The sequence below is a fragment of the Sporotomaculum syntrophicum genome, assembly GCF_009932395.1.
GTDB lineage: Bacteria > Bacillota > Desulfotomaculia > Desulfotomaculales > Desulfallaceae > Sporotomaculum > Sporotomaculum syntrophicum.
This window is the reverse complement of the sequence record NZ_LSRS01000004.1, coordinates 36,021-151,240: the sequence shown is the minus strand read 5'-3', so window position 1 is coordinate 151,240 and position 115,220 is coordinate 36,021. Positions and strand designations below refer to the sequence as shown.

Annotated in this window: 112 protein-coding genes, 4 pseudogenes and 1 other annotated feature; of the genes and pseudogenes, 84 read left to right on the top strand and 32 right to left on the bottom strand. The window is 46.0% G+C overall.

Translation table 11 applies throughout. The features are described 5' to 3' along the window. The 10 genes from SPSYN_RS10175 to SPSYN_RS10130 form a co-directional block, all read right to left on the bottom strand. Nucleotides 1-377, bottom strand: a 377-nt coding sequence (locus SPSYN_RS10175) for a hypothetical protein (RefSeq protein ID WP_161822385.1), incomplete at its 3' end; no start/stop codon positions are given. 213 nt (nt 378-590) lie between these two features. Further along, a complete protein-coding gene (locus SPSYN_RS10170; protein WP_243153010.1) occupies nt 591-1,244 on the bottom strand; it encodes an IS110 family transposase in 654 nt (217 codons plus the stop codon). A gap of 227 nt (nt 1,245-1,471) precedes the next feature. Then, nucleotides 1,472-1,828, bottom strand: coding sequence for a DUF7674 family protein (locus SPSYN_RS10165; protein ID WP_161822384.1), 357 nt, complete (start codon nt 1,826-1,828; stop codon nt 1,472-1,474). 8 nt (nt 1,829-1,836) lie between these two features. Then, the gene (locus tag SPSYN_RS10160; RefSeq protein ID WP_161822383.1) at nt 1,837-4,020 is read right to left on the bottom strand and encodes an RHS repeat domain-containing protein; all 2,184 of its coding nucleotides are present in this window, start codon (nt 4,018-4,020) and stop codon (nt 1,837-1,839) included. Further along, entirely contained in the window at nt 3,927-6,203 is a 2,277-nt protein-coding gene (locus SPSYN_RS10155) for an RHS repeat domain-containing protein (RefSeq protein ID WP_161822382.1), read from the bottom strand. Before SPSYN_RS10155 ends, SPSYN_RS10160 begins: the two co-directional genes overlap by 94 nt. 167 nt (nt 6,204-6,370) lie before the next feature. Beyond that, the gene (locus SPSYN_RS10150; RefSeq protein WP_161822381.1) at nt 6,371-6,901 is read right to left on the bottom strand and encodes a Kelch repeat-containing protein; all 531 of its coding nucleotides are present in this window, start codon (nt 6,899-6,901) and stop codon (nt 6,371-6,373) included. Nucleotides 6,902-7,587: 686 nt separating this feature from the next. Continuing rightward, entirely contained in the window at nt 7,588-8,160 is a 573-nt protein-coding gene (locus SPSYN_RS10145; protein ID WP_161822380.1) for a hypothetical protein, read from the bottom strand. Between the two features lie 269 nt (nt 8,161-8,429). Next, the gene (locus SPSYN_RS10140; RefSeq protein WP_161822379.1) at nt 8,430-8,633 is read right to left on the bottom strand and encodes a hypothetical protein; all 204 of its coding nucleotides are present in this window, start codon (nt 8,631-8,633) and stop codon (nt 8,430-8,432) included. A gap of 12 nt (nt 8,634-8,645) precedes the next feature. Next, nucleotides 8,646-14,258, bottom strand: a complete 5,613-nt coding sequence (locus SPSYN_RS10135) for an RHS repeat domain-containing protein (RefSeq protein ID WP_161822378.1) — start codon at nt 14,256-14,258, stop codon at nt 8,646-8,648. Nucleotides 14,259-14,321: 63 nt separating this feature from the next. Next, nucleotides 14,322-16,994 carry a Kelch repeat-containing protein gene (locus SPSYN_RS10130; RefSeq protein WP_161822377.1) on the bottom strand — a complete coding sequence of 891 codons (2,673 nt, stop codon included), beginning with the start codon at nt 16,992-16,994 and terminating at the stop codon, nt 14,322-14,324. Between the two features lie 654 nt (nt 16,995-17,648). Between SPSYN_RS10130 and SPSYN_RS10125 the strand changes: the two genes are divergently transcribed. Both SPSYN_RS10125 and SPSYN_RS10120 read left to right on the top strand, forming a co-directional pair. Further along, nucleotides 17,649-19,799, top strand: coding sequence for a Tex family protein (locus tag SPSYN_RS10125; protein ID WP_161822376.1), 2,151 nt, complete (start codon nt 17,649-17,651; stop codon nt 19,797-19,799). Nucleotides 19,800-19,965: 166 nt separating this feature from the next. Beyond that, nucleotides 19,966-20,607 (top strand): HAD-IA family hydrolase, encoded by a 642-nt coding sequence (locus SPSYN_RS10120; RefSeq protein ID WP_161822375.1) that lies wholly within the window; start codon nt 19,966-19,968, stop codon nt 20,605-20,607. Nucleotides 20,608-20,687: 80 nt separating this feature from the next. Here the strand turns inward: SPSYN_RS10120 and SPSYN_RS10115 are convergent, their stop codons facing one another. Further along, nucleotides 20,688-22,595, bottom strand: a complete 1,908-nt coding sequence (locus SPSYN_RS10115) for an ABC-F family ATP-binding cassette domain-containing protein (RefSeq protein ID WP_161822374.1) — start codon at nt 22,593-22,595, stop codon at nt 20,688-20,690. A 394-nt stretch (nt 22,596-22,989) separates the two neighbouring features. Between SPSYN_RS10115 and SPSYN_RS10110 the strand changes: the two genes are divergently transcribed. The 3 genes from SPSYN_RS10110 to SPSYN_RS10100 all read left to right on the top strand — a co-directional run bounded on the left by SPSYN_RS10110 (nt 22,990) and on the right by SPSYN_RS10100 (nt 25,891). After that, nucleotides 22,990-23,307, top strand: a complete 318-nt coding sequence (locus SPSYN_RS10110) for a TusE/DsrC/DsvC family sulfur relay protein (protein WP_161822373.1) — start codon at nt 22,990-22,992, stop codon at nt 23,305-23,307. Between the two features lie 190 nt (nt 23,308-23,497). Then, nucleotides 23,498-23,857, top strand: a complete 360-nt coding sequence (locus SPSYN_RS10105) for a NifB/NifX family molybdenum-iron cluster-binding protein (RefSeq protein WP_161822372.1) — start codon at nt 23,498-23,500, stop codon at nt 23,855-23,857. A 366-nt stretch (nt 23,858-24,223) separates the two neighbouring features. Continuing rightward, nucleotides 24,224-25,891 (top strand): IS1634 family transposase, encoded by a 1,668-nt coding sequence (locus SPSYN_RS10100; protein WP_161822397.1) that lies wholly within the window; start codon nt 24,224-24,226, stop codon nt 25,889-25,891. Between the two features lie 29 nt (nt 25,892-25,920). On the opposite strand, the gene SPSYN_RS10095 is transcribed toward SPSYN_RS10100, so the two are convergent. Beyond that, a complete protein-coding gene (locus SPSYN_RS10095) occupies nt 25,921-27,456 on the bottom strand; it encodes a class I adenylate-forming enzyme family protein (protein ID WP_161822371.1) in 1,536 nt (511 codons plus the stop codon). A gap of 325 nt (nt 27,457-27,781) precedes the next feature. Between SPSYN_RS10095 and SPSYN_RS10090 the strand changes: the two genes are divergently transcribed. The 3 genes from SPSYN_RS10090 to SPSYN_RS10080 all read left to right on the top strand — a co-directional run bounded on the left by SPSYN_RS10090 (nt 27,782) and on the right by SPSYN_RS10080 (nt 29,776). Beyond that, nucleotides 27,782-28,909, top strand: a complete 1,128-nt coding sequence (locus tag SPSYN_RS10090) for a radical SAM protein (protein ID WP_161822370.1) — start codon at nt 27,782-27,784, stop codon at nt 28,907-28,909. Between the two features lie 57 nt (nt 28,910-28,966). After that, a complete protein-coding gene (locus SPSYN_RS10085; protein WP_161822369.1) occupies nt 28,967-29,116 on the top strand; it encodes a hypothetical protein in 150 nt (49 codons plus the stop codon). 240 nt (nt 29,117-29,356) lie between these two features. Next, nucleotides 29,357-29,776, top strand: a complete 420-nt coding sequence (locus tag SPSYN_RS10080; protein ID WP_341478873.1) for a lactate racemase domain-containing protein — start codon at nt 29,357-29,359, stop codon at nt 29,774-29,776. A 65-nt stretch (nt 29,777-29,841) separates the two neighbouring features. Here SPSYN_RS10080 and SPSYN_RS15755 read toward each other — a convergent pair whose 3' ends face one another. After that, nucleotides 29,842-29,979, bottom strand: coding sequence for a hypothetical protein (locus SPSYN_RS15755; protein WP_202623804.1), 138 nt, complete (start codon nt 29,977-29,979; stop codon nt 29,842-29,844). Between the two features lie 277 nt (nt 29,980-30,256). Between SPSYN_RS15755 and SPSYN_RS10075 the strand changes: the two genes are divergently transcribed. From SPSYN_RS10075 to murA, 17 genes are all read left to right on the top strand, one after another. Beyond that, on the top strand, nt 30,257-31,537 hold the full coding sequence (locus SPSYN_RS10075) for a D-alanyl-D-alanine carboxypeptidase family protein (RefSeq protein ID WP_161822367.1): 1,281 nt from the start codon (nt 30,257-30,259) through the stop codon (nt 31,535-31,537). Between the two features lie 264 nt (nt 31,538-31,801). After that, a complete protein-coding gene (locus SPSYN_RS10070) occupies nt 31,802-32,254 on the top strand; it encodes a Fur family transcriptional regulator (protein WP_161822366.1) in 453 nt (150 codons plus the stop codon). Between the two features lie 85 nt (nt 32,255-32,339). Beyond that, nucleotides 32,340-33,290 carry a patatin-like phospholipase family protein gene (locus SPSYN_RS10065; RefSeq protein WP_161822365.1) on the top strand — a complete coding sequence of 317 codons (951 nt, stop codon included), beginning with the start codon at nt 32,340-32,342 and terminating at the stop codon, nt 33,288-33,290. 327 nt (nt 33,291-33,617) lie between these two features. Continuing rightward, nucleotides 33,618-34,400, top strand: a complete 783-nt coding sequence (locus SPSYN_RS10060) for a histidinol-phosphatase HisJ family protein (RefSeq protein WP_161822364.1) — start codon at nt 33,618-33,620, stop codon at nt 34,398-34,400. A gap of 472 nt (nt 34,401-34,872) precedes the next feature. Then, complete coding sequence (gene mraZ / locus SPSYN_RS10055; RefSeq protein WP_161822363.1) at nt 34,873-35,310, top strand: division/cell wall cluster transcriptional repressor MraZ; 438 nt, start codon at nt 34,873-34,875, stop codon at nt 35,308-35,310. 38 nt (nt 35,311-35,348) lie between these two features. After that, on the top strand, nt 35,349-36,311 hold the full coding sequence (gene rsmH / locus SPSYN_RS10050) for a 16S rRNA (cytosine(1402)-N(4))-methyltransferase RsmH (RefSeq protein WP_202623809.1): 963 nt from the start codon (nt 35,349-35,351) through the stop codon (nt 36,309-36,311). Between the two features lie 3 nt (nt 36,312-36,314). Next, complete coding sequence (locus SPSYN_RS10045) at nt 36,315-36,848, top strand: cell division protein FtsL (RefSeq protein ID WP_161822361.1); 534 nt, start codon at nt 36,315-36,317, stop codon at nt 36,846-36,848. Nucleotides 36,849-36,876: 28 nt separating this feature from the next. Continuing rightward, entirely contained in the window at nt 36,877-39,075 is a 2,199-nt protein-coding gene (locus SPSYN_RS10040; protein ID WP_161822360.1) for a stage V sporulation protein D, read from the top strand. A 141-nt stretch (nt 39,076-39,216) separates the two neighbouring features. Then, nucleotides 39,217-40,701 (top strand): UDP-N-acetylmuramoyl-L-alanyl-D-glutamate--2,6-diaminopimelate ligase, encoded by a 1,485-nt coding sequence (locus SPSYN_RS10035; protein WP_202623803.1) that lies wholly within the window; start codon nt 39,217-39,219, stop codon nt 40,699-40,701. Nucleotides 40,702-40,778: 77 nt separating this feature from the next. After that, nucleotides 40,779-42,161 (top strand): UDP-N-acetylmuramoyl-tripeptide--D-alanyl-D-alanine ligase, encoded by a 1,383-nt coding sequence (locus SPSYN_RS10030; protein ID WP_161822396.1) that lies wholly within the window; start codon nt 40,779-40,781, stop codon nt 42,159-42,161. A 40-nt stretch (nt 42,162-42,201) separates the two neighbouring features. Then, nucleotides 42,202-43,197: a phospho-N-acetylmuramoyl-pentapeptide-transferase gene (mraY, locus tag SPSYN_RS10025; RefSeq protein WP_161822358.1), complete on the top strand. Its 996-nt coding sequence runs from the start codon at nt 42,202-42,204 to the stop codon at nt 43,195-43,197. 42 nt (nt 43,198-43,239) lie between these two features. Beyond that, nucleotides 43,240-44,592 carry a UDP-N-acetylmuramoyl-L-alanine--D-glutamate ligase gene (gene murD / locus SPSYN_RS10020; RefSeq protein ID WP_161822357.1) on the top strand — a complete coding sequence of 451 codons (1,353 nt, stop codon included), beginning with the start codon at nt 43,240-43,242 and terminating at the stop codon, nt 44,590-44,592. Between the two features lie 12 nt (nt 44,593-44,604). Next, nucleotides 44,605-45,720 (top strand): putative lipid II flippase FtsW, encoded by a 1,116-nt coding sequence (ftsW, locus tag SPSYN_RS10015; RefSeq protein WP_161822356.1) that lies wholly within the window; start codon nt 44,605-44,607, stop codon nt 45,718-45,720. A 13-nt stretch (nt 45,721-45,733) separates the two neighbouring features. Then, the gene (murG, locus tag SPSYN_RS10010) at nt 45,734-46,843 is read left to right on the top strand and encodes an undecaprenyldiphospho-muramoylpentapeptide beta-N-acetylglucosaminyltransferase (protein WP_161822355.1); all 1,110 of its coding nucleotides are present in this window, start codon (nt 45,734-45,736) and stop codon (nt 46,841-46,843) included. A 339-nt stretch (nt 46,844-47,182) separates the two neighbouring features. Continuing rightward, nucleotides 47,183-48,565: a UDP-N-acetylmuramate--L-alanine ligase gene (gene murC, locus SPSYN_RS10005; RefSeq protein ID WP_161822354.1), complete on the top strand. Its 1,383-nt coding sequence runs from the start codon at nt 47,183-47,185 to the stop codon at nt 48,563-48,565. Beyond that, on the top strand, nt 48,562-49,473 hold the full coding sequence (murB, locus tag SPSYN_RS10000; RefSeq protein ID WP_243153008.1) for a UDP-N-acetylmuramate dehydrogenase: 912 nt from the start codon (nt 48,562-48,564) through the stop codon (nt 49,471-49,473). Before murC ends, murB begins: the two co-directional genes overlap by 4 nt. Nucleotides 49,474-49,489: 16 nt before the next feature. Next, nucleotides 49,490-50,743 carry a UDP-N-acetylglucosamine 1-carboxyvinyltransferase gene (gene murA / locus SPSYN_RS09995; protein WP_161822353.1) on the top strand — a complete coding sequence of 418 codons (1,254 nt, stop codon included), beginning with the start codon at nt 49,490-49,492 and terminating at the stop codon, nt 50,741-50,743. A gap of 234 nt (nt 50,744-50,977) precedes the next feature. Here the strand turns inward: murA and SPSYN_RS09990 are convergent, their stop codons facing one another. Together SPSYN_RS09990 and SPSYN_RS09985 are read right to left on the bottom strand one after the other, a co-directional pair. Beyond that, a complete protein-coding gene (locus tag SPSYN_RS09990; RefSeq protein WP_161822352.1) occupies nt 50,978-52,141 on the bottom strand; it encodes a tyrosine-type recombinase/integrase in 1,164 nt (387 codons plus the stop codon). After that, a complete protein-coding gene (locus SPSYN_RS09985) occupies nt 52,141-53,055 on the bottom strand; it encodes a hypothetical protein (RefSeq protein ID WP_161822351.1) in 915 nt (304 codons plus the stop codon). The genes SPSYN_RS09990 and SPSYN_RS09985 overlap by 1 nt, the downstream gene beginning before the upstream one ends. Nucleotides 53,056-53,137: 82 nt before the next feature. On the opposite strand from SPSYN_RS09985, the gene SPSYN_RS09980 reads away from it, so the two are divergent. The 18 genes from SPSYN_RS09980 (at nt 53,138) to SPSYN_RS09905 (ending at nt 65,380) form a co-directional block, all read left to right on the top strand. Continuing rightward, complete coding sequence (locus SPSYN_RS09980) at nt 53,138-53,332, top strand: hypothetical protein (protein WP_161822350.1); 195 nt, start codon at nt 53,138-53,140, stop codon at nt 53,330-53,332. Next, on the top strand, nt 53,325-53,612 hold the full coding sequence (locus SPSYN_RS09975) for a helix-turn-helix domain-containing protein (RefSeq protein ID WP_161822349.1): 288 nt from the start codon (nt 53,325-53,327) through the stop codon (nt 53,610-53,612). Before SPSYN_RS09980 ends, SPSYN_RS09975 begins: the two co-directional genes overlap by 8 nt. A gap of 121 nt (nt 53,613-53,733) precedes the next feature. Continuing rightward, nucleotides 53,734-54,147: a hypothetical protein gene (locus SPSYN_RS09970; RefSeq protein WP_161822348.1), complete on the top strand. Its 414-nt coding sequence runs from the start codon at nt 53,734-53,736 to the stop codon at nt 54,145-54,147. A gap of 14 nt (nt 54,148-54,161) precedes the next feature. Continuing rightward, nucleotides 54,162-56,312 (top strand): phage/plasmid primase, P4 family, encoded by a 2,151-nt coding sequence (locus tag SPSYN_RS09965; protein ID WP_161822347.1) that lies wholly within the window; start codon nt 54,162-54,164, stop codon nt 56,310-56,312. A gap of 136 nt (nt 56,313-56,448) precedes the next feature. Further along, entirely contained in the window at nt 56,449-56,628 is a 180-nt protein-coding gene (locus tag SPSYN_RS09960; protein WP_161822346.1) for a hypothetical protein, read from the top strand. Further along, nucleotides 56,609-56,752, top strand: a complete 144-nt coding sequence (locus tag SPSYN_RS16495) for a hypothetical protein (RefSeq protein WP_423828291.1) — start codon at nt 56,609-56,611, stop codon at nt 56,750-56,752. Before SPSYN_RS09960 ends, SPSYN_RS16495 begins: the two co-directional genes overlap by 20 nt. A 64-nt stretch (nt 56,753-56,816) precedes the next feature. After that, entirely contained in the window at nt 56,817-56,939 is a 123-nt protein-coding gene (locus tag SPSYN_RS16235) for a hypothetical protein (RefSeq protein WP_279279263.1), read from the top strand. Between the two features lie 28 nt (nt 56,940-56,967). Further along, the gene (locus SPSYN_RS09955) at nt 56,968-57,387 is read left to right on the top strand and encodes an HNH endonuclease (protein WP_161822345.1); all 420 of its coding nucleotides are present in this window, start codon (nt 56,968-56,970) and stop codon (nt 57,385-57,387) included. Nucleotides 57,388-57,431: 44 nt separating this feature from the next. Next, nucleotides 57,432-57,890 carry a phage terminase small subunit P27 family gene (locus SPSYN_RS09950; RefSeq protein WP_161822344.1) on the top strand — a complete coding sequence of 153 codons (459 nt, stop codon included), beginning with the start codon at nt 57,432-57,434 and terminating at the stop codon, nt 57,888-57,890. 6 nt (nt 57,891-57,896) lie between these two features. Continuing rightward, on the top strand, nt 57,897-59,435 hold the full coding sequence (locus tag SPSYN_RS09945; RefSeq protein ID WP_161822343.1) for a terminase large subunit: 1,539 nt from the start codon (nt 57,897-57,899) through the stop codon (nt 59,433-59,435). Next, on the top strand, nt 59,432-60,637 hold the full coding sequence (locus SPSYN_RS09940) for a phage portal protein (protein WP_161822342.1): 1,206 nt from the start codon (nt 59,432-59,434) through the stop codon (nt 60,635-60,637). Before SPSYN_RS09945 ends, SPSYN_RS09940 begins: the two co-directional genes overlap by 4 nt. Further along, a complete protein-coding gene (locus SPSYN_RS09935) occupies nt 60,606-62,444 on the top strand; it encodes a phage major capsid protein (protein WP_243153007.1) in 1,839 nt (612 codons plus the stop codon). The genes SPSYN_RS09940 and SPSYN_RS09935 overlap by 32 nt, the downstream gene beginning before the upstream one ends. Nucleotides 62,445-62,469: 25 nt before the next feature. Then, complete coding sequence (locus SPSYN_RS09930) at nt 62,470-63,447, top strand: recombinase family protein (RefSeq protein ID WP_161822341.1); 978 nt, start codon at nt 62,470-62,472, stop codon at nt 63,445-63,447. Then, a complete protein-coding gene (locus SPSYN_RS09925; protein ID WP_161822340.1) occupies nt 63,440-63,625 on the top strand; it encodes a hypothetical protein in 186 nt (61 codons plus the stop codon). The genes SPSYN_RS09930 and SPSYN_RS09925 overlap by 8 nt, the downstream gene beginning before the upstream one ends. Nucleotides 63,626-63,640: 15 nt before the next feature. Then, the gene (locus SPSYN_RS09920) at nt 63,641-63,802 is read left to right on the top strand and encodes a hypothetical protein (RefSeq protein ID WP_161822339.1); all 162 of its coding nucleotides are present in this window, start codon (nt 63,641-63,643) and stop codon (nt 63,800-63,802) included. Nucleotides 63,803-63,849: 47 nt separating this feature from the next. Continuing rightward, the gene (locus SPSYN_RS09915) at nt 63,850-64,047 is read left to right on the top strand and encodes a hypothetical protein (protein WP_161822338.1); all 198 of its coding nucleotides are present in this window, start codon (nt 63,850-63,852) and stop codon (nt 64,045-64,047) included. A 702-nt stretch (nt 64,048-64,749) separates the two neighbouring features. Further along, nucleotides 64,750-65,019, top strand: coding sequence for a hypothetical protein (locus SPSYN_RS09910; protein ID WP_161822337.1), 270 nt, complete (start codon nt 64,750-64,752; stop codon nt 65,017-65,019). 67 nt (nt 65,020-65,086) lie between these two features. Then, the gene (locus SPSYN_RS09905) at nt 65,087-65,380 is read left to right on the top strand and encodes a hypothetical protein (RefSeq protein ID WP_161822336.1); all 294 of its coding nucleotides are present in this window, start codon (nt 65,087-65,089) and stop codon (nt 65,378-65,380) included. A 45-nt stretch (nt 65,381-65,425) separates the two neighbouring features. On the opposite strand, the gene SPSYN_RS15745 is transcribed toward SPSYN_RS09905, so the two are convergent. Together SPSYN_RS15745 and SPSYN_RS09900 are read right to left on the bottom strand one after the other, a co-directional pair. Then, nucleotides 65,426-65,593: a hypothetical protein gene (locus tag SPSYN_RS15745; protein WP_202623801.1), complete on the bottom strand. Its 168-nt coding sequence runs from the start codon at nt 65,591-65,593 to the stop codon at nt 65,426-65,428. A 12-nt stretch (nt 65,594-65,605) separates the two neighbouring features. Then, nucleotides 65,606-65,767, bottom strand: coding sequence for a helix-turn-helix domain-containing protein (locus tag SPSYN_RS09900; RefSeq protein WP_161822335.1), 162 nt, complete (start codon nt 65,765-65,767; stop codon nt 65,606-65,608). Between the two features lie 466 nt (nt 65,768-66,233). On the opposite strand from SPSYN_RS09900, the gene SPSYN_RS09895 reads away from it, so the two are divergent. The 3 genes from SPSYN_RS09895 (at nt 66,234) to SPSYN_RS09885 (ending at nt 67,381) form a co-directional block, all read left to right on the top strand. Next, entirely contained in the window at nt 66,234-66,470 is a 237-nt protein-coding gene (locus tag SPSYN_RS09895; RefSeq protein WP_161822334.1) for a hypothetical protein, read from the top strand. 23 nt (nt 66,471-66,493) lie between these two features. Then, nucleotides 66,494-66,700, top strand: coding sequence for a hypothetical protein (locus SPSYN_RS09890; protein WP_161822333.1), 207 nt, complete (start codon nt 66,494-66,496; stop codon nt 66,698-66,700). A 492-nt stretch (nt 66,701-67,192) separates the two neighbouring features. Next, on the top strand, nt 67,193-67,381 hold the full coding sequence (locus SPSYN_RS09885; protein ID WP_161822332.1) for a hypothetical protein: 189 nt from the start codon (nt 67,193-67,195) through the stop codon (nt 67,379-67,381). A 406-nt stretch (nt 67,382-67,787) separates the two neighbouring features. Here SPSYN_RS09885 and SPSYN_RS09880 read toward each other — a convergent pair whose 3' ends face one another. Further along, nucleotides 67,788-67,967, bottom strand: a complete 180-nt coding sequence (locus SPSYN_RS09880) for an asparagine synthase (protein ID WP_161822331.1) — start codon at nt 67,965-67,967, stop codon at nt 67,788-67,790. Between the two features lie 221 nt (nt 67,968-68,188). Here SPSYN_RS09880 and SPSYN_RS09875 point away from each other — a divergent pair, with 221 nt between their 5' ends. The 14 genes from SPSYN_RS09875 to SPSYN_RS09810 all read left to right on the top strand — a co-directional run bounded on the left by SPSYN_RS09875 (nt 68,189) and on the right by SPSYN_RS09810 (nt 81,103). Then, nucleotides 68,189-68,956, top strand: a complete 768-nt coding sequence (locus SPSYN_RS09875; RefSeq protein ID WP_161822330.1) for a cell division protein FtsQ/DivIB — start codon at nt 68,189-68,191, stop codon at nt 68,954-68,956. A gap of 25 nt (nt 68,957-68,981) precedes the next feature. Further along, nucleotides 68,982-69,686, top strand: coding sequence for a DUF881 domain-containing protein (locus tag SPSYN_RS09870; RefSeq protein WP_161822329.1), 705 nt, complete (start codon nt 68,982-68,984; stop codon nt 69,684-69,686). Nucleotides 69,687-69,702: 16 nt separating this feature from the next. Then, the gene (locus SPSYN_RS09865) at nt 69,703-70,380 is read left to right on the top strand and encodes a DUF881 domain-containing protein (protein ID WP_161822328.1); all 678 of its coding nucleotides are present in this window, start codon (nt 69,703-69,705) and stop codon (nt 70,378-70,380) included. A gap of 125 nt (nt 70,381-70,505) precedes the next feature. Then, nucleotides 70,506-70,847: a small basic family protein gene (locus SPSYN_RS09860; RefSeq protein WP_161822327.1), complete on the top strand. Its 342-nt coding sequence runs from the start codon at nt 70,506-70,508 to the stop codon at nt 70,845-70,847. Nucleotides 70,848-70,940: 93 nt separating this feature from the next. Continuing rightward, entirely contained in the window at nt 70,941-72,146 is a 1,206-nt protein-coding gene (gene ftsA / locus SPSYN_RS09855; RefSeq protein WP_161822326.1) for a cell division protein FtsA, read from the top strand. A 42-nt stretch (nt 72,147-72,188) separates the two neighbouring features. After that, a complete protein-coding gene (ftsZ, locus tag SPSYN_RS09850; RefSeq protein ID WP_161822325.1) occupies nt 72,189-73,250 on the top strand; it encodes a cell division protein FtsZ in 1,062 nt (353 codons plus the stop codon). A gap of 325 nt (nt 73,251-73,575) precedes the next feature. Continuing rightward, nucleotides 73,576-74,484, top strand: a complete 909-nt coding sequence (locus tag SPSYN_RS09845) for a sigma-E processing peptidase SpoIIGA (RefSeq protein ID WP_161822324.1) — start codon at nt 73,576-73,578, stop codon at nt 74,482-74,484. A gap of 50 nt (nt 74,485-74,534) precedes the next feature. Continuing rightward, the gene (sigE, locus tag SPSYN_RS09840) at nt 74,535-75,236 is read left to right on the top strand and encodes an RNA polymerase sporulation sigma factor SigE (RefSeq protein ID WP_279279262.1); all 702 of its coding nucleotides are present in this window, start codon (nt 74,535-74,537) and stop codon (nt 75,234-75,236) included. 86 nt (nt 75,237-75,322) lie between these two features. Continuing rightward, the gene (gene sigG / locus SPSYN_RS09835; protein WP_161822323.1) at nt 75,323-76,096 is read left to right on the top strand and encodes an RNA polymerase sporulation sigma factor SigG; all 774 of its coding nucleotides are present in this window, start codon (nt 75,323-75,325) and stop codon (nt 76,094-76,096) included. Nucleotides 76,097-76,300: 204 nt separating this feature from the next. After that, the gene (locus SPSYN_RS09830; RefSeq protein WP_161822322.1) at nt 76,301-76,594 is read left to right on the top strand and encodes a YlmC/YmxH family sporulation protein; all 294 of its coding nucleotides are present in this window, start codon (nt 76,301-76,303) and stop codon (nt 76,592-76,594) included. A 265-nt stretch (nt 76,595-76,859) separates the two neighbouring features. After that, complete coding sequence (gene nrdR / locus SPSYN_RS09825; RefSeq protein ID WP_161822321.1) at nt 76,860-77,315, top strand: transcriptional regulator NrdR; 456 nt, start codon at nt 76,860-76,862, stop codon at nt 77,313-77,315. Between the two features lie 31 nt (nt 77,316-77,346). Beyond that, on the top strand, nt 77,347-79,362 hold the full coding sequence (nrdD, locus tag SPSYN_RS09820; protein ID WP_161822320.1) for an anaerobic ribonucleoside-triphosphate reductase: 2,016 nt from the start codon (nt 77,347-77,349) through the stop codon (nt 79,360-79,362). 36 nt (nt 79,363-79,398) lie between these two features. Next, nucleotides 79,399-79,893 (top strand): anaerobic ribonucleoside-triphosphate reductase activating protein, encoded by a 495-nt coding sequence (gene nrdG / locus SPSYN_RS09815; protein WP_161822319.1) that lies wholly within the window; start codon nt 79,399-79,401, stop codon nt 79,891-79,893. Between the two features lie 88 nt (nt 79,894-79,981). Continuing rightward, nucleotides 79,982-81,103: a BsuPI-related putative proteinase inhibitor gene (locus tag SPSYN_RS09810; RefSeq protein ID WP_161822318.1), complete on the top strand. Its 1,122-nt coding sequence runs from the start codon at nt 79,982-79,984 to the stop codon at nt 81,101-81,103. A gap of 96 nt (nt 81,104-81,199) precedes the next feature. Here the strand turns inward: SPSYN_RS09810 and SPSYN_RS09805 are convergent, their stop codons facing one another. Next, nucleotides 81,200-81,424, bottom strand: a complete 225-nt coding sequence (locus tag SPSYN_RS09805) for an FmdB family zinc ribbon protein (RefSeq protein WP_161822317.1) — start codon at nt 81,422-81,424, stop codon at nt 81,200-81,202. Nucleotides 81,425-81,599: 175 nt separating this feature from the next. Between SPSYN_RS09805 and SPSYN_RS09800 the strand changes: the two genes are divergently transcribed. The 10 genes from SPSYN_RS09800 (at nt 81,600) to ileS (ending at nt 91,889) form a co-directional block, all read left to right on the top strand. Beyond that, nucleotides 81,600-83,150 carry an MBL fold metallo-hydrolase RNA specificity domain-containing protein gene (locus SPSYN_RS09800; RefSeq protein ID WP_161822316.1) on the top strand — a complete coding sequence of 517 codons (1,551 nt, stop codon included), beginning with the start codon at nt 81,600-81,602 and terminating at the stop codon, nt 83,148-83,150. A gap of 36 nt (nt 83,151-83,186) precedes the next feature. Beyond that, complete coding sequence (pgeF, locus tag SPSYN_RS09795; protein ID WP_161822315.1) at nt 83,187-84,011, top strand: peptidoglycan editing factor PgeF; 825 nt, start codon at nt 83,187-83,189, stop codon at nt 84,009-84,011. A 169-nt stretch (nt 84,012-84,180) separates the two neighbouring features. Further along, nucleotides 84,181-85,122, top strand: a complete 942-nt coding sequence (locus SPSYN_RS09790) for a biotin/lipoyl attachment domain-containing protein (RefSeq protein ID WP_161822314.1) — start codon at nt 84,181-84,183, stop codon at nt 85,120-85,122. Nucleotides 85,123-85,137: 15 nt separating this feature from the next. Next, a complete protein-coding gene (locus SPSYN_RS09785; protein ID WP_161822313.1) occupies nt 85,138-85,803 on the top strand; it encodes a YggS family pyridoxal phosphate-dependent enzyme in 666 nt (221 codons plus the stop codon). Between the two features lie 128 nt (nt 85,804-85,931). Next, nucleotides 85,932-86,372 (top strand): cell division protein SepF, encoded by a 441-nt coding sequence (locus SPSYN_RS09780; protein ID WP_161822312.1) that lies wholly within the window; start codon nt 85,932-85,934, stop codon nt 86,370-86,372. 19 nt (nt 86,373-86,391) lie between these two features. Next, nucleotides 86,392-87,216 (top strand): pyrroline-5-carboxylate reductase, encoded by an 825-nt coding sequence (proC, locus tag SPSYN_RS09775; RefSeq protein WP_161822311.1) that lies wholly within the window; start codon nt 86,392-86,394, stop codon nt 87,214-87,216. 16 nt (nt 87,217-87,232) lie between these two features. Beyond that, nucleotides 87,233-87,505, top strand: a complete 273-nt coding sequence (locus SPSYN_RS09770; protein ID WP_161822310.1) for a YggT family protein — start codon at nt 87,233-87,235, stop codon at nt 87,503-87,505. A gap of 39 nt (nt 87,506-87,544) precedes the next feature. Next, nucleotides 87,545-88,339, top strand: coding sequence for a YlmH family RNA-binding protein (locus tag SPSYN_RS09765; protein WP_161822309.1), 795 nt, complete (start codon nt 87,545-87,547; stop codon nt 88,337-88,339). Between the two features lie 122 nt (nt 88,340-88,461). After that, a complete protein-coding gene (locus SPSYN_RS09760) occupies nt 88,462-88,749 on the top strand; it encodes a DUF167 domain-containing protein (RefSeq protein ID WP_161822308.1) in 288 nt (95 codons plus the stop codon). Nucleotides 88,750-88,798: 49 nt separating this feature from the next. Next, nucleotides 88,799-89,038 (top strand) — a binding site (T-box leader). Nucleotides 89,039-89,084: 46 nt separating this feature from the next. Beyond that, entirely contained in the window at nt 89,085-91,889 is a 2,805-nt protein-coding gene (gene ileS, locus SPSYN_RS09755) for an isoleucine--tRNA ligase (protein WP_161822392.1), read from the top strand. A 296-nt stretch (nt 91,890-92,185) separates the two neighbouring features. On the opposite strand, the gene SPSYN_RS09750 is transcribed toward ileS, so the two are convergent. Then, nucleotides 92,186-93,190 carry a polysaccharide deacetylase family protein gene (locus tag SPSYN_RS09750; RefSeq protein WP_161822307.1) on the bottom strand — a complete coding sequence of 335 codons (1,005 nt, stop codon included), beginning with the start codon at nt 93,188-93,190 and terminating at the stop codon, nt 92,186-92,188. A gap of 162 nt (nt 93,191-93,352) precedes the next feature. Between SPSYN_RS09750 and SPSYN_RS09745 the strand changes: the two genes are divergently transcribed. Then, complete coding sequence (locus SPSYN_RS09745; protein WP_161822306.1) at nt 93,353-94,537, top strand: M24 family metallopeptidase; 1,185 nt, start codon at nt 93,353-93,355, stop codon at nt 94,535-94,537. Between the two features lie 6 nt (nt 94,538-94,543). Here the strand turns inward: SPSYN_RS09745 and SPSYN_RS09740 are convergent, their stop codons facing one another. Beyond that, entirely contained in the window at nt 94,544-94,690 is a 147-nt protein-coding gene (locus SPSYN_RS09740; protein WP_161822305.1) for a hypothetical protein, read from the bottom strand. Nucleotides 94,691-94,722: 32 nt separating this feature from the next. Beyond that, a complete protein-coding gene (locus SPSYN_RS09735) occupies nt 94,723-95,838 on the bottom strand; it encodes an aminopeptidase (RefSeq protein ID WP_161822304.1) in 1,116 nt (371 codons plus the stop codon). A 347-nt stretch (nt 95,839-96,185) separates the two neighbouring features. Here SPSYN_RS09735 and SPSYN_RS09730 point away from each other — a divergent pair, with 347 nt between their 5' ends. Together SPSYN_RS09730 and SPSYN_RS09725 are read left to right on the top strand one after the other, a co-directional pair. After that, nucleotides 96,186-96,506, top strand: coding sequence for an ArsR/SmtB family transcription factor (locus SPSYN_RS09730; protein ID WP_202623799.1), 321 nt, complete (start codon nt 96,186-96,188; stop codon nt 96,504-96,506). Beyond that, entirely contained in the window at nt 96,507-96,776 is a 270-nt protein-coding gene (locus SPSYN_RS09725) for a hypothetical protein (RefSeq protein WP_161822303.1), read from the top strand. It begins immediately after the preceding gene. A gap of 31 nt (nt 96,777-96,807) precedes the next feature. Here the strand turns inward: SPSYN_RS09725 and SPSYN_RS09720 are convergent, their stop codons facing one another. Continuing rightward, nucleotides 96,808-97,515 (bottom strand): TVP38/TMEM64 family protein, encoded by a 708-nt coding sequence (locus SPSYN_RS09720; protein WP_161822302.1) that lies wholly within the window; start codon nt 97,513-97,515, stop codon nt 96,808-96,810. 216 nt (nt 97,516-97,731) lie between these two features. On the opposite strand from SPSYN_RS09720, the gene rlmD reads away from it, so the two are divergent. Further along, complete coding sequence (gene rlmD, locus SPSYN_RS09715) at nt 97,732-99,090, top strand: 23S rRNA (uracil(1939)-C(5))-methyltransferase RlmD (protein ID WP_161822301.1); 1,359 nt, start codon at nt 97,732-97,734, stop codon at nt 99,088-99,090. A gap of 198 nt (nt 99,091-99,288) precedes the next feature. Further along, complete coding sequence (locus tag SPSYN_RS09710) at nt 99,289-99,864, top strand: GNAT family N-acetyltransferase (RefSeq protein WP_161822300.1); 576 nt, start codon at nt 99,289-99,291, stop codon at nt 99,862-99,864. 366 nt (nt 99,865-100,230) lie between these two features. Here the strand turns inward: SPSYN_RS09710 and SPSYN_RS09705 are convergent, their stop codons facing one another. After that, complete coding sequence (locus SPSYN_RS09705; protein ID WP_202623807.1) at nt 100,231-100,551, bottom strand: YmaF family protein; 321 nt, start codon at nt 100,549-100,551, stop codon at nt 100,231-100,233. A 159-nt stretch (nt 100,552-100,710) separates the two neighbouring features. Next, nucleotides 100,711-100,839: a hypothetical protein gene (locus SPSYN_RS16230; protein ID WP_279279261.1), complete on the bottom strand. Its 129-nt coding sequence runs from the start codon at nt 100,837-100,839 to the stop codon at nt 100,711-100,713. A gap of 162 nt (nt 100,840-101,001) precedes the next feature. Between SPSYN_RS16230 and SPSYN_RS15985 the strand changes: the two genes are divergently transcribed. Next, complete coding sequence (locus SPSYN_RS15985) at nt 101,002-102,849, top strand: peptidase G2 autoproteolytic cleavage domain-containing protein (protein ID WP_243153006.1); 1,848 nt, start codon at nt 101,002-101,004, stop codon at nt 102,847-102,849. Nucleotides 102,850-103,042: 193 nt separating this feature from the next. Here SPSYN_RS15985 and SPSYN_RS09695 read toward each other — a convergent pair whose 3' ends face one another. Beyond that, on the bottom strand, nt 103,043-104,638 hold the full coding sequence (locus tag SPSYN_RS09695) for a bifunctional metallophosphatase/5'-nucleotidase (RefSeq protein ID WP_161822297.1): 1,596 nt from the start codon (nt 104,636-104,638) through the stop codon (nt 103,043-103,045). Between the two features lie 498 nt (nt 104,639-105,136). Between SPSYN_RS09695 and SPSYN_RS09690 the strand changes: the two are divergent. From SPSYN_RS09690 to SPSYN_RS09680, 3 genes and pseudogenes are all read left to right on the top strand, one after another. Next, a pseudogene (locus SPSYN_RS09690) lies at nt 105,137-105,238 on the top strand (DUF2200 family protein); the annotation flags it as partial. Nucleotides 105,239-105,367: 129 nt separating this feature from the next. Next, entirely contained in the window at nt 105,368-105,997 is a 630-nt protein-coding gene (locus SPSYN_RS09685) for a chloramphenicol acetyltransferase (RefSeq protein ID WP_161822296.1), read from the top strand. Nucleotides 105,998-106,014: 17 nt separating this feature from the next. Then, nucleotides 106,015-106,488 carry an SPASM domain-containing protein gene (locus SPSYN_RS09680; RefSeq protein WP_161822295.1) on the top strand — a complete coding sequence of 158 codons (474 nt, stop codon included), beginning with the start codon at nt 106,015-106,017 and terminating at the stop codon, nt 106,486-106,488. Between the two features lie 80 nt (nt 106,489-106,568). On the opposite strand, the gene SPSYN_RS09675 is transcribed toward SPSYN_RS09680, so the two are convergent. The 4 genes from SPSYN_RS09675 to SPSYN_RS09660 form a co-directional block, all read right to left on the bottom strand. Continuing rightward, nucleotides 106,569-107,042: a hypothetical protein gene (locus SPSYN_RS09675; protein ID WP_161822294.1), complete on the bottom strand. Its 474-nt coding sequence runs from the start codon at nt 107,040-107,042 to the stop codon at nt 106,569-106,571. A 427-nt stretch (nt 107,043-107,469) separates the two neighbouring features. Then, on the bottom strand, nt 107,470-108,204 hold the full coding sequence (locus SPSYN_RS09670; protein ID WP_207708556.1) for an ABC transporter ATP-binding protein: 735 nt from the start codon (nt 108,202-108,204) through the stop codon (nt 107,470-107,472). 8 nt (nt 108,205-108,212) lie between these two features. Beyond that, nucleotides 108,213-108,965 carry an ABC transporter permease gene (locus tag SPSYN_RS09665; RefSeq protein WP_161822292.1) on the bottom strand — a complete coding sequence of 251 codons (753 nt, stop codon included), beginning with the start codon at nt 108,963-108,965 and terminating at the stop codon, nt 108,213-108,215. Beyond that, nucleotides 108,940-109,920 carry an ABC transporter substrate-binding protein gene (locus SPSYN_RS09660; RefSeq protein ID WP_161822291.1) on the bottom strand — a complete coding sequence of 327 codons (981 nt, stop codon included), beginning with the start codon at nt 109,918-109,920 and terminating at the stop codon, nt 108,940-108,942. The genes SPSYN_RS09665 and SPSYN_RS09660 overlap by 26 nt, the downstream gene beginning before the upstream one ends. Before the next feature lie 492 nt (nt 109,921-110,412). On the opposite strand from SPSYN_RS09660, the gene SPSYN_RS16225 reads away from it, so the two are divergent. The 5 genes and pseudogenes from SPSYN_RS16225 to SPSYN_RS09640 form a co-directional block, all read left to right on the top strand. Beyond that, nucleotides 110,413-110,535, top strand: a complete 123-nt coding sequence (locus SPSYN_RS16225; RefSeq protein ID WP_279279260.1) for a hypothetical protein — start codon at nt 110,413-110,415, stop codon at nt 110,533-110,535. Between the two features lie 14 nt (nt 110,536-110,549). Next, a complete protein-coding gene (locus SPSYN_RS09655; RefSeq protein WP_161822290.1) occupies nt 110,550-111,206 on the top strand; it encodes an ABC transporter ATP-binding protein in 657 nt (218 codons plus the stop codon). Between the two features lies 1 nt (nt 111,207). Further along, nucleotides 111,208-112,008 (top strand): ABC transporter permease, encoded by an 801-nt coding sequence (locus tag SPSYN_RS09650; protein WP_161822289.1) that lies wholly within the window; start codon nt 111,208-111,210, stop codon nt 112,006-112,008. 874 nt (nt 112,009-112,882) lie between these two features. Beyond that, nucleotides 112,883-113,182, top strand: a complete 300-nt coding sequence (locus SPSYN_RS09645) for a hypothetical protein (RefSeq protein WP_161822288.1) — start codon at nt 112,883-112,885, stop codon at nt 113,180-113,182. Between the two features lie 30 nt (nt 113,183-113,212). Further along, a pseudogene (locus tag SPSYN_RS09640) lies at nt 113,213-114,166 on the top strand (phosphoribosylaminoimidazolecarboxamide formyltransferase); the annotation flags it as partial. Between the two features lie 140 nt (nt 114,167-114,306). On the opposite strand, the pseudogene SPSYN_RS09635 reads toward SPSYN_RS09640, so the two are convergent. Beyond that, nucleotides 114,307-114,585, bottom strand: a pseudogene (locus SPSYN_RS09635) (nucleotidyltransferase domain-containing protein); the annotation flags it as partial. A gap of 15 nt (nt 114,586-114,600) precedes the next feature. Further along, a pseudogene (locus SPSYN_RS15980) lies at nt 114,601-115,220 on the bottom strand (IS4 family transposase); the annotation flags it as partial.

Below are 115,220 nucleotides of genomic sequence, written 5' to 3'. Positions count from 1 at the left end.
AATTTAGCGTCTTTGTCGTAATATTTCTCCAGGGTGCTGTATGTCCCGCCGGAGGATGAGGAGGAGTCAACATGGTATACTCTACCGTCACCGGTATGGTAGTATAGTTCTTTTTTAAAGTAAATTCTTCCATTACTTTCGTAGCCTATCTTTTCCACCTGTACGGAGGGGAAGCAGAAAGACCAGCCCAGGCCAAGGTTGTACCTGTTCTGATAGTAGGTTGCGTAATCGCTGTATCCGCCTCTGTCCCCTGATGTACGGAGGTCTCCCCACAACGCTTGATTGCTCTGGTACAGTCGGCTGATGTTTAGGTCCAGGCCGTTTCTGCCCGGTAGTGTGGTCTGGTGTGTTGTAATACTGCAAATTAAAATCTCCAAAAACAGGGGTTTTACCGCAAATTAAAATAGTGGCACTGTATTTTAAAAACTAGATAGACCGCCACTAAAGATATTCTTAATGATAGTATAATAATGAATAATATAGGGCTTATTTGTCCGTCAGTCCGTCCGTCAAATGATCACAATTAACTTTCTGCACCTACACCCTATGGAAATTTAATTTGCTGTTTGTCGAGATTTTAAAGTGCAGCTCTACACTTTGGTGTAGTTCGAGGATATAGCTTTTAATTCGGCCCTTAATTCTTCTGCTGTCTTGCCTTTCAGATGACCGGGTGACGGATAGGTTTTCCAAAAGTACAATGCCGTTTTCCGGTCGATTTCACAAAAGAATTTACGGTAACTGGGGTATGCGTTTGTCAGTTGCTCATGCAAACCATTTTTCAGCCGGATACCGTATTTGACAAGGGTGTCCCGGCGATTGACAAGCTGTGACAGCGTCCAATGGTTATCTTCCGGCTTTGCGTCGGGCAGGGTGTGAAGCTGGTTGATCAGCACCGTTGCCACGCAGTAAGCGTCATGCTCATCGTTTTTCTTCATCATGGGTGCGCTTTTGCGCTGGTCATAGGCTAAAGATGGATTTACGTCTTTCACCGTATAGCCTTTTTCAATGAGCCATACCGCAAGGCTTCTGCCGTAGCCGTAGGCAATTTCCAGGCCATAAATCGGCGATAAATTCAGTCTTAATGCTGCTTTATCAACCTCCTTTGCCAACTTATTAAACTCGCTGGGCTTGTTTTCAATGACAATTACATCTAATTTTTCATTCCAGCAATTCACCAGAACGGCGGTATGGGTGTCCTTATGCAAGTCCATACCGACATAGAGGTAGTTTTCTCTTCTCTGCATATCATCCCTTCTTTTGTCCTGCCATCCACATAAAGCCCGAGTACCGGCAACCGGGGTCGCAGAGCGCCCCAGCACGGCTTACATCAGCCCGCAATGCGGGCTGGAAACACCTTTTTAACGGGATCGGATTTGCAGCCTCGGGATTGAAACCGGGGTTATGAGCTGTGGAAATCCGCATTTGTCAAGGAACCATATCGGGGTCATTGCTGACCCCGATAGCAGAGATATTAAGCCCAACCAAAGTCTTTTTCTAAAACCTGCAAACTTTCTTGTGTTTTCAACCCAAGCTGATTTCTTATAATCTTTAAGAAATCTCTTTCTGATAATAAAGGCTCTAACACTGAAACTACCACGATTTCTTGAATTTTTTCATCCTCGCATGAAATCATTTCTTCTAACAATTCAATAACCTGTAGCTTTGTATTCTGATCCTCAGATTGCATAACTTCTCTGAAATATGGAACAAATACTATTTCGAAAACCAAATGTGGAAGTCCTTCTACATAGTCTTTTTCTTCATTGTACCTTCTTGATACTTCTGGAAATCTTGATGATAGCACATCAATAATATTCTCGTATCTCAAATCACCACCTACTTTCCGGCTAAAGCATTAGTCAAATCATTTATCAATGCTTTAGCTATATTAGCGTCTTGTGTTGATAGAGTACCGCTTTTAAGCAGATTATTTAACCCATTTATGCTTTCTTGTCCCTTAGTCGTATGGAATTTACCACCGGTTGCTATTCCGGTCTGTATCTCATTGCGTATGGCATCCATAGTTGTACCACTTCCAATTTTATTCGGGTTATTCTGCCCTTTATATAAATTGTCAATTATATTATTTAGCTTTTGATTTGATGCCACTGGTCTAACATTTAAGTCAAGCTTCCCCGCGCCCTTACTTACAACTTTCCCCGCACCCTTCAAAACCTTAGCCTTACCAACAAAAAAGAACGTTGCCGCCGACGCACCGGCCTTAGCATCTGCCCAACTCAAATCTTCATTGGTTAGCTCATCGTAATTTTCAGGCCCCACCAAACCTTCCCTAACAAATATTATAGCGCCTTCAGGTGTTGTCTTTACTGCTGCCCAGCTGCTTTGCCAGTTATCACCGTTAAATACTTCACCAACACCTAGCTTTAAATCTTGCCAAGTTTCTTTAGCAGAATGACCCGTCGGGTCCAGATATCTTAGCGGGTTGTTGTAACAATACGCATACAGGTTTAGCGATAGTGGATTCGTTATGCCTCCCTCGTAGGTATCCCTCGAAATAAACCTCCCCACAGTCGGGTCATAATACCTGGCCCGCAGGTAGTACAGGCCGCTTTCGTCGTCATAATACTCTCCGGCATATTTCAGCGGCTGGGGTAATTGTTCCTGCTGGGAGAGAATATTTCCCCATTCGTCGTAGGTGTAGCTGTTGACGATATTGCCGTTTTGGTCGATTACCCGGGTTACGTCTCCGTGGCCGTTGTACAGGTAGTAGTAATAGCTGCCGCCTACTTTCCTGGCCAAAGCTTGGTTGCCCCAGATCGTCTGTGCGGTAACAAAGCCTCCGGCGTTGGATTCGGTGATGACTCTGCCGGTGTTGTCGTAGTGGTACCTGGTGGTGCCCGAAGGGGTTACTTTTTTAGTTCTCAATCCTTCGGGGTCGTAAGAATAGTTACTGGCCTGACCACCGGCGGTGAATGAGGCCAATTGGTCCCAGTTGTTGTAGCTAAATTCGCCGGATATAAATCCGTCCAGGCCGCTATCGTTGGGGGAGGCTACTGTCCGGTTGCCTCTGCTGTCGTATTGATAGCTGAGCTGCTCGCCGCCCGGCCTTTGTATTCCCGTCAGCCGGTTTAGGGCGTCGTAGGTGTAGTTGGTGGTCTGGCCGTTTTCGGTTACCGAGGTGATGTTGCCGTTGTTGTCGTAGGTGTAGCTGTATTGGGTGATGGTTTGGCTGCCCAGTTTGTTGTGCATGGTCTTGAGTCGGTTGAGGTTGTCGTAGGTGTATTCGGTACGTATGCTTGTCCCATCGGTTAATTGGGGATAGTTGACGGCTTTTACCATGCCGTCGCCGTAGTATTCGTAGGTGTAGTTTTTGCCGTCGGCGGTGACGGTGGTTAGTCTATTCAGGTTGTTGTATTGATAATTGGTGAATAAGTTACCCGGATGGGATACCTCAGTCCGGTTGCCCAGCAGGTCGTATTCAAAACCGGCAACGTAGCTTTCGGCGGTTATCCGGTAGCCGATTTGCCCGGTACAATAGAAAACATGTCTTAGGGTATCGCCGTTTAGGGGCTGGTATTTCTCCACGATGTCCAGGGGGTGGTAGTAATATTGTATCCGGTCTTGGTTGGCTGTTTTTTGGGATAGCCTGCTGTCCTGGTAATATTGTAGGGTGGTGATTTTGCCCGAGGCGTCTTTTATTTCCACCGGCAGGCCGTTGGCGTTGTATTTATAGGTGGTGGGCTGTCCCGCCGGAGGCTGTTTGGTTACTAAAACACCTCTTTCGCTATATTGCTGGACTGTGGGGAAGGTGGTGGCGCCCTGGTATTGTTGTATTTGGGTTAGCTCGCCCAAACGGTCGTAAGCGTAGTCGGTGATCTCGCCCAGAGGGTTGGTGACTTTAGTTAATTGGTTCAGGGCGTCGTAGCTGTACTGGGTGCTATTGTTCCTGGGGTCGGTTAGTTTGGTCAGGTTGCCGCCAGGTCGTATTCGTATTTTTCTTCTACGGCGGCTCCGCCCGATCCGTTGGGGTAGCCTTTCCTCGATATTGTCCGGTCCCACTGGTCGCTTGTTTCCACGTAATGGTTTTCGGCTATGCCGGTGTCCGACGGGACGAAGGTGGTGGTTTTGGTGCGGTTGATTAGGTTGTAGTTAAAGGCATGGTAGTTGCCCTGGGGGTCGGTGACTTTTTTGAGACGGTCCCATTCGTCACTTTGGTAGGTAGTCTGGTTGCCGTTGGCGTCTTTGAGCCAGGTTAGCTGATCATAGTTGTCGTAGCCATATATCCGTGGGACATATACCCCGCGATTATAGTCCCAGTATTGGGAAAAGAGCAGGTTGCCGTGATCGTCGTAGAGGTCAAGGGAATATTTGAATTGGGAGCCGTTTGCGGTGCTGTAGTTTTCAACGCCAAAGGTACGTTGAGGCGTCTCTATCCAAGAACCGGATAGATCAATATAGTTGTAATAGTCGGTGTGCTCTTCCACCACGTAGTTTCCGTCCTGTCCCGTTGACTGCGGGTGGGTTGTTTTTTTGAGTCTGCCTTGGGTGTCGTAGCTATAGCCGGTTGTGTTGCCCAGGGCGTCTGTTTCATTGGTTACGTTACCCCGGATAAATTCATAGCTTTTGTGTGTGGCGCTGGTTTTGGGAATACCTTCTTCGGTGTAGTAGCTGGTTATGGTACTGGGAAAGGCGTAGTAAGCTCCGGCATAGTTGTAGTCGGTTCTGGTGGTCCGGCCGTCGCTGTGCTGGATGTTTATTCCGGTGTGGTTGCCGGGGTGACTCGCGTCCCCGTACTGATAGTTGGTTGTTTCGCCTTTGGCGTTGGTGGCGGTGGCAATGCGTCCTAAGCTGTCGTAGTTTGTTGATTCGGTTAGTAGTAGATCGGGGTTTTGATAATAGCTTGTGGACGTTAAAAATTTATAGGTTGGATGATAGGTATAGCTAGTGGTGTGCCGGCTTTTTATCGTCGGGTCGTTCCACTGGGCCGGTGTTAGCAGCGCTGTTTCGGTGGCTATACCGCCCCAGTCGCTGTATGTGCAGCCCTGGTAGAATGTGTTGACGTTGCCGCCGGCGTTGTGTTGTTCGGTTTTAAGCCTGGTGGGTTTATCCAGAAAGACGGTGTTGTATTGCTCGTAGTAGGTGATCTCTTTATCGCCGCTGGTGGTGTTGTATTGCTCTTCTTTATATTTTAAGTCGCCTTTGTGGGCCGAATTGTATTGATAGGTATGTTTGATGGCCAGTCCGTTGTCCTGTTGCATGGTGCTGGTCGATTGGTTGTATGTGTAGGTACGGCGGTTATACGAGCCAAAGTATTCATCGCTGCTGTTTATTTTATTTTCATAGCGTTCGGCGACTCTATGGGTCTCGCAAAGACCGTGGCCCCCCAGCGGTTTGGTGGTTAGCCCATAATTGTATACCGTTTTGGAATTCCTCAGACGCATTTGGCTTAATAAAGCCCGGGCTACAGTGGGAGAGTCATTGTGTACAGCCGGGTCTAAAAAGTTAAAACGTTCTATGGTATTTGTATAAGAATATGTATCGTATAATTCTCCGTTGTAACTTCTGTATAGCAGCGGATATCTTCTTTGTTCGCGCCATGAGGTTACTTTATCCCCGTATTCATCCAATAGATACCAGGTAACTTCGGCTTGAACTCGTATTTTATCATACGTTACGGTGTAGCTGTTGGTCGCCGCGGGATCGGTAACATTAACGGTAATTGTCCCCGCTGCCGGATCTAAGGGGTCCTCGTTTTGATATAGTGTGTCGGTGTAAGTGAAGGTGACTTTTCGACCGATGCTGTCGGTAATTTCTGAGATCAGCGGCCAGGCCCGGTCAAACCTGACTTTATCCAGCCATACTGTGCCTCCTGTGCTGTCGTTATTTTCAGTAATTGCAAATTCAAATTGGATATACCTGGCCTCATCACTGGTTGGCATAGTACTTTGATCAAAATCCCACTCATTTTTGGCCCTGGGGGCTAAAAACCCCATTTGTATGACATCAAAGTTATGATCGTATACACGACACGAAAGCTGGGTGCTGCCGCTGGTTAGTTGATCATAAAAATAAGCGCTGTAATAGTATTCGGTGTTTGGCAATACCGGTATAAAGTTGGAAAGCGCTTTACTTTTCACAGTACCGCTGTACTTCAGCGATGATGTATCATCTTTGCCAAATGTCTCATCGTAAGAAAAGGGCGCTTTGATTCGCGATTCTCCTGCGGTCTTCCAAAGTCCCACAGTCTCTTCATATTCAAAGTCGTTGTTGGGGGTGTAGTTGGCTACCGGTTTTCCCGTATGTTTGAAGGTTATTTGGTTGTTGAAACGGTCTTTAATGCCCAGCAGTCGCCCGTCTTCGGCGAAATATTGTTTGGTCTGGTCGGCTGTGATGAAGGAGTACCGGCTGGTTACCTGGCCGTTGCTAAAACTGGTATCGCCGAGGTTAAATTTAGCGTCTTTGTCGTAATATTTCTCCAGGGTGCTGTATGTCCCGCCGGAGGATGAGGAGGAATCAACATGGTATACTCTTCCGTCACCGGTATGGTAGTATAGTTCTTTTTTAAAGTAAATTCTTCCACTGTATTTAAATAAACTCCGCTGCCAATACCGCCGATGGCATAAATCTTGCCGCTGACTTCCGCTGTTGCCAATGCATACCTTGGTGTAGGCATAGACGCTTTAATTTGCCAACTGCTTCCCTGGGTCATGGGGCGGTAGCTGTGGCTTTTAAGACGGATAACTAGGTCTTTGATGTTTTCGTTTAGTCGTGATTCGTATCCTTCCTTGGTTACTGCGTCTACACCGGTTGCTTTGTTGCCACTCAGTTCCATGTGGCACTGCAAAAGCAGTTCTTCATTTATGTGGTGATATAGCGATGTGAATTTCTCGTTCGGCTTCAGTTTAGCTATTTCTGTTATCCTAGCAAGTTTTGTTTCCATTTGCTTATCTACCCCTGTGTGTAGTAAATGTTTCCCTTGATAGGGCAATGATAGGTCACCGTCTTCCCGTCCACCATTTGGCTTCCTTACTTTTTATCGCTTGTAGGCCATACTCCCATTGTGCATGGAAGAGCAGGCGGGATCTCCCGAGTTGCCGCATCATAACATTGTGTAACGTGCCAAGGGCTTCGACCCCGGGGAAGTCATGTTCGTCTAACCTATAGCGTCGGACATGATGTTGCTTTCTGTGCAGTCCAGCACATCAGCCTTCCCGATTAAGGGATTTCGGGGCTCTATCTCCATTCAGCTCTCTGGCTTTCGGCCCGCTACCTCGTTTGCCTACGCTTAAATGTAAATGTTACCATTTACACTCCAAGGCTAACTACCAGTGGTCGGCTCAACCTTGCTGGGTGGGATTCACACCCACTATATGACGCGCCATTTCTCGGACGCACGGACTGTCCCCTTATGGTAGTAGTTGGGAATGGCGTTAGCCATGCCCAACTACTACCCGAGCATCGAAGTCGGATTTGGCGCAATGGAGTTGTAAACGGGGTCATGCTTTGTGAATTACTCATTTTTCAAGGGTTTCATAGGGGTCAAAATCATGACCCCTATGCCTTTTAATTAAAATGTGCAAAAACAGGCATGTACACAATTGCTCTAATTGACAACCTACACAATAATCATCTCTTTAGCGATTCTATAAACCTATCATACCATTCCATATTGGAATTATAATTATTTTTATTATACTCCCAATGTGCTTGGAAATTCTTTATGGAATTATTAAATTCAGGGTATTTTACTTTAAACTTTTCTAAAAATTCGATACTCCCTCCAATTACAGCATGTTCTTCATGCGATATAATTATTCCCCATTTACCCTGTGATGAATAAATTGCATTTTCAACATTAATGTCCATTTGCATATATTCATCATAAGAGGTAGATAAATCAAAAGACCAGTGCTTTAACTCATATTTAGTAACATCACAATTTTGTTTAAAAACATCTCCTATTGACTCAGTCTCAATTTCTGAAATATATACTTCTTCATCAACATAAAGATTACTTAAGGTAAGCATTAAAGCGGTATATTGCTTTTGTGCCAGATAATATCCATCAACTGGATACAGCAATTCTACTTTTTCAATTTCCTTTCTAAAGCAATCCTCAAAAGGATTATTTCCTAAGAATATATTAAAATACGATTTCGCTATTCTATCGAATGAGGATTCCGACAAGGCTCTAATCATTTTGTCGCACCCCCATCAATGAATTTAATTTTTCTTAATCCAGAAACTCCATTTACATCAATCGTTGGAGGTCCCGATTTGGAAGATGCTCTATAGGTGAACGTTAATCCATTTGAATCTTTGCCAACAAAAGTACCAGGTTTTACTTCCCTAATCGTATTTGGATTAACCTGCCCTTTAAAAAACTTAAATGCATCGTCAGCACTTCCTGAGCCGGGCCCAACAACTACCCGAGCACAGCAGTCAGGACTGTGTGACTCATATTCATATTACTCAATAATATCTGCAATATACAATGGAACATTATCTACTAATTTGCTTCGTAAACATTCTATATGACAAAATAACTGTTGCTCCTGCTGTAAATCTTGTTTTTTATCCCAATTTGATACTACAATAAGTGCAGTAATATCAAATTGGTTTGATTCTATATTTTTGTCACAAAAGCAACATTGATATTTCTGGTTGCTCATTTACTTGACACCTCACTTCCATCCATAGTTTTTGCTTAATCTGTTTAACGAGTTTTGCCCAATGTTCTTTAATGCAGTGACAACACCGTTTTCACTTTCAACAATAATATTAAATTTACCATTTCCAATATCTTTAATGTAAACACTAGCTCCATCTGTTTGCGTCATAACTTTTGATGGTGAAAGTTTTAAATCGCTTATATCTGAAGGAGTAAAACCTCTTGTTATTAGCCTTTCAGCACCATGCTTTGTGGTTTTAACAACGCTTTGAATTTCTTTTGTTGCCAAACTTTGTTTTAGCCTTTGATACTGGGCTGAGCTCGAAGCATATTCTCCTGCCTTACCCACCATTTCTAATACTTCATCGACACTCTTACCAAGTTGTTTGCTTAACCAAACAACTCCCTTTTGAACCGGTTTAGATAACTCTCCAAATCCAGTTCCCGCAGGAACCAGCAAGCCAATTGTATCCAGTCCTGCTGCAAGGTAATCCTTTTTTTGTATATCTATTGAAATTAGTCTCAAATCGTTTTGAGTATCAGGAGAAGTTAATACCTTAGAGGCATAAGCGTAAAGACCTAAAATTACTGGATTATGTCCGCTAGGGTCAACATTGTTCACCGGATCATTCTCACAGTACGTATACAAATTCAGGTTTAACGGGTTTGTTACATTTCCTTCATCACTATCCTTCGATATAAACCTCCCCACAGTCGGGTCATAATACCTGGCCCGCAGATAGTACAGGCCGCTCTCGTCGTCATAATACTCTCCGGCATATTTCAGCGGCTGGGGTAATTGTTCCTGCTGGGAGAGGATATTTCCCCATTCGTCGTAGCTATAGCTGTTGACGATATTGCCGTTTTGGTCGATTACCTTGGTTACATCTCCGTGACCGTTGTACAGGTAGTAGTAATAGCTTGTGCCTACTTTCCTGGCCAAAGCTTGGTTGCCCCAGATCGTCTGTGCGGTAACATAGTCGCCGGCGTTGGATTCGGTGATGACTCTGCCGGTGTTGTCATAGTGGTACCTGGTGATGCCGGAAGGGGTAACTTTTTTGGTCCTCAGCCCTTCGGGATCGTAAGAGTAGTTATTGGTCTGACCACCAGTAGTGAATGTGGCCAATTGGTCCCAGTTGTTGTAGCTAAAGTCGCCGGGTATAAATCCGTCCAGACCGCTATCGTTAGGGGAGGCTACTGTCCGGTTACCCCTGCTGTCGTATTGATAGCTTACATGTTCACCGCCCGGCCTTTGTATTCCTGTAAGCCGATTCAGGGCGTCGTAGGTGTAGTTTGTAGTTTGACCGTTTTCGGTTACCGAGGTGATGTTGCCGTTGTTATCGTAGTTGTAGCTGTATTGGGTGATTGTTTGGCTGCCTAATTTGTTGTGCATGGTCTTGAGTCGGTTGCTGTTGTCGTAGGTGTATTCGGTACGCATGCTTGTCCCATCGGTTAATTGGGGATAGTTGACGGCTTTTACCATGCCGTCGCCGTAGTATTCGTAGGTGTAGTTTTTACCGTCGGCGGTGACGGTGGTTAGTCTGTTCAGGTTGTTGTACTGGTAGTTGGTGGCTAAGTTGCCCGGATGGGTTACTTTAGTCCGGTTGCCCAGCAGGTCGTATTCAAAACCGGCAACGTAGCTTTCGGCGGTTATCCGGTAGCCGATTTGCCCGGTACAATAGAAAAGATATCTCAGGGTATCGCCGTTTAGGGGCTGGTATTTCTCCACGATGCCCAGGGGGTAGTAGTAATATTGTATCCGGTCTTGGTTGGCTGTTTTTTGGGATAGCCGGCTGTCCTGGTAATATTCCAGGGCGGTGATTTTGCCCGAGGCGTCTTTTATCTGCACCGGCAGGCCGTTGGCGTTGTATTTATAGGTGGTGGGCTGTCCCGCCGGGGGCTGTTTGGCTACCATGGCGCCTCTTTCACTGTACTGCTGGACTGTGGGGAAGGTGGCGGCGCCCTGGTATTGTTTTATCTGGGTCAGATCTCCCAAACGGTCATAAGCGTAGTCGGTGATCTCTCCCAAAGGGTTGGTGACTTTAGTTAATTGGTTCAGAGCGTCGTAGCTGTACTGGGTGCTGTTGTTATTGGGGTCGGTTAGTTTGGTCAGGTTACCGACCAGATCGTATTCGTATTTTTCTTCAACGGCAGCTCCGCCCGGCCCGTTGGGGTAGCCTTTTCTCGATATTGTCCGGCCCCACTGATCGCTTGTTTCCACGTAATGGTTTTCGGCCGCGCCGGTGTCCGACGGGACGAAGGTAGTGGTTTTGGTACGGTTGATTAGGTTGTAATCAAAGGCATGGTAGTTACCCTGGGGGTCGGTGACTTTTTTTAGGCGGCCCCATTCGTCACTTTGGTAGGTGGTTTTGTTGCCGTTGGCGTCTTTGTGCCAGGTTAGCTGATTATAGCTGTCGTAGCCATATACAGCCGGGACATATACCCCGCGATTATAGTCCCAGTATTGGGAAAGGAGCAGGTTACCGTGATCGTCATAGAAATCAAGAGAATATTTGAATTCGGAGCCGTTTGCGGTACTGTAGTTATAGACGCCAAAGGTACGTTGAGGCGTTTCTATCCAAGAACCGGATAGATCAATATAGTTATAATAGTCGGTGTGCTCTTCCACCACGTAGTTTCCGTCCTGTCCCGTTGACTGCGGGTGGGTTGTTTTTTTGAGTCTGCCTTGGGTGTCGTAGCTATAACGGGTTGTGTTGCCCGAGGCGTCTGTTTCACTGGTTACGTTACCCCGGATAAATTCATAGCTTTTGTGTGTGGCGCTGGTTTTTTGTACGCCTTCCTCGGTGTAGTAGCTGGTTATGGTGCTGGGAAAGGCATAATAAGCCCCGGCATAGCTGTAGTCGGTCCTGGTGGTCCGGCCGTCGCTGTGCTGGATGTTGGTTCTGGTGCAGTTGCCGGGGTGGTTTGTGTCCCCGTATTGGTAGTTGGTTGTTTCGCCTTTGGCGTTGGTGGCGGTGGCAATGCGTCCCAGGCTGTCGTAGCTGGTTGATTCGGTCAGTAACAGCCCGGGCTTTTGATAATAGCTTGTGGATGTTAAAAATTTATAGTCGGGATGATAGGTATAGCTGGTGGTGTGCCGGCTTTTTTCGGTCGGGTTGTTCCACTGGGCCGGTGTCAGCAGCGCTGTTTCGGTGGCTATGCCGCCCCAGTCGCTGTATGTGTAGCCCCGGTAGAATGTGTTGACGTTGCCGCCGGCGTTGTGTTGTTCGGTTTTAAGCCTGGTGGGTTTATCCCGGAAGACGGCGTCGTATTGCTCGTAGTAGGTGATCTCTTTATCGCCGCTGGTGGTGTTGTGTTGCTCTTTTTTGTATTTTAAGTCGCCTTTATGGGCCGAATTGTATTGATAGGTATGTTTGATGGCCAGTCCGTTGTCCTGTTGCATGGTGCTGGTCGATTGGTTGTATGTGTAGGTACGGCGGTTATACGAGCCAAAGTATTCACCGCTACTGTTTACTTTATTTTCATAGCGTTCAGCGACTTTATGGGTCTCGCAAAGACCGTGGCCCCCCAGCGGTTTGGTGGTTAGCCCATAATTGTATACCGTTTTGGAATTCCTAAGTTCCATTTGGCTTAATAAAGCCCGGGCTACAGTGGGAGAGTCACTGTGTACAGCCGGGTCTAAAAAGTTAAAACGTTCTATGGTATTTGTATAAGAATATATATCGTATAAATCCCCGTTGTAACTTCTGTATAGCAGCGGATATCTTCTTTGTTCGCACCATGAGGTTATTTTATTGCCCTCTTCATCCAATAGATACCAATCAACTTCGGCTTGAACCCGTATTTTATCATACGTTATGGTATAGCTGTTGGCCGCCGCGGGATCGGTAACATTAACGGTAATTGTCCCCGCTGCAGGATCTAAAGGGTCCTCGTTTTGATACAGCGTGTCGGTGTAAGTGAAGGTGACTTTTCGACCGATGCTATCGGTAATTTCGGAGATCAGCGGCCAGGCCCGGTCAAACCTGACTTTATCCAGCCATACTGTGCCGTCTATGTCATCGCCTAGGTCGGTATTATAAAATTCAAATTGGACATATCTAGCCTCATCATTGGTTGGCATAGAGCCTTGCTTAAAATTCCAGGTATTTTTGGCGTTGGGGCCAATAGCTCCCATTTGTATGACATCAAAGTTATGATCGTATACACGACACGAAAGCTGGGTACTGCCGCTGGTTAGTTGATCATAAAAATAAGCGCTGTAATAGTATTCGGTGTTTGGCAATACCGGTATAAAGCTGGAAAGCGCTTTACTTTTCACAGTACCGCTGTACTTCAGCGATGATGTATCATCTTTGCCAAATGTCTCATCGTAAGAAAAGGGCGCTTTGATTCGCGATTCTCCTGCGGTCTTCCAAAGTCCCACAGTCTCTTCATATTCAAAGTCGTTGTTGGGGGTGTAGTTGGCTACCGGTTTTTCCGTATGTTTGAAGGTTATTTGGTTGTTGAAACGGTCTTTAATGCCCAGCAGTCGCCCGTCCTCGGCGAAATACTGTTTGGTCTGGTCGGCTGTAATGAAGGAGTACCGGCTGGTTGTCTGGCCGTTGCTAAAACTGGTATCGCCGAGGTTAAATTTAGCGTCTTTGTCGTAATATTTCTCCAGGGTGCTGTATGTCCCGCCGGAGGATGAGGAGGAATCAACATGGTATACCCTACCGTCACCGGTATGGTAGTATAGTTCTTTTTTAAAGTAAATTCTTCCATTACTTTCGTAGCCTATCTTTTCCACCTGTACGGAGGGGAAGCAGAAAGACCAGCCCAGGCCAAGGTTGTACCTGTTCTGATAGTAGGTTGCGTAATCGCTGTATCCGCCTCTGTCCCCTGATGTACGGAGGTCTCCCCACAATGCTTGGTTGCTCTGGTATAGCCGGCTGATGTTTAGGTCCAGGCCGTTTCTGCCCGGTAGTTTGATGTCCGTTTGTTTGACTGTTAGATCGCCGGTCTGGGGGGAGATGATTTCATCTATATCTGCCCAAGCGGAATATTGTTCGTTGTTAACTCCGTTTGTGGTTGACGGGCCAACAAACGCGCTGTACCACGCCTGGTCTTCACCGGAGCTAGCTGCCGCTGCCAGGGCTTCATGGTTTGTTGCGCCGTAGACTTCACGGGATACGGATGATGTAGCGGGCGGTGTTGTTCCATATACTTCATCTGATATTGTGCGCCCTTGGGCCAGTAGTTCATCTAAAAGGTCCTGCCTGTTATTGCTGATCAGGCTGTTATATAGTTCCGCTGAGATTGGTTTGCCTAGCGTTTCCAGCGGGTCCCGCTTGTTTTTTTCTTCTTGAAGCGTCTTGAGGCTGTTAAGTGATTCGTTTGCCTGCATTTTCAGAGCGGCGGCTTCTTTTGATGTTGGAGGTAGCGGTTCGGTTTTTTCTATTTGTATGAATTTATCTAGCTTGAAATCTATGGGCGTTGTCTTATCATCATCTGCTTCCCCGGATAACAAGGGGTAGTTACCAAGCTGGGGCAGTGAGTTTTCTAAGTTGGCTATTTTATCGGCATCTGTAAGGGCTGTTGCCGCGCCGCTGTTTTGGGCCAAAGCGGGGAGCGGTATGTTGATGAGAAAAGTTATAATCAGTATATACACAAGGCACTTTTTCATCCGTTTATCTCCTTTCCGATGTTTCATATTTTAGTTGATCTGTTGTTTGACTGATTAGTTAGGTTACTGTGTTAGTATCCGGCGGAGCAAATTCCCGTTGGCATCGTATTGGTAGTCGATGGTTTGTCCCGGCGGTGTAATAATATAATCCAAGCAGTTGTTAGCGTCGTATTGATATTGATATGAATCGACGGATGGTAGACTTAATTCTTCTACTGTATTTAAGGTGCCGATGCTGTTATTAAACCCGCCGATCGCATATATTTTGGTGCCTGCCGCCGCCGCTGCCAAATACCCTCTGGCTGTAGGCATGCTTGCTTTGGTTGTCCAAGTATTTGTGACGGGGTCGTATTCTTCTAACAAGTTTAAGGTATCACCATCGTAGAAATGTCTTCCACCAATTGCATAGATCTTTTCGTTTGCTGCTGCCGCTGATAACACAAATCTTGGCATTGGCATTCCTACTTTAGCCGTCCAGGTATTTGTTACCGGGTGATATTCTTCTATCGTATTTAAACTATTAAATAAGCTATCATTAAAACCACCGATTGCATAGATCTTTCCATTGATTACTGCCGCCGCTAAATAGTTTCTTGATGTTGGCATATTTGCCTTTGTCGTCCAGGTATTTGCCACGGGGTCATACTCTTCTACTGTATTTAGAAATCCGTTATTATTGTTGCCGCCAATTACATAGATCTTCCCATTGACTGCTGCCGCTGCCAATAAACACCTTGATGTGGGCATAGATGCTTTTGTCATCCAGGTATCTGTGGCGGGGTCATATTCTTCTATCGTATTTAATTTAGTATTGTAATTGTTGATACCGCCGATTGCATAGATCTTACCGTTTACTGCTGCCGCTGCCAGCCAGGTTCTTGCAGTCGGCATACTTGCTTTTGTGGTCCAGGTATTTGTTGCAGGATTATATTCTTCTAATGTGTTTAAATAACCGCTAACATCGTTATATCCCCCGATTGCATAAATTTTCCCGTTTACTGCTGCCGCTGCCAGACCGTATCTCGCTGTGGGCATACTTGCTTTTATGTTCCAGATTTCACCGGAATACAGGCTGTATCTTTCAGTAGTCTGATAAACTGATTCTGAGTCGGTAGTATCACCATAAATAAATTCTGTATCTGTTGTATCGACATATACTAAATCGGTGACCGAGATGTCTTTATATACTGAGCTATCGACAGATATGTCTTTATTGTGTTCATTGATCAACGGTTCTTTATTTGCCGGAAAGGGGGATGATACGGCTCTGCCGCAATTGATCTTGTTGCCGCTAATTATTTGATTGGTCAGGTTAGGCATTTGGTCGGATGATTCTATAATAACCTGCCTTATCTCTGAAGCGCTTGCGTTTTTATGTTTTCCTAGTATCAGTGCCGCTTCGCCCGATACGAAGGCGGCTGCTTGGGAGGTGCCGCTGCTCTTGCCGTTTCTGTTGCCGGGTGTGGCGCTGATGATGTTTTCGCCTGGGGCGGCAACGTTAACAGTTGTTTTGCCATAGTTCGAATAGCCGGATAATTTTCCGTCTTTATTTAGTGAGGCAACTGTAATAATGTTAGTCCCTCTGTATGATCCGGGATAGACTGGGTTGGCGTCGATGTTGGTATGGCTGTTGCCTGACGCGCATATAAAGAGCATGTTAGAGTGAACAATGGCTTCTTTTAAGGCCGGGTTGTCAAAGCTTATCCCCCAGCTGCAGTTGGCTACTTTAGCACCTTTTTCTTCAGCATAGGCGATGGCTTCGATGATGTCGCTGGTATAGGCTGTACCGTTTTTAAAGATTTTCAGTGGCATGATCGTGGCATCCGGGGCCACACCGGCAATTATTCCCGCTATATGTGTCCCGTGCCATTCGTCGTATTCATGGCCGGACTTGTGTACTGCGCTATTGTTGCCGGGGAAGTTCCAACCGGTTGTATCGTCTATATAGCCGTTGCCGTCGTCGTCGATGCCGTTGCCGGCTGTTTCGGCGGTGTTGGACCAGATCCTATGGGCCAGATCGCGGTGGGTGGTGTCGATGCCTGTGTCCAATACGGCAACTATGGCTCCTTCTCCTTGGGATTTTGACCAGGCGGCTTTTAGGTTGATGTCGGCTAGGTCGACAGGTGTACCGGTGTTGGTTGGGGTGGAGGGAAGCCCTTGCAGGTGTTCGGGCAGGTCGTTTTGCTGCATGGCTGTTTCCGCATCCAGTGATGCGGCGGTTAGCTGGTAGTCGGGTTGGATGTAGGCGATTGCGCTGCCTGCATTTTGGTTGTTTATTTTTGTTACGAGGTCTTCTTGTTTCATGGCTGTTTTTGTGGTTATGACGCTAAAGTCTTTAAAGCGGTGGTATTTAAAGTTTTTAAGCTGTTTTAGATCTTCGCTGATGGCAGCGGTAAGGGTGCTTTTGCTTTGCTCGTTTTTAAATTTAACGATGAAGCGGTTGGTTTTGTAGTCGTTTGCTCCAGATGGCAAACGGTCGAGCAGTATTGGTGCGTAAGTTTGTTCGGCAACACTTTGATTCTGCGGGTTTTGAAGTTTTGGATCGCTGCCGGGTGTATCCTGGTCGGGGTTGATATCTTCCATTGTGCTTGAAGTGCCGGTTTCAGTTGATGGTGTTTCCAATGACGCTTCGTGGTGATGATTTGTGTCGGCTAATAACGGTGATGGTATTGTTGAAAGAGTCAGAGCGAGCGCCAGGGACAATGCGATAAATGTTTTTAATCGACCTTTTCTCAATTGTCTACCTCCTTTTTTGAATATGGGTATTTTACATATATTTAAAAGCCCTCCATTGCGAAATGAATCGCACTGGAGGGCTTTTATTGTTCCCTGCGTATACCATTCTTTCCACAACGGGAGGCACAATTGTTTTTAACGCGTGCTTGGTCGGTCAGTCAGGTTACCATAACTGCTATGGTTCCAGGTAAAGTGACCTTTTAGTAGTATAGCATACCAGTTTAGGAAAAATATGTCGTATCTTGTATCCAAGTCATTATAATTTTCGATTTTTTATTGTGCTATGGCAGCCATGGTTAGGTCGGATTCCATAAGAACTGTCCAAGAAGTTTCCTGAAGTTTAAAAGTTCCCCATTTACTTTACCTTTTGGGGAAATTGCGGTAGGTCAATTAGGCCTACCGCAATTTCCCCGATCACCGTTATCTGGTTCTTATCGGCAGGGGTTTCCTTAATACTGAATCACTGCAGCTATGAAACCTGCTCAGAAAGTCCTTCTTCAAAAGTAGCAAGCCTTAAAATACTGTTTTTTATGAAATACCATTTGATTTTGAGTAAATAACCTTTTAGGTCTTTGATAAAAAAGAAAAATGGTGTTTAATATATCTTGTTGCATGGTTCTCTTAGTTTTTATTAATGGAAGGAGTATAAGCCGGATGCCCAACGAATTGTCCAACGATATATTGCAAACTGTGACCAGGGAAACCGGTATTCCCCGGCATAAAGTTGAAAGCACGGTTCAGCTGTTGGAAGCAGGGAACACAGTCCCCTTTATCTCCCGGTATCGTAAAGAGGTAACCGGCGAGCTGGACGAAGTGCAGATACGCCGCATTGAGGAACTGGTCAATTTTCACCGTCATCTGGGACAGCGTAAGGCCGAGGTGCTCCGGCTAATTGAAGAGCAGGGCAAGCTGACCGAAGAGCTCCAGGCGCGGATTGAGAGCGCTGTTAAATTAACTGAGGTAGAGGATTTGTACCGGCCCTTTCGGCAGAAAAGAAAAACCCGGGCCAGTGTAGCCCGTGATCGGGGTTTGGCACCGCTGGCCGATTATCTGCTGACCTTCCCGCAGTCCGGGAGCCCGGAGGCTGAGGCAGGTGCATATTTATCGGAAGCGGTACCTGCCGTGGAGGACGCCCTTCAGGGAGCGATGGATATCGTCGCCGAACTGGTAGCAGATGATCCGGATGTGCGCGGCTGGGTGCGGGATTATACCCGGCGGCAGGGCCGGCTGTTAACCAAGGCCAGGGACGCTGAAACTGAATCCGTTTACCAGATGTATTACGATTACCAGGAACCGGTGGAAAAAGTAGTGCCGCACCGGGTGTTGGCCATTAACCGGGGTGAGCGCGAAGACTACCTGAAAGTGGCGGTGCAGGTGGATGAGGAACCCGTGCTTGAGTGGCTGTATCGTCGATTTGTTAAACAAGGTACGGTTACGACAGGCCTCACTCAAAAAGCTGTGGCGGATGCTTATAAAAGGTTAGTGGCACCGGCCGTGGAACGCGATATTCGCAGTGAGTTAACTGCGGGGGCTGAAGCCCGGGCAGTGCAGGTTTTCGCCCGCAACCTGCGCAGTCTGCTGCTCCAGCCCCCGGTGCGGGATGTGGTGGTGCTGGCGGTAGATCCGGCCTACCGGACAGGGTGTAAATGGGCAGTGGTGGATGAGACCGGCAAGCTGTTGGAAGTAGGTGTAGTTTACCCGACGCCGCCCCAAAAAAAGATCGCTGAAGCCGAAGCAGTTTTGGCCAGAGTGGTAAAACAGTACGGGGTGCACGTGATCAGCATTGGTAATGGCACGGCCTCCCGGGAAACTGAGCAATTTGTGGCCGATTTTATTCAGAAATATAATCAACCGGGACTGGCTTACACCATTGTGAGTGAGGCTGGGGCCAGTGTTTATTCGGCGTCGGAGCTGGCTGCCCGGGAATTTCCTAAGCTGGATGTGTCCGCCCGCAGTGCTGTCTCAATCGCACGCCGGCTACAAGACCCGCTGGCTGAATTAGTAAAGATTGAACCCCGGGCAGTGGGTGTGGGACAGTACCAGCATGACGTAGCACCCAAACAGCTGAATGATAGCCTGGCCAAGGTAGTGGAGTCGGCCGTTAATTATGTAGGTGTCGATTTAAATACTGCTTCGGCGTCTTTGCTCGGTTATGTGGCTGGAATCAATGGTGTGGTAGCAGAAAATATTGTGCAATACCGGGAGCAAAACGGCCGGTTTAATAATCGCCGCCAGTTATCCCGGGTGCCCCGCCTGGGTCCGAAAACCTATGAGCAGTGTGTAGGCTTTATGCGGATTAGCGGAGGGGAAAACCTGCTTGATGCTACGCCCATACACCCTGAGTCCTATTCGCTAACAGCTAAGTTATTGGATTATTTAGGTGTCGATATGACTGCTGTTGGTAGCCCGGACCTGCGATCTAAACTGGCCAGGCTGAATGTTGAGGACGTAGCAGAAAAGCTGGCAGCCGGTGTGCCGACCTTGCGGGATATTGTGGACAGCTTGCTGCGTCCCGGTCGCGATCCCCGTGAAGAGCTGCCGCCGCCGGTTTTCCGGGTCGATGTGCTGAGCATAGAAGACCTGCAAATAGGGATGCTGCTGAAAGGCACCGTGCGTAATGTGGTGGATTTCGGTGCCTTTGTGGATATTGGTGTGAAACATGACGGTCTGGTGCATATATCCGAGCTGGCTGAAGGGTATGTGCGCCACCCACTGGATGTCGTGTCTGTGGGTGATGTGGTTACTCTTCGTGTAATTGATGTGGATGTGACACGCCATAGAATAGCTCTGTCCATGCGGGTATAACGGCAACGGCTCGGTAATTTAAAACAATGGATTCCAGCAGTTTGCCAATGCATCGTCCCGTAAATATGGCAATACCATAAAATTCTGTCTTTGGGTTGCGGTCCTGGTTAAATAATATTACCGCGGTAAGATTCAAAAGATGCTTAACCGCAGTGTGGAGGGTATAATGCTTAAAGATTACGTGCTATTTGACCTTGACGGTACCTTGCTGGATTCGCTACCGCTTATAGAAGCCACGTATTATCATGTATTCAATCAAATGAACATTCCCTGGGACGATGGGGCAGTGATGAAAACAGTGGGTTTACCTCTGCGTGACGCCTGCCGGCAGTTTGGCCGGGAAAGGTGGCAGGAACTGTTTGATAGCTATATCAACTACCAGCTGACCATACATGACCAGTATATCAAAGTCTACCCGGGCGCCCTCGAGACGCTGGCTGAAATAAAACCATTGCTTAATGGCATCGGGGTGGTGACTTCCAAACGACGTCAGATGGCGGAGCGAGGCCTTGCTGTGACTGGTTTAAGCAGTTATCTAGAACACCTGGTGTCCCTGGAGGATGTGGAAAACCCTAAACCCCACGGTGAGCCCGTGCTTAAGGGTTTAGATAAATTCGGGGCAAGTCCTGAGCAGGCAGTATTTGTAGGTGACAGTTACTATGATATGGAAACGGGGCGTAATGCCGGGGTGATTACCGTTGGGGTATCCTGGGGCATGGCCTCCAGGGAAGAATTGCAAGCCTGCCGTCCGGACTTTATCGTGGATACTTGGCCTGAGCTGGTTGGTGTGTTAAGAGGACGTAATTAACACTACAACGTAATATTGCTTATTTCGCTATGCCTGACAAAATATACACGCTACCGCGAGGGTAAGCTCGCCCCTTGCCTCTATCCCGTTAGTTCCACCCACTCTTCCATATACGCCTCCAGTTCTGCCCGTAATTTTTCCAGCTCCGAGCTTGTTTGCCGGTAAGTTTCATGGTCATTGTATACCTCAGGTAAATAAAGCTGGTTTTCCAGATGACCGATGCTTTCTTCTGCAGCAGTGATTAGTGCTTCCAGCTCTTCCGCGCGTCGCTGTTTCTTTCTTTCCTTCCGTTGTTTTTCTTTGCGCTGGAGGAATTCTTTTTTATTATCACTAGCTGGGGTGTGCTGGTTATCCTGCTGCAGGGTTTTAGGCTCAGCCATCTTTTTATTTTGATAATCATCAAAATTACCTAGATAACTTTTGATGCCATCCGGGGTAAGCTCAAGAACCCGGCCGGCTATTTTATTGATAAAATAGCGGTCGTGGGAGATAAACAATAGCGTGCCGGGGTATTGCAGCAGAGCAACTTCCAGTGCTTCATTGCCGAGTATGTCCAGGTGGCTGGTTGGTTCGTCTAATAGCAAAAAATTTGCCCGGAGGCACATTAGCTTGGCCAGAGCAAGTCTGGCCTTTTCACCGCCGCTTAGCTCTCCCACATTTTTCAGCACATCTTCTCCACTGAATAAAAAACTGCCTAATATTGAGCGCACGGTTTGCTCGTCAAGTTCCGGATACTCATCCCAAAGCTCATCGATAACCTGCTTATTACCTATGAGGTGCTTTTGTTCTTGTTCATAATAACCTGTGTTAACATGATAACCCTGGTTGATTGAGCCCGCCAGCGGGGGCAGAAGGCCGGCCAGCGTTTTCAACAGCGTGGTCTTACCGATACCGTTAGGCCCTATGATGGCAACCCTTTCTCCGCGAGCAATAGCCAGGCTGATATTGCGGGCAATCAAAGCATCTTTATAGCCGACGCTTAACTCTTTTGCCCATAGCACTTCTTTACCGCTCGATTGTGTAGAATTTAGGGATAGATTGATTCTTTTGTTGTCCGTGGCAGGCTTTTCCAACGGCTTGATTTTCTCAAGTAATTTTTGTTTGCTTTTAGCCCGTCCGGTAGTTGATGCCCGGGCGATATTACGTTGCACAAAGTCTTGCAGCCGGGCAATTTCATCCTGCTGTTTACGATATTGTTTAGCTTGGCGTTCTAATTCTTCTTTTTTCAATGATAAATAACGTGAGTAATTACCACTATATCGTGTTAACCTGGAAAACTCTAATTCATAAATTGTGCCAACGACGGTATCTAAAAAATAACGGTCGTGGGAGACGGTTAGAACAGCGCCCGGGTATGTTTGCAGGTATTTTTCCAGCCAGGTCATGGTATCCATGTCCAAGTAGTTAGTGGGTTCATCCAATAACAGTACTGTTGGCTTTGTTAATAACAACTTGGCCAGGGCCAGGCGAGTCTTTTCACCGCCGCTTAATTTATCCACCGGGAAGTGATAGTGCTCTTCGCCGAATTGCAACCCGTGCAGTACACTACGAATGGCAGCCTGATATCCATAACCGCCGTTTTGTGTGAAAACTTCCCGCAGGTGGGTATATTCATCAGTTATTTTTATTAGCGATTCCGGGTTAGCCGTATTTTCAGATTTGCTCATAACATTTTCCAAATTGCTTAATTTTTTTTCCATAGCAATGTGTTGGTCAAACACTGCTAGCATTTCTTCCCAGACGGTGTGCTCCGACTGCAGGACACCCTGTTGAGCTAGATAACCCAGGGTGACCGTTTTGGGACGGATAATATCCCCGCCATCAGGAGATAGTTCTCCGGTTAGAATTTTCAGTAAGGTGGTTTTACCGGTTCCGTTTCTTCCCACCAGCCCGATTTTTTCTCCTTCCCGAACAGTCAGGGTAACGTCATTCAGCAATTGGGCTTCACCATATGCTTTGTAAATATGAGATGCCTGTAATACAATCATCCTTCATCACTCCCATACTCATCAAGTTTACTCTACTGTTTGGCAGTAAACAACCTGAAAGTAGTGTTTTAGCATTAGTCATCATGTTGGTAATGACCTATTGGAAACGCCATTAAATCCCTGTGTGTTAATATAAAAGTAAGCTGCTAAATAGGCAAGCATATTTTTACCCGCTAGCATATATTTAATTAACCCCCTAATAAAAGCATTTAGCTCATGTGGTTAAGTAAATTGAAGTAGCTTCTATATTAGTTAATGATTGTTGCACTCCGAATCTTGGGGTGTTAATATAATACAAATGATAAAAAAATTTTTTCCTTACCATACCATATATCTTAATAAGAAAAGGCTTTATTAGGGGAAATATATAAACAGTATTTGGAGGGGGAAACTAATGGCTTTTCTTGAAGTGGATGGAAAACGAATTGAATTAGATGAGGACGGCTTTATTCTTAACCCCGGTGAGTGGGTTGAAGGGTTAGCGATAGCATTTGCAACGAGTGAAGGTATTAAGACATTGACAGATGACCATTGGAGAGTGATTAATTACCTGCGTGAATACTACAAGCAATTCCAAGTTGCTCCAATGGTAAGAAAATTGTGCAAAGAAACAGGTTTCAGCCTTAAGCAAATATATGAGCTTTTTCCTTCCGGTCCAGCCAAGGGTGCCTGCAAATTGGCCGGTCTGCCTAAACCAACCGGCTGTGTATAATAAAAATCCCGCTTATAATGGCGGGATTTTTTATGCATAAGAACTAAGGTTGGTGATGAACCTATTTATTGACACAATGTTCATAAATGAATAAAATAGTAATGGGCAAGAGTTCATAATAATTATTTGTAAATGTCTAAATTTATTTTCTATAGCTTTGATTAATAGTTTTAACGGAGGTATTAAACAGATGAAAATTGCGTTACCCCATGAATACGGTTATGTTAACCAGCATTTTGGTAAGAGCAGGGAGTTTGTGATTGTGGAATTAAGCGGTGGGCAGATAATCGATAAGAAAATTATCTCAGCTGAGCAAATGCAACATAATCACGAGGGTTTGGCCGGCTTATTAAGAGATGAGCAGGTGGATACGGTAATAGTTGGTGGTATTGGTGCTGGGGCGTTGCAACCATTAAAGGCCAATGGTTTGCAGGTGATTACCGGAATAAGCGGAAAGATAGATGATGTGGTAGTTAAATATACACTAGGACATCTGCCCTCTAATTCAGCAGCTAGCTGTGATAACCACGATGTTAATTGCGAGCACTAAACGGGATGCTTACAACATATTGGGAAGGCAGTAAAAAGCAGGCACTTATTAGGTGTCTGCTTTCTTGCTATAGTTAAGGCCAGTGTCATTGCCCGGAACCTTTATCAATAGACAAGCTTGATTCAAGTGACAATTATTATAAGCATAACAGATATCACTCACTAGGTAGGGTTTCGCTCTGATTAGTGAAATATTGCATGAGAATATCGCTTATGTTATATTAAATTTAAAAGATTTGTGTCTTTTTTTATTTATGTTTAAATGTAAAGTATAGTAGTGATAAAAATGGTGTTCAAACTAGACAATCAATTGTTAAGTTACTAGTTGGAACGGTTATTACTTTTTTTTAGTTAGGTGGTGATGCAGCTGTTTTTTCGGAAAATTACTAGTCGGAGTAACGGTAAAGAATATACTTACTTGAAATTAATAGAAAATTATCGGGAAGGTGATAAAGTAAAACAGCGCGTCGTTGCTAACCTGGGTAGTATTGATAAATTGACACCCGAAAAGATAAGAGGCTTGATTGCTGGGTTATCCAAGATATGCGGCAGTACAGGCCACCCGGAGAATATAAAAATTAAAAAAATATTACGCTATGGAGAAGTGCTTGCCCTCCATAAAATTTGGGAGTTGTTTGGCATGGACAAACTCCTGGCAAACGTAGCCGGCTCAAACCAGGATGAAAAACTCAAGAATATTCCTTTGCTGGTTGAATTGATGGTAATTAACCAGCTAGTTAAGCCGCAATATAGGCAAGCGATCAGTGATTGGTATAAATGCTTATATATGCCATCAATACTGGAAAAGAAATTGACCATGCAGAATTTTTCCTCAGCGTTGGATGTCATTACTGTTGCTAAGGAGGAACTGGAAAAAAGTTTATTTGAAAAATTAAGTTCCTTGATGTTTATTAATACTGATACTGATCTAGCCTTTTGTTTGCTTGATGCAGGCATGATTGAACCCGCGTTGTCTGACCGAATCAATCCGTCTTTTAATGGTGAAGTTATCCCGGGAGTTTCAGAAAGGTATCAGAGAGTTAACTTTGGCTTGCTTGTTAGCCGGGGCGGTATGCCCATAGGATATCATATTTGGGGTGAAACCTCTGAAGAACAGAAGTTTCAAAGTATAATGGATTATTTAAAGAGAAACTTTGATATGGATAAATGTATATTTGTTGGTGAACGCAGCAGAATAAATAATCACAAAAGGGGAGTTTTAGCTGCCAGTAAATACGACTACATTATGGGTAGTAACTGTCTGACTCAACGAGACCGCGAGCTGTTCATCCGGGAATGGCATACAAACAAGCACGGGTTCCAACAAACGTCAGAAGATATATGGCTTAAGGAAATAAGGGACGGCAATACTCGTTACCTGATATACGGTAATCCGATAGCAGCTAAACGCACGAAGGCAATACTCGGCGAGAGACTTAGCGACATAGAAAATGAACTGAAATCTGTTCAACGAGCAGTGGATGAAGGACGCAGTCATAATGTCAAATCAGTATTTAATCAAGAACTACCTGTGTTTAAAGATAGTTATTGCCGTAAATATTTTGAATGGCATTACGACGATACAGCACTGGAATTTCGTTTTCGTCGCCGAGATGAATTGCTGAGACAAGACACAGACCTTGCGGGAGCCTTTCTTATAGAAACCAATAACAACTTCCTGAGGGGGCAGGAGATTCTAAAAGCGTATACAAGTCTGGCTATTTTGGGTGATTCATTTAATAATGTAAATAATTTTGCACTATGGCCAAGTACAGCGCATGTTCAGGATAAAGCATCTGCGCATATATTAATTTGCATGTTGGCGGCGATGATGGAAAAAACTTTGGAAAGGCTAATACGCCAGGCCGGGTTGTTCCTTGATGTACACCAAGCTCTGCTATTACTTGAAGAAATAAAAGTTGTAATTTATGAAATAAACGGTCAAGAGTTCAAGGCGCTAACGGGTATATCCAATTCCCAGGATGATGTTTTAAATGCTTTAGGCTTGTTTAAAGAACAACGCATTATTACATAAATATAAATACAGATAAAAGAACCTCCGGTTTATACCGGTGGTTCTTGCTTGGTCAACCAGTTTTTCATTTCTTTGCGCATTAGTTTCCCGGATGATGTTTTGGGCATATTGTTTATAAAGCGGATGTAGCGAGGTATTTTATCTCGACCTAATTTGTCCCGGCAAAAGGTTTTTATGTCTGCAGCACTTAGTGCATAATCTTTCCTGAGCATTATGTAGGCAAGTATTTCTTCGCCCTTCTCAGCATCCGGTACGCCCATTACTGCAGCTTCAAACACACCTGGGTGATCATAAAGAACTTCTTCAACTTCATGGGGGTTAATATGTACTCCTCCGCGTATGATCAGATCTTTTTTCCGGTTTACAACGTACAGGTAGCCATCCTGATCAGCATAGGCTAGGTCTCCGGTATAGAACCAACCATTGCGGAGTGCCAAGCGTGTCTCTTCTTCCCGGTTAAAATATCCTTTCATTACGTTGGGACCTTTTACCGCAATTTCACCTACCTGTCCTTGCGGAACTTCCCGATCTTTATAATCGAATAATTTTACTTCCACATCAGGTAGGGGTTTGCCAATCGAACCAATTTTACCAGACTGCTCAATAAAATTAACCGTAACAATAGGGGATGTCTCGGTAAGACCGTAACCATCAGTTAAGTGGATATTTAATCTTGATAAAACTGATTCATATAGACCCGGCGGCATGCTAGCGGAACCGCAGAGCGCAAGGCGAAGTGAGCTGAAATTAAATTTTTCCAACGCCGGGTACTTTAATAACAAGCTGTACATTGTAGGCGGGCCAAACAAAAAGGTGATTTTTTCCTGATCAATATTTCTTAACAGCTCTTCCGCACCTTTCCAGCCTTCTTGTATTATAAGAGTACCGCCTGTAATGATAGTGCCGTTCATAACACAAGTTTGTGAACCCGCATAGTAAGCTGGTGCGGTTAGAAGAGCGCGATCTACAGGACATAAGGAGCAAACCTGAGAAAAGGTCAGTGCATTGCTGAACAGATTGTTGTTGGTTAGCATAACACCTTTGGGTTTGCCGGTTAGTTCCGAAATATACATAATTTCAGTAACATCTTCCGGGTTATGCTCAGTTTCTGGGAATGTAACAGTGCTTTTATCGCAAATTTGCTCGTACGTCTTAATGCTCTCTTGGGCAGGTTTACTGCTATTTGTAATAATACCGGCAGGAATAGTGAAAGATTGGCTAATTTTGTATAATACTTCTTGCTTTTCCGGGCAGGTTATAATTGCTTTGGGAAGGCAATCTTTAATAATTAAGCTCATTTCATTGATCGTATACTGTGGGCTAATCGGCACTACAATGCCGTTCATGCGCATAATAGCATAACAGGATATAATAAATTCCGGGCAATTGCGCATAACCAGCATTACCCGGTCCCCTGTTTTAATACCCAACTTCGTGAGACCACTGGCCAATTGGTTAATTAAGATGTCCAATTGAGCGTAAGTTAGCCTTTGGTTATTAAAAACGATCGCCTCTTGACCTGGGAAATGGTGGGCTATTTCGGTTAACCTTGCAGACAGGTTCATAGGGATACCCTCCTTGTAGTACGGAAGATAGAGTTGAAATATGAAAAAATTTTAATTTATGTTAATTTTTTATGATATACTGAGTTAATATTTAATAATATTTTCTATGTAATAGTGAGGAAATCCTTTTTTATTTAATGCTGTCCATTATCATTTGCGGTGATAGTCCTTATAAATAACACAAAATGACTAATTCAATGGTTTAATCCGCTTGTTTGTATTATTATGATACCTTGCTGATGCTAAGCTTGCAGTGGGTTTTGCAGTACGGTATACTTTTTTAATAGTACTGCTGCGGAATTTAATATGGTTGGGGGGGGAGAGTATGCAAATCGATCAAGGTCCGATCAGACCACCCAGCGAGGCATCCAGTCTGCTAATCCGGGTTACCAGAAACTGTCCGTGGAATAAATGTACCTTTTGCAAAACATACAAGCGCAAGCAGTTTAGCCGTCGCCCGATTGAAGATATACTACGGGACATTGATACGGTAGCCCAGGTTGCAGAGCAGGTCAAGCAAATTTCATGGAATAAGGGATTGGGCGGTCGGGTAAACAGTACAGTGGTAAGCGAGGCGGGATCGAGCTATGGTTATTTGCATTACCATATTGCTCAATGGCTTCATTATGGTGGTAAAAATGTCTTTTTGCAGGATGCTAATTCACTAGTATTAAAAACAAGTGATATCGTGCAGATTATCAAATATTTGCGTGCCGCCTTGCCCTCGGTAGAACGAATTACCATGTATGCCAGGGCTAATACGGTAGCCAGAAAAAGTGTGGATGAACTGCGGGAACTCCGGGAAGCCGGTCTGGCCAGAATTCACATGGGCATGGAATCGGGATCAGACGTAGTACTGAAAATGGTTCAAAAGGGTATTACAGCCCAGCACTTAATTGAAGCAGCTCAGAAAACCAGAGCTGCCGGTATATCGCTATGCTGGTATATTATGCCCGGTTTGGGCGGCAGGGAACATTCACGGGAACATGCTCTGGAAACTGCGTCAGTTATCAACAAGGGGAATCCTGATTATTTACGATTTAGAACTCTGTCGGTGCTTAAAAATACTCCTCTGCATGATATGTTAACCAGTGGTGCCTTTACTCCTTTAGATGAGGATGAGATAGTTCACGAACAACGTTTATTGCTTGAGTCCCTCGAAGGGGTAACAACAACAGTAGTGAGCGACCATATCCTGAATTTACTACAGGAATTAGAGGGTACCCTGCCAGGCGATCGCGACAAAATGCTAGGTATTATTGACCGCTATCTGGGTATGAAACCGGAGGAAAAAGTTAACTACCAGCTAGGCAGGCGAGCCGGGATATATGCAAGAATGGATGATATGAAAAACCCTAGTAGATTTTCATATGTTGAAAGGATACGGAGAAAAATAAAAAGTGCTGAAGAACTAAAGCTCGAGTTGGACAAAATGCGCAACCAATATTTGTAGTACTGTGTACCGGGGATAAACTATTGTTTAAATTAATATTGGCAAAGGGAGATGACTTTGGCAAACGAAAATGGACAGGAAAGGAATAGCGGGCCGAAAAAAATTGTCATCGGCCGGCTGGCTGTTGATCCTGTATTTTTGTTTATTTTCTTGTTCTTTACAACCTGCTCGTTGCTTATGCTATGTATATTTTTTCTGACCGGCTGAGCTAAACTGTATATCGTAGGACCGTTTGGCTATACTATTTCCCAGCTAAACGGTTTTTTTGTACTTTAGGAAATTATGAAAAGCACACGCAGAGGGAACCAAACGGGTGCGTTTACTGGTAAAATTTATGCATGGAGCTTGCTTGATGGTAAAATGTGCCCCGTAATTTGTTAAGCGAAATGCCTAATGAGGTAAGGTGTTCATGCAATTTGAAATGAAATTGGGCGCAGTTAGCTATGGCTGGAGCTGCGAGATGAACATGTGCGAACGGTAGTTAAACCAAGCTTTCCGCCGGTTAACAATCCTGAGTTCTTAATCGAAGCGGCATTACATAATCCGATTGCTTCACCGGGACTAGCAGAGATAATCAAAAACAGACGTCCGAAGATGGTGGTGATCGTGGTTAACGATCATACCCGCCCCACACCATACAATTATATTTTGCCGCCTTTGCTAAAGAGTTTAACGAAAGCCGGGGTTGAGCCAAACGAGATTATATTTCTGGTAGCCACCGGAGCGCACCGGGGTAATACCGGGCATGAACATATCGAATCGCTGGGCGCTGCTGTGCAAAACTATAGAATTGTTAATCATGATTGCAGGGGAAAGTTAGCTTTTATGGGTGTATTGAGCAATAAAATACTTGCTGTATATGCTTAAAGAGGATCTCTTTAAGAAGAGCCCCTTTGATGTGCTATTTGGCAAGTTTTATTTATTTAATTTAGCTATTTTTGTACTGCTAACAAGTAAATTTCCTGTTTGCCTGGGGCCTGGTTTATCTCTTTTTCTGCAGTAATTAAACAATTTAGCTGTTCTTCATTTAAACTAGCCACTTCCATTCCAGCGGTATCAATATTAGCCATTCTCTAATGCCCCCTTTGGTCAGATATTAGTTCTTATTATTACCGGCTTGCAATATTTCTAGTCGGCTCTGTAATGATTGACGGTTAATCTAATAAATAAAATTTAACGGATTTTGTAACCGTCGGGTAATTTACAGCTTTGAATATTTATTTATGATCTTATTATATTGTTTTTACCCGCTGGTAGCAGACTATTGGTTGAGCAGACAACTTATGTTAAAATTACAATTAGCTGTAGATGTTACGTACTGTAATGTAAAGGAAAGAAGAAAACTTGATGAAGAAAGTTGTTGCTTGGCTGGTTATTTTATTGTTTACATTTTATTTGGCATTACCCGGTATGGCTGCTCCCGCCGCTGCGCCGCAGCCACTGGCAAAGGCGGCGCTATTAATGGATGCTGAGACGGGGCAGATATTATACGAAAAAAATATCACTCGGAAGATGTACCCTGCTAGTACTACTAAGATCATAACAACTTTATTAGCCCTGGAAAACTCTTCTCCAGAAGAGTTGGTTACGGTGAGCCGGCGAGCGGCTGAAATAGGCGGCTCTCGAGTTGGTTTGCAGCCCGGTGAACAAGTGCCGATGCAACACCTGCTATACATCCTTATGCTTAGCTCAGCCAATGATGCAGCTATAGCCATTGCCGAGCATGTGGGAGGTTCAGTGGAACATTTTGCCGAGATGATGAATAATCGTGCTAGGGAATTGGGGGCTAAAAAAACCAACTTTGTTAACCCGCATGGAATGCCGAACAAAAATCATTATACTACTGCCCTAGACCTGGCTTTAATCAGCCGGCAGGCGATGCAAAATATCACTTTTCGCCGGATAGTACGGACTCTCAATTATAAAGCGGAGCGTAAAAAAAATATGTCCGGAAAATTACTGTCGGAAGTGGAAAGATTAGAGAGTATCTACGGGCCGGTGCAGGAGGATTTCTATAATCATAATAAACTGCTGGGCAATGGCCGCTACGCATACAGAGGTGCTAATGGCATAAAAACCGGCTACACTGTAGATGCAGGGCAGTGTATAGTGGCATCGGCTAAACGGGGAGACCGGGAATTAATTGCCGTTGTGTTGAATACTCAGGGTAATAACCTGTGGACTGACACTGCAATGCTGCTGGATTATGGATTTGAAAACTTCACGCCTGTGCAACTAGTTAAACCGCGGGAAATGATTACTGACGCCGAGGTTCAGCACGGGACAAAAAATGCTATTGTAGAAACCGCCGGTTTTTTTTATTACAACTTCCCGGTAGGGGAAAAACAACAGGTTAATCGTATTGTTGAGCTGAATGACTATATTAGTGCCCCTTTAAAAGAAGGAGATAAATTGGGTGAGCTCGTGCTGACATCCGGTACTAAAGAACTTGGCCGGGTGCCCCTGCAGGCCGCATACCCAGTGGACCGCAATATCAACAGCTACTGGTGGTTCTGGGGCGGAATAGGGCTGACAGCTTTGATATTGCTGCAATTTATTAAATTTGTCATAAAGGCATGGCTTTTGCGTAGACGCCGCTCCCGGAGAAGAAGAATAAGAAGCTGGTAATACTAGTTTAATTTATTGACATGGTTCATATTGACGGGGTTATATTTATCTAAAGATAATTAAAATTATTATTGATATATGCCATTAAGGATGTATAATAAGAATAATAGACATATGTCATTAACGACAGAGAAGTAAGTCACTTGCCAAAAGGAGATGGAACTTGGCCGATGGAGTTTAGAGTCATGCAAGAACATAAAGCTGCGCTACAAAGTTGGTTAATATACTGAACACAGAAGATATTTTTGTTTTTGTGGTGGTTTAATGAGTAGGGTAATCGACGAAGTTGAGGATATCTTACGCTCTCGCGAATACAAAATGACTCCCCAGCGGGAACATGTGCTCTGCGTGCTTTTCGATAATAAAGACAAGCACCTTAGTGCAGAGGATGTGTATAACCTGGTAAAACAAAGAGATCCAGATGTTGGATTAGCTACAGTCTACAGGACGCTGGAGTTATTTTCTAACTTTGATATTATCCAAAGCATGGATTTTGGCGATGGCCGCAAACGATATGAACTTACTCTCGAAAACAATGATGGTCATAGACATCACCACCTGATTTGTATTAAGTGTGGGAAAATTATTGAAATGAACGAGGACTTATTAGAGGATTTAGAACAGCGGGTTACTAATTATTATGATTTTACCATCAGCAACCACGAGCTGAAAATTTATGGCAGGTGCCGGGATTGTGTGAGCAAAAACGAAAAGTAACCGGTACACTGTTATCAAGGCACACACCATACCTACCGTCTATTCATACAATGGTTGTAAATTGAAATGAGGCGGTGGTTTTTTTATGGCTACCAGACCATTGGTGGGATTGGCTTTAGGTGGTGGGGTCATGCGCGCTATGGCACATATAGGTGTATTGAAAGTATTAAAAGAAGCCGGCATCCCTATTGACATGGTGGCTGGTACAAGTGCCGGCAGCATTGTGGCCGCTTTGTATGCATCAGGTCATAGCCCGGAGCGTATTGAAGAGATTGCGCTGGAATTGAGATCTAATGATCTTTTTGATTATGGCTCCATCTATTTAAATTTACTGTTAATTGCCGGTGATGTTATCTCCCGCGTGTTGCACCTGCCCTATCCATTGCGCAGTCCCTTGGGTTTAATGCGTGGAAACAGGATAGAGACGCTGGTTAACAAGCACGTGGGGCGAAACCGTTTGTTTGGTCAAACCGAGATTCCGCTGGGCATAACAGCTGTAGATGTGCGGGATGGTACGCTGGTCGTGTTTTTAGAGGGTCTACCTGCTCCTTATGAAGCGCATTCTTTCATGGCAGTTAATACGCCCGAAGAATTGCGCAGAGTAATTCCCCCTGCGGATGAATTTGTTAAGGGTTTTTCTATTGCACTTGCGGTCCGTGCAAGTGTTGCAATCCCAGGCATCTTTGAACCGGTTCGGTTTGGGGAACGTATCCTGGTGGACGGTGGAGTCAGAGAAAATGTGCCGGCTTATGTCCTGCGTCGTATGGGAGCTGATTTCGTTATTGCCGTGGATGTTGGCTACGGTGGACGCGGAGTGGCCAAGGTAGGCAATATCTTTAAGCTATTGACCCAGAGTTTTGAAATTGTTATTTCCGAGGGTATTAATTTGAAATTAGAAGGCTGCGCCGATGTAGAGATACGGCCAATAATTAACGCAGATCCCTGGGATATAACGCGTGCCAGGCACTTCATTAGACAGGGGGAACTGGCTGCTACCGAGGTCCTGGATGATATCAAGCGAAAGTTATATAATTAACCTGATTGATTAGTAGTAAATTTATCTAGGGGAATTTTGGTTGGCTTCTACAGCCCCGGGTTCTGGCTACGGGTATTAGCAGTATACCTTTTAAGTAAGCCGCTCCGGCTTTTCAATTAATTAGGCAGATAGCTTGCAGAGAAAGTTAGGGAAATGGCGGTGAATACATAATTTAAAGCAGTTATTAAGCTAATGTCTAATAGTTTTACAAAGAACATTAACATACATCTGGAAACGCTAAATCCTGCATCATATCGGCAGGATTTCTCTCAATACAGGATAAAATATAGACCATATTTATTGAAAGCAGAAGGAGAGGCGACAGCAATGCTTTTGCCTGATTATCATATCCACACATTTCGCTGCGGGCATGCCAGGGGGGAAATGCGGGAATACGTAGAAAAAGCGCTGGCTTTGGGGTTGCCGCAAATAGGCTTTGCCGATCATATACCTATGTACTGGCTCGAGGCTCAAGAACGGGATCCGGGCATTGCCATGTTCCAGGAAGACCTTGCGGAATATGTGGCGGAAGTGGAAAAAATGCGGCTGGCTTTTCCTGGTATTCCTATAAAACTGGGTATTGAGGCTGATTACATGCCAGGCTTTGAGCCGGAGTTGGCTAAAGTATTGGATCAGTACCCGTTTGACTATGTGCTGGGCTCGGTGCACTATATTGACGGTTGGGGGTTTGATAATCCGGCTTACCTGCACAAATATAAATATATGAATATAGATGACTTGTATTGCCAATACTTCAATCTGGTGCAGCAGGCCGCCCGAAGCAGGCTTTTTAATGTAATAGCCCACCCGGATTTGATTAAAAAATTTGGTTACCGGCCCCGGGGTGATCTAAGAGAGTTATATGAACAAACTGCCTGTGTTTTTGCAGAAGCGAGCGTTGCTGTGGAGATTAATACCGCCGGGCTTAGAGTGCCTGCGCAGGAAATTTACCCTGCATTAGGCCTGCTGCAGGCATGCCGCAAGTATGACGTGCCGGTAACTACGGGTTCCGATGCCCATGAACCGGGGTTGGTGGGGTATGCATTTGATAAGATTGAGCCAATGTTAGTCGAAGCTGGCTATACAAAAATATTAGTTTTGGGTTCATAATTATGCGATAGGTTTGATTAGTTGTGGTCAAATTTCAAACAAATATTTGCCTGCGGGGGTGGCCTTGATACATTTGCGTGTGCCGAGGGTATGTCGACTGGGAGATGGCGGCAGCGTGTTGTTGTTGCCAGGACGTTTTAGCTTAAGCCGTCTGTGTTTATTTTTGAGGATGCTGCGAGATTTGTTTTAGAAAATGAAAGAAAGATAGCCGGGGTAATTTTATAACACAGAGAATTTCACTGATAAAATAAGAGCAAATCTAATGCATATTTATTTAACAAACAATTAAGATTAAATTGTATTACTGAAAAACCAGAAACTTACAGTTCTGGTTTTTATTTTTTAAGTGAGAAGATAAATGGGAAATTATTATATCTAATTGAAGGAGATTTCGAAAAGATATAGAATGATAAATTAGTGGTACAAAGTGGAGTAAAGTGGTTTATAAAAGTAGAGCAGTGGGGTGCCCGGCATGTTTTTGGGTGAATACCATCATACTATAGATACCAAAGGAAGACTTATTGTACCTGCCCGCTTCCGCGAAGGCCTGGGCGATAAATTCATCGTTACCAAGGGTTTGGATAGCTGTTTGTTCGCCTACCCCATGGAAGAGTGGTCGGCATTGGAACAAAAAATGCGTTCCCTGCCCTTCACCCGAGCAGATGCTCGGGCCTTCGTTAGATTTTTCTTTGCCGGTGCTGCCGAGTGCGAAATTGACAAACAGGGAAGAGTATTAATACCGGCCAATCTCAGAGAGTATGCCGGGCTGTACAAAGAAGTAGTGGTAGCAGGCATTGCCAGCCGGGTTGAGGTTTGGTCCAAAGAACGCTGGGAAGAATATAATTCAAATGCAGCATCTTCTGTAGAAGAAATTGCTGAAAAGATAGTAGATTTAGATTTGGGCATTTAGCAAAACAAGGTGATCATTTGCATATAAAAGATTACGAAATCCCCTTCAGCCACAGACCGATTATGGTGAATGAAGTATTACATGGATTAAACCCCGGTGAGGCAGGAGTTTATGTTGATTGTACTGTAGGTGGGGGCGGGCATGCCTATGCTCTGCTTGACTCAAGCCCTAAAGTGCATTTGGTAGGGTTGGATCAAGATACTGATGCCCTGGCGGCGGCAGATGTAAAATTATCAGCCTTTGCCGGCCGATATACTTTAGTTCGGTCAAATTTTAAAGAGTTACCTCGCGTACTGGCCGAGTTGGGTTTAACAGCAGTGGATGGTTTCTTGTTTGATCTAGGTGTTAGTTCTTATCAACTGGACAACCCTGAACGGGGCTTTAGTTATATGCATGATGCGCCGTTGGATATGCGCATGGACGCTACCGGCCCGGTTACAGCAAGGCATTTGGTCAATGAACTGCCGGAGCGAGAATTGGCTTCCATAATCAGCCGCTATGGTGAAGAACGTTGGGCGGCCAGAATAGCTGCATTTATTGTTAAGGCCAGAGGAAAAAATGAAATTTTAACTACAGGTGAACTGGTGGAGATAATCAAAGAAGCCATTCCTGCCCGTGCCCGCCGGGAGGGGCCGCATCCAGCCAAGCGAACTTTTCAGGCCTTGCGCATTGCGGTGAATAATGAACTGGATATATTACACTGTGCATTTCGGACGGCCGTTGAGCTGCTCAGACCAGGAGGCAGGCTTTGTGTGATTACCTTTCACTCATTGGAGGACCGCATAGCCAAGGATACTTTTAAAGAATTGGCACAGCCGTGTACGTGTCCACCGCAGTTCCCCGTATGTGTATGCGGCCGGAAGTCTTTGATTAAACTGGTGACCAGGCGACCGGTAACTCCGTCTGGTACAGAGTTAGAGGAGAATCCCCGTTCACGCAGCGCTAAACTGAGGGTTGTGGAAAAAATAGGCTCAGTTCTAAACAGCCGGGAGGGTGAATAAGTTTTGATAGTAGCCAGGGAAAATGCGGAATATAATGCAGAATATTATGGTTTACCGGAGCTGCCTGTGCAGGAAAAACGTGTACGCAGGCGCCGGGCAGTGCGCGGGCTGCCTAGACGGGACCAGTTAGCCCTGACCGGCTTGGTGTTGCTGAGCTTTTGCTGTTGTGTGATTGTTGCTTATTATTACGCTCAAGTGCTAATTACCGGTTACCGGCTCAACATGGCGGAAAGAGAGCTCACCCGGCTGCGTGTTGAAAGCCATGATTTGTATGCGCGAGTAAATCAATTAACTAGTCTGGAAAACATCGAAACCATAGCGGTGCATAAACTCGGTATGGTTAAACCACAAAACGATCAGATTGTGATAGTAAAGGAAGCCAGCCCGGTAATAAATCAGTCTGATAACGGCGATACGGTAAGCGGCGAAGCTAATTCCCCGGATTCCTTTATGGCAAAGCAGCGGGAGCAAAATTGGCTGATCCGGACCTTCGCCGATATGGTTAGTTTGTGGGAGGCAAGTATTCAAACAGGTTAAGATGCGCGAAAATTGGAGGTCTTGATGAATGTACGGAACCAATATGGGGATGCGCAAAAGGTTGACCTGGGTGCTTATTATAGCCAGTGGTTTTTTTGTCGTGTTAATGAGCAGGCTGGCCTGGGTGCAGTTTGTCCACGGTGGTGAACTGCAAAAAAAAGCGCTTGAAGTGCGTATGCGAGACATTCCGGTAGAAGCCAAGCGGGGTGCTATTTTAGATTGTAATGGCAATGAATTGGTGACCAGTATTAGTGTGGATTCTATATATGCTACTCCTGGCCATGTAAAGGATCCACAGGAAGCAGCCGAAAAGATCGCACCAATATTGGGTATGGACGTTGACAAAGTATATGCTAAGTTGACCAAAAAATCTTCATTTGAGTGGATTAAGCGTAAGGTAGATAATAAAGCGTCGCAGCAAATCAGAGACCTTAACCTTGCGGGGATTGGTTTTGTAGAAGAGAGTAAGCGTTATTACCTGCATCCTACCCTGGCCCCCCATGTGCTTGGTTTTGCAGGAACCGATAATCAAGGACTAATTGGCATTGAAAAAAGCTATGATGCTGAATTGCGGGGTCAAGCAGGGCGGATTGTGATTGAATACGATGCTGCCGGTCGGCAAGTGCCCGAAGCGATTCACCAGTATATACCTCCCAAACCGGGCTACGACCTTGTTCTGACGATTGACGAAACAATCCAGTACTTTGTGGAGAGAGAGCTGGACAAGGTGGTGGCCCAGTATAACCCAAAATTTGCGCTGGCTATTGTGATGGATCCCGAAACCGGTGGTATTTTGGCTATGGGCAACCGTCCTACATTTGATCCTAACCGGTGGATGGAAGCACCACGTGAGGTTTGGGATAAAAATCCTGCCATCTGGTATAACTATGAACCCGGATCCACATTTAAAATTGTAACGGCTGCTTCGGCTTTAGAGCAAGGAACGGTGCATCCCGGGGATAGCTTTTATGATCCAGGGTTTATTAAAGTGGCTGACCATAACTTGCGCTGCTGGAAAGCCGGTGGCCATGGTAGCCAGACCTTTGCCGAAGTGGTGCAGAATTCGTGTAACCCCGGTTTTGCTGAAGTGGGCATGGAATTGGGTAAGGATAACTTTTATAAATATATCAAGGCTTTTGGCTTTGGCTCACCAATGGGTATTAATTTACCAGGTGAGTCCGGCGGAATAATTATACCCCAAAAACAGGCCACCAATCTGAATTTAGCCATTATGTCCATCGGGCAGTCTATTGCCGTGACACCTATTCAATTGGTTTCCGCTGCTGCGGCCGTGGCTAATGACGGTGTGCTAATGAGGCCGCAGCTGGTTAAGGAATTGCAATATAACGGTAAGACAATAGAAAAAATCAAACCCGAAAAAGTACGCGAGGTTGTGTCGGTAGAGACTTCACGCCAATTGCGTAGTTTGCTGGAAAGCGTGGTAGCCGAAGGTACGGGCAGTAACGCCTTTGTGGAAGGCTACCGGGTAGGTGGTAAAACCGGCACAGCCCAGGTGGTGGGTGAAAAGGGTGGTTATGTGAGCGGCAAATATGTGGCTTCCTTTGCCGGGATGGCACCAGTTGATGATCCCAAAATGGTTGCGCTGGTGGTTATTGCTGAGCCTCAGGGTGGCTCATATTATGGCGGAGTAGTTGCAGCTCCGGTGTTTCAGGGTATTGCCCGGGATACTTTGCGCTACTTGGGCCTACCGGAAATACCCAGCCAGAAAAAGCCCAAGAAGCCCTGGGAGGTTGAGACTCCTGTTGCTGATGTTACGGTGCCCAATGTGGTTAGTTACACCCTTGATGAAGCTGTTAAGGTACTCAAAGCCGCAGGGCTGCAGTACCAGACGAGTGGCGAGGGGAACATCGTCAATAAGCAGATGCCCGGTGCCGGGGGACGAGTTAAATATGGCACCAGTGTAATTTTAACCCTGCAGCCCATCAAACAAAGGGGCAAGGAGGGTGAGTTAATTACAGTACCTATGTTAAAAGGCCTGACCATTAAAGAGGCGGGTAATTTACTGGAGGAGATTGGTTTGCGTTTGGTGCCTGAAGGCAGTGGTTTGGCTGTAACGCAAAGTATTAACCCCGGTACAAAGGTAACGAGTGGAACGTCTGTGAAGGTAAAATTTGCTCCACCCAGTGATAATGAGGTTGTACAACCACCGTCGGGGGGTTCTGAGACTGCTCAAATACAAAGTAATTTACTAAACCCATACGAATAAAATGATCGTACTAAAAATCAGCATACGTGAAATAATCCGCCGGGCGGTTATTTAGCCGTCCCGGCGGAAGTGTTTTTAGCCGCTCTTAGGATAAATGTTCTAATAATGGAAATAATCTATAATAACTAAGGGGGAATGCGGGTGTTATTATCGGACCTGTTGGCTGGTCTTTCGCTGTTGGACGTATCGCTGGTTGAGAACCGGCAAGTACGCGGTATAGCTTACGATTCACGCCAGGTGGAACGAGATTTTTTGTTTATAGCCATAAAGGGCTTTAAAACAGATGGCCACCTATTTGTGCCCGATGCCGTAGAACGCGGTGCTTGCGCTGTTATACTGCAGGAAGCGGTGCCTGTGCCCGAGGGCATATCCTGGGCGCTGGTGGTAAACACCCGTAAAGCCATGGCTCAGATGTCGGCCCGTTTTTATGATTACCCTGCCCGAAAAATGAAAATGGTGGGGGTGACCGGCACCAACGGCAAAACTACAACTGCTAATTTGATCAATGCTATTTACCGTAAGCACCGAATGAAAACGGGGTTAATCGGTACTATACATAATTGCATTGGGGAACGGATATTACCTGTGGATCATACCACCCCTGAATCGGCAGATTTGCAGCAATTACTGGCGGAAATGGCCGCTGAGCAGGTGCAGGCGGTGGTCATGGAAGTAAGTTCCCATGCGTTGGTACTCAACCGTGTGGAAGAATGCTTCTTTGACACGGCGGTGTTTACTAACCTGACCCAGGATCACTTGGATTTTCATGGTAATATGCAGCAGTACCGGGAGGCAAAAAGTTTACTATTTGCCGGGCTAGAACAGAATGACTATAACCCGGGGCGTAAGTGGGCGGTAGTCAATGTTGATGACCCGGCGGCGGAACAAATTATGGCTGCCTGCCATGTACCTGTTATGAGATACGGGTTGAAGCAGGACGCTGATATAAAAGCCCGCGATGTACGGGTAACGGCCAGGGGGGTAGCTTTTCAAGCAGTGACGACTGTTGGGAAGATTGATTTACAGTTGCACCTGACGGGCATGTTTAACGTATATAATGCTCTGGCAGCGGTGGCTGTGGGGGTGGCGGACAATATACCGCTGTCCACGATTAAGAACGCACTGGAGCAGGTAACTGGGGTACCTGGCCGCTTTGAGCTGGTGGACCGTGGCCAGCCTTTTGCAGTGGTGGTGGATTACGCGCATACTCCAGATGGGTTGGAAAATGTTTTGACCACTGCCAGGGATATTACCACTGGCCGATTAATTACAGTGTTTGGTTGCGGGGGTGACCGGGACCGGGCTAAGCGTCCTATGATGGGGGAAATTGCCGCCCGGATGAGTGACATGGCGGTAGTAACTTCTGATAACCCACGTTCCGAGGAACCATTAAATATTATTGAGGATATCCTGGCCGGTGTTCGCCGGGTGAAAAATGCACTTTTTACGGTGGTTCCTGATCGTCGGGAAGCCATTAGGCAAGCTATTTGCAGTGCTGCTCCCGGTGATGTGGTGCTCATTGCTGGTAAGGGGCATGAAGATTACCAAATTATCGGCAGCAGGCGTTTGCATTTTGACGACCGTGAGGAGGCTATAGCCGCTTTGGGAGTGCTTAAAAGGATGTAAATTTATTAGTTGTTGCGTATAATGATAAGCAGCAGTCCGTGGTTAGTTGTGAGGAGGTAATTTTACTTGTGAAGACTATGACGGTGGGCGAGGTGTACCGGGCTATCGGCGGAAGATTGTTACAGGGCGACGAGAAGGTTGCAGTATCCAGGGTTTGTATCGATACCAGGAAGATTTTGTCTGGAGACTTATTTTTCGCCCTGCGCGGAGAAAATTTCGATGCACATGATTTTGTCGAGCAGGCTGTGGAAGGCGGGGCTGCTGCACTGGTCTTAAGCCGTGATATAAAAGGGCTGCGGGTTCAGATTCCGGTAATTAAAGTGAGTGATACTCTAGCCGGTTTGCAAGCCTTAGCGGCATATCATCGCCGTCAGTTTATGGTACCAGTTGTGGGCATCACCGGTAGCAGCGGTAAGACCACCACCAAGGATATGGTGGCGAGCGTGCTGGAAAGTTGCTGGACGGTTTTAAAAACAAAGGGCAATTTTAATAATGAAATCGGCCTGCCATTGACCTTACTGGAATTCACACAAAAGCATAGTGCGGCAGTTGTTGAAATGGCTATGCGGGGTTCCGGGGAAATTAATGCTTTGTGCCAGATAGCGCGGCCAACTTGTGCTGTTATAACTAATATCGGCACAGCTCACCTGGAAAGATTAGGCTCACCGGCCAATATTGCCAGGGTCAAGGGAGAACTCTTGGAGCATATCCCGGCGGATGGGTTCGCTCTACTGCCGGGGGACAGCCAATTAGCCCGGGAGCAGGCGCGGCGTTGTCATGGCCAGGTTTTATTCTTTGGCCTGGAGCCGGGACTGGATGTTTACGCTCGAGATGTCTGCAGGGAAGGTGCCGGTAACCGTTTTACTGTGGTTATGGGTGACGTTGAGCAGGAAGTATTTTTGCCTTTGCCGGGACAACACAATGTGCAAAATGCCCTGGCTGCTTTTGGGGTGGGTATAATGCTTGGCTTGAGTCCAAAGCAGGCTGCTGCAGGTTTATCTCAGGTAACTTTATCCGGTATGCGTATGGATGTTGTGGATGCGACTATTAATGGCGGCACTGTAACTATAGTCAACGATGCGTATAACGCCAATCCCGACTCTACATGCGCAGCCCTGCAGGCTCTAGAGGAAATAGCCGCGAATACCCGGCGGTCGGTGGCAGTGCTTGGTGATATGCTGGAGTTGGGTACCGGGAATGTGGAAGGACACCGGCGAGTGGGTGCCGCAGTAGTGCGCCATCATGTGGCGCATCTGGTCACCGTAGGGGAGCTATCTCGGGAAACGGCCCAGGGTGCGCATATGTCGGGTGGTATACCGGGTGGCATAGTGTGCTGCCAAAACAATGCTGAGGCATTGGAGGTGCTGCGGGGGATATTGAGGCCTGGTGATGTGATCTTAGTCAAGGGATCACGCGGCATGCGCATGGAGCAAATTATTAAAGGTTTATTGAAAGATTAATTGGATTCAGTAGACAAGAAAATACAGGGGAGTAATAAAAATGGATATAGTTTTTGAGCCAAATATCGTACAGGTTTTTTTAATCGCCCTGGTGGTTACCCTGGCCCTGGGGCCGTTCTTCATTCCATTACTGCGTCGTCTCAAATTCGGCCAAAACATCCGCAGTGACGGGCCCTCCAGGCACCTGGCTAAAGCCGGCACGCCCACTATGGGCGGGATAATATTCATCATCGGAGTATTAGCGGCAGGGCTATTAACGGGCGGGCATGACCGGGATGCACTGGTGGTGCTTGGTATAACCTTTGGCTTTGGATTAATCGGTTTTATAGATGATTATATTAAGGTAGCCTTGAAACGGTCTTTGGGCTTGCGTGCCCGGGAAAAGCTATTGGGCCAAATTTTGTTGGCCGCACTGTTGGGGTTGCTGGCCATAACGGTGCTTGAGCGTAATACGAGTATCGCCGTACCCTTCAGCAATCTGTTTGCCGGTCATAATGTGGTGTTAGAATTAAGCACCTGGCTTTACGTTGCTTTTGTCGTGATGGTGGTAATTGGTACGTCTAATGCAGTAAACCTCACCGATGGCCTGGATGGCTTGGCCGCAGGCGTAACGGTGGTCGTTGCCTGCGCTTATGTGTTTATTGGGGTGCTGAGCGGCCAGCCGGGGGTAGCCCTGGTTATGGCTGCGCTGGTTGGCGGATGCCTGGGCTTTTTATTTTATAACCGTCATCCAGCCAAAGTTTTTATGGGTGATACTGGATCGCTGGCTCTGGGCGGTGCTCTGGGCGCCGCAGCTGTGATAACCGGTACCGAGCTTTTTTTGCTGATTATCGGGGGGATTTATGTACTGGAAGCCCTTTCAGTAATCCTGCAGGTGTTTTCATATCAAGTATTTGGTCGACGGATCTTTCGCATGGCCCCCCTACACCATCATTTCGAGCTGGGCGGTTGGAATGAACAGCGTGTAGTATATACCTTTTGGTTGGTTTCAGTATTATTTGCAGCACTGGGGCTATATGGTTTAGGTGCTTTATAAAGCTGGCAGTTCAAAAAAGGATTATTGAAAGAGGGAATTTTTTTGGACATCAAGGGAAAAAGGTTCCTGGTGGTGGGTGCAGGTAGAAGCGGTATCGCGGTGGCCGGCTTTTTACTGCGTAAGGGCGCTGTGGTGATGCTCACGGATAACCGGGAAATAGTAAGTTTAGATAACGCGCTGGATGAACTAGTGCAGGCAGGTTTGCAGACTGCACTGGGCATTTATCCTGATGTGCGTGAAGGTGTGTTCGATGCGGTTGTGGTTAGCCCTGGTGTGCCCCCGGACGTGCCGCCGGTGGCCGTGGCCAGGCAGTGTGGCATCCCGGTGCTGGGTGAGCTGGAGTTGGCTTACCGATTTGCCAGTGCTCCAATGGTAGCAATAACCGGCACAAACGGTAAAACCACTACCACTACGCTGGTGGGCGAAATATTCAGGGCTGCGGGACTGCGCACTATGGTGGGTGGCAATATTGGCCTCCCCTTGGTGGATGTGGTGGAGGAATACGGCCCGAGCGATATGATTGTTGCCGAAGTCTCCAGTTTCCAGTTGGAAACAGCTGACCGTTTTCGGCCTCGGGTAGCGGTAATTCTTAATATTACCCCTGATCATATGGACCGCCACGGAACTATGGAAAATTATACTGCGGCCAAAGCCCGCATTTTTGCCCGGCAGGAGCCGGATGATTTTACTGTGCTTAATTATGACGACCCGAGAACACGTGCTTTGGCTGATTCCACATGTGGTAAGGTTATATTTTTCAGCCGTAAGCATAATTTAGAAGAAGGAGTCCTTGTCCGCGGGGATATGATTACAGTGCGCCAAATGGGTGTAGATACTGATATTATTTCAGCACGCGAAGTGGCTATCCCCGGTTTACATAACTTGGAAAACTCCTTGGCTGCAGTGGCGGCTGCCTGTGCGCTGGGTGTCGCACCTGAAGTGCTGGCCCGAACCTTGCGTAGCTTTCCCGGGGTGGAGCACCGACTGGAAGCAGTGGCGCAAAAGAACGGTGTGCTGTACATTAACGATTCCAAGGGTACCAATCCCGATGCCAGCATCAAGGCACTTGAGGCCTATGCTCAGCCCATTGTCTTGTTGGCTGGCGGTCGAAATAAGGGCAATGACTTTACTGAATATGCCCGGCTAATTAAACAAAAAGTACGGGCGCTGGTGGTGCTGGGTGAGTGTGCGGGTGAAATAGAACAGGCTGCCCGGGCGGCGGGTTGTAATAATATATTAAGGGCACCTAATTTTCGCGAGGCGGTAATAATGGCGCACAACTTGGCTCAGCCCGGTGATGTGGTATTGCTGTCGCCGGCTTGTGCCAGCTGGGATATGTTTAACAATTATGAGGAGCGTGGCGATTTATTCAGAGAAATAGTAAATAGCCTGTAGGGAGGTCTTAGCATGCGTATGCGCAGGGGAGCACCGGATTTTATATTATTTTTAACCGTGCTGATATTATTAAGTATTGGTTTGGTCATGGTGTTCAGCGCCAGCGCATATTTTGCAGGCGATCCGGAAGGACCGTTTAAAGACCCTTTTCATTTTTTTAAACGGCAGTTATTTGGTGCGGCATTGGGAATTCTCGCGATGCTATTTATGATGAAGTATGATTATCGCAATTTGAAAAAATGGGTTGGACCTATGTTGGTGATTGCCTTTGTTATGCTGGTAGCGGTGCTTATTCCCGGTGTTGGTATGGAAGTACTAGGCGCCAGACGCTGGATAGACTTGGGCTTTATTAGTTTCCAACCCTCAGAATTGGTTAAAATATTTATTATCATCTTTATAGCCTATGGGCTGTCCCAGAAGAAAGAGCGTATTCTAAATTTAGGTACAGGATTGCTGCCATTTTTGCTAATAACTGGACTGGCGGCACTGTTGATACTGGCTCAGCCGGATCTGGGCACGGCGGCTACACTTTGCGGTACTATTTTTATAATGCTATTTGCCGCCGGTGCCCGGGGTGGTCACCTGGCAGCGCTGGCAGGCCTTGGTTTTGCTGCGGTTGCAGCAGCTATTTATTTCGAGCCTTACCGAATGAAAAGATTTACTGCTTTTTTGGACCCTGAGGCTGATCCTACCGGGGCGGGCTGGAATATTTTAAACGCTTTAATGTCTCTGGCCTCGGGTGGGTTATTGGGCATGGGCTTGGGCCAGGGGCGTCATTCTAAGTTTTTATTCCTGCCCGAGCGTCATACCGACTTCATATTTGCCGCTATAGGAGAAGAATTGGGCTTTATTGGTGGTTGTTTGGTCATATTGCTGTTTATTTTGCTGGCCTGGAGGGGTTTTCGAATAGCTATTACCTGTCCGGACTCCTTTGGCAGTTTGCTGGCGGCCGGTCTGGTATCGGGTATAGTGCTGCAAGCTTTTGTTAATATAGGGGTGGTGACGGGATCTCTGCCTGTCACAGGGATTACTTTGCCCTTTGTAAGCTTCGGTTCTACTTCCTTGATTTTTTCTATGATGGGCGTGGGTATTTTATTGAACATCTCCAGGTACAGTTCTCGAATGTAAAGAGGTGAAATCTTTGCGATTTATCGTAACCGGCGGCGGAACCGGTGGCCATATATATCCGGCGCTAGCTGTTGCTAATGGGCTGAAAGATCGATTTCCAGGCTGTGAAGTGATGTATATCGGCACTAGTCGGGGACTGGAAGCTGATATTGTGCCTAAAGCTGGTTTGGAGTTTCATGCCGTTCGATCGGTGGGCATAAAGCGCAGCCTTTCCTGGCGTAATCTAACAGTACCTTGGGAGGCTTGGGCAGGTTACCGGGAGGCCCGACGGCTAATCCGTAAATTCAAGCCCGATGCAGTGGTGGGCACCGGAGGTTACGTATGCGGACCGGTAGTGTTGGCTGCTTCCCGGCTTAGAATTCCCACTTTGATTCATGAACAAAACGCTCTGCCCGGTGTGACCAACCGAATTTTATCCCGGGTGGTAGACCGGATTGCGGTTACCTTTGAAGATTCCATGAAACACTTTTCCAGCAAGGTGCCAGTTAACCTTACCGGTCTGCCGGTACGTGCTGAAATTACTGCGGCAGTGAGGGAGCAGGCCAGAAAAAAGTTCGGCGTGCACCAAAATGAGCTGTTTGTGCTTTCCTTCGGGGGTAGTCAGGGTGCTCGTACTATAAACCAGGCAGTGGTACAGTCACTGAGGTTTCTGGCAGGCATCCCTGAGGTGCGGCTACTGCATGTAACCGGTAACGGGCAGTATGAACAGTTTATGGACATGCTGCAAACTGAAGGTTTAGAAGTTAATTTATTGGATAATATTACCGTGGTTCCCTATATGTATGAAATGCCCGAAGCTATGGCAGCGGCTGATTTGGTAGTGAGCCGGGCGGGTGCTGCTACTTTGGCTGAAATCACAGTGCGTGGTCTACCTGCCTTGTTGGTACCATTCCCCTTTGCTACCGGCAACCACCAGGAGTATAATGCCCGGGCACTGGTGTCCCGGGGGGCGGCTGATATGGTATTAGATGCGGATTTTTCGGGCAGCATTCTGGTGAAAAAAATTAAACAGTATCTGGCTGAACCTAACCGGTTGCAAGAAATGTCCGACGCCAGCTTTCGAATGGGCAGACCCCATGCCCTGGTTGATATTATTAACCTTATTCAGGATATAATAATTTAGATAAATCAGCTGGTTATTTATTGAAGCAAGTTTTACAATTCAGGGGGAGATACAACTCCCCCTGAATTGTAAAACTGCAAAATGCATGACTTACGTCAAGTTGGTTGAAACCCGGTTTATGATATGTAGTTCAATAAACCGGGTTAGTCAGTATACTAAACTCATGAAGTATCATTCCATTTAACTATAGAAATACGCAAACTTTAATTATCAAACAATAGGACAGGCCCGGGAGTATTACTATGTAACACCTTGTTTATATACAGCATAATATGAGGTATCTTTCTCTCCCGACTGCCGTATATGCGCCATCCGGTGCAGGAAGGAGCTGATTAGCGGGTGCAGGATATACCAGAGAAAATTCATTTTATAGGAATCGGCGGTGCCGGAATGAGTGGGCTGGCCAGGGTACTATTGGAGCTAAATTTCGATGTGCGTGGCTCCGATATAAACAGCACACCGGTAACCGAACGGTTAAAGGCATATGGTGCCACCATATATAAAGGGCAATCAGGTGACCATATTGGTGATGCCGAGCTGGTGGTATATTCAACGGCTATAAGTGCTGAGAACAGTGAAATGCTTGAAGCCAGGAGAAAAGGTATACCGGTAATTCACCGGGCAGATTTGCTGGGTCTTTTAATGCAACGGCAAAAGGGCTTAGCGGTTGCCGGTGCGCATGGTAAAACAACCACTTCAGCTATGTTAGCACTGGTCTTGGAAAAGTGCCGGCAAGATCCCACTATATTAATCGGAGGTGAACTGACTGATATTGGCGGTAACGCCAAGTTTGGACGGGGTGAATTCCTGGTAGCTGAAGCTGACGAAAGTGACGGGTCTTTTTTAAAGCTGTGTCCTTATTTAGCTATCGTCACCAATGTTGAAGATGATCACCTGGATCACTATGGAACAATAGAAGAAATAATTTATGCTTTTAAACAGTTTATTCATAAAATACCTGCTAACGGTACGGCAGTGCTGTGTTTTGATGATGAGCGGCTCAGAGATATGGCCGCAGATTGTAGCGGGCAATTGGTATCTTACGCAGTGGATAACCCGGTTGCAGATTATACGCTTCAAGATATCAAGGTGGATGCGAGCGGGTCGACGGGTGAGGTGTATTATAAAGCAGAATACCTGGGCCGGCTGAAGCTGGCGGTGCCCGGCCGGCATAACCTGTCTAACGCGCTGGCGGTAGTAGCCGCTTGTCGTAATATTGGCCTGTCATTTCGTGATGTAGTGGAGTGTTTGCAATGTTTCAGGGGGGCAGGCAGGCGCTTTCAATTGGTTGGCCGGGAAAAGGGGATAACTGTGATCGATGATTACGCCCATCATCCCACCGAAATAGCTGCCACGCTGCGGGCAGCCCGTCAGGTACATTCCGGACGAATTATCGTTGTTTTCCAACCGCATCGATATACCAGAACTAAATTATTGTGCAAGCGTTTCGGGGCTTGTTTTGGTGATGCCGACTTGGTAATTATCAATGATATATATAGTGCCGGAGAACAGCCTATTGATGGGGTATCGGCCCGTCTTATTGTGGACGCTGTTCACCAAAACAAAGGTGAACGACCGCTGCTACTTTCAGCCGGAGATGAAACAACTACTTACCTATCAGGGAAGCTGCAAACAGGTGATTTGATATTAACAATGGGAGCCGGGGATGTTTGGAAAACTGGTGTGGCTTTGGTGAATAGGTTAAAGGAGAGTATGAGTTGACAAATTCGGACCTCTATTTGGAGTTGCAACGAAGTATGAAATGCCCGGTTTGTATACAAGAACCTATGAGCAAACATACCAGCTGGCGTATTGGGGGACCTGCCGACCTCCTGTTAAAGCCACGAAGTGAGCAAGATTTACGACAGGCGCTGATTTATGCGCGGCAGCACGGTTTGCCGGTGACTGTTATTGGAAACGGTACTAACCTGTTGGTTGCGGATCAAGGTGTTCGGGGAATAGTAATTAAAATAGGGGCTGGCTTAGCTGATATAGAAGTGCGAGACCAAATGATTTACGCGCGTGCTGGCACTCCGCTTCATTTATTGGCCAGGAAGGCTATGCAGGCCGGGCTGGCCGGATTTGAATTTTTGGCCGGCATACCGGGTACTGTGGGCGGAGCACTGGTCATGAATGCAGGGGCTAACGGTTATGCCATCGGGGAACTGGTTAGGTTGGTTACAGCTTGTGATTATGCCGGTAACGGATATACATTCAAAGCCCAGGAATTAACCTTTTCATATCGTCACAGTTCCCTCGCTCACATGAATATTATTGTTACGGGTGCAGTATTGCAAGGCAAACCAGATACGGCGGAGGAAATCAAGAACCGGATGGAACTTGCCCTGGCCTGGCGCAGACAGGTTCAGCCTTTGGAATATCCCAATGCCGGCAGTGTTTTTAAAAATCCGCCCGATGAATCTGCGGGGCGGCTGATTGAACAAGCGGGCTGTAAAGGAATGCGAGTCGGCAATATTCAGGTTTCACCCCGTCATGCCAATTTTATTGTTAATCTTGGCGGTGGTACTGCTAGAGACGTATTGGAGATAGTAGAAAAAGTACAGTGTATAGTAGAAAAGAAATTTGGTATTAAACTTGTACTGGAGGTGCAAAAGCTAGGGGAGTTTTAGCGGAGGTGAAAAACAATTGCAAAGATTTATGATTACAGGCGGTTATCGTTTGGCAGGCACAATTAGGGTTAGCGGCTCAAAGAATGCCACCCTGCCGATTATGGCAGCCAGTCTGTTGTTGGACGGTAATTGTACCATCAGGGGTGTGCCCCGCCTGCGTGATGTGGAAGTGATGCGTGAACTGCTGATCTATCTTGGTGCCAGTGTAAGTTGGGAAAAGGATGTTATGCATATTGATACCCAGGGGGTTGGCTATCAGGATGTCTCAGAGGAATTAATGCGTCGCATGCGGGCTTCCAATCTTGTGCTTGGACCTCTGGTCAGCCGTTATAAATATGCTAGAATTTCCTACCCCGGTGGATGTGAGATTGGTGCCAGACCAATGAACTTGCACTTAAAGGGCATGCAAGCTATGGGGGTGGGAATTAAGGAAAAGTTCGGATATATTATTGCAGAGACAGATAAGCTTAAGGGTAGTGAGATATACCTGGATATGCCAAGTGTTGGGGCAACGGAAAATCTAATGATGGCTGCGGTGCTGGCCGAAGGAAATACAGTGATTCGAAATGCTGCGCGAGAGCCGGAGATCATCGATTTACAGAATTTTTTAAATTGTATGGGAGCAAATGTTAAGGGTGCAGGTACAGATACTATTAAAGTCACCGGCGTCGATGGTTTACATGGAGCTGATTATACTGTAATACCTGACCGAATCGAGGCGGGCACCCATATGGTAGCGGCTGCCATTACTAAAGGGGATGTTCTGATAACCAACGTGATTCCAGAACATCTTGACCCTGTAATTAACAAATTACGGGAAGCCGGAGTATACGTGGAGGTGAAAGATGACAAGGTGCGGGTGGCAATGGATAAAAAGCCGAAGGCGATAGATATAAAAACTATGCCTTACCCTGGTTTCCCCACTGATATGCAGCCGCAATTAATGGCATTACTTACTTTAGCTGAAGGTACCAGTGTTATATCAGAGACGATTTTCGAAAATAGATATAAGCATGTGATGGAACTGCGGCGTATGGGGGCAGATATAAAAGTGGAGGGTCACACCGCTGTAGTCAGAGGGGTAACCGGTATATCGGGAACCTTAGTGGAGGCCAGCGATTTACGGGCTGGTGCGGCACTGGTGTTGGCGGCGATGGCCTCTGAAAACGGTACAGTATTAGATCAGGTTGATTATATAGACCGTGGTTATGAAAGACTTGAAAACAAATACAATGCCATCGGGGCGCGGATTATTCGAGTGCACAGTTAATGTGCATTTTTTTGGTTTTAGGGGGGACAAGCGAGCGAAATTATTTTTAAGAAAATGCAGTAAAATCAATGGCTAACAGCTACGCTAAAATAAAGTATTTATATGATGCGATTATTAACTAGCAGAATGGGAGCAAATTGGGAGCAAAAAGCTTCAAAAGCCTTATAAATCCAGCAAAAAATAAGGACCCGGAAAATAATTCCGAGCCTTTTTAGTCATTGCGGTGGGTTATGGCTATGTCCAGAGGTGAGCCATGACTGTAGCGGCCCCGCGCTCTTTCGCTGGCAATACATGCGAATAAGTGTTTAAGGTCATTGATGCGTTTTTATGGCCGAGCCTGGCGGAAATGGTTTTAATATCGACCTGTCCGGATGCAAGTAAGTGGGTGGCGTGAGTGTGTCTCAAGTCATGCAGGCGGACGTTATCGAGGCCCACCTCGGGCCGGAATTTAATCCACCAGCCTTCAATAGTGGATGGTACCGTTAGCCCGCCAATAGGGCCGGTAAATACTTTGTTAGTGGTGCCCTTCCACTTATTAGCCAGCAGCAAGCGCCTTTCGCTTTGCCTTACCTTATGGCGTTTGAGTGTGGCCACCAGGTGATCGTCAATTGTAACCTTACGGATGCTGGTTTCTGTCTTTGGCGGCTTGACAATGATTTCTTTTTTAATGCGCTGGACCGTCTTGTTAACTGATATAACGGCATCGTCAAAATCTATGTCAGACCATTCTAGTGCCAAGGCCTCCCCGATGCGGAGCCCGGTTGATACAAGCAACAGAATAAGAACATACTTTTGATGATCTTTGCCTTGCTTTAACGTGGCAAGGGTTTTTTTAATTTGATCTTCAGTTAGGATGTGCATTTCCTGCTTATGCTTTTTTGTGGCCCGGGGCGCTGCTATACTGTCGGCCGGGTTCCTGGGTATAAGGCCCCACTGGACCGCCTTCTTTAAGGCGGTTTTTACTATTTTTAGATCATACGTTATCATCTCCGTTGATAATGGTTTATCCTCTTTAAGCCGGCCGGCACGGATTATTTCATCAACAAAGGCTTGAATGTGTACGGGTGTTATTTTCTCCAGCAGGATATGTCCAAGTATTGGCTTAATGCGGTTATCGATCTCCCGCTGGTACCGATCGGCGGACATCGGCGAAAGCTTTTCTCGGGTGTGGGATGGCAGCCACTTGTCCAAGTAATCACTAAAGGACAGCTTTGTTGGCTCAATGTAAAGGCCGGTGTTCAGCTCGTGCAGCATTTTGGTTAATTCGGCATCAGCTTCCCGTGAGCCGACACCCTTTAGGGTTTTGCGGATTAGTTTTCGATTGCCTCCTGCATCCCTGGTGCCGGTGTCTATATTGATACGGTAGGAGTTACCACGTTTTTCTATCCAGCCGCGCATTAGTTAGACGCCTCCTTTTTATTTTCTCGTTGTCTCCGCTTTTTTTCCCTTTGTCTGCATCTATCAGAGCAGAACTTTTCACGCGGTGGCAAAACAATATTATTACAATCATTAGATTCACAAGTTGTTATGTTCATGTGTGCGATTTCTTGAAAGAACCATTGCAGAAAAGCCGCCTGCAAAGCTCCATCGGCTTGAAATCCCCAAAGTATGAGCGGAGCCTTTTTTGATGGGCTACGGTCGGTTGTGGGGACAAGGGCTATAGGGCGCAAGCCGTCTGTCACGGCCTCAATAATCGCTTGCCAGGTAGCCGCAAGCAGTTGGTCGTCATTCTGTGGCGTGTGATATTCAAGCTTATTTCTGGACATATGTGGCGTCGGAATATATCTGATTGTTGGTTGGTTGTGTATTGGCTGAATTAATTGCTGCGGTGGATCGTTAGGTAATATTTCAAAGTTTACTTTTTCCATATTTACAAAATAAATGACTTGATTCTTGCCATTAATTTCGCTGTCTCGCGGTGGGCCAAACATTTCCCATAAGGGTGCCAGTTTCTCATTTTTTGCGTATTCTGTCATTATTGTTAAAACACGAAACCAATTAAGCCAAGCTAATACATCATTAATAGATTCTCCATGAAACTTGCTTTGGCTTCCGGCCCTTCTTCTGATAGCACCATATTTTTTATAAAAGCTCTCAATCCGCTCCCACTTTTTATCTTGAAAATCAAAATAAAGTTGCCTTACCTCAAGCCAGAACCGAGGGTTCTCTTCTACAGGGTTTGGCCTAAATATATCCTTTTCATGTAAATCTTCAAATCCGTTGCAATAAATAAATTTTTCATCTATAGAAACACCTTTCCAGCGCAAAGGCAAGTAGATGACATCGGCGCAGATAGTTTTTAAAGTGTTCAATTAACTATGTCCCCCCTCTGTCCCCTATTGTTTTATTATTAGTATAACACCAACAGAAACAAATAACAACGAGGTGAAAAAAATGGCACAGGCAAATCAAGATATTCGTGGCAGTGTAAAAAAGGCCGGCTTGTATCTGTGGCAAGTAGCGGATAAATATGGGTTGGTAGATAGCAATTTTTCCAGGCTCTTACGTAAAGAACTGCCGGCGGATAAAAAAGAGCGTATTTTTAAGATAATTGACGAGCTAAAGAAGGAGGCGGCGGGCAATGAGTGACAAGGCAGCTGAACAATCAAGACAAATGAAAAGCATGGTCGGCGCTGGGGTTCAACTTCTAGATGCAGCCGAGGCGGTGGAGTTTTTCGGAGGTAAGTTTTCGCAGTGGACGCTTTACGATTTAGTACGGAAGAAGAAGATTCCGTCAGTTAAAATCGCTGGACGTATATTTTTCCAGCCCCAGTCATTGACTAATTGGTTAAATGACTTAGAGGCTGAAAGCATGGTAAAAAAGCTGGAGCCGGCGGAGGATACCGGTAAAATACGGCGGTTAAAGTAATGGCGGGAAAAACAAAAACACCCAGCGGGCAGGCTGGGCGGGACGGTGAGGTAACTAAATTATTAACCTTACTTTACCACAAAACATAAACATTGACTAGCAAAAGGTAAGGTGATCGAAAATGTTTGTTGAAATTATCCACACCTATTCAGGCGATGTGCTCATAAAAATGCCTTACGTTCAAGCCCTAATTAACGAACTAAAGGATGAAATCCCTTGGCAATACAGGCAATGGGATAGAGTTGAAAAAGTGTGGCGCATCGACAAATATTACAAAGATGAAGCACTGGAAATTATAGAAAACTATTTCCCCGACGCGGAAACCATCGACTTAGCCCGGGCCGCTATGGCCAGACGGACACCAGAGACCCCGAGCTGGGCAAAGGCGCTATATGTGCAACCGGATGCGCCGCGGGAAGTGATGGAAGCTGCATACCGGGCCTTGAGTAAAAAACACCATCCCGATTTGGGCGGCAGCGAGGCAATGATGAAACAGCTTAACGACGCGATAGAACAAGCGCGGGCTGGGGGTTAGGGGGGCATAACAAATTGGATATTACATATATATTGTCGCTACTAAAGAAAGTAAAAAGAGATGGAAATGGATATATTGCCTGCTGCCCGGTCCCGGCGCACGATGACCAAAAAGCTAGTGTATCTGTTAGCACTGGCGATGATGGACGTATTTTATTACATTGTCATGCTGGATGTGATATTAAGGATATTGTTTCCGCTCTAGGTATTGAGCTGAAAGACTTATTTCCACCGGAAACCGGAAAAACCACAAAAAAAGAAATTGAATGTACCTATGATTACACTGACGCAAGCGGCAAGCTGCTTTATCAGGCTATAAGGTATAAACCAAAAGATTTTAGGCAGCGGCAGCCGGACGGTAAAGGCGGCTGGCTTTGGAAAATGACCGGGATCAAGCCGGTGCCTTATCGGTTACCCGAACTCCTAGAGGCCATTGAAAACAATGAAATTATTTTTATTGTTGAAGGCGAAAAGGACGTTTTAAGCTTGACCACTGTGGGCCTTACCGCTACCTGCAATCATGGCGGCGCGGGAAAATGGAAGGCTAGTCATTCAAAATATTTTAAAGCCGGTGCCCGGGTGGCAATACTGCCCGACAATGATGATCCCGGCCGGGATCATGCACAGAAGGTTGCAAGGCAATTATATGATAACGGCTGCAAAGTGAAGGTTATTAAGTTACCCGGATTGCCCCCAAAAGGTGATGTAACGGATTGGCTTAATTGCGGTGGTACGCAGGACAAGCTCCTACACATTGTTAGAGATGCGCCATATTGGGAGCCTAACGGTGACAGTGCCATTACTATGGGGTTTAAGCTCACTGACCTGGGTAATGCTAAGCGCCTGGTGGCCAGACATGGTAAAAACATAAGGTATTGTTACCTTTGGGGTAAGTGGATGGTCTGGACCGGTACACATTGGCAAATTGATAATACTGCAGCTATTGAAAGAATGGCCAAAGACACAGTTCAAAGTATTTATGCCGAGGCTGCAGATACTTCGGATACGGAACTACGGCAAAAAATAGCCGAACATGCTGAAAACTCCGAATCTAAACGAGCGATCAGGGCCATGATCGACCTAGCACAAAGCGAACTAGGGGTGCCGGTGCTGCCAGAACAACTAGACGCTGATCCTTGGGTAATTAATTGTATAAATGTAACGATTAACTTAAAAAATGGTGTTGCAAGGGAACATGCCCGGGAGGATCTGATAACTAAAATTATACCGGTTGCTTATGACCCAGAGGCAACATGCCCAACCTGGCAGAGCTTTTTAAACCGAATTTTCGATAACAATACAAACCTTATTGATTACATTCAGCGTAAGGTTGGTTATTCATTAACCGGTGATACCAGCGAACAGGTTTTATCATTTCTCTACGGTAGTGGTGCAAATGGCAAGTCAACCTTTATAGATGTTATTAGAAGTTTGCTCGGTGATTACGGCATGCAGCTTAATACCGATGTACTCATGTCTAAAGATAGAAACGGGATCCCCAACGATGTAGCCCGCTTAAAGGGTGCCCGCTTTGTGGCAGCGGTAGAGGCCGGGGAAGGTCGGCGGCTTGATGAAGTATTAGTCAAGCAGTTAACCGGTGGCGATGTAATAACAGCGCGATTTCTGCATCAAGAGTTTTTCGAGTTTAAGCCGCAATTTAAGATTTTCCTTGCGGCAAACCATAAACCGATTATTAGGGGTAACGACTATGCCATATGGCGGCGAATCAGGTTGATACCGTTTGATGTAACAATTCCAGAGGGTGAGCGAGACAAACATTTAACTAGCAAGTTACTTCAAGAATTGCCTGGAATTTTGAACTGGGCACTGGTTGGGTGTGTCAAATGGCAGCAAAATGGGTTAGGTGAGCCAGAAGAGGTAAAAAATGCCACACAAACTTATCGTGATGAGATGGATATTTTAAGTGATTTTTTAGATGAAGTTTGCATAAAACAGCCATTTGCAAGGGTAAAAGTAGGCGAACTTTACAAAGTTTACTTAAAATATTGCGATGAAATCGGCGAAAAAAACACCATGTCACGCCGAAAATTTAGTGACAGGTTAAAAGAGCGTGGATTCGAAAATGAAAAGAGCACCGGCGGAATCCACTATTGGCGCGGGTTAGGGGTTAAGGCTGATGAATTCAGCGATAAGAAATATGCTTAGTAAAAGTGGACTAAGTGGACTAAGTGGAGTAAATTCCGGTTTTTTCCCCTATATGTAGCGTTTTATAAAAAAAGTGAAAATTAGTCCACTTACTCCACTACTCCACTATTAGTTAAATTATGGAAGCGGTGATTAATTGAACTACATAAAAATACAGCTTCCCAAGCACATACTGGTGCTCACAGCACAGGAAATAGAACACCTGCTGGCCAAGGATCCGGAGCTGTGGGCCCGGGCTATCGGTAGGGGCAAAGGTGTACTGAGATACGAACGGATGAAGGCACGGGAGGAAGCCGGTGAAACTACAAAAGTATAGATGCCCATATTGTGGGAAAGTACTTGCAGTAGGGGAAATATCTGGTATAATCAAATGTAAGAGATGTGGCAAGGTTTCAACCTTGACAACGGAACAGAATATCGCGAGGGTACAGCCCGTCTAGTGACATGACTTCAATTGCATGTCAGAGGCGGGCTTTTCTCATTTATCTTAAAGAGGTGCTCGGTTTGAAAGAGATACATTTAACAAGGGGAATGGTGGCACTGGTTGATGAATTAGAAGCTTTTAAGGCATATCAAAAAGCGGTTATTGAGTTATTATCAGAAAACGCGAGAGCAAGTGCGCGTTGAGGTGGGCTTTTGTTTTGGGGGTGAGCATATGCCTATGAAGCCAATGTCCCCATGCCGGATGCCCGGGTGTCCTAACCTGCAGGTACCTGGAGGCAGGGGGTATTGCAAGGAGCATATCAAGGCATACCGCAAAGACGAGGACAAGCGCAGGGGTAGCGCGCATCGGCGGGGGTACAACAAACAGTACGAACGGGCCCGGGCGTATGTGCTAAAGCATGAACCTTTATGTGTGGTGTGCAAGACGGAAGGACGGTTAACGCCGGCTACATTAACCCACCACGTAGAACACCTGGCTGACGGCGGGAGCAATCGCACTGACAACTTAATGCCGTTATGTGAAAGGTGTCATGGCAGGATGCACAGCTTTGAGGGGCCGGAGCTGTTGAAACAGATTGGATTTTTTTCTAGTGAGGGTTGCACAGGGACCGGTGGGGTAACTTCGCGTTAACGAGTGCAAGTTTTCAAAACTTTTCCTGGAAAGGGGGTAATCATATGGGAGCAAGAGGCCCTGCACCTAAGCCGACACACCTTAAAGTGCTTGAAGGCAATCCTGGCCGGCGGCCGCTAAACAAGAACGAGCCGAAGCCCAAGCCGGTAGCGCCCAAGTGTCCCGCCTGGCTGGACAAAGAGGCCAAGCACGAGTGGAAACGTGTGGCGCCCGAACTTGAAAAGCTGGGGTTGCTGACAATAGTTGACGGTACCGCCCTGGCTGCCTACTGCCAAGCATACAGCCGGTGGGTGGCCGCGGAAAAAGTCCTAACTACCGAGGGTATGACTTATGAAACCGAAACCGGTTATATTAGGCAGCGCCCGGAGGTGGGCATTGTGCAGAAATACCTAAACCTCATAAAGCTGTACTGCGCTGAGTTTGGCTTAACCCCTTCGGCAAGATCGCGAATGACTCTGCCGGGTGAGGACAAGGACGATGACGACGGAATCCTGGACTGGTGATAAACCGTGTTTGATGAGTACAGCGCAGAACGGGCTGTCAAGTTTATAGAGAATTACCTCACCCACACCAAAGGCAAATGGGCCGGTGTAAGGTTTGAGTTGGAGCCATGGCAGCACGACATTATCACCCCGCTGTTCGGCACCTTGAATGAGGACGGCACCCGGCAGTACCGTACCTGCTATGTGGAAATACCACGCAAGAACGGTAAGTCCGAGCTAGGCGCAGCTGTGGCCTTGAAACTGTTGTTTGCCGACAACGAACCCGGCGCAGAGATATATTCCGCAGCAGCGGATCGCGACCAGGCTGCCATCGTTTTCAATACGGCGGCGCAGATGGTGCGGCAAAACCCAAAGCTGGCCAAGCGGTGTAAAATCATCGACAGCCAAAAACGAATTGTAATACCGGCCACCGGTTCATTCTACCGGGCTATATCAGCGGACGCTCACACGAAACATGGCTTTAATGCACACGGAATCATATTTGACGAGCTGCACACACAGCCTAACCGGGAGCTGTGGGACGTTTTAACTACCAGTGGCGGTACTAGGACGCAGCCTTTAATATTCGCCATTACTACCGCAGGTTATGATCGTAACTCTATCTGCTGGGAGCAGCACGAATACGCCCAAAAGATAATCGACGGAGTAATCGAGGACAAAACATTCCTGCCGGTGATATACGCAGCCGGCAAAGAGGACGACTGGCGGGATGAAAAAGTCTGGTACAAGGCCAATCCCGCACTGAGCACATTCAGAGGGATTGAGGAAATGCGTGCTATGGCTAAAAAAGCTGAACAGGTACCCGCCCTGCAGAATACGTTCAGACGGCTATATCTGAACCAGTGGACGCAGCAAGAGGACCGCTGGCTTGACCTGGCAGCCTGGGACGCGACAGCCGGCACTATTGAACCTGATGAACTGCTGGGAAAATGTTGCTTCGGTGGCCTTGACCTGGCAAGTACAACCGACATTGCAGCTTTTGTACTGGTATTTCCGATGGATGACGGCGGCTTTGTAGTATTACCGCACTTTTGGATACCCCGGGATAACATGCGCGAGCGCATCAACCGGGACCGCGTACCGTATGACGTGTGGACCAGGCAGGGACTGATCACTGCTACTGAGGGTAATGTCATTCATTACGAAGCCATTAGACGGCACATTGAGCAGCTGGGGCAGCTATACAACATACGGGAAATAGCCTTTGATAGATGGGGAGCTGTGCAGATTACCACAGAACTGGATGACGCAGGCTTTACGGTAGTGCAATTCGGACAAGGATTTGCCTCCATGAGCCCGCCCACCAAGGAGCTGCTTAACCTGGTACTAAGCAAAAAGCTAGTCCATGGTGGTAACCCGGTCCTTCGCTGGATGGCAGACAACATGGTCGTTAAGCAGGACCCTGCAGGCAATGTCAAACCGGATAAGTCCAAAAGCAGTGAAAAGATTGACGGCATGGTTGCCCTAATAATGGCCCTGGACCGTGCTACGCGGTACCAGGAAAGCGAAAGTGTTTATAACAAGAAGGAGCTACTTGTCCTATGAACATATTCAAACGATTATTCAATAGAAAAACCGAGCAGCGCGCCCTGGGCTGGCGTGACCCTGACGGCTGGCAAAGCCTGATTGGTGGCACCACTGCTGCCGGCGTAACGGTAACGGCTGAAACTGCAATGGGGCACCCTGCCGTGCTGGGAGCTGTGCGGATGATTGCAGAGCTTACCGCCAGCCTGCCAATGATTACTTACAAACGCACAACCGGCGGGAAAGTCCGAGCAAAAGGGCACCCGGTATATGAGCTGCTGCATACCAGGCCAAACCCGCAGCAGACACCCTTCAACTTTAAAGAAACAGTATGCCTGCACCTGCTGCTGCATGGTAACGCTTATATCGTCATTCAGTGGGATGACAACGGCAATCCTGCGGCACTCTGGCCAATACACCCAAGCCGGGTAAGTGTGGAGCTGCAGAGTGACGGCACCCTGCTTTATAAAATAACCACACAGGGGCAGCGTAAAGACTATACCGCCGATGATGTTCTGCATATCAGTATGTTGTCCCTGGATGGCCTGACGGGCAAGTCACCCGTACAGCTGGCCCGTGAAAGTATCGCGGCAGCCCTGGCCGGCGAAGAACACGCAGCATCATATTTTGCCAATAGCGCCCGGCCAAGCGGGATTTTGAAAACAAACAGCGTGTTAAGCGAGCAGGCAGCCAAACGCCTTAAAGAGAGCTGGCAGGCAGCCTATGGCCGGGGTAAAAGTCACGGTACAGCGGTTTTAGAAGATGGGACAACCTTTGAATCTATATCGGGCAATGCACAGGAAGCACAGCTATTGGAAAGCCGGCAATTCGCCATGCGGGCTATTGCAGCGGCGCTGAGAATACCCGGTCACATGCTGGACCCTACCGTCCGCGGCGCTTATGCCAATGTGGAAACGCAGAGCCTGGAATTCCTTACCTTCTCCTTACAGCCGCTTTTAACACGCTTAGAAGAGGCTTTCACATTGAAACTGTTCACTACCGAGGAACGCAAAACTTTATTTGTGGAATTCCTAACCGAATCACTGCTGCGCACCGATACCAGAACTCGTTACTCGTGCTATAACACGGCCATAACCAGCGGGTTCATGACACCTAACGAGGCGCGGATCAGGGAGAACATGGAACCATTAGCTGGTGGCGATGTACTATACCCACCGCAGAAAGGGGCAAATGATGAAAAAGAATCCGGAAAAAGAAATTAGGGCATTACCTGTAAGGCTGGAAGTAAGGCAGGCCGGAGAGGATGGCAAACGTACCATAGCCGGCGTTATTAGGTATGACACCGAGAGCGCGGTAATGCGTGACTTTTGGGGTGATTCCTTTGTCGAAGAACTAGGCGCTGGATGCTTTGACGGCAGCTTAAAAACCCGGGCTGTGGTGGGACTGTGGAGTCACGACACCAGCCAGGTGCTGGGCAACACCAAGGCCGGCACTCTGCGGGTGAATTCCGATACCACGGGCTTAAACTTCGAGCTGGACTTGCCGGATACTCAAGCCGGTAATGATGCCTGGGAGAGTATCCGGCGTGGCGATGTTGACGGCGTGTCCTTCGGCATGCGGGTAGTAAAAGACAAATGGAGCCGTGTCGAGCGAGACAACAAAAAACTGTATAAACGCTCAATACTGGACGCTGAACTTTATGAAATTAGCCCGGTGGCATTTCCAGCCTACCCCAGCAATGAGGTAAACTGCCGGTCACTGGAAGAATATAAAAAATCACGGGAGGGCAAAAAAACCATGAATTTACGGGAACGCGAAGCAAGGCAGAAACTGGCAAACCTGAAGCAGCAGGCTGACGCTATTATGGCAGCAGCCGATGACGAGGAAAGAGATTTAACCGACGACGAGCAGCGCGATTATATCGACCTGCAAAGCGAAATTCGCAGTTTGGAAAAACGGATCGCATCCGGCGAATTTAAAAAAGATGAAAAGCGCCGGCATCCCAATATTAAGGTAATCGAACCTGCTAACGAATGGCGCAGCCTGGGCGAACAGCTGCAGGCCGTAATGCGGGCAGGTATGCCTGACGGGTACATTGACGAGCGTTTAACCAGGAGAACCGCCAGCGGGCTTAATGAATCCGTGCCCAGTGATGGGGGATTCCTGGTTAATCAGGATTTCAGCACGGAGCTGTTAAAGCGCACCTATGAAACCGGCGTGCTGGCTTCCCGCTGCCGCAGGATTCCCATTTCCACCAACGCAAACAGCATGAAAATTAATGCTGTAGATGAGTCCAGCCGTGCGACAGGCAGCCGCTGGGGCGGTGTCCGGGCTTACTGGGCAGCCGAAGCCGATCTTTATACCGACAGTAAGCCTAAATTCCGGCAGATGGAACTAAACCTGGATAAGCTGATTGGACTGTGCTACGCCACGGACGAGTTGCTCGAGGATGCGGCCACCCTTGAAAGCGTCATGCAGCAAGCCTTTGCCGAAGAATTCGCCTTTGTTATTGACGACTGCGTTTTTGCAGGTGACGGTGCGGGCAAACCATTAGGGATAATGAAATCCGGCGCTTTGGTTACAGTGCCGAAAGAGAACGGCCAGGCTGCCAACAGTGTAATATTTGAGAATATCGTCAATATGTGGGCCAGGCTGTGGGCACCTTCGCAGAAAAACGCTGTCTGGTTAGTCAACCAGAACGTATTACCGCAGCTTTTCGCACTATCCTTTGCAGTAGGCACCGGTGGAATTCCGGTGTATATGCCGGCCGGTGGTATTTCCGGCCAGCCCTACAGCACGTTATTTGGCCGTCCGGTGATTCCCATTGAACAGGCCGAAACATTAGGGACAACCGGTGACATAGTACTTTGCGACTTGTCCAATTATTTACTGGCCGATAAAGGCGGCATTGACTCTGCTGTTAGTATCCATGTGAGGTTCCTTTATGACGAGCAAACTTTCAAATTCACTTACAGGGTAGCAGGGCAGCCGGTATTCAACAAGCCGCTGACACCTTACAAGGGCACCGACGAAATTAGCCCGTTCGTGGCGCTTGCTACCAGGGTGTAAGCCTTTCCAACTAGCCCTTCGGGGGGTGAACCTGCTGGATATTAGGGACGCGTTAAACAAGGTTTTGGCCGGCGCTACAGTGGTAGAAGTTGCTCACGAATTAGGTGTGGACAGCGATTTGCTAAATATGCGCCTGCTGAAATTGCCGGAATACCGGGAATACCGGGAGCAATACCGCCAGGCGCTGGAGCAAAAAAAGGCTGCAGCGCTGGCCCTGGCCCGGCAGGGTTATTCACCCGCGGTAATTGCCCGCAAAGTTGAAGCGCCTGAAGGCACCGTCAATAATTGGATGAAGCGTGCCGGTATTGATACCAGTATATCCGGTAACGATGACATGACTTGCCCTGAGTGCGGCGGTACTATGAAGAAGCAGGAGCTGTTCTTCTGGCAGTGTGAATGTGGCGCGGAATTCTGGCCGCCTGATGAGCAGGTACCAGACGATCCCGACGAGTGGACCAGGCCCTGGCGAGTTAGGACTGATGACGGTGCTGCGGTGGCAATACTGATGCAGCGCCTTTACAACGAGGGTAATGATGCTGTCCGCATTGCTGCAGCGCTTAATGAAGCCGGGCACCTGACGCCCCGGGGGAGGCCCTGGACAAGAACTAACGTACTGGCTCACTTAAAGCGCCATGGGATAATGGCAGGCAGTGAGGATTACCAGGCCCAGCGCGAACGTATTAACGAGATTGTGCTAAGTATGGCCGGGCATGGCTATAATTCACGCGATATTGCCGACAGGCTGAATATGGAGGGCTTCAAAACTAACCGGGGGCGTGAATGGACTCTGGACGCAGTTTATAAGCTAATCCGAATCAGCTTAAAGTCTGACGCGTATCTGCCTTTTAATAAAGGTGTGGCCAGAATTAAAGCGCTTAAGGGCACCCTTAAGGGTGATAAAAATAATCACCCGTGGGTTAAAGATGAGGAAATAAGACGTGCTGCTGTGAAAGCGAGGTACAAAAAAGATGACCTGCCCAGCTTGCAAAAGTGCGATGAATAAAGATCACGATCATTGGAACTGCCCCATCTGTCGGGGTGAGTTTTATTCGGCCGCTGCTGCCTGCGGTATTGACGATGCCTGGCAGTATAGCATGACTCATTTTTATAAGGCTATGCGCGATGAGAAAAGAACCACCCGGGTAGATCGCAAGGTGGCCAGATTGGCCGGCATAAGCTGAAAAGAGGCTGCAATTATGGTAATGGTAACTTATTATAGACAATATATAGGTGTGTCTACAGATGAAAAACCAAAAGCAAACGTCCTGCCCGGCAGCAGGTTCCTGGAAACCGACACACAGGACGTTTTTATATACGATGGCACCAACTGGATTAAGCTAACAACGGCGTTTTTTTAAATAGATGATGCTCACCCGGGGGGAAACCAAAGGGGGGGGGTTAGGGAGTGGCAATATACAAAGTCACCTATTTAAAACAAGACTATTTCTATGAGACAGAAACAGTAAAAGCCGAGGTAACCCAAGATGAATTAATAAAGCTACTACAGCGGAGCGATACATCGGTAGAGGTGGCATTAAAAATACATCAAGGTGAATGGCCTTGGATGAAGGATTTATTTAAGGTTATAAAGGACCCTTATTGAGGAGAGCGGGAGTGATCCCGCTTAAATTTTTGCCCCACCACCTTTTTTACGGCAAATATGGAGGCCGTTTTCGCTCCAATTTTGGCGAGAAACTTTACACCCGGGGGTTATCTGCCTTGCGGTTGAGTTTCAAGAGACAAAATTTTGTCCTTTGATTTTCTGTCGGCTCCCCTCGCGCGCGTGCGCGTATTGCAACTAAATTCAGCAAAATTTTGCTTAATTTCTGTCGGCTCCCCTCGCGCGCGTGCGCGTATTGCAACCAAGCAGTTGAACCGAAAGCTCAAAATGAGCCATCGGCTCCCCTCGCGCGCGTGCGCGTATTGCAACTCAAATGTCCAAGCGCTTGGACATTTACCGCCATCAATAAATAAAACTCACTCGGAAAAATAACCGGGTGAGCTGGGCCGGGAAGTCGGCTGAGTTTTCAGTTACCGACAAACTGTCGGCTACTGACGTGAAGTAGTTACCAAGTTGGTAGGTAGCGCCACCAACAAGGATGGAACAGATTGTTACCCCCTCGGGGAGACACTGCCCCCCCACAAGTGGGGTGAGTTATAATTTATCTATTTCAAATCGCTAAACCTTTCGGGATTTAAAATCCATAAACTTTCTGCGTTTTAAACGCATAAAGTCAGTAAATCACTGCCTAAACTTTTGGGCTCATATCAGGCCGAAAGTGTGGAATCGTAACGTGAGAAGCTCGTGAGAAGCTGTGCGAAGCTGAACCTGGATGCGGAAAATTCCGCATCCCAGGCGCAGATTGGTGAGCGGATTGGGTGGAGTAGGGAGCAGGTTAAGGACTATGCGACAGTTTTAAATAAGATTTGTGCAGATGTTTTAGATTTAGCAAAAAAGTATCAGGTGGGGCGTGCACCAAAGAATGGTGCAAATGCACCAAACCATGATTTTACCGAGGGCTGGTTCCGCGCCTCCGGCCTGTATGAGTTGCACGAATACCCTCACCGGCAGTAGCAGTTGAACCGAAAGGACAAAATGTCCCATCGGTAACCAATATACTAAAATTGGTGAAGAACAAAATGTGCAACACCAAACTACTGCAGAAAAAAGCGAAGAATCAAGAGAACAAAATGTTCCTTTGATTTCAACTGCCGAAAATATAGCACAACAACACGACATTAGTCACATGTCCGGGGCACAAAATGTGCCCCGGCAGAAAACAACAGAGGTTGGGGGACATTTTGTCCCCCAACCAACTACTGCTGAAAAGCTGGCACAGCAAAGAGGACAAAATGTCCCCTCTGCAAAACAAATAGCTCAAAGTGAGCCAATTGTTCCAACCGCGCGAAATTATTTCGTTTGCGGTATTGGATAAGATTGCACATAAAATAACCCGGTGCTGGCCGGGCTTTATTTTGTCTTATTTGAATAGCTTACCTAACAGCCTACCAGTGGCCTTACCTGCTGCCCTCCGGGCTATACGTTTGCCTATGGTGCCATTACGGACGGCGTTTACGTCCCCCAGGAGCTTTGCCAGGCTGTATAATACCTCTCTAAGTTGGCTGATTGGATCCTTTCTCCTTGCCATTGTATCAGCCCCTTATTTACCTTCCAACAGGCGCTTTAGTTCTGATTCAGATATGCGCCAAACGTCGCCTAATTTAACGGCGTTAAGCTTCCCCTCCCTGATCCACTTATATAAAGTACGCACGTTTAATTTTAACTTATCCGCAACCTCTTGCGGTGTATAGTAGTTTTCCATTTAGGCAACCCCTTTCTTATATACTATATTACCATTCGTTACACTATATTTCAACAAATACGTTGACGCTGTTTGTTGATAGTGGTATACTTTGTTTAAGTTGGTTACACTACATTACACCAAACTACATAATAAAACACCAACAAAGCCGGGTTAATCACAAACAGAGCGCATGCTAATTTAATCGAAAGGAGGGTTACAGGTGATAGAACTTGGTAATGGTGAATTTTTATTATACTTTGACGGCAAGTTTTATTTTGTTGAGAACGTTGATACCAAAGAAAGCGCGGAATAACAACCTTCGGGCGGGGAAACCTGCCCCTTACATACAGTAAGGAGGCGGTGCTGATGCGGTGGAATTATCAGCGGTGCGTATTGCTGCAGGTGTTAATGGCTGCCGGTATAGTTATGGCGGTAGGGGTTATGGCCGGCATGGCCATATAAAAGTAAAAGGGAGGTAAGTTTTTTGGATGCTCAAAAGACAAGCGCAGAAGTCATTGAAATTGAACATAAAGCTCATAAAATTGTAACAATCTGCGGAAAAACTGATTTAGATACTTTCCCATTCTTGCTCATATCTAAGGTGTTTGACAAATCGTGGGAGCGTTACGAAGGCAGCATGTTTTGCGCATTGGGTGCGGTTTACTTATTGGGCTATATTAACGGGAAAAGAGAAGAACGTTTGCGGAGGCGTAAAGGATAGTTAAGGTGAGGGAGGTGTGACCAATGAATGAAACTTTTGAAAAAATCTACCGGGAAATTTGCAATTCTATCTGCACCAAATGCGAGCTTGCGGCCAAATTGCAAATGCAAGACGCATCTTACCCGAAAGGCAAAATCGACGGGCTGCATGAGGCCCTATTCACTGTGGCGCTGTATATGGAAGTTGACCAGGAAACGCTTAATGAGCTACGGGCTTTGGAAGGGTTTTAATTGGCCTGGTAAAACTGAATATAGAGGTTGATCCGCACGAACGCGAGGACCCCACCAGGGCGAGCGGGAAAACCGGTGCTGAGGGGACAGCCACCAGAGCAGCGGGAGTGGATCGGGGAGGTATAGGTCACTTTGTCACCACACATTTAGCAATATTTGGCGCTGTGTGGTCGGATAGGCCGGGGAGTAACTTGGGAGCAGAATGGGAGCAAAAACGAAAATTGGGAGCAAAAAACGCCCCAAAATGCAAATTGGGGCAAACTCCCAATGTCCCGCAGGGCAAGCAGGACAAGCCTTCCCAAAATTACGCTAATCATAACTAATCCAGTATATACACAGTTAATGTGGACTCTTTTTTGGTTTTATGGGGGACAAGCGTGAAAATTGGTGGATTAATGAAATTTACAACAGAAAGCGATTTAAACAATTTGCGTATATTCCATTTTGCTCAAGGTAAAGATATGGTTAGTAAATGATAGGAGGTATTAAAGCGTGATTAATACTAACGACAAAGCCGAATTGCAAAATTGTATAAGCAATGCCAAGAATGTAATAGGAGAAATTAAATCTGCTGTAAATCGCATCAATGATCAACAGGGAAGACGGGAATTACAGGAACTTTCCAATAAAGCAGATATTTTATTGGATGAAGCAAGTCAGAGATTTAATAAAATTTTATAAAAATATTAACACAAACGGGGACCTGGTAACAAAAGGTCCTCTTTATATTGAGCACATGAAAAACCCGCCTTTGTACCTTTTATAACAACTTAGGTGAGAGTATATATGTTAACTAATCTAAAATGTCGAATTCAAAATGGGCGTGAAATAATAATAGAGCTGCTATTAATTTAATTATACAAATAATCAGCTGTTTGCGAGAGAATACTCCAGTGTTAATCATACTTATAAAGTCCACGAAAAACACCAATATGAGTACCAAACCCAGAAGTGCGCTTACAATTGAATATAATATTTCCATAATACATCTCCTCTGTCAATTATATGAATGTTCGGCGTAAATAATGCTTTTAAAGCTTATAAAGCGAAGAAAGGAAGCCGGTGGCTTCCTTTCCTGAACTCTCAATTACAAAATGCGGTTGGAGTTGTGTTGAACTAGGTCTATAGTACCTATAACGATATGTGCCAAACCAAAGCCTGCCACACCCCAGCCGACCATTGGATTCACATTGCGCAGAGCCAACCCGGTGGTAGTAACTGCCGCACCTAAAACAGTGGGTATCAAACCTTCGCGTGCCACCGTCATCCCCCCTGTCAGATTATTGAGAGTTCCACATTATTGTGTGATGATAACCAATCTTTATACTTGGAAATATAGTTATCTTATATGCTTGGCTTTTATTGTTAAAGCATTATTTACAGCATAAATTTCTTGGACAAGATTACTTAGGTGTTTTATAATTTAAATGTTAAACAGTAAAGAGACTTAATTTGTCTAGTTAAAGTTGTTTGGGCAGCGGAGGGCTTTTGTGGGAAAGGGATGGGACGGCTATGGTAGCAGGCCCGGTACATGCGGTCGGCAAAAAGAAAAAATTTATATTTTGGCAAAGCTTTTTTTTTATTTTCGTTATGCTTTTAGCAGGTTATGTTTTGTTGCAATCACCTTTTTTTATCATAACTAAAATTACTGTGCAGGGAAATAATAAGGTGACTGCGGGAGAAATTGTACAGGTGTCGGGTCTGGTAACAGGCCTGAATATATTTAAAGCTGACTTGCCAACCGCCTCTGCCAAGGTAAAGGTTTTGCCTATGATTAAGGAAGTAAATATAATCAGAGATTTTCCTGATACAATAGTGATTAAGGTAGTCGAGCGTAAGCCTGTTGTGCTGTTAGTTATAGATGGTAATTTTGTGGAACTGGATGCCGAAGGTTACTACCTGCGCCAGGGTAATATAGCGACCACCGGCCTGCCGGTGGTAACCGGTGTACAGGTGCAGGCTGCAGGACCAGGCAAAAAAGTAACCGGAAAAAGTTTAAATACTGCACTACAGGTAGTGCAGGAATTGGGCGGCCAATTGCGGGATAATCTGTCTGAAGTGCATGTCAATAACGTGGGGTTGGTAACTCTATATACGTTGGATGGTATTGAATGCAGATTGGGAACAGCTAAGGATGCTGCTATTAAAGGGAATTATTTTCTTCAGGTCATAGAGGACTTGAAGGAGGATAATAAGAATATTGAGTATGTTGATTTCTCCATTATCAACTCACCGGTCGTAAAGTATAAAGATTGACCGTATTAATCATGGGGGAGCTGGCATGAATAAAAAATCATACCATTGGATACTTTTGATGTTTGGTGTAGTCATGGGTTTAATACTGGCGGTACAGTTCCGGGTGACCAGTGATATGAAGGGCACACCGAATTTAGAAACGCCCATAGCACTGGCTCAGGAGTTGGATGAAGCCCGTAAAGAAAGAGATCAATTGCAGGCTAAGGTAGACGAGTTGCGGAACCAACTAGATAGCGCGGTAACCGGGCCGGAACTGTCCAGATTGAAAGAGGAACTGGACGAAGCACGTCAGGAGGCAGGCATGAAAGACGTGCAGGGGGCCGGTGTAGAAGTGACCCTTGATGATAGCAATAAAGTACTGCAACCTGGGGAAAATCCAAACTTTTACGTGCTGCATGACGGGGATGTGCTACGCGTGTTAAACGAGCTAAAAGCAGCCGGCGCTAAGGCCATTTCCCTGAACGGGCAAAGAATTATTTCTACCACCGAAGTACGTTGCATAGGACCGACCATTTTAGTGAACAAAAACCAGCGGCTCACTCCTCCGTTTATTATTTCTGCGGTAGGTGATCCGGAAACACTTTCCAGCGCGCTTAAAATGAAGAACGGAGTCATTGACTACTTGCAGTTTTGGGGCATCCAAGTGGAGGTCAAAAAGGTAGATAAACTCACCGTTCCAGCTTATACGGGCGGTCTTGTATTCGATTATGCTAAACCCAAGATATCATAGTGGAGGTGGTTGGCCGGTGCCCCAAAAAACTAGTATGTATATCTCCATCATGCTGGTTGCCGCGGTGCTGGGGTTAATGCTGTCCTTGCAGTTTCGTGCGGTGAACCGTGCCTCAAGTGGCATATCAATTGATCGCGCCCAGGAGGTAACTGCAGAACTGAAACGAATCAACCAAGATAAGGAGGATTTATCAAAGGAAATAAACGATCTAACTTCTAAATTAAACCAGGTTAAACAAGGTCAGGCCGAGGCTGTAGCTGCACTGCAAAGTGAATTAAACAAAGTGCGCATGAACGCAGGCCTAATTACGGTAAGTGGTTCAGGGATTGAATTGGTACTGGATAAACCTGATAATACGGAGGATACTCAAATTCCGCCCGAACTGATGGTTATCCAGGACGAGTATTTATTAAGCGCATTAAATGAGCTGTGGGGTGCCGGCGCTGAAGCTATATCCATTAATGGTCAGCGCATTATAGCTACCACCGAGATCAGACAAGCAGGTTCCTTTATTAATATTAATCTTAATCGGGTGGTCCCCCCGTACCAAATATTGGCCATAGGTAATCCACAGGAACTCATGAATACACTGGAAATGACCGGCGGGTTGCAGGAATACTGGCGGGATTTGGGGATTAAGGTGACTATCGAAAAGCACGAAGATTTAACTTTGCCTGCTTACGTGAAAAAATAGTTATACCGTAAAATTAAGAACTAATACGTATTAATTTATATTGCATTAGTTAAGTAGGCTTTATCTTTAAGTGACATATTGTTTGGGCTCATATATTTATTCTTGAGGACGGCGGTGACTTAGTTATGCGGATGGGCATATTTTTAGCTTTGTTAGGCCTGGGGCTTGGTGCACTGATTGGCTTTTATATACCAGTGGCTTTGCCACAGGATTATGCCAAGTATATGTCCGTGGCGGCACTGGCGGCATTGGATTCGGTGTTTGGTGGTATCAGGGCTGCTTTTGAAGATAAATTTGACCAGGAGATATTTGTCACCGGTTTTTTCAGTAACGCTCTTTTGGCCGCGGGACTTACTTATATCGGAGACCGGTTAGCAATTGATCTCTATCTGGCTGCAGTTGTGGCTTTTGGTGTTAGGTTATTCCAAAATCTAGCCATTATCCGCCGTTATATTTTAAAAAATTAAATTAACAAATAAAGAGGGAATTATTATTTAAAGAGGGAATTATTATTGAGTGTTGAATTTGCAATATAAGTAAAGTTTAGGGGGTAAACCTGCTTGCCCGGGACAGTTAAGAAAGATGTGGTGGTTGGCCTGGATATTGGCACATCCGGTATAGCTGTAGCCGTACTTAACCGCAGTAGCGTGGCCATACAGGAACCCTTAGGATTTGGCTTTTGCTCGTCGATGATTATGGAAAAGGGCTTTATAGGTGATTCCGAAGCTGCCGCCTATAACGTAAAAAAAGCCTTGGACGAAGCCCTGACCGCTGCAGGGGTACCGTTTACCACTGCTTATGTAAACGTAGACGGGCCTGAACTGGTCATCAGACATGGTAGTGTAAAACAAGCAATTACCAGGCGGCAGGTAGTCGATGCGCGGGATTTAATTAAGCTACAACAGCATTTGTGTGAAACTGTTTTGCCTGAGGATGTCTTATCAATTATTCAACTGGATAACATCAGATTTTACATAGATGGTGAGTATGTCTTTAAACCACAAGGATGCCGGGGGCGGGAGCTTGGTTTGTCATCTACAGTCCTGGCTGCACCCAGGCGTCAGATGGATCTAATTTGGCAATGTTTGCGCAATGCAGGCTTGCCACCGACTACTGAGACAGTGGTCGGTGCGCTGGCTGTTGCGCAGGGGGTGCTGTCGGGGGTAGAACGCAAGTTAGGTGTAATATGTGTGGATCTCGGTGCCGGCATGACCAAAGTGGTCTTTATCAATCATAATATGCTGTACAAATTAAGCATATTTCCAGCGGGAGCCGGAAATATTACCGCAGATCTGGCAGTAGGTTTGCATACCACTCTGGAAGCTGCTGAAAAGGTAAAAAAGGAATACGGACTGGGTTTAATTGCCGGTGATGTTCATGTCCCAAATATATCCGGTTCCGGTTATAATACTGTCCCTGGTTCATTGGTACATAAAATTATTAAATCAAGAATTGAAGAAATTCTTGATTTTGTAAAAGAATTTATCGAAGAATTAGATCTAGGGGCCTCCTTACCAGGTGGTATAGTGCTCACTGGTGGGGGTGCTTTGCTCAACGGACTGACTGAGGTAGCACAGGAATACTGGCTGATGCCTGTGCGTATAGGTTTTAATTCATTACCAGGGGAAGAAGCGCCCAATGAAGACGCTTATCGATACACTACTGCCATTGGCTTAGCATCCTGGGGAACCGGGCAGGTATACCCTGGGATGAGGCAAAAGGCAGAAAAAGGTTTCAAAGGTCGTATTAAAAGTTGGTTCCGTTAATGACAATAAGAAATTCGTAGCTCCGAAAGAAGGAGGATTTTAATGCTGGATTTTGAACTAGACCTGGATCAATATGCGCATATTAAGGTAATTGGAGTAGGCGGCGGTGGTAACAATGCGGTTAACCGGATGATCGCCGCCGGATTAAAAGGTGTTGAATTTATATCGGTGAATACCGATTCCCAGGCACTGCAAATGGCTCTGGCAAGCAACAAGATACAAATTGGGTCCAAGCTGACTAAAGGGTTGGGTGCCGGGGCAAACCCGGATATTGGTCAAAAGGCGGCCGAGGAAAGCAAAGACGATATTGAACAAATGCTTCGCGGTGCCGATATGGTCTTTGTAACTGCCGGTATGGGCGGCGGCACGGGTACCGGTGCCGCGCCGGTAGTAGCTGAAATTGCTAAGGAAATGGGTGCTCTGACTGTAGGTGTGGTAACCAAGCCGTTTACTTTTGAAGGCAAAAAACGCTTGCTGCAAGCTGAACACGGTATTCAGACGCTTAAAGAAAAGGTGGATACCCTCATTACCATTCCTAACGACAGGCTGCTGCAGGTGGTGGAAAAAAACACTTCCATTGTGGAAGCGTTTCGTATTGCCGACGATGTGCTGCGACAAGGTGTGCAAGGTATATCTGACTTAATAGCAGTTCCGGGACTGATAAATTTGGACTTTGCCGACGTAAAGACCATTATGAAAGATACCGGTTCGGCGCTAATGGGTATTGGGAGTTCCAGCGGCGATAACCGTGCTGTGGAATCGGCCCGGTCGGCTATATCCAGCCCGCTTTTGGAAACCTCAATTGAGGGTGCCCGGGGGGTATTGCTAAATATTACCGGCGGAACCTCATTGGGATTGTTTGAAGTTAATGAGGCCGCAGAGATTATAGCCCAGGCTGCCGACCCGGAGGCAAATATTATCTTTGGTGCCGTAGTGGACGAGCGTATGGAGGATGAGGTTAGGGTCACGGTAATAGCTACCGGCTTTGATCAAAAACAATTTATTAAACCTCAAAAGCAAAAGTCTGCTGAAGAGCGGACTGAGTCTAAACCATTTACTAGCCATGATGATTTAGATATCCCTGCTTTTTTGCGTAGGCGATAATGTCGAACGGAAATTCGTTTCAGCTGACATTTAATAACAAAATTTTCCAGCCCCGGCGTGTATAATTAAGCCGGAGCTTTTTTTTTATGGTAATGATTCATAAAGTTGATGTGTGTGCCATATTTATCTAGGAGAGGTTTTATCAGATAAATAAGCGTTGGTAACGCATCTATTTTTGCCAGCGATAGGTCCACCCTCAGGGCACAGGGCGGTGCAATACTTTTTGTATAACAACTAAAAGCAAATGGTGAGATGTACAACCCAGAGGATGATATGCACCTGATGCAAGAGAATGTTTATTGTCTCACCGTGTTGGGAGAAACTAATGCCAACTTATGTAGTATACGTAGACCAGGTGTTTATTGGCAGTCTAGTAATGAATATGATGATTCTCTGGGTGACGGCCAGGTTGGGCAAAATTGCCTATTGCCTTTGGCGTTTGCTGGCAGGCGCTGCGGTGGGCGCCGGATACTCATTGTTTTTGTTTATTCCGTCTTTGGAAGGCTACCTGGGCTCCGGTTATAAGCTATTAGTGTCATTATTGATGGTGGCAGTGGTGTTTATACCTTGCCGGCCCCGCAAGGTGTTGGTGCTGCTGGCCTACTTTTATATCAGCACATTTATTCTGGGCGGTACCGTCTTGGGAATCATTAGTTTTTTGCACAAGAGCACCTTTGACGGTCAATTGACCGGCTTTATGCAGGCAGTTGATGCTTACCTGTGGTACGGTATACTGCTGGCCCTGTTAATCTACTGGCTTCTGGGCAGATTTTTACCTGTGGCGTTGCGCAAGCGGCTAATGCAGCCTCTGCTGCAGGCAGATTTAACCATGCATTTGGGAGAACGCAAAGTTAGTTTAGGTGCAATGCTGGATACAGGTAACAGCCTTAGCGATCCGCTAACCGGAGCCCCGGTTATTATCGCAGAATATACAGCGATCAAGGAAATACTGCCTGAGCAGGTATGTACCGTAATTGAGTCTCATGAGCGGGACGACAGTGCAGCTATCCTTGCCGCGCTGGGCGATAACATTCGGCCGGGCAACTTTCGAATTATCCCATACCGGTCGGTGGGTCGAGATAATGGCTGGCTGCTTGGGTTTCGGCCGGATTTGGTGGAGCTCAAGGCTGGAGATAATCTGATTCAAGTTAGCGAAGTGGTGGTTGCCCTGTACCGGGAATGTTTGCAGTGTAATACATCTTGTCGTGCTTTGCTGCCTACTGGTTTATTGTAGTTTAATTAAACATTAAAGGGGGGTGTTTAATACTGTTTGGGAAATTTAGATTGTTATTGCGTATTAGTATGCTAAAAATACTGCTGCGGCTGGGTTTGAAAGCCGATGTTTACTATGTGGGCAGCAGTGAAGCTCTGCCACCTCCACTAACCACCGAAGAAGAGTTTTACTTGATCAGTAAGCTGGAGTCGGGGGACGGTGCCGTGCGTACCGTGTTAATTGAAAGAAACCTGCGTCTGGTGGTATATATAGCCCGGAAATTTGAAAATACCGGGGTCGGCATTGAAGACTTGGTTTCCATCGGTACCATTGGTTTAATCAAGGCTGTTAACACCTTTGATCCGGCTAAAAAAATCAAATTAGCTACTTATGCTTCCCGGTGTATTGAAAATGAAATATTGATGTACTTGCGCAGAAATAACAAAACCCGAACTGAGGTTTCTTTTGACGAGCCGCTGAACATTGACTGGGATGGCAATGAGCTGCTCCTTTCCGACGTGCTGGGTACAGAAAATGATGTTATTCATAAGTATATCGAAGAAGAAGTGGATCGCAAGCTACTGCATCTGGCCTTGCAGAAGCTTAATGGCCGGGAGCGGGGGATCATGGAATTGCGGTTTGGCTTAAAAAGCGGTAAAGAAAAAACTCAGAAGGAAGTAGCGGATATGATGGGTATCTCCCAATCATATATCTCCAGGCTGGAAAAGAGAATTATAAAACGATTGAAAAAAGAAATCAACCGCATGGAATAGGCTGAAGCCGACATGTATAAATCACCAAAGCCGAGGTAATAATGAAATTGAGCTCAGCATAAGTCATGGGAAAGGGTGGTTTGTCCATGCTGGTCAATAAGGTTGAGATTTGCGGCGTAAACACATCCAAGCTCCCGGTGCTATCCAGTGTAAAAATGAAAGAACTGTTCATTGCATTGCAAAGCGGCGATTACCCAGCCCGCGACCAGCTGATCAATGGTAACCTGCGGCTGGTGCTTAGTGTGATTCAGCGGTTTACCAACCGGGGTGAATATGTGGATGATTTATTTCAGGTTGGTTGCATCGGCCTGATGAAGGCTATCGATAATTTTGATTTATCGCAAAACGTGAAGTTTTCTACTTATGCGGTACCGATGATTATTGGTGAAATTAGACGTTATTTAAGAGATAATAACCCCATTCGAGTTAGTCGCTCACTGCGGGATGTAGCCTATAAAGCACTGCAGGTGCGCGACTCACTGGTCAATAAACACTCCCGTGAGCCATCGATCAATGAAATTGCCAGCGAACTAAATATGCCCCGAGAGGAAATTGTTTTTGCGCTGGATGCGATTCAAGAACCTATTTCTCTATTTGAGCCGATCTTTCATGACGGTGGTGACCCCATCTTTGTCATGGATCAAATCAGTGACGAAAAACATCTAGACTTAACCTGGCTTGAGGGAATTGCAATTAGGGACGCTTTGCGTAAATTAAGTGATCGCGAAAAATTAATTCTTACCCTGCGGTTCTATGAAGGTAAAACTCAAATGGAGGTGGCCGAGGAAATCGGTATTTCCCAGGCTCAGGTGTCACGGTTGGAAAAAGCAGCGCTGCACCACATGCGCAAGCATGTGTAAAGAGGGGTGGTTTGCTTGCTTTTAAAATTTGTCGGCCTCGCTATTATTTTATCTATGCTATTTGTTTTACCGGTTGGCAGTTCTACAACAGATACTGATTATGCCGTGCACGCATATAACCCGAATAATTTATTCTGCTCTGAAGAGCCTTTTTGTTCAGATTAAGCTAACACCCTCATATACATATGTATGGGGGTGTTTTATATGGTTAGGATCTCCGATTTACGCATGCGGGAAGTTATTAATATAGCTGACGGGCGCCGCTTAGGTCCCATTAAGGATATAGATATAAATTTAGAGGAAGGGCGTATCAGCGCTATTATTTTACCAGGGCATGCCGGTGGTGCCGGCAGGCTGATGGGCTTTATCGGGCGTGAAGAGGAATTGGTGGTACCCTGGCCCAAGGTGAGAAAGATAGGTGTTGATGTTATTTTGGTGGATCTATCCTTTAATTTGCCGGGCACTGAACTGCACAGTGGTTATAAAGAAAAATGGTAGTGACTACCCCGGAGCACCCGGTGCTCCGGGGTTATTTTTATACTGCTAGGGATTGAAGCAAGTTCTAGAAGCGCGCGCTTTTCTTGTGTAACACAAATTCCTGGATTTCTATGTTATTAGGGTTCACAAATTGCATGAGTTAGCAAAAATAAACAAAATACAGTTTAGGCTCCCTTTTTACCTTTTACCTTTAATCACAAAATTTTGTATAATATAAAAACCGAGTATACTACATATATTATTTTTCTAACTGGATGGTGAAATAATGCGATGTCCTTATTGCGGTACTGCTGACAGCCGGGTACTGGATTCCCGGCCGTCGGAAGAAGGTAATGCCGTGCGCAGACGCAGAGAATGCGGCGAGTGTGGTAAACGTTTTACTACCTACGAGCGGGTGGACGAGCTGCCGTTAATTGTAGTAAAAAAAGACGGACGGCGTGAGCTTTTTGACCGGCGAAAGCTGCTGGCCGGTTTGACCACAGCCTGCCAAAAGCGCACTATCTCTACTAATTCACTGGAGCAAATGGTCGAAGAAATTGAACGTGATTTAAGGAACACCGCTGAGCGGGAAGTGCCAAGCAGTGCTATCGGAGAACAGGTGATGATGCGGCTGCGTAATTTAGATGAGGTGGCTTATGTTCGTTTTGCCTCGGTATACCATGAATTCAGGGATGTTCAGGGATTTATGCGGGAAATCGAGCAGTTGCTCAAAAAGAAATAATTTTAAACGTGATGTGGAGGAGGCTAACTAGTTGTTCAAGGTGATCAGGAAGCGGGATGGGCGTGAAGTGCCCTTTGAGGACAACAAGATTACCGATGCAATATTCCTGGCGGCCAGGGCGGTAGGTGGTGAAGATCGTCAAACTGCCATGGAACTTACCATTGAAACGCTGAAGATGCTCAAGAAGAAATATAACGGTACCATATTCGGCGTTGAGGATGTACAGGACGTTGTGGAAAAGGTGCTCATCGAGGCAGGCCATGCCAAAACCGCCAAGGCATATATCCTGTACCGTGATAGGCGCACGCGCATCAGAGATGCCAAAAGTGATTTAATGGATGCGGTGGCGGAAATACTGGATGAAACCAGCCGGGAAAACGCCAATATTAGCAACTCTCCTTCGGCTAAAATGCTCCAAATAGCCAGCGCAGCCAGCCGCAAATATTACCTCACCCGGTTAATTCCCGAGGAATTCTCCCAGGCCCACCAACGGGGAGACATCCACATTCATGATTTAGATTTTTACGGTAAAACATTAACCTGTGTACAAATTCCTCTGGGCCGTCTTTTAGCCGAGGGGTTTGATAATGGGCACGGCTATATCCGCCCGCCCAAAAGGCCAGGATCAGCCACAGCGCTGGCGGCCATTATACTACAAAGCTCCCAGAATGATATGCATGGCGGGCAATCCTTTGCTTTTTTCGACCGGGACATTGCTCCCTACGTAGAAAATGCCGATGAAGAAGAGATATACCAGTCTATGGAGGCGCTTATCTATAACCTTAACTCGATGCACAGCCGCGCCGGCGCCCAGGTCCCCTTTAGCTCCCTTAATGTAGGCATCGAGACCTCTGAGACAGCTCGTAAAGTAACCAGAAACCTGTTATTAGCTTTTGAGGCCGGTTTAGGCCGGGGTGAGAACCCCATCTTTCCCAATATCATCTTCCGGGTCCGGGAAGGGGTAAACTTCAACCCCGGCGAGCCAAACTATGACCTATTTAAGCTAGCGTTACGGGTTGCGGCCAAGCGACTTAACCCCACGTTTAGCTTTATGGATGCCAGCTTTAATCAAGAGTGGGGCGACCAGGTGAGTTACATGGGCTGCCGTACCAGAGTCATGGCTAACCGCCGGGGACCGGAGGTGACCGATGGGCGGGGTAATCTTTCTTTTACTACCATAAACCTGCCCCGACTGGCCATAAAGGCCGAGCGGGACATGGATAAATTCTTCCGTCTGCTGGACGAAGTATTGGCCCTGACCATACGCCAACTGTATCACCGTTTTGAAGTGCAGGCTAAACTTAAGGTAAAGGATATGCCTTTTTTGATGGGGCAGGGACTATATTTGAATTCCGAGGGACTTAAGGAGTCCGATCCTATCCGAGAGGCCATCGTTAACGGCACTTTGTCGGTAGGATTTATTGGTCTGGCTGAAACGCTTACTGCTTTAACCGGTCGGCATCATGGCCAGGACCAGGAATCGCATAAGCTGGGTGAGCAAATTTTAGCCCATATGCGGCGCCGCGTTGATGAAGCCGGTGAGAATTACAACTTAAACTACACACTGCTGGCCACTCCAGCGGAGGGTTTAAGCGGGCGGTTTGTTGAAATGGACCGCAAAGAATACGGTGTTATACCGGGTGTAACCAATAATGACTATTATACCAACTCATTTCATATTCCAGTTGGTTTCCCCGTTTCCAGCTTTGACAAAATTAGCTTGGAAGGGGTTTACCATAAATACTGCAATGCCGGGCATATCAGTTATGTTGAGATGGCATCGCCTCCGGTACATAACCCCGAGGCGATGGAAGCCATCGTCAGGCACATGAAGGCAAGCGATATGGGCTATGGGGCAGTCAATTTTCCGGTAGACTTTTGTACGGGCTGTGGAACCACAGGGGTAATCAACGAGGAAAAATGCCCTCACTGCGGATCCGCGGCTATCCGGCGGGTGCGCCGCATCACCGGTTACCTGAGCACTGTGGACCGATTCAACGATAGCAAGGTGGCCGAACTGCGCGACCGGATAGTGCATAGCTTTTAATATGGAGTCAACTTATTGATGTTTGGAGGACTTGGGTTGAATACAATTAAACTGTCCGGCATGGTCAAGGAGAGCGTAGTGGATGGGCCTGGATTTCGGTTGGTGTTATTTACCCAGGGCTGCCCCAGGCATTGCCCGGGCTGTCAAAATCCGGACTTGATACCGGTCGGCGGCGGGCGGGAAATGACTCCCGACGAAGTACTACAAATAATTAAACAAAATATTTCTTCCCTTACCGGAGGTATTACCTTTAGTGGTGGCGACCCTTTAATGCAGGCAGATGCGCTGGCCGAAATATTAAAACTAATCCGCCTGGAGTATCCGCAACTTAACATTTGGGTTTACACAGGGTATGTTTTTGAAGAGGTTAAGCACTGGCCGGTGCTCCAATACATAGATGTATTGGTGGACGGACCCTTCGAAGAGAGCAGGCGCGATATCTCCCTGGCCTTCAGGGGTTCGTCAAACCAGCGGCTCATCGATGTTCAGGCGTCTTTAGTTGGGGAAATCAGGTGCCTGGCTATAAAATAAACCCCAGTATTCTCCATGATGCTCAGTGGTACATTTCCTCCTTGCGGCTCATAAAATGTGTAGAGAACTATAAACAAAAGGAGGGGTAATGATGACTTATACAGTACAACCTGGCGATACACTGGCATCCATTGCCAACCGGTACGGTATTTCCATGCAGCAGTTGGTTGAGCTGAATAACATAGCAAATCCAAATTATATCTGGGTAGGGCAAATTATCACAATTCCCGACGATGACGATAACGAACAGCCGAGTATAAGGGCAAATGCGAGCCTGGCCCAGTCCGGTGACCCATCCGTGAGCAGGATTATCAGCGGTCTGTGCTACACCATCACCACCAACCGGGCTCGTTACCAGCGTGGTGAGCGGGTAAATATAACCTTCACCAAGTGTAATGTTTCCAATAGTACTATCAGATTACGTTATAATACGAGCCAGCGTTTTGATTTTGTAGCCTTGCGTAATGGCCGGGAAGTCTGGCGCTGGTCAGACGATCGTTTTTTTACCCAGGCTACCGAAACAGTGGTTCTGCGGCCAGGGGCATGTCAAACATTCAGGGCTACCTGGGACCTGCGCAACAATCAGGGTAATTTTGTGGCTCCTGATGTTTATACTATCCGAGCCTTTAATATGGCCCGGTCACTAAGCAGTCTGTCCGTTCAAACTAATGTTCAAGTGGTACGTACAGACGGGCAGCAGCCGTCTCTGCCCTCCCCGTCGCCCTGTCCGAGCACAAACATGCTGTCCGACCCGGGATTGGAAAGATGGCTGGACAGAAATACACCCAGGATCTGGTCGGGGAGCAATGTGCTGCGCACTACTTCCGCTCACTCCGGTAGCTATGCTGCGGAACTGGGTGCTGATGCCGACCGTCAAGCAGTGCTATACCAGACTGTGGATGCCGAACCCAACCGTATCTACCAGATTACTTTTTGGGGTATGGAACGTACCCGGCCTAGGGGGACAGCTAATTTCGTATTGGAAGTGGAAATATTTATTTATGACAGTGCCGGCCGGTTAATCGGCCGGGTTGATCCGTCCTTTAGTCCCGGTGCGCTGCCTAATAATACCTACCAGCAGTACACTTTTACTTCCGGGGTGCTGCCGTCGCGTACCGATCGTGCGCAACTTCGTTTTGTATTCAGACCCCGTACGGGTAATGATAACACGGTGATTATTGATGATGTGGTCATGACTTGTGTGCGTTAGCAGCAAAAATATGAAAGGCAGCCGGTCAGTTAATCTGGCTGCCTTTATAGTGTAGCACCGAAGTTACCTGCCGGGCTAAAATGGTATGAAGCTGTGCTAACGGCTGCAGCTGCTGCAATTAGCGGAACTGCAGCCGCTGCAACTACCGCCTCCCCCTGTTACCTTATCGCCGGTTCCGATGCTGTTGAAGCCGGACATCACCCTTGCAGGGGCTCCGGCCGAGCAGGCTGGACACTGTATATTAGCACCGCTCTCATCCATTGAGCATAACTTTTCAAAACGGAGCCCGCATTGATGACAGCGGAACTCGTAAAACGGCATACCCATACACTCCTTTCTATTTTAATTTATGGTGAGCGGTCTTCACTGTCAAGTAGTAGTGTTTTTTCGATTTTTTTTGCAGGATTACAAGGCTATTTAGTGAATAGTTAATTATATTGTTACCTCAATATATATAGTTTAAACATAGAAATTAATTAACAAACTGGAGGCAAAAATGCGTATAACTTTTTACGGTGCAGCCCAAGCAGTTACCGGCTCATGTCATGTTGTAGAAGCAGCTAACAAAAAAATAATGATCGATTGCGGCTTGTTCCAAGGTAACCGGTGGTCCCGCGAACGAAACTATCAACCTTTTGCCATGATACCCAAAACAGTAGATTACTTGCTCATCACTCATGCTCATATTGACCACAGCGGTTTGATTCCCAAGCTGTTTAAGCATGGGTTCCGGGGACGGGCACTGGCTACTGAGATAACCGTTGATTTATTGGAAGTGATGCTGCCGGATAGCGGTCATATACAGGAAACGGAAGTTGAACGTTTAAACCGCAAGGCAATGCGGGCGGGCAAAAAACTAATCGAACCCATCTATAACGTAGAGGACGCCTTTAATTGTGTAAAAAAAATTGAACGTGCAAAATATAACCAGGTCATCAGACTGGATGAGAACATTACCGTACGTTTTATGGATGCCGGTCATATACTGGGGTCATCCATCGTGGAATTGTGGGTACGTGAGGGTACAGAACAAACCAAGTTGGTCTTCAGCGGGGATCTTGGGGCTTCCGGCAAGCCCTTTGTTAATGAACCTACGATCATAGAAGATGCGGATTACCTGGTGATGGAGTGTACTTATGGCGATAGACTCCACAAGGATGTGGGAGACAGGCTGGAAAAACTGCGTGCGGTAATTCAGCAAACCTACGAAAAGGGCGGGAACCTGATTATACCTGCTTTTGCCGTGGAGCGAACTCAGGATTTGCTATATGATATTAATCAATTGCTGGTAAGTGACCGTCTGCCACCCATGCAGGTATATGTTGACAGTCCTATGGCGGTGGCTGCCACCGAAATTTTTAAACGGAATTACGAAAATTTTGATCAGGAAACCACCCGGCTAATATCAGAGGGTGATAATCCCCTGACCATGCCTGTGCTGAACCTGTCCAGTACTGTAGAGGAATCTCGGGCGCTGAACGAAATCAAACGCGGTGCCATTATACTTTCAGCCAGCGGCATGGCTGATGCCGGGCGTATTAAGCACCATTTAAAGCATAATCTATGGAGACCTGAGTGCACTGTCTTGTTTGTGGGTTTTCAGGCCCCCGGCACAAAAGGACAGCAGTTGCTCAGCGGGCTGCGGTCTATTCGTATCCATGGTGAAGAGGTGGCAGTGCGGGCGGATATCAGATTCATTGATGGTTACTCCTCACATGCCGATCAGCAGGAATTGCTGGCCTGGATAAATGCTTATAAACAAAAGCCCGCCCGGATTTTTCTGGTACACGGTACCCCGGAGGCGCTGGCGGCTATGGAAAGGCTGATACGAGAAAAAAACGGTATTGAAGCGTACGCCCCGGCCTGGCAGGAGGCCATAGAACTAACCCCCGGAGTTGAATTTAGTCCCGAGGAATTGCAAAGGGCTTACCAAGCTGTGGTGACAAGGATGGATAGTTTTTTGCAGTCCGCGCACAATCATAAAGATGTGGAGCGAGTGTTGCAGCAGTTAAAACAGCTTGAATTACTGTTGGATAAAGATTCCTAAGCAATTTAGCTTATCCTTTAGGAAAGGAAATTTCCTATGCAAGGTGGTTTTATCCTCAACAAGTCAGGCGAGCTGGCTTATTTAACAGTGCCGTCTTTTACCGCTACCGGGTCAGTCACGCATGCTTTTACCACCCGGCTTGGTGGGGTTAGTCCAACGCCATATGGCTCTCTGAATCTAGGGCTGCATGTAGGCGACGAGCTTCGTTATGTAGTGGCTAACCGGCAGCGTATATGCCAAGCCCTGGGTGCGAACATGAATTGGCTGGTTGCCGGAGAACAGGTGCATGGTGACCGGGTAGTCACAGTGGGGGCGGCTCAGGCCGGCAGGGGTGCCATCTCCATAGATGATGCGCTGCCAGGTGTAGACGCCCTAGTCACCGATGAACCGCTTGTGCTGCTTTCCAGCTACTATGCCGATTGCGTGCCGCTTCTCTTCCTTGACCCGATGCGCCGGGTTATTGCACTGGCACATGCAGGTTGGAAAGGCACGGTACAAAACATTGGTACTAAAACAGTGCATCATATGCTGGAAATGCATGGCTGCCTGGCTGAAAATATTTTAGCGGCAGTAGGTCCTGCTATTGGAGCCTGCTGTTATGAAGTAGACGCCCCCGTTATGGAGGCGGTGGAGAGAGTCTGGCCGGGCGGTCCGATACCGGCTCGCCCCGGTCAGCCTGGGCGCTGGTGGTTGGATTTGCCCGCAGTAAACTGGAGACTGCTTTTGGGTGCGGGGGTGCGGGCTGAAAATATCACTATGGCCGGCTGCTGCACTGCCTGCTGTGAGGACTTATTCTTTTCCTATCGCAGACAAGATGGGCCCACTGGGCGAATGGCTTCGTTAATTATGTTGCAATGTTGATCATATAATGCCCTTCCAGGGCCTTTTTTTATTTATCAGGCAGGAAATTTGTGTTTTACGAGGTACTTAATAATATATGCCAATTTAGGTAAGTATGTCTCATTGACTTATTTTGTTCTCATTACAGCTGATATTTCACATAGGACTATATAGCTAAAGGGGGGACAATGTGGGCAAATACAGAAGAGTGCACCGCGGACGGTTTATTCCTGTGCTAATCGTGTTAATTTGCTTGCTGGGATTAACTTTTTGGGGTGCATTGAGCACACTGGCCTGGGCGAAAAATAATGTGCTGCTGCATTTGCTCGAGATACAATCCCTGACCCATGATGAAATTAGGGAAACTATAACAGTTGAGGGCTTGCTGGTCAAACATGAAGAGCCGGTGAAAGCGCCGGCTGACGGCCTGCTCACCCTGCTGGTCGAAGATGGCGATCGACTGCAAATGGGTACTTTATTAGCCGAAATAAGTGGTCTTGAAGACAAACAGGTTTGGAGCCCCGGTACCGGTATCTTTTGTACGCACCTGGATAATTTGGAGAATTTGTTGGTACCAGGTATGATAGATGTATTGGATATGGATGCAGTTGAAAAAATAAACAATAGCGTGAGGCCGGCATCGGGTGAAGTGGTCGGTGGGCAAATCATTGGTAAAATGGTGGACAATCTACAGCCGGTACTGGTATTTATCCAGTTGAAAACATTGGATGAGTATACCGCGCGTTCGTTTAAAAAGGACACGGATGTGACCCTGAACTGGAATGAACGTAAGCTTTCGGGGAAAATAGCTCAGGTAAGCGTTATGGATCGTACGGTAAGTATGTTTGTGGAGTTACTTCAATACCCGGAAGTTTTTCTGCATGAGCGGCGGGTGCAGCTTGATCTGGTTACCCGGCAAATGACCGGTTGGCTAGTTCCCGAGGAGGCAATAGTTTTCAAAGAAGGTAAGCCGGGTCTTTATATAGTTTCCGAGCAAACTATCTGCTGGGTCCCTGTGACGGTGCAAGATCGCTTGCAGGGCAGGGCAGCTGTTAGCAGTAATATATTGAGCAGTTCAGTGCGTTTTATCAAAAACCCTAGTTGGGCCAGGGAAGGAGTTCGGCTGAATTAGGGTAGGGGGGATTGCATGGGAGTGCGGGAAAACCTGCAACTGGTCAGGGAAAAAGTTCGCTCAGCCGCGGTTAGATCCGGTCGTGATTTAGAAAAAATAAAAATAATCGCTGTAACTAAAAAAGTGGAGATTGCCCGGATGCAGGAGGTTATCCGGCAAGGCATTGTTGATCTGGGGGAAAACCGGGTTCAGGAATTGACTGAAAAAAGGCCGGCTCTACCGACAGGTTTGCACTGGCATATGATTGGCCATTTGCAGACTAATAAGGTAAAATATGTAGTAGGCTTGGTGGATTTGATTCATTCCCTGGACAGCTGGGGCCTGGCTGAAGAAATCCACCGGCAGGCTGTTAAGCTTGATTTGGTTGCTAAGGTATTGGTTCAGGTCAATATCTCGGGTGAAAAAACTAAATACGGCCTGGCTCAGTCGGATTTAGCTGATTTTCTGATCGCACTGCGGGATTTGCCTCACATATCGGTGCAAGGATTAATGACAGTTGCTCCCTACGTAGAAAATCCTGAAGAAGTGCGCCCTTATTTTAGAGAATTACGATTGCTGGCAGCCAGGCATAATTTGGAACATCTCTCAATGGGTATGACCAATGATTTCGAAGTGGCTGTGGAGGAAGGCGCGGATTTGCTGCGTCTGGGCACAGCGATATTTGGTCCCCGTGAAAATTAATATTTTAACCTGACTAACTTGGCGTAAGTCTACCACTTCTAAAGTGGGAGAATAACGCCATTTAAGTCATGCATTTTGCAGTTTAAGAACCTTGCAACAATGATAAGTGAAAGGAACGGTGGGCGATTTTGGCAAAGATAGTGGATAAAGTACTAAATTTTATGGGGTTTGAAGAGGAGCAGGAAGACGGGAATGAGCGGGAAACAAGTACAATTGAAGAAGAAAGACCGGTCATACAAAAACCCAGGAAAAATAAAGGCCAGGTAGTTAGCTTGCATACCCAGCGGCAAATGCGGGTTTCGGTGGTGGAACCGTATGGCTATGACGATGTGCAAGGGATATCCGATCATTTGAAAAACCGCCGGCCGGTTATAGTTAACCTGGAGCAGACCGATCCTGAACTGGCCAAGAGGATAGTAGACTTTGTCAGTGGTGCAACCTATGCGTTGGATGGCAGCATGCAAAAGGTGGGTAAGGGTATCTTTCTGTTTGTGCCCAGTAATGTTGATATAGATGTTGATGTTAAGGAGCAAATCAAAGAAAAGAGTATTTTGAACTGGATGAGGTAAGCACGGAAGGAAGAAATTTATGTCTCTTAATGGAAAAAAACTCGGCTTTATCGGCGGCGGGGCAATGGCTGAAGCGCTGCTCACCGGCATCACCGGTGCCGGACTGTTACCTGCTCAACAGATAATGGCCAGTGATATAAGTGAGCAACGCAGGGCTTATTTAAAAGAAAAATTCGCTATTGGGGTAACTACTGACAACAGTACTGTGATTAATCATGCAGATATAGTAATTTTGGCTGTGAAACCGTTTGTAATGAGTGAGGTTTTGGCCGAAACAGGCAGCCGGTTTAGCTCTGGTCAGATAGTGATTTCTATTGCCGCGGGTATTTCTACCACATACATAGAAAAATACCTCGCCGGCCAGGTGCCGGTGGTGCGCGCCATGCCTAATACTCCGGCGTTGCTTAGTGCCGGGGCCACGGCGGTATGCTGCGGCCGGTGGGCTCTGGACCGGCACCAGCAGCTGGCACTGAGTTTATTCAGTGCGGTGGGCCGGGCGGTGCCGGTGCCTGAAAAACTTATGGATGCGGTAACCGGTCTTAGTGGCAGTGGTCCGGCATATATGTATATCATAGCCGAAGCGCTGGCTGATGCTGGTGTCCGCATGGGGCTACCGCGAGATGTGGCATTGATTCTAGCATCCCAAACTATGCTGGGGTCTGCCCGGATGATTCAAGAAACCGGCCGTTCACCGGCGGTGCTTAAGGATATGGTAACCACTCCCGGAGGTACTACCATAGAGGGATTGTTTGCCCTGGAGGAAAGCGGTATCAGGGCTGCGATGTACCGGGCGGTGGAGAGAGCCAGCCGGCGTTCCGCTGAATTGTCCGGAGAAGCCAAATAACCAAACGGGGTGAATTATGAATATTGGCATTACAACTGTAGTATATTATGCATTTGAGGTATATACCTGGTTAATTTTTATTCGCATTATCCTATCCTGGGTCAGGGTGAACCCCTACCACCCGGTGGTCAGATTTATTATAGAGATGACCGAGCCGGTACTGGGCTTCTTTAGAAGGCTGATTCCTACGATAGGTATGATAGACTTCTCCCCAATTTTTGCCCTTTTAGCCGTGCAATTAGCGGGTAATTTTATCATCTATATATTGCGTTCAATCGGTATTTATTAAACTGAACCGGTCAGGATTGTTGTCAACGGGGTGAATAGGATGCATCTGGATAAATTGGAGAACCTGGCAACTAATTCGGAGGACCGGGAGATTTTAGCCAGGGCGTTGGATCTGGCGGAAGTGACCGGGAAAAGCCACCGGCCTCAGGTAACAGACTTTTATAATCCTTATCGTTGCGCCATGATTGTCCGGACAGTGGGTTATATTCCCGGGCTGGCGGTGGCGGTGGACGGTGGTTATCCCGCGGCGGAACGGTCGCGGGTATTAATTTTTCCGGATTACCTGGTTGCCGGGGATGTAGATGCCGGGCTGAGTTTTCTTGCAGTGCAGGGCAGCTTTCGATTCAATACCGTTACACACCGGGACTATCTTGGGGCTTTGCTGGGTCTGGGGCTGCGCAGGGAAAAGTTAGGTGACATATTGGTGGGCGAGGAAGGTGCTCAGATCATCGTGGCCACCGAGGTGTCCGAATTCATTCAAATGGGGCTAACCAGTGTTGGCCGGGTTGGGGTTTCGGTAAGTGCAATAAACCGGGCTGCACTAAAGGCGCCGGTTCGGGATTATCGTGAAATAAAGGTTACTGTGCAATCTTTGCGCCTGGATTCTGTGGCTGCCCATGGCCTTGGCCTGTCCAGGACTAAAATGTCTCGAGAAATTGCAGCCGGTAAAATATATCTCAACTGGCGCCTATGCCTGGAGCCTGCCGCGCCCGTGCGTCCCGGGGATATAATTTCAGCCCGGGGGCGCGGCCGGGTAGCCGTGGAGCAAACCGGCGGGCAGACTAAAAAAGGCCGCACAACTTTGCTGTTGCATCGTTACGGATCTGCCCGTTAACCCGTTATATTTGGTTTACCCGTTAGAAAGTTCCGATCCATTGAAATTTCTCGCGCAGGGTTATGGCATCCCGACATAGATTTAATGCAAACTTAAATCACAGCCGAAGAAAGGTGAAGCCTATGCTGGATATTAAAGAGGATAGCGCAGGCGTGTCCATAAAAATACGGGTACAGCCCCGTGCCGCTAATAACCAGGTTGCCGGAGTTATGGAAGGTGCCTTGAAAATACGTATCACGGCTCCGCCGGTGGACGGAGCGGCTAACAAAGCCTGCTGTTCTTTTATCGCCGAACTGCTGGGAGTAGCCAAGGGACAGGTGACGGTTAGCCAGGGGCATACCGGGCGCAATAAAACGGTGCGGGTGGAAGGGCTAACTGCCAGGCAAGTGCTGGACAAGCTCTATTATTGACTGAACGGGTGCTGTTATAATATAATGGGTTAGCTATAAATATTGGTATAAAGCGCCGGTGAGCGGGAAGAGTAAACGGTGCGGCTGCTCAGAGAACCCGGGTGAGGTGCGAGCCGGGTGTAGTTTGAACCGCTTGAAAATCACCCGGGAGGCGACGGCTGAAATCCTTTGGGAGATTAGGTCTGTACGGTTGCCGCCGTTACCGGTAAAGCAAGTGGGACCGATAGCCGGGCGAAGCGCCGGTGTCGGTTCAAGCAGGGTGGTACCACGGAAAATATCCGTCCCTTTACCGGGGCGGTTTTTTATTGCCATATCATGATGATTGAGGTGTTATGATGGATTACGGGAAGACGCTTAATTTACCTAAAACAGACTTTCCCATGCGGGGCAATTTGCCCCAGCGAGAGCCGGAAATTATGAAATTCTGGGAGCAAAACGATATTTATCGCCTGGTACAGCAGCACAACAGCGGTAAGCCTAAATTTATTCTGCATGACGGACCGCCCTACGCCAATGGACATATTCACCTGGGGCACACATTAAATAAGGTACTCAAGGATATCATCGTTAAATACCACTCGATGACGGGCTACGATGCCCCTTATGTACCGGGCTGGGATACCCACGGCCTGCCCATTGAACAGCAGGCTATAAAAAACTTAGGCCTTAACCGCCATGCTGTGGATACGGTTGAATTTCGGCAAAAGTGCAAGGAATACGCACTGCAGTTTGTAGACATTCAGCGGGAAGAATTTAAACGTCTAGGCGTGCGGGGAGATTGGGAGCATCCCTATGTAACTTTGATGCCGCACTTTGAAGCCCGCCAAATCGGTGTGTTTGGGGAAATGGCTAAACGGGGCTACATTTACAAAGGTTTAAAGCCGGTGTACTGGTGTGCTACCTGTGAAACAGCACTGGCCGAGGCCGAGGTAGAATACGCTGATAAAAAATCACCCTCAATATATGTTAAATTCCCGGTACGGGATGGCAAGGACATTTTACCGGAGGAAGATACTTATGTAGTGATCTGGACCACTACTCCCTGGACGCTGCTGGCTAACATGGCCATTACCCTGCACCCTGACTATGATTATATTCTTATGGAGCTGGATGGACAAAAGATGCTCGTCGCCAAAGAGCTTAAGGACGCTTTTTTACATGAAACCGGTTTGGCAGAAGGAAACATTGGCGGCCGGTACAAAGGGAAAGACTTAGAAGGCATTGTCTGCGGGCATCCATTTATCGACCGCGACTCAGTGATTATCCTGGGCGACCATGTCACGTTGGATGCAGGCACAGGTTGCGTGCACACCGCCCCCGGGCATGGTCATGAAGACTATTTGGTTGGTCTGAAATATAATTTGCCCATTCTTTCACCTGTGGACGGCCGGGGCCGGTTTACAGATGAGGCCGGACAATTTGCCGGGCAAATATATCATGAGGCCAACGATATTATCCTGGAAACCCTCAAGGGGAAAAACGTATTAATCAAGTCCGACAAAATCAGCCACCAGTACCCCCACTGCTGGCGTTGTAAAAAACCGGTATTTTTCCGGGCTACCGAGCAGTGGTTTGCTTCCATTGACGGTTTCCGCCAGACAGCCCTGGATGAAATAGACAAAGTTCGCTGGATTCCCGCCTGGGGCCGGGATAGAATTCATAATATGGTGGCTAACCGGGGCGACTGGTGTATTTCCCGTCAGCGCACCTGGGGGGTACCCATTCCCATATTCTATTGTAAAGCTTGTAACAAGGAAATCGTCAATGACGAAACTATCAGCCGGTTGCAAATACTGTTCCGGGAACATGGCTCGGACGTTTGGTTTGCCCGGGAAGCGGCAGAACTGGTACCACCGGGACTAACCTGCCCGGACTGTGGTGCTGCGGAATTTACTAAAGAAACCGATATCATGGATGTGTGGTTTGACAGTGGCTCCAGCCACCTGGCTGTACTGGATGAGCCGGACATCTGGCCCGACCTTAGCTGGCCGGCTGATTTATACCTGGAGGGCAGTGACCAGCACCGCGGCTGGTTTAACTCCTCGCTGAGCACATCGGTGGCGGTGACGGGGCAGGCTCCCTACCGGGCGGTGCTTACCCACGGCTTTTTGGTGGACGAAAATGGCCGCAAAATGAGTAAGTCACTGGGCAATGTAGTTGACCCATTAAAGGTTATTAAGCAAATGGGTGCCGATATCTTGCGCCTCTGGGTTTCTTCAGCGGACTACCGGAGCGACTTGGCGGTTTCGCCAAACATTCTTAAACAATTAACCGAGGCCTACCGTAAAATTAGAAATACTTGCCGGTTTATGATGGGGAACCTATATGACTTCAAGCCCGAACAGGACAGTGTGCCGTATGAAAGGATGTTAGAGCTTGACCGCTATGCCATGTTAAAACTGCAGCGGCTTATTGAGCGAGTGCTTGAAGCCTACCGTAGTTACGAATTTCATGTGGTCTATCACGCTATCCACCATTATTGCACGGTGGATATGAGCAACCAGTACTTGGACATCATTAAAGACCGGCTTTACTGCGAGGAAGCGGATTCTGAGCAGCGCCGCTCCGCCCAAACAGTGATGTACAAGTCACTGCACACACTTGTACGCTTGCTGGCTCCCATACTGGCTTACACTACTGAAGAGATGTGGAATTACATTCCCAAAGCGGCGGATGCTCCGGTCAGTGTCCAGCTAACCGACATGCCGGAACCGGATGACCGGTATCTGGATGCGGCTCTGGAAGAAAAATGGGGACAGCTGATGAAGTTGCGTGGTCTGGTGACCAGGGCGTTAGAAAAAGCCCGCCAGGAAAAGATCATCGGCAATGCCCTGGAAGCCAGAATACACCTGTACGCCGACGAAAGAATGACCGAGCTGATCGAGCCCTACAACCATGATCTGGCCATGCTGTTTATTGTTTCCGGGGTCACCCTGCATGCATTTGCCGAGCGGACCGCAGCGTCTATGGAAAGTGACGAATTTACCGGCCTGGCCGTAGGCGTAACCCGGGCTGCCGGTGCCAAGTGCTCCCGTTGCTGGATGTATCATGAACAGGTAGGTCAACACACCGCACATCCCGAGACCTGTCCTCGTTGTGCTGAGGTATTGGAACATACTGGTAAAACCGGTATTGAGTAACTTGTGGAAAAATTACTTCCTATTGCTATGGAATGTTGTAAAATAAGCATCGGTCTGCCAGCCGGCAGACCGATGCTTTCTTGCGCCCGGGCATGGGCGCAGTCTAATAGTGAAGTCCCTAGTGCGGGCTGATTGTGCCAAGCACATAGCCAAGGGCAATTGTGTTCATGCGAGGTGAATGTGAAAGAAGCCGGAGGTAAACTTCTGGTCTAACGTACAGAAATCACATAAAGCATCGTAAGCTGGGTAAGGTAAAAGAGTTAAAGTTGCCGGCTTGCCTGATGCTGCCAAGATAACTATACTGTCGGCTGTGCCGGGTTATGGCTTAACAATTCAGAGACAGTTACCGGTTCAAGACCGCGCTCCCGTAATTTCTGGATAATGACCGGCAAAGCCTTTAGCGTGTTGGGGTGACCTTCATGCAGAAGGATAATTGAACCTGGTTGAACTTGCCCGAGTACGCTCGCTACAATATACTCCGGGGGAGGATCCTCCCAGTCACGTGGGTCAACATCCCAGATAATTACCTGATAGCCAAGCTCGTTCGCTACTGCCAGTATTGTATCATTGCGTATGCCATAAGGGGGGCGGAACAGGTTAACCGGTTGGCCTAAATTAATCTGCACATGGTATTCCGCAAGGCTCAGGTCTTCGCCAATTTCGTCCGCCGTTAGCTTGTCCAACTTGGCGTGTCGCCAGGAATGACTGCCAATTTCATTGCCATAGCGCACCACTTTACACGCCAACTCGGGATATTGATTTATATTTTGGCCAACCATAAAAAAAGTAGCCCGGACATTGAGCTTGTCCAATACTGCCAGATATTGCGCGGTTATTTGGGGAACAGGACCATCGTCAAAGGTTATGGCTACCAGATTATTAACACCATTTACTCTTCTAATTAGCTGGTCGGATAATTGGTTAATTGGCTGCTCCGGAGGTGACGGCGTTACCGGCGGGGATAAGCTTGCCTGGGTCTCGGCTATGTTCTCCGGGTTTGATTGCTCGGTTGGCTCATCAACAGCAGCGACAATTTGGCCGGTGCCGGATGTAGCGGCCTGTTCAGATAAGTCGTTATTATTAACCGGCTGTTGTGGGGGTTGGCCAGGTTGACCGGTCCGCTGATTTATAGTTTGTTTAACTTCGGAGGGCGCTTGAGCCCCGCTTATTTTTACCCCGTTTATTTGCACAGTAGAGCTGGACGGTGCGTGGGCAAGGGTTGGGAAAATGCACAAAAAACAAAGACAAACACCCAGTATTACTATAACCACGGCTAAAATGCGTAAACATACAGATCGCATAAAAATACTTCCTCTCCAGGATAATCTGCCCGCTCTACATAATAAGACGAAATATTGAGTTATTTGTTGCATTATATCACAGTTTGCTTGAAAAATTTTGAAGGTTTTTATAACTTTTAATGGTATTTAACACTAAGTAATATTTAAAGCGAGGTGTTGTAAGTGAGGCTAACACCGGCAGGAGAACTAACCAGGCGGGTTGCTGCTTTGCAAGAGTTACTAGTGCAAAAGGGTATTGGCGGTGCGTTAATCATGGAAAACACAGATATGTTTTATTTTGCCGGCACCACCCAGCGCGGTCACCTGTATATTCCCGCTGAGGGCAAGCCTGTATTAATGGTTAAGAAAAGCTTTGTCCGTGCCCGGGGAGAATCGGCATTAGACGATATTATCCATCTGGCTAACGTGAAGGATTTGCCTAAAGTATTGAGTGAGTATGGTTATGATAACATCACTACCCTGGGGTTTGAACTGGACGTAGTGCCGGTGGCCTTGTTCCAGCTTTATCAAAAGCTGTTTAAGACCGTTCAAATTGTGGATATCAGCGGATTAATCCGGACCGTGCGCATGGTTAAGTCAGCGTATGAGTTGGAGCTGCTTCGGGATGCTGCCCGGCTGAATTACACTCTTTATTCGCGAGTTAAAGATTATTTAAAAGAGGGTATAACCGAGCTGGAATTAGCGGGTCAGCTGGAGGCAGTGTATCGCCTGGCGGGTCATGAGGGCGTGGTGAGAATGCGAGGTTTTAACCAGGATGTTTCTTATGGTCATATACTGTCGGGCACCAACGGAGCCGTACCCAGCAGTATGGAAAGTCCCACCGGGGGTCCCGGGGTGAGCATTACTTTTCCCCAGGGTGCGGGCTATAAAAAAATCGCCAGAAATGAGCCCGTCATGATCGACTATGTAGCGGTTCGAGACGGCTATCTGGCAGACATGACCCGGATATTTTGTATCGGCGGGCTGCCCGATAAACTTGTTCAAGCTTATGAGGCAGCTTGCCGCATTCAAGAGGCTGTCCAGCAAATGGCTGTGCCGGGCGTAATGTGCGAGGACGTTTATCGGCAGGCCAGCAACATAGCTGCTGCATCAGGGTACGGGGAATATTTTATGGGCTACCCCGAGCCGGTGCCTTTTCTCGGACATGGAGTGGGTATAGAGCTCAATGAATGGCCGGTTCTGGCACCAGGATTTAAAATCCCGCTGGAAAAGGGAATGGTGATTGCTATAGAGCCAAAATTCATTTTCCCCGAAGGCGCCGTAGGGATAGAAAACACGTATGTCGTCGGGGAAAATGGACTGGAAACCTTGACGCTGTTTGATGAAAAGATTATTTATCTGGAGTAATAACAGTTAATCGCCGGACTCCTTTTCTGCGTTAAAGGCAGCTAAGGGGTCCGTTTCTTCACCCTGGGCGGTATTCAGGTTGTCCAATCCAGGTCCGTACTTAGTATCGGGCCGGGGTATAAATTCCTCTCCATACTTCTTTTTATGAACCATTAATTTCACCTCCAGAATTGTGTTTTTAATCATCACTTCAAGTTTTCCGGATTTAAACCCTCAAGTTCTTTTATAACGAACCGGCCGTCTTTTCTAACCAGTACATCATCAAAATAAATTTCACCACCGCCATATTCGGGTGTTTGGATGCAGACCAGGTCCCAGTGGATGGCAGATTTGTTGCCATTGAAGCATTCATCATAGGAGCTGCCCGGAGTAAAATGAAAGGAGCCGGCTATTTTTTCATCAAACAAGGTGTCCTTCATGGGCTTAGTAATGTACGGGTTAACACCCAGGGCAAATTCACCGATATACCTGGCCCCTTCATCGGTATCCAGGACTTTGTTGAGCCGCTCCGGGTCGTTGGCTGTTGCTTTGACGATTTGCCCGTTACGAAATTCCAGCTTGAGCCGTTCATAAACAAACCCTTGGAACTGGGACGGCGTATTATAAGTTATATAACCGTTTACCGATTCCTTAACCGGCGCCGAGTAAACCTCGCCGTCAGGGATATTTCTTAAACCGGAGCATTTAATGGCCGGCAGGCCTTTGATGGAGAAGGTTAAAGCAGTATCACGACCGTTAATTCTAACTCGATCAGTGCGTTCCATTAATTCAACCAATGGTTCCATAGCCCTTGACATTTTGGCGTAATCAAGGTTGCAGACATTGAAGTAATAGTCTTCAAACGCTTCTGTGCTGGTAACAGCTTGTTGAGCCATGGACGGTGACGGGTATCTTAAGACAACCCACTTGGTTTTAGCCACCCGAATATTTTCATGCACTATTTTGAAGAAGTATTTATTGTATAAATCCATTTTTTCCGAGGGCACATCTGCGAGTTCGGAACTATTTCCCCCCGAGCGGATACCGATATAGGCATCCATTTCTTGCATTCTTACTGCTTCGAAATGAGCACGCATCTTTACCTGTTCTTCCTCCGCCCCCAGCAGCCAGGCTCTTTCAACAGAACTGTCCTTTAATGAAACAAAGGGCAGGCTGCCAACGCGATAGGCCTCTTTAATTAACTCCTTAACCAGCGGTGCCTCAAAACCTGTGTTTTCTATTAAAATCTTTTCTCCGCGCTGTAAGGCGCAGGAGTATCTGATTAAGTTTTGAGCCAACTTAGTAATCCGCGGGTCCACCATAATATTTCAACCTCCTTGTAGTATATATTAACGGACAATAATGTTTGTGAAGAGACGTTTATTAAGCCGGGATCTGATCATAATGATTACCGGTAACCCTGGTATATATTCTATAATACTACAATTAATTACCGGACTATAAACGCAGATTAATTCGTTTTAATAAGAATCATAAAACGATACCTTGACATAAGTCTTACACCTGTAATAAAATAATTACAGGTGTAAGACTTATTTATAAAAAAGAGTTTAAAGCAATTGTTGCACCGTATAAGGGGGAATACGAAATAAATGATCAAAAAAATTATCATATAGATTCTCCTTCCGGAGATGACCTGGTCAAAATAATGGAAGCCCTGGCCAACCCGTATCGGTTAAAAATCATTGCTTTGTTGGCAGGCAGGCGCATCCATGTCAGCCAGCTTGCCCGTGAAATGGTGATAAGTCGGCCCTTGCTGTACATGCATTTAAAGCGTTTGGAAAACGCAAGGTTGGTGACCAGTAAAATTGAGTTATCCGAGGATGGGAAAGCAATGAACTTTTATGAATTAATACCATTTGCTATAGTATTGTCTCCGGAGACTATTGGGGAAGCGTCAAAGACACTTACGGTGCAGAAATCCGCCGGGACTGCACCGGGTACTAAAGGTGAAAAGGGGGATAAATAAATGAATGAAGAAGTAATCTTTGGCATTGGCGGAATGGGCTTTGTGCTGGCTATATTAGCCATGATCACCATAGTGGCTGTGGTGGTGATATCGCAAGTTTTAAAGACCTCACGGGCTAAAACAGTCAGCATGGCTGAAATCGCCAGGGATGAAGCCTATCGTAAACTTGCAGAGGAAGGTGTTGCCTTACAACGGAAGATAGCTGCAGATTTGGCTGAGTTGCGCAGCAGGGTGGAGTCCATGGAAAATATGCTGCGTGAAGTGGAATAACCAACTCAACTGTATTTCCCATCTTGGGTGACTACCGGTTTGTGTTTTGGTGTAATTTGTCCAGCCGTTGCAACTCCTTTTGAACACCCCAATATAAAAGGGCGGCAACGAGAACACCAGTAACCATGTTGATGTAGCCTTTGTTAATGTTGAGCAGGTTATACATGAAGGCGGTCTCCAGCAGCAGAGCGGGAAACTTGCCGATGGTGGTAGCCAGGATAAAGTTCTGCAGCCGAATGGCGGTTAAGGCTCCCAGGAGATTAATCAAACCCGAGGGCATAAAAGGGGCCATGCGCAGTATCGTTAGAAAATATATTTGTCTTGCCCCGGGTAAAGCATTGATTGTTTTTATGGTTTTCCAGCGGTCAGTGGGTATTTTGGCGGCGGATTTAATGCCCCACCGGTAGAGCAGGAAAGAAACTGCAGCGCCAACAACCTCTCCCGCCCAGGAGACCAGGAATCCACCGTAAAGGCCGAAGACCAGCACATTAGCCCCGGTTAAAAAGACTGAAGGCAATAGACCCATGATGCTGATCGCTGCATTGATATAAATGCTGATTAGGATTGCCGCTGCTCCCGCACCTGCAATTGCCTGCGCTGCGGCATTGATGTCACCCGAGACAGCAGTTTGCGCCACGTCTTTTAAATCAATATGCCAGAGCAATGTGGTGGACCAAAACAACATCAGGGTAACAGCAAGGATAATGACAGGTTTTTTAAATTTGGTGCTTAGTTTCATACTTTATATATTACTACATCTTTAACTATCCGGCACTAGTTCAGCTAGTGCCGGTCATTACTTTAGGGCGAGTGCATTGGCTGTCCAGTGACTGCTCAATTTTTGAGGTATTATACATTAGATCAGGTTGACTTTGGCCAGGCTCGGAAAATTTTAGCGTGAGTGTTATAAGTGTTATAATTGTAATCATGCGCTACAAGAAACGGAGTGGACTACTTGCAGGTAGGACAGGAATTTGCACTGCAAATAAAGGATATTAATCGTTCCGGTGAAGGTATCGGGCGGGCGGACGACGGTATGGTGGTTTTTGTGCCCGGAGCGGTGATCGGCGAGCAGGTTACCGTAAGGATAAGCGAATTACGCAAGAAATATGCCCGGGCGACACTGCTTACAACCGTTAAACCTTCCCAATACCGGGTTCGGCAGACCTGTGACCTGGCTGAACGCTGTGGCGGTTGTAATCTGCAGCATATTGCTTACGAAGAACAGCTGCGCTGGAAGACCGCCCTGGTCAGGCAAAATATGGCCCGTATAGGCGGCATCGGCAGTGGCGTGGTGCACGATATTGTTGGCATGCCGGACCCCTGGCATTACCGCAATAATGTAAGGTTTAAAGTGCAAAGTAAGGACGGTAAAGCAACGCTGGGATTCTTCGCAGCCGAATCGCACCAACTGGTAGCGGGTAAAGCCGGCGGGTCTGGAGTGGTGTGCCTGCTGGCCCATCAGGATTTAGTCCGGGTGGCTAAAATGGTGCAGGAGATGTTGAGTGACTGCCCGGAAGGGGCGGTATGGACGGAAGAGGTTATGCTGCGTCGGGGGAGCACCGGCGAAATTATGATCGTCTTGATCGGTGGCCCAAATGGTACGCAAAGCGAGAAAGTACTGACCGGGCTGACCGGTGCATTATTGACGGTTCCCGGTGTGGTGACGGTGATCAGTTATGTCCACGGTCATGGTAAAAAAAGAGGTGGCCGCTATCAAACACTAGCCGGGCGTGGTTATATTGAAGATGAAATAGACGGGCTGCGTTTTCGTATTTCTGCGGCCTCCTTTTACCAGGTGAATCCATATCAAACCGCGATACTTTACCGGCAGGTGTTAAATTACTGCGCTTTGCAGGGGCACGATAAAGTAGCCGACGCTTACTGCGGGGTAGGTACCATTTCTCTGTACCTGGCCAGATTTGCGAAAACAGTGCGAGGTTACGAGATAGTGCCTCGCGCTGTGCGGGACGCTGAAGCCAACGCTGCGCTTAACGGTATCCAAAACGCCCGTTTCTTTGCCGGTGCTGTGGAACGAGTGCTGGCAGAGCAGGTGGACAAAGGCTACCACCCGGAGGTAGTAGTGCTGGACCCGCCTCGCAGTGGTTGTCGCCCCGAGGTGTTGGATGCAATAGCCAAAAGCGGTGCCCGTCGGGTGGTTTACGTATCCTGTGACCCGGCCACCCTGGCCAGGGATGTGGGCTATCTGCACAGGTTGGGTTTTTTATTACAAGAAGCGCAGCCTGTGGATATGTTTCCTCAGACGACACATGTGGAGTGTGTCGTGTTGATGCAGCGCAGATATTGTAGTTAGTATTTCGGTACGGTGGACTAGACCCTTCCATACCGCAGAAGACTACAGTTTTATTATGATAAGAAAAGTTTTTTAATAAATCCACATAAGACAAAACTCGGGTTGGACCCGTACCATAGCGAGGGAGCAGTCGATAATGGCTTTAGTAATAAATTCTGGAATAATGATTATCCATTTTTTATAAAAGAAGGTGGGAAAATGAATACAAAAGTTACAATACGTATGGCAACAAAAGCAGATGCCAAAGAAATTTTAGAAATATATGCTCCTTATGTAAAGTGCACCGCAATCTCTTTTGAATATGATGTTCCATCAGTTGAAAAATTCGGTGAGAGGGTTAATAATATATTGAAAAAATATCCTTATTTAGTAGCGGTAGAAAGCAATAAAATTATTGGTTATGCATATGCTTCATCATTTAAGGATCGTGCTGCATATGATTGGGCTGTTGAAACTACTATATATCTAAGACAAGATTGTCAAGGTAAAGGTGTAGGTAAAAAATTGTATTTAGCTTTGGAAGAAATATTGAAGAGGCAAAATATTCTTAACCTGAATGCATGTATAGCCTATACACCTACTGAGAATGAAAATCTTACCAATGCCAGTACACATTTTCATGAGCGTTTAGGATATAAGAAAGTAGCACATTTTACTAAGTGCGGATACAAGTTTGAAAAATGGTATGACATGATTTGGATGGAGAAAATTATCGGAGAGCACTCTGCAATTCCAAAGCCAGTTGTTCCAATATCAGAATTACAAGGATTATAATTGTAAATTATAAAAGCTAAAGAAAATCCTAATAGATATAAATCTCAAATTATTTTGCTAAAAGACGGATAAGAGTGATTTTCAGAGAACAGAACGAATACCAAAGGGCATTGATTTCAGGCAAATGGATTGATATATGTGATATATAATTCAAGACGCTCCAATGCGGCACCCACCCAGCGCCGCTTTTTCTATGTGCAAAAACATACAGCCCCCGGCGGTCCCAAACCGGGGTCTGTGAATCAAGACTATTCTTCACGAAAAAGAGAGTCTCGGGGGAGTCCTTGAAGATTATGTCCAGTACCAGGGGATTATGCAAAACAAAATGCCCCAACTTGGACGTTCATGTAAATGATCTTTATATAGTTATTCATCATCTTGAGCCGGAGTAGTAACCCCAGAATAACGGTGGGTATGTGGTACCCGACCACTAGAAGCTGTTACCCCATTATACCTGTGGACATGTGTTCCGGGGCTTACCGGTATAGCTGGTCCTGTTAATGAATTATATTTGTGACTGTGGCCATCGTTAAATGTGGTAGTCCCACTCAAACAGTGCACATGGCTACGACCGGACCTTATTGTTGGACTTGTAGTACCTTCCATGCCATGTAGATGTCCTACAGCAAATGAAGTTTTATTCCGGTAGTTGTGAACATGTGTCCTTCTCTTTGGATAATTAAACATCCCATAACCCACAGTATTTCCACCCCCTTTTTTAATGGGTTGATTTACCATTTATAATATGCTAAAGAAAGAAATACGTTGATTACGTCATAAAAAACACACAGCACCACAGACGTTTATGTAAAACAAAACGCCCCTCTCGGAGCGCCTTGCGCAGATTTAACATTTTCCATCGTTCCCGCCGTATCCACAAAATCCCATCCCAAACACTAGCAGAATCAGAATCAAAAAGAGAATGAAACTACCGTCAAAGCAACTTCCGCCGCCACCAGTTGCTCCATAACCCATAAACACATTCCTCCTTAGATAAGGTTCTATTGTAGTTACGATATATACTATGTAAGTGCGGAGGAAGGTGTTACCAAATTAAGTTTTCTTTGGTCTAAAGGTGCAAATCTATTTCAACTACCATATTATACTATTAATTGTATGGCAAGGAGGAAGTTATGCATGAGAAGTTCGTCTGATAAGTGTGCCCCTCTAGAAGACTATGACGCTAAAGCTACAGGGGATAGTTCCCAAAATGAGAATTGCGAAACTCAGGATACTGGAAATATCTTATGTTCTTCAGCAGAGGAAACAAATTGCGATGCGAAGGCTATTGGTGAATGTTCGCATGCGGAAGGTTGTAAAACACGGGCAATTGGGAGATGTTCACATGCGGAAGGTTCTTTTTCCATAGCTGTTAACACATGTTCCCATGCTGAAGGCGATTCTACAGTCGCAGGTACAGACACCAGTGGTAAGGGCGCTCATGCCGAGGGCTGTAACACCGAGGCTTTAACTGATTGTTCTCATGCTGAAGGCAGCGAGACAATAGCAAGTGGAGAGGCGGCCCATGCCGAAGGTGACTTAACAAAAGCAATAGGGCAGGCCTCGCATTCTGAAGGTATTTCCTCAGTAGCAGGTACAGAAACCGGGGGGGTGGGCGCTCATGCCGAGGGCTGCAACACCCAGGCTTTAGGTGATTACTCACGTGCGGAAGGCAGTACTACAATAGCCAGTGGCAAGGCAGCCCATGCTGAAGGTTTTGATACAAGAGCAAGTGGGACATATGCCCATGCCGAAGGTGAAAACACAACAGCCAGTGGATTTGATTCTCATGCTGAAGGTTTTGAAACAACAGCAAGTATCCTCGCTGCCCATGCCGAAGGTCAATCCACAAGAGCTAGTGGAGTAGCAGCCCATGCTGAAGGTTTTGAAACTGCGGCGAGCGGATCTTCTGCTCATGCCGAAGGTAAAAATACAATAGCAAATGGAGCAGGTTCCCATGCCGAAGGTATAAGCACAATGGCGAGCGGATATTCTGCCCATGCCGAAGGTCGAGTCTCAACAGCAAGCGGAAATACGACCCATGCGGAGGGTTTTTATACAATAGCGAGTAGCGCTTTTTCTCATGCTGAGGGTATCTTTACAATAGCAAGTGGGGAAGCCTCCCATGCCGAGGGTGGAGAGGTTGATGGTGGAGTGGTAACGGCCAGCGGCAGGGCGGCTCATGCTGAAGGTATTAGACCAACAGCCAGCGGCAGGGCAGCCCATGCCGAAGGTGAAGGCGCAACAGCAAACGGAAATTTTTCCCATGCCGAAGGTAATTTCACAAATACCAACGGGCATACCGGAGCCCATATTATGGGCAAGTTTGGAGACGCCAGCACTGATTATTCCTGGTTTTTGGCGAACGGCACAAGTACAGATAATAAAAGTATAGCAGCTAAAATACTAAATAATGGTAACGCTTGTTTCGCAGGTACGTTAACTGCAGGTGGCGGCCCCGGTAGTTGTGCGGGTTATGCAGAGATGTTTGAATCATTTGACGGGAAGCCCATCGACTGTGGTTACTTTGTTACTTTAAAAGGCGAGAAAATACGCAAAGCAAAGGCAAATGACAGTTATATTCTAGGAATCACCAGTGCTACTCCAGCAGTAATCGGTAACAGCGGGGAATTGAATTGGAAAAATAAGTACATGATCGATAAATGGGGCAGTGTGCAATACCACGATGTACTTGTCCCGGCAGTGACAGATAAAGATGGAAAGGTCATCATCCCGGAACACACTGAAACACAACCTGTTTTGAGCCCTGATTGGGACAATACTAAAGAATATATTCCACGGTGTAAGCGGTGCGAATGGGTTGCTGTTGGTCTAATAGGACAAATCCTTGTAAGGGATGATGGAACGTGTAAAGAAGATGGATATTGTAAACCCAATGACGAAGGAATTGCAACAGCTTCTAGTGAAGGTTACAGGGTAATGAAGCGTACAGGTGAAAATCAAATACTGGTTTTATTTAGATAAGTTACAAAACAATAATAGAGAGATAGTTAATGACGTATTTCAGCCACAAACTGTGCCACTTTTAGGGTGATAGCTTGTGGCATTTTATTGTTTGCTGGTATTAAGGGCAAAACAAAACCCCTAAGCATTTATTCTTAAGGGTTTTATTTGGCTTTAAACTTATCGTTTATTTAAACCTCTCACATAATTGCTATTAGAGCAATTTGTTGATTCTACCTTCGATAGAAGCATTAAAAGGTTGAGGAAGTTTTTTAAGATAATTGATTAACCCATTAAGATCAGTTGTTCCAATTTCTTTATTAGTACCCTCCTTCAATTTAGTAAAACCATCACCCCCGGAAGCTAGATAACTGTTTACAGTTATCGTATAGTTAGCCAAGGGATCTATTGGAGTTATCCCATCCGTCAGGAATATATCCACAACTGCACCATCTTTCCAAGTATATTTGAGACCGGATATCTGCAATATTCTATTCACAGTAAACTGCTGATTTAATAATGAATTAATTTGAGCGCCTGTGAGCGTCATTTTCACAAGGTCATTATTAAATGGCTGTACTCGATATAAGTCTTCCCAGGTTACTTCACCTTCCTCGATATTAGCTCTAATTCCCCCTGGGTTCGTAAATGCAAAATCTGTCCCCATTTCCCAGCGCTGGGCATCGGCAATTAAATTGCCAAGAGCCGACTCTCCAGACTCGTTTTGGTTCTTGATAATTGCGCTTTTGGCAGTTGCTATGGTCGTATTTGCAATAGGTTCAACTATCTTTTCGTATCTGCTAATTAATTGATTTACTTTTGCATCCGGTTTAATACCCTTTTGAAAAGTGGTAATGATTTCAGCTTTTTTCGCTATAATATCTTTGGTTCTGGGGTCGATCTTTAAATCAATATCAGAGAACGCCATCCCATTGGAATAGGACTCAACTATGAGTTTTCCATCTACTATATTATTAATACCTGCATGGCTGTGCCCGGCAATGATTACATCAACCTCGTCATCAATACTTTTGGCAAGGTTGTCAAGTTTGCCTGATACCTCTTTAGCATCTTGATCATAAAATCCATCCACATGAGCCAGCACAATAATTGATTTAATTTTGTCTTTTTTGAGTTTGCCGACTGCTTTATTCACAGCATCTATTTCATCACCGAACTTCAATCCAGCAACTCCGCTGGGAGTTGTAATTCTTGGAGTTTCTGAAAGGGTTACTCCAATGAAGGCAATAGGTATACCATTAACTTTTTTGATGACATAAGAAGGCAGAATGTTTTCTCCAGTTTCTGTATATACAATATTGGCGGAAACATAAGGGAAATCCGCTCCTTCGAAATCTCCTGTAGCATCGTGATATCCACCATTAAGCAAGCGCATCATTTCGTCTGGCCCTTCATCAAATTCATGGTTGCCCGGTACACCTACATCAAAACCGGTCATATTCATAAATTCAATTGTAGGCTCATCCTGAAGCAGGGAAGAAACCGGTGCGCTCGCTCCCACCGAATCACCGGCATGAACAATAATCGTATTCTTATTTTCCTTTTCCCTTTGTTTTAAGTAAGCTGCAAGATAATCAGCCCTACCGACATTATTACCCGATATTTGTGAGGTTGTGTTCAACTGTCCGTGGAAGTCGTTTATTCCAAGGATCTGAACAGGTATGAAAAGACTTGTGTATTGACCTGTATTGGTGAGATTCCTGTTGGGGGCTGCAAAAGCCGAAGCGGAAAAACAAAGTGTTATTACGACTAATAAAGAAATTTGGCCAAATTTTTTTAAAATAAACATAAACCAACCTCCTCAAAATGCGTAATAACAAAGCAAACAAGTCTGTATTACAAATAATCATTTCTATCTCCAAACCGGCAAACCTTTTTTTGTTTTAGTTTAATTGCTATTATTTCCTAGCTACCTCTAACTGGTTATATCTCCTTCACTTTCCTCTGCTGAAAAGTGTTATCGATAATTATACAAAAGACGAGCTTATAGATGCACTTCGATCATCCGTATCTTCAATTATCAGCAATGTGAAAAAGCACAGCAAAAACATGCGGAGGCTCAAGCTAAACAGAATCACGATTTTTGCGTAAACAAAGGGAAGATGGCATAATTGGCAAGGTAGTATTGTAGGCTGGCTGGAAAGGGCAAACGACTTGCGCTATAATGTGAAAATAACATGTTGGAATATGCTGATTCCACCCGGGTATTTACAGCTTAAGAATGAAAAGGTAGATTTTATGAATAATAAAGAAATTGTAACTAAGGAAAATCTAATAGAAGTATTTCGAAGAAATCAAAGACCCTCTTATGCAGAAAATCCGTTGGCTGGACAAACTGGTTGACGAATTGGCAAAAGGTAAGCCCATGGAGAAGGTTTTGAGGAGTTGAAAATGAGAATCAGGACACTGGTAATCCAAAGTATAGAAGCGAAATCTGAATTTCAGTAAAGAAAAAAGACCATTAAGTAAATCAATGCTTATATTAAACTACAGGCCAATTTCGTACAGGAGGCTTATCATGGCAAACAACTATATTGAAATAGATGAAAAGAATTGGAAACGAGCTATGCATTGCGAAGTATTCAGAAATTGCGTTGAACCTGCATTTTGCGTATCACTCGAATTAGATATCACACATTTTCTACGTAGAATTAGAGAAGATAATTATTCTTTCACTATGGCTATGATTTATGTAGTTTCAAGATGTGCCAACGAAATTGAGGAATTCCGATATCGTTTTGTTGGTGGTAAAGTTGTACTATTTAACAAGATTGATACTGGGTTTACTTACCTTAATCAAGAAACGGAATTGTTCAAAGTTGTTAATGTTCCTATGAAAGATACGATAGAAGAATTTGTTTTAGAAGCAAGTAAGGTAGCTAAAGAGCAAGGAGAATATTTTACCGGACCTTTAGGAAATGATATATTTATGTTCTCACCTATGCCATGGGTATCCTATACTCATATTTCTCACACCAACTTGGGTAAGAAGGATAACGCAACACCTTTGTTTGACTGGGGAAAGTATTTCGAAAAAGATGGGAAAGTTATTCTGCCATTTTCTGTTCAAGCACATCATTCTTTTGTGGATGGTTTACATGTTGGAAAATTAGTTAGTTCGGTACAAAGATTTTTAGACGAGTATTAAACAAGGGGCATAAGTAAGTGTGTGGGGGAAATCCTGTATATAACGCATTGATTTCATCGGATAAAAAAATGAAAGATAAAGTATTACTAAAACGTAAGCGTCAAACAAGTAGACGCCTTGACAAATACCAACTCATTGTTATATCGCCCTCTGGATTAATTGGACCATGTCAGGCCTTTTTAGGTATCAATGAGTTTTTCCCATATTCTGTAGATCAAATGCATGCGAAATTGGAACAAATAAATTCAGATTATCTTTATAATGAAAGCGATCTGTTTAGTGAATGGAGACAAAGGTTTCCATTAAACATGAAAGACTGTATTGATTGCTACGCTATTTCGATATGTGGTGGCGGTTGTCCATATGCAGCCTATGTAAATCATAGCTCTATATGGGAAATAGATGATCGGATTTGCCATCAGGCAAAACAAATATTCGAATGGATGATCTGGGATGCTTATCAGAACCAACTTAGATTAAATGAAGAATAGTCTTAATTAAAAGCTGTTCAGGAAGTGGTTGGAGCAGACCGGAAATATTAATAACATATTTTATTTAACTATATCCAACACTATAAATTTCTCAATTTAATATTACCAATTCTAAAATAAACATATGCAGATATAGAAAACCAAACAAAAAATACTATTGGGGCAAGATACTTTTGAATACCGATATACTCAAATAATCCAAGACCATTTAAAACAATTCCTACCATATATCCGAATAGTGAAAAACCTATTATGTATGGAATTAAAAAGACTTTTCTTACAGGAAGAAAGTAAAAAAATATCATAAAAGCAAACATCCAAGATACAGGTGTCCAAAATGAAAATAAACCATAAATACTAAAAGGCCCCAGATTATGGTACTTTATCAAATTTAGGATAGGTTCCAAAACGATTATTACAACTACATCAGCGATTCCCCCAAAAATAAATCCATATATCAAATATCTTTTAAATTCATGTCTAGGAATTACAGCATAAGCCGCTATACCAAAAAGAAGAGCTTTATAAAAAAAGAAGATACTTTCTCCAAACATTTGTTCCAAGCCCCATTCTGTAAAAAAATTTAACCTATAAAGATATTTTTACCTGAAAAAACTTTAATTATTAATAAAAAATCAGTTGTTGCAAATTTTGCAACAACTGTGGTAGATTGCAAAACATATGATGTAAGATTGATTATCGAGTGGGGCAGTATAGATATTATAGGAATCTTCACACTTTTTAAAATTATTGGTAATGAAAGCGGCTGTAAAACAATAAATATCTAATACATACCTAAGAGTAGCGGAAAGGGACGCATTAAAAATATTGTAGAGTAAGCGCGCTTTTGAAGTTAATGGACGTTAATTAATATTTTTACAAGTAGTGAGCTTTAATACCTAAATTTTTTTATCAAGAAGCTGCTGAAAGGGAATAAAATATGAGGGCTTTCCGCCTAATAAAAGGGAGTCTGGAGGGTGATCATAGTTCCGGAAAATACTTCTTATTTTCTTTATCCAGTAAATCCAGCAGCTTAGTGTAAAGTGAACCTAGCAGTTCCTCACCCATATGGCGCTGGTCATGGGGCATATCCAGGTCGATGATCTCAAGGATTTCTGTCGGCCTGGCCGCTAATACCATAATCCTGTGGCCCAGGAGAAGTGCTTCAATAATATCATGGGTTACAAACACAATAGTGCGGGGGGCTGTTTGCCATAACTTAATAACATGCCGCACCAATCCTAGCCGCATTGGCGTGTCCAGTGATTTAAAAGGCTCATCCAGCAATAAAATATCATGAGGATAGGCAAAGGCTCGGCAGATGGCGAGGCGCTGCTTCATGCCACCGCTGAGTGCTTTAGGGTAACTGTTGCGGTAGCCGTCAAGACCCATTATTTTGAGATAATGGTCGATGAGTTTATCCTTCTTTGCCGGTGGCAGCTCATCCCGCAATATGAAATCAAGGTTGCCGGCAACTGTTTTCCAGGGCAATAACCTTGGTTCCTGGAAGACATAGCTTACCCGCTTACCGGTCAAGCCTTTGAGCAGACCCCGGTCAGGCTGTTCCAGCCCGGCCAGCATTTGCAGGATGGTTGTCTTGCCGCAGCCGGAGGGACCGATGATGCAGAATATCTTGTTTTCCTCTATAGAAAAGGAAAAGTTGTCTAAAATTCGGGTCTGCCCCAGTGTTTTATTGACCTGCTCAAATTCTATCAAGCCGCCCATCACATCCAATGACTCAGTTTACGACGGGTCAGGTAGGCTAACAGTCGATCCGTTAACATGCCCAGGACAATCAGTGTAATAGTCCAGGCAAACAGGTCGGCGGTCTCCAGATTAATCCTGGCTACAGCCATGCTGGCCCCGATACCCGTTTGCACGCTTAAAAATTCAGACATAGCCACAGCCTTCCAGGTGGTACCCAGCGCATTGGCAATGCCGGCCATGAGGTAGGGAGCTACCTGGGGCAGGTAAATCTCCCTAATTATTCTATCCTTGTTTATTTTAAAAACCGAGGCCATCTGCAGCAATTGCCGGTCAATGCTGTGTACACCCTGAAAGACATTAATCACAATCAGTGGCAGGGTAGTGACAAAAACAATAAAAACAGGGACCCTGCTAAAGCCAATCCAGATCATCGCCAAAAGAAGCCAGGAAATCAAAGGTGTAACCTGAAACACCACGACCACCGGGCGAAAAAGGGAGGCTGCCACCGGGTTTAAGCCAATCAGGAGTCCCAGTGGCGTACCGATACTTAAGGCGAATCCAAAGCCGGTAAGGCCGCGGACAATGGATTGACGGCCGTGTTCACAAAGTTCTCCGCTGCTTGCCTGGCCGATGATTGAACGTACAACCTCCATTGGCGACGGTATGATGACATGATTATAAAAACCGGATAACACTTGCCAGAGGGCGAAAAACAGAACAAGACCGGTAAACTGGACCAGAGTTTTAATTAGCCAGGAAGAATTTTTCATCCGGCAGCTTTCCTCCCACCATGTCCGGTGATAAATCAAGCAGTGCCTTCAGGTATGTATGCACATCAGCTTGAGCGCTGCTTGCGTGTACAAATTGCAGGCGGGTACGGGACATGCTCTGGATAAAAACCGGAGCTTTCATGTTTAGATGCTTTTCCACCAGTGGGGCTGCACTTACGGGATCAGCCACGGTGGCTTCCAACTGCCGGGCGTAAGCCAGTTGGAAATCGCTCACTGTTTCCGGGTGCGCCTTGGCAAAATCGTTGCGTACAATCATCCCGGTTTGGGGAAGTTTTGTGGAGCTGCCTTCTGCAGTTTGCCAGTCACTGTAAAAATCCCTGACCACCCTGGCTTGCTGGTTATTTAAGATAACCTGGGTAACCAAAGGTTCCGGCAATACGGCATATTTAACCAGGCCGTTAATCATCATCTGAGCTATTTCAGGCGAATCCAAGTAGGTCAACTTGACCTTGTCTGCTTGGACACCGTTTTTACTGAGCAGGTACCGGGTCAGTACATCCGGGGACGATCCTTTTGCTCCCACATAAAGGTCCTTACCGGCAAGATCGCTCCATTCTTTTAGCTCACTATCAACAGAAATCAGATACAGGATGCCCCAGGTGCTGACATTGGCCAGTTTAACAGGCAGGTTCTTGTTATAAAGTTTGGCGGCCACGTTTACAGGCAATACGGTAAAATCTGCTTCACCTTTGACCACCCGGGCAGTGGCTTCCTCAACCGTCTTATAAATAATCAACTCCACACTGGTATCGGGAAGTGTGCTGTTTTCAGCCAGGCTGAGCAAAGGCGCGGTGGGAGGACCGACCGGCGCTTGTACGATAATCTTTTCCGGTGCTGGAGCTGGTGTTTCGTTTGTTTTGGCACCCTGGCTACTGCAACCGGTTGCCAGCAAAATTACTAGTAGTGAGAGCATGATGATTAATGATTTCCGCATTACCGGCACCACCTTTTTTTAATTTAACCTGACTTACGCCAACTAAGTCATGCATTTTGTAGTTCAATAATTAGGTTACATGCTTTTGCGCAAAAAAGAAAGCTAAAAAATAGCTACTCTCGGTGACATTCTGCAAGATATTTGATGTACGCTCCAAGCGGTCATTTCTTAACGCCTGTGACTGTATGTATAAGTTTCGTCCTACTCTCAAGCTATTCCTTTCCATTAGTCTTAAATATGCCCGGTTTTTTCTAATTTCTAAGTCTGCTAAACGAAGCGGCAACGTGTTCTTATGTCTAAACAAAATCAATTAACCCTGACAACAATTTTCTATCTACAATGGTATAATAAGGTCAATCAATTTATCCCAAGGTGGCTTTATGTTAGGATCAATCATTGGTGATATTGTTGGCTCGCGCTTCGAGTGGAACAATGTCAAGACCAAGGGGTTTGATTTTTTAGCCTACCGCTACCGTGACAGACGACAGCATCATGTCGCTTGCGATTGCCAGGGCTATTCTTGCCAGCGATGGTGATTACAGTAAACTAGGCAGCCTTGCTGTGCAGTGTATGCAGGAGGTGGGTAGACCCTATCCCGATTGCGGCTACGATTGAGGAGGATCTTTAAATTGCTATTTGAGTTTAAAGATATTAACTACACCCTTGGCAATGAAACAAAGCGTAATATTATAGTTTCCGGAGCAGTAAAAAACGGAGAGGTTTTGATAGTCAGAGGTCCTTCTGGAGCAGGGAAATCAACGTTATTTAGAATACTGTCCCGTCTTCGACCCGGTTCCGGTGGTGAGGCTTTCCTGATGGGGAAAAGCTGGCTGCAAATACCAAGTACAAGCTGGCGTATAAATGTCCACTACCTAGCTCAAAAACCGACTCTTTTTGATGGCACAGTGGCCTATAACTTGGCTAAACCCTTCGAAACCAGGGTGGGCGGTCAGAGAAAACTGGATAAGAACAGGGCTAAAGAGTTAATGAAACAACTGCATCTATCATTGGAGTTGTGGAATCAGGATGCCAGAACAGTATCCGGCGGTGAGGCATCAAGACTTGCCTTTATCCGTGCCCTTCTTGTTGACCCGGTGGTTTTACTCTTGGATGAACCCACGGCGGCTCTTGATGAGCCGGCGCGGCAAGCTCTGTACCAAGTACTTTCCGGGTGGTTGAAGGAGCCAAACCATACTGCGTTGCTAATATCCCATAATAATGATTACCGGCAGCTGGAACAATTAAAGTATTTAGATATCATCGAACCTTCTAAAAGGAGGGATTAAATTGGAGAATTCCGTTATTCCAATTACTAATTTTCAACTGGCTTTTACCTTTATCTTAGTTTTTATAACTGGAGCTATTTCCTCGTTTTTAAAATTGGGACTATTAAAGCCTTTAATCTGGGGCACAATACGATCTTTCGTCCAACTAACATTAATAGGCTATGCACTGACCTATATATTTCAGATTAATAACCTGTGGTTAATTATTTTAATCATTACCACTATGTGTTATATTGCTTCCCGGGCCGCAGTAAAAAGGACCCCCAATGTGTCCGACTACCCTACCGTACTGGCATTTTTATCCCTTGTCGCCAGTACCTACCTGGTGGGTACCATTGTTACCACCCTAATCATTTCTCCCGACCCCTGGTACTCAGCCCAAATTGCAATACCTATTTTCGGCATGATCCTTGGTAATTCCATGAACGGCATCGCTCTGTCCCTGGACCGTCTTTACCTGGAGGCCAGGGCCCGCGCTTCTGAGATTGAGGCCATGCTCACCTTCGGTGCTACCCCCTGGGAGGCGATCCAAACCAGTGTTCGTGAAGCCATTGGGGCCGGCATGACCCCTACTATCAACTCATTAATGGTAGTTGGTCTTGTTAGTTTGCCGGGAATGATGACGGGCCAAATCCTGGGAGGTGTTGACCCAAGGGAGGCTGTGCGTTATCAGATAGTGGTAATGCTAATGGTTGCTGCTGCCGTGGCTATCGGTTGTCTGATATTGGTAGTGCTGTCATATAAAAGGCTTTTTAACAAAGACGGGGGTTTACAGTCTTTTGTTTTAAGCAGCCGCAAGTAATTTTATTGCATTTTAGACAAGTTATCGTTGGTGGGTTTTATTGGCCTTTTGGGGCTCAATTTTACTTTTAGCCATTCAAGATTAAACCGTCATATCCTTAGTTTCAATACATAATAACCTTCCGCCTCCGGGAGGGGGAGCAGAAGCCGGTGGTTGACAAGACTTCACCATCATAGCTCGTCTGGTAGACAGTGGTATTGGCGTGACTATTATCCAGCACTTCATATTGGAACTATGCTCGTTGTCTTCCTGCACGCTAATGGTTAATTCCGCGCCTCTGTTGTTTAATAACCAGTGTTACTGTAGAGCCAGGCTATTATGTTGATGACAGCAATTTCAAAGATCATCTAGAGGAAATTGTACTGCAATAAATGTTTAATTATGCAAATGAAATATTGCCTTAAAATATCTTTATTGTTTTGATTGTTATCATAAAAAATCTAATCAGAGGTTTTTACATGAGAGATGTTAGTACAAAGCAAAGGTTGCTTAAGATAATTGAGATTTTACGTACTGAAACAGACGCGGAACATCGATTGAGTATTAGAGAATTATTAGATAAGTTAAAATCCGCTTTCTTAAACTTAAATATTTATTAATGGATGATCCTGACTTCAAATCAATACCCTTAGAAAAGCCAGACACAAGTATTAAGGTCATTAGTGTAGGGCTAATTGGCAATAATGCAATAAAGACTTAGGAATCCCGCAATCGGCCCTTAGACGATAGGTAAAACCAAGTAGTGAACCAGAAAATGCATCATATTTTGAAGAAATATAAAATGGTTACTTTTACTAAAGAGTAATTGAGCAGTTTGAAGGAACTATTGAATGGGATGGAGTTGTAGTTAGAATAAATTTTAGGGGATGCGGGAATGAAGTATAATGAACTTGAACTCAAGAAATTAATGAAAAAAGGATTCGATAATCTGTCACTTGATGAGCAAATTTCTATCGATATCCTCAATTTTATTCGTATCGTTTATCTAAACAAACAAGATTTTTACGCTTCTCGATTTGATACCCGTTATTTCGGTGCTGTGGAGATGACGTTTTCTAAGCCAGCGAACTGTCTGATTGGGCGTTGCCGCGTGTCGTTGAAAGATGAGGGTAAGGCAATTGATTATTTGTTTACGGAGAACGGCTTTGAGTTGCTGAACGGAATTGTAAGATAGGAAACCAAGCATAGAAAGGCAGAATATTTAATGAATGAATTAGATTTAAAGTATGGCTGTAACCCTAATCAGAAGCCATCCAGAATCTTTATGGAAGACGGAAGTGAGCTTCCAGTTACAGTATTAAATGGCAAGCCAGGATATATTAATTTCCTCGATGCCTTGAATGGCTGGCAGTTAGTATCTGAATTAAAGAATGCCACAGGACTTCCGGCAGCAACATCATTTAAACATGTCTCACCAGCAGGTGCCGCAGTTGGACTGCCCTTAACGGATGTTGAAAGAAAGATTTACTGGGTGGAGGAGGGCGAGTTAACGCCACTGGCAATGCTTATGCCAGAGCAAGAGGCGCTGACAGAATGAGTTCATACGGAGATTTTATTTGTCTTTCCGACGTATGTGATGTTGCAACGGCAAAACTCATTAAGGTAGAAGTTTCTGATGGTGTCATTGCTCCAGGATTTGAGCCGGACGCTTTAGAAATCTTAAAGAGCAAGAAAAATGGTAATTACAACGTAATTCAGATTGATGCTTCGTATCGTCCTGAGCCAATTGAGCATAAGCAGCTATTTGGCATCACCTTTGAGCAGGGAAGAAATGAATTAAAGATTGATCAGGAACTCCTTAAAAATGTAGTGACAGTGAACAAAGATATTCCTGATGCAGCCAAGCTGGACCTGGTGATTGCCTTAATTACCTTAAAATATACCCAGTCAAATTCAGTATGCTATGCCAAAGGTGGACAGGCCATCGGTATTGGTGCTGGACAGCAGTCAAGAATTCATTGTACGAGACTGGCCGGCAACAAGGCCGACAACTGGTTCCTTCGTCAGTCACCAAAAGTACTTGGCCTGCAATTCTTAAATGATATCAGACGTGCAGATAGAGATAATGCCATTGACCTGTATATTGGCGATGAATACTTGGATGTACTTGCAGAAGGTAAATGGCAGAGTATCTTCAAGGTTAAACCTGAAGTGTTCANNNTCTACTCGACTTTTGTGTCAGATAAAAGAACACATATACATTGCATAAGGCTTAGTTTTTGACACAAAGGAACCGTCCCCTTGTGTCCCCCAAGAGAACAGTGCGCTGCTATGTGGCCAAATTGCGCCCCCCTGCAATCATTCAACATATCTACCTTTATTGATTATTTCATCATGTAGAAACTGGCCCGGTCTAACTTTTTTATATTCTTCAGTAGAATATGGTCTGGGTGAAATATCTAAGTCTACGGATTCACTAATTCTTTTTAACATGACGGCTTCTTCCAAGTAATCATGGCCAAAATCAGGTGAAATTATTGCAATGTCAATATCACTATCCTTGTTCCCTTGGCCGCGAGCATAAGAACCAAAAAGTATAGCCTTTTCGACTCGAATTTTTTTTGCTTTTAGGGCATTGACATATTCTTTTACTCAAACTTCGCAGCCTAAATCAGTCATCAAAGCCCTGATATATGAGGGCTGAGCGGCAATCCATTGCTTAACTTGACACGCTACCGCTTTCGAAAAATCATTTGAGAAGTTGTTTAGCAATTTAGTAAAAAATAGCATCAGTTGCTTTAAAGCAGTTTCAAAGTCAATATCCTGTATTTCATCGCAGAGCATGAAAAATAGCTCTCCGTAACTACGGTAATCTTGATTCTGTCGACGTTCCCATTCAAGCAGCATATATCTGGTAAAAACAACAGTCGTATGAGCGATAAGCATATCAAAACTTTTGCCCTGAAACTCAGAACCAAGTTTAAATAGAGATTTGGCGCTTTTAAAGAATACTTCAATGCCCCATCTCATACCGTAGATACGCACAATCTCAGCATCATCAAGCTCAAGATCAGTCGTTAGTATCGCAAGCCATTCCCGTTTGTTATTACGGTTCTGGATGAAGACAATTTTAACTGGAATTCCATTTTTAATTTTAACACAGCATGATCCAATTATTTCTCGGTGATTCTTCTCTTTAAGAGTTGCTTTTAGGTCTGGAAGAGACATAGAGTGACCGTTAAAATCGTATCGTTGATTCATCTGTTTAACCA

Bases quoted from the DNA above. Each gene is read 5' to 3' on its own strand.
- SPSYN_RS10170 (WP_243153010.1), bottom strand. From the start codon at position 1,244: ATGCAGAGAAGAGAAAACTACCTCTATGTCGGTATGGACTTGCATAAG.
- SPSYN_RS10150 (WP_161822381.1), bottom strand. From the start codon at position 6,901: ATGGAAACAAAACTTGCTAGGATAACAGAAATAGCTAAACTGAAGCCG.
- SPSYN_RS10145 (WP_161822380.1), bottom strand. From the start codon at position 8,160: ATGATTAGAGCCTTGTCGGAATCCTCATTCGATAGAATAGCGAAATCG.
- SPSYN_RS10140 (WP_161822379.1), bottom strand. From the start codon at position 8,633: ATGAGCAACCAGAAATATCAATGTTGCTTTTGTGACAAAAATATAGAA.
- SPSYN_RS10135 (WP_161822378.1), bottom strand. From the start codon at position 14,258: ATGAAAAAGTGCCTTGTGTATATACTGATTATAACTTTTCTCATCAAC.
- SPSYN_RS10125 (WP_161822376.1), top strand. From the start codon at position 17,649: ATGCCCAACGAATTGTCCAACGATATATTGCAAACTGTGACCAGGGAA.
- SPSYN_RS10120 (WP_161822375.1), top strand. From the start codon at position 19,966: ATGCTTAAAGATTACGTGCTATTTGACCTTGACGGTACCTTGCTGGAT.
- SPSYN_RS10115 (WP_161822374.1), bottom strand. From the start codon at position 22,595: ATGATTGTATTACAGGCATCTCATATTTACAAAGCATATGGTGAAGCC.
- SPSYN_RS10110 (WP_161822373.1), top strand. From the start codon at position 22,990: ATGGCTTTTCTTGAAGTGGATGGAAAACGAATTGAATTAGATGAGGAC.
- SPSYN_RS10105 (WP_161822372.1), top strand. From the start codon at position 23,498: ATGAAAATTGCGTTACCCCATGAATACGGTTATGTTAACCAGCATTTT.
- SPSYN_RS10095 (WP_161822371.1), bottom strand. From the start codon at position 27,456: ATGAACCTGTCTGCAAGGTTAACCGAAATAGCCCACCATTTCCCAGGT.
- SPSYN_RS10090 (WP_161822370.1), top strand. From the start codon at position 27,782: ATGCAAATCGATCAAGGTCCGATCAGACCACCCAGCGAGGCATCCAGT.
- SPSYN_RS15755 (WP_202623804.1), bottom strand. From the start codon at position 29,979: ATGGCTAATATTGATACCGCTGGAATGGAAGTGGCTAGTTTAAATGAA.
- SPSYN_RS10075 (WP_161822367.1), top strand. From the start codon at position 30,257: ATGAAGAAAGTTGTTGCTTGGCTGGTTATTTTATTGTTTACATTTTAT.
- SPSYN_RS10070 (WP_161822366.1), top strand. From the start codon at position 31,802: ATGAGTAGGGTAATCGACGAAGTTGAGGATATCTTACGCTCTCGCGAA.
- SPSYN_RS10065 (WP_161822365.1), top strand. From the start codon at position 32,340: ATGGCTACCAGACCATTGGTGGGATTGGCTTTAGGTGGTGGGGTCATG.
- SPSYN_RS10060 (WP_161822364.1), top strand. From the start codon at position 33,618: ATGCTTTTGCCTGATTATCATATCCACACATTTCGCTGCGGGCATGCC.
- mraZ (WP_161822363.1), top strand. From the start codon at position 34,873: ATGTTTTTGGGTGAATACCATCATACTATAGATACCAAAGGAAGACTT.
- SPSYN_RS10040 (WP_161822360.1), top strand. From the start codon at position 36,877: ATGTACGGAACCAATATGGGGATGCGCAAAAGGTTGACCTGGGTGCTT.
- SPSYN_RS10030 (WP_161822396.1), top strand. From the start codon at position 40,779: ATGACGGTGGGCGAGGTGTACCGGGCTATCGGCGGAAGATTGTTACAG.
- mraY (WP_161822358.1), top strand. From the start codon at position 42,202: ATGGATATAGTTTTTGAGCCAAATATCGTACAGGTTTTTTTAATCGCC.
- ftsW (WP_161822356.1), top strand. From the start codon at position 44,605: ATGCGTATGCGCAGGGGAGCACCGGATTTTATATTATTTTTAACCGTG.
- SPSYN_RS09990 (WP_161822352.1), bottom strand. From the start codon at position 52,141: ATGCGCGGCTGGATAGAAAAACGTGGTAACTCCTACCGTATCAATATA.
- SPSYN_RS09980 (WP_161822350.1), top strand. From the start codon at position 53,138: ATGGCACAGGCAAATCAAGATATTCGTGGCAGTGTAAAAAAGGCCGGC.
- SPSYN_RS09975 (WP_161822349.1), top strand. From the start codon at position 53,325: ATGAGTGACAAGGCAGCTGAACAATCAAGACAAATGAAAAGCATGGTC.
- SPSYN_RS09970 (WP_161822348.1), top strand. From the start codon at position 53,734: ATGTTTGTTGAAATTATCCACACCTATTCAGGCGATGTGCTCATAAAA.
- SPSYN_RS09955 (WP_161822345.1), top strand. From the start codon at position 56,968: ATGCCTATGAAGCCAATGTCCCCATGCCGGATGCCCGGGTGTCCTAAC.
- SPSYN_RS09950 (WP_161822344.1), top strand. From the start codon at position 57,432: ATGGGAGCAAGAGGCCCTGCACCTAAGCCGACACACCTTAAAGTGCTT.
- SPSYN_RS09940 (WP_161822342.1), top strand. From the start codon at position 59,432: ATGAACATATTCAAACGATTATTCAATAGAAAAACCGAGCAGCGCGCC.
- SPSYN_RS09935 (WP_243153007.1), top strand. From the start codon at position 60,606: ATGATGAAAAAGAATCCGGAAAAAGAAATTAGGGCATTACCTGTAAGG.
- SPSYN_RS09925 (WP_161822340.1), top strand. From the start codon at position 63,440: ATGAATAAAGATCACGATCATTGGAACTGCCCCATCTGTCGGGGTGAG.
- SPSYN_RS09920 (WP_161822339.1), top strand. From the start codon at position 63,641: ATGGTAATGGTAACTTATTATAGACAATATATAGGTGTGTCTACAGAT.
- SPSYN_RS15745 (WP_202623801.1), bottom strand. From the start codon at position 65,593: ATGGCAAGGAGAAAGGATCCAATCAGCCAACTTAGAGAGGTATTATAC.
- SPSYN_RS09900 (WP_161822335.1), bottom strand. From the start codon at position 65,767: ATGGAAAACTACTATACACCGCAAGAGGTTGCGGATAAGTTAAAATTA.
- SPSYN_RS09890 (WP_161822333.1), top strand. From the start codon at position 66,494: ATGAATGAAACTTTTGAAAAAATCTACCGGGAAATTTGCAATTCTATC.
- SPSYN_RS09880 (WP_161822331.1), bottom strand. From the start codon at position 67,967: ATGACGGTGGCACGCGAAGGTTTGATACCCACTGTTTTAGGTGCGGCA.
- SPSYN_RS09870 (WP_161822329.1), top strand. From the start codon at position 68,982: ATGAATAAAAAATCATACCATTGGATACTTTTGATGTTTGGTGTAGTC.
- SPSYN_RS09860 (WP_161822327.1), top strand. From the start codon at position 70,506: ATGCGGATGGGCATATTTTTAGCTTTGTTAGGCCTGGGGCTTGGTGCA.
- ftsZ (WP_161822325.1), top strand. From the start codon at position 72,189: ATGCTGGATTTTGAACTAGACCTGGATCAATATGCGCATATTAAGGTA.
- SPSYN_RS09845 (WP_161822324.1), top strand. From the start codon at position 73,576: ATGCCAACTTATGTAGTATACGTAGACCAGGTGTTTATTGGCAGTCTA.
- sigG (WP_161822323.1), top strand. From the start codon at position 75,323: ATGCTGGTCAATAAGGTTGAGATTTGCGGCGTAAACACATCCAAGCTC.
- SPSYN_RS09830 (WP_161822322.1), top strand. From the start codon at position 76,301: ATGGTTAGGATCTCCGATTTACGCATGCGGGAAGTTATTAATATAGCT.
- nrdR (WP_161822321.1), top strand. From the start codon at position 76,860: ATGCGATGTCCTTATTGCGGTACTGCTGACAGCCGGGTACTGGATTCC.
- SPSYN_RS09810 (WP_161822318.1), top strand. From the start codon at position 79,982: ATGATGACTTATACAGTACAACCTGGCGATACACTGGCATCCATTGCC.
- SPSYN_RS09805 (WP_161822317.1), bottom strand. From the start codon at position 81,424: ATGCCGTTTTACGAGTTCCGCTGTCATCAATGCGGGCTCCGTTTTGAA.
- SPSYN_RS09800 (WP_161822316.1), top strand. From the start codon at position 81,600: ATGCGTATAACTTTTTACGGTGCAGCCCAAGCAGTTACCGGCTCATGT.
- pgeF (WP_161822315.1), top strand. From the start codon at position 83,187: ATGCAAGGTGGTTTTATCCTCAACAAGTCAGGCGAGCTGGCTTATTTA.
- SPSYN_RS09785 (WP_161822313.1), top strand. From the start codon at position 85,138: ATGGGAGTGCGGGAAAACCTGCAACTGGTCAGGGAAAAAGTTCGCTCA.
- proC (WP_161822311.1), top strand. From the start codon at position 86,392: ATGTCTCTTAATGGAAAAAAACTCGGCTTTATCGGCGGCGGGGCAATG.
- SPSYN_RS09770 (WP_161822310.1), top strand. From the start codon at position 87,233: ATGAATATTGGCATTACAACTGTAGTATATTATGCATTTGAGGTATAT.
- SPSYN_RS09765 (WP_161822309.1), top strand. From the start codon at position 87,545: ATGCATCTGGATAAATTGGAGAACCTGGCAACTAATTCGGAGGACCGG.
- SPSYN_RS09760 (WP_161822308.1), top strand. From the start codon at position 88,462: ATGCTGGATATTAAAGAGGATAGCGCAGGCGTGTCCATAAAAATACGG.
- ileS (WP_161822392.1), top strand. From the start codon at position 89,085: ATGGATTACGGGAAGACGCTTAATTTACCTAAAACAGACTTTCCCATG.
- SPSYN_RS09750 (WP_161822307.1), bottom strand. From the start codon at position 93,190: ATGCGATCTGTATGTTTACGCATTTTAGCCGTGGTTATAGTAATACTG.
- SPSYN_RS09740 (WP_161822305.1), bottom strand. From the start codon at position 94,690: ATGGTTCATAAAAAGAAGTATGGAGAGGAATTTATACCCCGGCCCGAT.
- SPSYN_RS09735 (WP_161822304.1), bottom strand. From the start codon at position 95,838: ATGGTGGACCCGCGGATTACTAAGTTGGCTCAAAACTTAATCAGATAC.
- SPSYN_RS09730 (WP_202623799.1), top strand. From the start codon at position 96,186: ATGGAAGCCCTGGCCAACCCGTATCGGTTAAAAATCATTGCTTTGTTG.
- SPSYN_RS09725 (WP_161822303.1), top strand. From the start codon at position 96,507: ATGAATGAAGAAGTAATCTTTGGCATTGGCGGAATGGGCTTTGTGCTG.
- SPSYN_RS09720 (WP_161822302.1), bottom strand. From the start codon at position 97,515: ATGAAACTAAGCACCAAATTTAAAAAACCTGTCATTATCCTTGCTGTT.
- SPSYN_RS09710 (WP_161822300.1), top strand. From the start codon at position 99,289: ATGAATACAAAAGTTACAATACGTATGGCAACAAAAGCAGATGCCAAA.
- SPSYN_RS09705 (WP_202623807.1), bottom strand. From the start codon at position 100,551: ATGTTTAATTATCCAAAGAGAAGGACACATGTTCACAACTACCGGAAT.
- SPSYN_RS16230 (WP_279279261.1), bottom strand. From the start codon at position 100,839: ATGGGTTATGGAGCAACTGGTGGCGGCGGAAGTTGCTTTGACGGTAGT.
- SPSYN_RS15985 (WP_243153006.1), top strand. From the start codon at position 101,002: ATGAGAAGTTCGTCTGATAAGTGTGCCCCTCTAGAAGACTATGACGCT.
- SPSYN_RS09695 (WP_161822297.1), bottom strand. From the start codon at position 104,638: ATGTTTATTTTAAAAAAATTTGGCCAAATTTCTTTATTAGTCGTAATA.
- SPSYN_RS09685 (WP_161822296.1), top strand. From the start codon at position 105,368: ATGGCAAACAACTATATTGAAATAGATGAAAAGAATTGGAAACGAGCT.
- SPSYN_RS09675 (WP_161822294.1), bottom strand. From the start codon at position 107,042: ATGTTTGGAGAAAGTATCTTCTTTTTTTATAAAGCTCTTCTTTTTGGT.
- SPSYN_RS09665 (WP_161822292.1), bottom strand. From the start codon at position 108,965: ATGAAAAATTCTTCCTGGCTAATTAAAACTCTGGTCCAGTTTACCGGT.
- SPSYN_RS09660 (WP_161822291.1), bottom strand. From the start codon at position 109,920: ATGCGGAAATCATTAATCATCATGCTCTCACTACTAGTAATTTTGCTG.
- SPSYN_RS16225 (WP_279279260.1), top strand. From the start codon at position 110,413: ATGTCGCTTGCGATTGCCAGGGCTATTCTTGCCAGCGATGGTGATTAC.
- SPSYN_RS09645 (WP_161822288.1), top strand. From the start codon at position 112,883: ATGAAGTATAATGAACTTGAACTCAAGAAATTAATGAAAAAAGGATTC.